Source organism: Streptomyces sp. NPDC048696 (assembly GCF_043198895.1).
Taxonomy (GTDB): Bacteria; Actinomycetota; Actinomycetes; order Streptomycetales; family Streptomycetaceae; genus Streptomyces.
The window spans coordinates 167879-281764 of the sequence record NZ_JBICVJ010000011.1 but is presented as its reverse complement, the minus strand read 5'-3'; the positions used below and the strand labels follow the sequence as shown (position 1 = coordinate 281764).

At 69.9% G+C, this 113886-nt stretch carries 99 protein-coding genes and 14 pseudogenes (1 of these 113 running past the window's edge); 63 read left to right on the top strand and 50 right to left on the bottom strand.

Annotated features, from left to right (window positions below; all coding sequences use genetic code 11):
- Window positions 1–79 precede the first annotated feature (79 nt).
- Window positions 80–1017, bottom strand: a pseudogene (locus ACGFRG_RS24545) (MBL fold metallo-hydrolase).
- A 157-nt stretch (window positions 1018–1174) separates the two neighbouring features.
- On the opposite strand from ACGFRG_RS24545, the pseudogene ACGFRG_RS24540 reads away from it, so the two are divergent.
- Window positions 1175–2042: pseudogene (locus ACGFRG_RS24540) on the top strand (helix-turn-helix domain-containing protein); the annotation flags it as partial.
- A 540-nt stretch (window positions 2043–2582) separates the two neighbouring features.
- On the opposite strand, the gene ACGFRG_RS24535 reads toward ACGFRG_RS24540, so the two are convergent.
- Window positions 2583–2810 (bottom strand): hypothetical protein, encoded by a 228-nt coding sequence (locus ACGFRG_RS24535; protein ID WP_361432870.1) that lies wholly within the window; start codon window positions 2808–2810, stop codon window positions 2583–2585.
- A gap of 1109 nt (window positions 2811–3919) precedes the next feature.
- Between ACGFRG_RS24535 and ACGFRG_RS24530 the strand changes: the two genes are divergently transcribed.
- Together ACGFRG_RS24530 and ACGFRG_RS24525 are read left to right on the top strand one after the other, a co-directional pair.
- A complete protein-coding gene (locus ACGFRG_RS24530) occupies window positions 3920–4927 on the top strand; it encodes a NucA/NucB deoxyribonuclease domain-containing protein (RefSeq protein WP_393267189.1) in 1008 nt (335 codons plus the stop codon).
- Window positions 4928–4942: 15 nt separating this feature from the next.
- Window positions 4943–5557 (top strand): DUF6924 domain-containing protein, encoded by a 615-nt coding sequence (locus ACGFRG_RS24525; protein ID WP_393267186.1) that lies wholly within the window; start codon window positions 4943–4945, stop codon window positions 5555–5557.
- A 245-nt stretch (window positions 5558–5802) separates the two neighbouring features.
- On the opposite strand, the pseudogene ACGFRG_RS24520 reads toward ACGFRG_RS24525, so the two are convergent.
- Window positions 5803–6019: pseudogene (locus ACGFRG_RS24520) on the bottom strand (transposase); the annotation flags it as partial.
- Window positions 6020–6342: 323 nt separating this feature from the next.
- Between ACGFRG_RS24520 and ACGFRG_RS24515 the strand changes: the two are divergent.
- The 4 genes and pseudogenes from ACGFRG_RS24515 to ACGFRG_RS24500 form a co-directional block, all read left to right on the top strand.
- A complete protein-coding gene (locus tag ACGFRG_RS24515) occupies window positions 6343–6858 on the top strand; it encodes a hypothetical protein (protein ID WP_393267184.1) in 516 nt (171 codons plus the stop codon).
- Window positions 6859–7004: 146 nt separating this feature from the next.
- Window positions 7005–8252 carry a cytochrome P450 gene (locus ACGFRG_RS24510; protein WP_393267181.1) on the top strand — a complete coding sequence of 416 codons (1248 nt, stop codon included), beginning with the start codon at window positions 7005–7007 and terminating at the stop codon, window positions 8250–8252.
- A 328-nt stretch (window positions 8253–8580) separates the two neighbouring features.
- Window positions 8581–9789 carry an MFS transporter gene (locus ACGFRG_RS24505; protein WP_393267178.1) on the top strand — a complete coding sequence of 403 codons (1209 nt, stop codon included), beginning with the start codon at window positions 8581–8583 and terminating at the stop codon, window positions 9787–9789.
- A 48-nt stretch (window positions 9790–9837) separates the two neighbouring features.
- Window positions 9838–9984, top strand: a pseudogene (locus tag ACGFRG_RS24500) (IS5/IS1182 family transposase); the annotation flags it as partial.
- Window positions 9985–10456: 472 nt separating this feature from the next.
- Here the strand turns inward: ACGFRG_RS24500 and ACGFRG_RS24495 are convergent.
- The gene (locus ACGFRG_RS24495) at window positions 10457–12157 is read right to left on the bottom strand and encodes an RICIN domain-containing protein (RefSeq protein ID WP_393267176.1); all 1701 of its coding nucleotides are present in this window, start codon (window positions 12155–12157) and stop codon (window positions 10457–10459) included.
- Between the two features lie 209 nt (window positions 12158–12366).
- Between ACGFRG_RS24495 and ACGFRG_RS24490 the strand changes: the two genes are divergently transcribed.
- Window positions 12367–12759 carry a peptidase inhibitor family I36 protein gene (locus ACGFRG_RS24490; protein WP_393267174.1) on the top strand — a complete coding sequence of 131 codons (393 nt, stop codon included), beginning with the start codon at window positions 12367–12369 and terminating at the stop codon, window positions 12757–12759.
- Window positions 12760–12800: 41 nt separating this feature from the next.
- Here the strand turns inward: ACGFRG_RS24490 and ACGFRG_RS24485 are convergent, their stop codons facing one another.
- Complete coding sequence (locus ACGFRG_RS24485) at window positions 12801–13274, bottom strand: DsbA family protein (RefSeq protein ID WP_393267172.1); 474 nt, start codon at window positions 13272–13274, stop codon at window positions 12801–12803.
- Window positions 13275–13493: 219 nt separating this feature from the next.
- Here ACGFRG_RS24485 and ACGFRG_RS24480 point away from each other — a divergent pair, with 219 nt between their 5' ends.
- The gene (locus ACGFRG_RS24480) at window positions 13494–14075 is read left to right on the top strand and encodes a helix-turn-helix domain-containing protein (protein WP_361432892.1); all 582 of its coding nucleotides are present in this window, start codon (window positions 13494–13496) and stop codon (window positions 14073–14075) included.
- A 231-nt stretch (window positions 14076–14306) separates the two neighbouring features.
- On the opposite strand, the gene ACGFRG_RS24475 is transcribed toward ACGFRG_RS24480, so the two are convergent.
- Window positions 14307–15305 carry an ArsR/SmtB family transcription factor gene (locus ACGFRG_RS24475; protein WP_393267168.1) on the bottom strand — a complete coding sequence of 333 codons (999 nt, stop codon included), beginning with the start codon at window positions 15303–15305 and terminating at the stop codon, window positions 14307–14309.
- Between the two features lie 67 nt (window positions 15306–15372).
- Between ACGFRG_RS24475 and ACGFRG_RS24470 the strand changes: the two genes are divergently transcribed.
- From ACGFRG_RS24470 to ACGFRG_RS24430, 9 genes are all read left to right on the top strand, one after another.
- The gene (locus tag ACGFRG_RS24470) at window positions 15373–16281 is read left to right on the top strand and encodes an aldo/keto reductase (protein ID WP_393267166.1); all 909 of its coding nucleotides are present in this window, start codon (window positions 15373–15375) and stop codon (window positions 16279–16281) included.
- 51 nt (window positions 16282–16332) lie between these two features.
- Complete coding sequence (locus ACGFRG_RS24465; protein ID WP_393267163.1) at window positions 16333–16725, top strand: helix-turn-helix domain-containing protein; 393 nt, start codon at window positions 16333–16335, stop codon at window positions 16723–16725.
- A gap of 194 nt (window positions 16726–16919) precedes the next feature.
- Window positions 16920–17483 carry an HAD domain-containing protein gene (locus ACGFRG_RS24460; protein WP_393267161.1) on the top strand — a complete coding sequence of 188 codons (564 nt, stop codon included), beginning with the start codon at window positions 16920–16922 and terminating at the stop codon, window positions 17481–17483.
- A gap of 989 nt (window positions 17484–18472) precedes the next feature.
- The gene (locus tag ACGFRG_RS24455; protein WP_393267158.1) at window positions 18473–19624 is read left to right on the top strand and encodes a nuclear transport factor 2 family protein; all 1152 of its coding nucleotides are present in this window, start codon (window positions 18473–18475) and stop codon (window positions 19622–19624) included.
- Between the two features lie 165 nt (window positions 19625–19789).
- The gene (locus ACGFRG_RS24450) at window positions 19790–20368 is read left to right on the top strand and encodes an SRPBCC family protein (protein WP_393267155.1); all 579 of its coding nucleotides are present in this window, start codon (window positions 19790–19792) and stop codon (window positions 20366–20368) included.
- Window positions 20369–20484: 116 nt separating this feature from the next.
- The gene (locus ACGFRG_RS24445) at window positions 20485–21126 is read left to right on the top strand and encodes a DUF2867 domain-containing protein (protein WP_393267152.1); all 642 of its coding nucleotides are present in this window, start codon (window positions 20485–20487) and stop codon (window positions 21124–21126) included.
- Window positions 21127–21199: 73 nt separating this feature from the next.
- Window positions 21200–21823, top strand: coding sequence for a DUF2867 domain-containing protein (locus tag ACGFRG_RS24440; protein WP_393267149.1), 624 nt, complete (start codon window positions 21200–21202; stop codon window positions 21821–21823).
- On the top strand, window positions 21807–22268 hold the full coding sequence (locus tag ACGFRG_RS24435) for a DUF6463 family protein (RefSeq protein ID WP_361433390.1): 462 nt from the start codon (window positions 21807–21809) through the stop codon (window positions 22266–22268). The genes ACGFRG_RS24440 and ACGFRG_RS24435 overlap by 17 nt, the downstream gene beginning before the upstream one ends.
- 10 nt (window positions 22269–22278) lie before the next feature.
- Window positions 22279–23337 (top strand): hypothetical protein, encoded by a 1059-nt coding sequence (locus ACGFRG_RS24430; protein WP_393267146.1) that lies wholly within the window; start codon window positions 22279–22281, stop codon window positions 23335–23337.
- 87 nt (window positions 23338–23424) lie between these two features.
- Here ACGFRG_RS24430 and ACGFRG_RS24425 read toward each other — a convergent pair whose 3' ends face one another.
- Together ACGFRG_RS24425 and ACGFRG_RS24420 are read right to left on the bottom strand one after the other, a co-directional pair.
- Complete coding sequence (locus tag ACGFRG_RS24425) at window positions 23425–24093, bottom strand: ubiquinone/menaquinone biosynthesis methyltransferase (RefSeq protein ID WP_393267143.1); 669 nt, start codon at window positions 24091–24093, stop codon at window positions 23425–23427.
- 333 nt (window positions 24094–24426) lie between these two features.
- A complete protein-coding gene (locus ACGFRG_RS24420) occupies window positions 24427–24564 on the bottom strand; it encodes a hypothetical protein (RefSeq protein ID WP_361433398.1) in 138 nt (45 codons plus the stop codon).
- A 44-nt stretch (window positions 24565–24608) separates the two neighbouring features.
- Here ACGFRG_RS24420 and ACGFRG_RS24415 point away from each other — a divergent pair, with 44 nt between their 5' ends.
- Together ACGFRG_RS24415 and ACGFRG_RS24410 are read left to right on the top strand one after the other, a co-directional pair.
- A complete protein-coding gene (locus ACGFRG_RS24415; protein ID WP_393267140.1) occupies window positions 24609–24821 on the top strand; it encodes a hypothetical protein in 213 nt (70 codons plus the stop codon).
- 1 nt (window position 24822) lies between these two features.
- On the top strand, window positions 24823–24948 hold the full coding sequence (locus ACGFRG_RS24410) for a hypothetical protein (RefSeq protein ID WP_393267249.1): 126 nt from the start codon (window positions 24823–24825) through the stop codon (window positions 24946–24948).
- A gap of 146 nt (window positions 24949–25094) precedes the next feature.
- Here ACGFRG_RS24410 and ACGFRG_RS24405 read toward each other — a convergent pair.
- A pseudogene (locus ACGFRG_RS24405) lies at window positions 25095–25406 on the bottom strand (DUF6463 family protein); the annotation flags it as partial.
- A gap of 21 nt (window positions 25407–25427) precedes the next feature.
- On the bottom strand, window positions 25428–26657 hold the full coding sequence (locus tag ACGFRG_RS24400; RefSeq protein WP_393267138.1) for a hypothetical protein: 1230 nt from the start codon (window positions 26655–26657) through the stop codon (window positions 25428–25430).
- 358 nt (window positions 26658–27015) lie between these two features.
- Here ACGFRG_RS24400 and ACGFRG_RS24395 point away from each other — a divergent pair.
- Window positions 27016–27460, top strand: a pseudogene (locus ACGFRG_RS24395) (restriction endonuclease); the annotation flags it as partial.
- A 245-nt stretch (window positions 27461–27705) separates the two neighbouring features.
- A complete protein-coding gene (locus ACGFRG_RS24390; protein WP_361433434.1) occupies window positions 27706–28254 on the top strand; it encodes a hypothetical protein in 549 nt (182 codons plus the stop codon).
- 456 nt (window positions 28255–28710) lie between these two features.
- Here ACGFRG_RS24390 and ACGFRG_RS24385 read toward each other — a convergent pair whose 3' ends face one another.
- Both ACGFRG_RS24385 and ACGFRG_RS24380 read right to left on the bottom strand, forming a co-directional pair.
- Complete coding sequence (locus ACGFRG_RS24385; protein ID WP_393267135.1) at window positions 28711–29106, bottom strand: potassium channel family protein; 396 nt, start codon at window positions 29104–29106, stop codon at window positions 28711–28713.
- Between the two features lie 72 nt (window positions 29107–29178).
- Window positions 29179–29781 carry an HdeD family acid-resistance protein gene (locus ACGFRG_RS24380; protein ID WP_393267133.1) on the bottom strand — a complete coding sequence of 201 codons (603 nt, stop codon included), beginning with the start codon at window positions 29779–29781 and terminating at the stop codon, window positions 29179–29181.
- Between the two features lie 348 nt (window positions 29782–30129).
- Here ACGFRG_RS24380 and ACGFRG_RS24375 point away from each other — a divergent pair, with 348 nt between their 5' ends.
- Window positions 30130–30858 carry a DUF2625 domain-containing protein gene (locus ACGFRG_RS24375; protein ID WP_393267130.1) on the top strand — a complete coding sequence of 243 codons (729 nt, stop codon included), beginning with the start codon at window positions 30130–30132 and terminating at the stop codon, window positions 30856–30858.
- A gap of 6 nt (window positions 30859–30864) precedes the next feature.
- On the opposite strand, the gene ACGFRG_RS24370 is transcribed toward ACGFRG_RS24375, so the two are convergent.
- The 3 genes and pseudogenes from ACGFRG_RS24370 to ACGFRG_RS24360 all read right to left on the bottom strand — a co-directional run bounded on the left by ACGFRG_RS24370 (window position 30865) and on the right by ACGFRG_RS24360 (window position 34093).
- Window positions 30865–31661 (bottom strand): IS5 family transposase gene (locus ACGFRG_RS24370; RefSeq protein WP_393267244.1). Its coding sequence is split into 2 segments (ribosomal slippage): window positions 30865–31331 and window positions 31331–31661, totalling 798 coding nucleotides; the frame shifts between segments, so codons are not numbered across the junction.
- A 246-nt stretch (window positions 31662–31907) separates the two neighbouring features.
- Window positions 31908–32778, bottom strand: a pseudogene (locus ACGFRG_RS24365) (IS5 family transposase).
- A 955-nt stretch (window positions 32779–33733) separates the two neighbouring features.
- Window positions 33734–34093, bottom strand: a complete 360-nt coding sequence (locus ACGFRG_RS24360; RefSeq protein WP_393267127.1) for a zinc ribbon domain-containing protein YjdM — start codon at window positions 34091–34093, stop codon at window positions 33734–33736.
- A gap of 130 nt (window positions 34094–34223) precedes the next feature.
- Between ACGFRG_RS24360 and ACGFRG_RS24355 the strand changes: the two genes are divergently transcribed.
- The 6 genes from ACGFRG_RS24355 to ACGFRG_RS24330 all read left to right on the top strand — a co-directional run bounded on the left by ACGFRG_RS24355 (window position 34224) and on the right by ACGFRG_RS24330 (window position 39021).
- Window positions 34224–34565, top strand: coding sequence for an ArsR/SmtB family transcription factor (locus tag ACGFRG_RS24355; RefSeq protein WP_393267125.1), 342 nt, complete (start codon window positions 34224–34226; stop codon window positions 34563–34565).
- A gap of 5 nt (window positions 34566–34570) precedes the next feature.
- A complete protein-coding gene (locus tag ACGFRG_RS24350) occupies window positions 34571–36289 on the top strand; it encodes a SulP family inorganic anion transporter (RefSeq protein ID WP_393267242.1) in 1719 nt (572 codons plus the stop codon).
- Window positions 36286–36699 carry a pyridoxamine 5'-phosphate oxidase family protein gene (locus ACGFRG_RS24345; RefSeq protein WP_393267123.1) on the top strand — a complete coding sequence of 138 codons (414 nt, stop codon included), beginning with the start codon at window positions 36286–36288 and terminating at the stop codon, window positions 36697–36699. The genes ACGFRG_RS24350 and ACGFRG_RS24345 overlap by 4 nt, the downstream gene beginning before the upstream one ends.
- Before the next feature lie 50 nt (window positions 36700–36749).
- On the top strand, window positions 36750–37121 hold the full coding sequence (locus ACGFRG_RS24340) for an ATP-binding protein (RefSeq protein ID WP_393267239.1): 372 nt from the start codon (window positions 36750–36752) through the stop codon (window positions 37119–37121).
- Between the two features lie 705 nt (window positions 37122–37826).
- Window positions 37827–38177 (top strand): metalloregulator ArsR/SmtB family transcription factor, encoded by a 351-nt coding sequence (locus ACGFRG_RS24335; RefSeq protein ID WP_361433428.1) that lies wholly within the window; start codon window positions 37827–37829, stop codon window positions 38175–38177.
- A 286-nt stretch (window positions 38178–38463) separates the two neighbouring features.
- A complete protein-coding gene (locus ACGFRG_RS24330; RefSeq protein ID WP_361433415.1) occupies window positions 38464–39021 on the top strand; it encodes a hypothetical protein in 558 nt (185 codons plus the stop codon).
- Between the two features lie 334 nt (window positions 39022–39355).
- Here the strand turns inward: ACGFRG_RS24330 and ACGFRG_RS24325 are convergent, their stop codons facing one another.
- Both ACGFRG_RS24325 and ACGFRG_RS24320 read right to left on the bottom strand, forming a co-directional pair.
- On the bottom strand, window positions 39356–42253 hold the full coding sequence (locus tag ACGFRG_RS24325; protein ID WP_393267121.1) for an AAA family ATPase: 2898 nt from the start codon (window positions 42251–42253) through the stop codon (window positions 39356–39358).
- Between the two features lie 215 nt (window positions 42254–42468).
- Window positions 42469–44634 carry a M4 family metallopeptidase gene (locus ACGFRG_RS24320; protein WP_393267118.1) on the bottom strand — a complete coding sequence of 722 codons (2166 nt, stop codon included), beginning with the start codon at window positions 44632–44634 and terminating at the stop codon, window positions 42469–42471.
- Between the two features lie 280 nt (window positions 44635–44914).
- Between ACGFRG_RS24320 and ACGFRG_RS24315 the strand changes: the two genes are divergently transcribed.
- On the top strand, window positions 44915–46531 hold the full coding sequence (locus tag ACGFRG_RS24315; protein ID WP_393267115.1) for an amidase: 1617 nt from the start codon (window positions 44915–44917) through the stop codon (window positions 46529–46531).
- Window positions 46532–47320: 789 nt separating this feature from the next.
- On the opposite strand, the gene ACGFRG_RS24310 is transcribed toward ACGFRG_RS24315, so the two are convergent.
- A complete protein-coding gene (locus ACGFRG_RS24310) occupies window positions 47321–47557 on the bottom strand; it encodes a hypothetical protein (RefSeq protein ID WP_393267113.1) in 237 nt (78 codons plus the stop codon).
- 257 nt (window positions 47558–47814) lie between these two features.
- Between ACGFRG_RS24310 and ACGFRG_RS24305 the strand changes: the two are divergent.
- A pseudogene (locus ACGFRG_RS24305) lies at window positions 47815–48077 on the top strand (MFS transporter); the annotation flags it as partial.
- Window positions 48078–48274: 197 nt separating this feature from the next.
- Here ACGFRG_RS24305 and ACGFRG_RS24300 read toward each other — a convergent pair.
- A complete protein-coding gene (locus tag ACGFRG_RS24300) occupies window positions 48275–50044 on the bottom strand; it encodes a GAF domain-containing protein (protein WP_393267111.1) in 1770 nt (589 codons plus the stop codon).
- Window positions 50045–50597: 553 nt separating this feature from the next.
- Here ACGFRG_RS24300 and ACGFRG_RS24295 point away from each other — a divergent pair.
- Complete coding sequence (locus ACGFRG_RS24295; RefSeq protein WP_361433442.1) at window positions 50598–51062, top strand: pyridoxamine 5'-phosphate oxidase family protein; 465 nt, start codon at window positions 50598–50600, stop codon at window positions 51060–51062.
- 6 nt (window positions 51063–51068) lie between these two features.
- Here ACGFRG_RS24295 and ACGFRG_RS24290 read toward each other — a convergent pair.
- From ACGFRG_RS24290 to ACGFRG_RS24280, 3 genes and pseudogenes are all read right to left on the bottom strand, one after another.
- Window positions 51069–51897: pseudogene (locus ACGFRG_RS24290) on the bottom strand (universal stress protein).
- 202 nt (window positions 51898–52099) lie between these two features.
- Window positions 52100–52426: a pyridoxamine 5'-phosphate oxidase family protein gene (locus ACGFRG_RS24285; protein WP_393267109.1), complete on the bottom strand. Its 327-nt coding sequence runs from the start codon at window positions 52424–52426 to the stop codon at window positions 52100–52102.
- A 53-nt stretch (window positions 52427–52479) separates the two neighbouring features.
- Window positions 52480–53550, bottom strand: coding sequence for a zinc-dependent alcohol dehydrogenase family protein (locus ACGFRG_RS24280; RefSeq protein WP_393267236.1), 1071 nt, complete (start codon window positions 53548–53550; stop codon window positions 52480–52482).
- Between the two features lie 242 nt (window positions 53551–53792).
- Between ACGFRG_RS24280 and ACGFRG_RS24275 the strand changes: the two genes are divergently transcribed.
- Window positions 53793–54170 carry an STAS domain-containing protein gene (locus tag ACGFRG_RS24275; RefSeq protein WP_361433449.1) on the top strand — a complete coding sequence of 126 codons (378 nt, stop codon included), beginning with the start codon at window positions 53793–53795 and terminating at the stop codon, window positions 54168–54170.
- A gap of 46 nt (window positions 54171–54216) precedes the next feature.
- Here the strand turns inward: ACGFRG_RS24275 and ACGFRG_RS24270 are convergent.
- From ACGFRG_RS24270 to ACGFRG_RS24260, 3 genes and pseudogenes are all read right to left on the bottom strand, one after another.
- Window positions 54217–55238 (bottom strand): annotated as a pseudogene (locus ACGFRG_RS24270) (acetate--CoA ligase family protein); the annotation flags it as partial.
- Window positions 55239–55247: 9 nt separating this feature from the next.
- The gene (locus ACGFRG_RS24265) at window positions 55248–55637 is read right to left on the bottom strand and encodes a hypothetical protein (protein ID WP_393267106.1); all 390 of its coding nucleotides are present in this window, start codon (window positions 55635–55637) and stop codon (window positions 55248–55250) included.
- Between the two features lie 39 nt (window positions 55638–55676).
- Window positions 55677–58058 (bottom strand): phosphoketolase, encoded by a 2382-nt coding sequence (locus tag ACGFRG_RS24260; protein ID WP_393267104.1) that lies wholly within the window; start codon window positions 58056–58058, stop codon window positions 55677–55679.
- Window positions 58059–58109: 51 nt separating this feature from the next.
- Here ACGFRG_RS24260 and ppk2 point away from each other — a divergent pair, with 51 nt between their 5' ends.
- On the top strand, window positions 58110–58913 hold the full coding sequence (ppk2, locus tag ACGFRG_RS24255) for a polyphosphate kinase 2 (RefSeq protein WP_393267102.1): 804 nt from the start codon (window positions 58110–58112) through the stop codon (window positions 58911–58913).
- Window positions 58914–58930: 17 nt separating this feature from the next.
- Here ppk2 and ACGFRG_RS24250 read toward each other — a convergent pair whose 3' ends face one another.
- Together ACGFRG_RS24250 and ACGFRG_RS24245 are read right to left on the bottom strand one after the other, a co-directional pair.
- Window positions 58931–59095, bottom strand: a complete 165-nt coding sequence (locus ACGFRG_RS24250) for a universal stress protein (RefSeq protein ID WP_393267099.1) — start codon at window positions 59093–59095, stop codon at window positions 58931–58933.
- Between the two features lie 118 nt (window positions 59096–59213).
- Entirely contained in the window at window positions 59214–60158 is a 945-nt protein-coding gene (locus ACGFRG_RS24245) for a universal stress protein (RefSeq protein WP_393267096.1), read from the bottom strand.
- A gap of 119 nt (window positions 60159–60277) precedes the next feature.
- Here ACGFRG_RS24245 and ACGFRG_RS24240 point away from each other — a divergent pair, with 119 nt between their 5' ends.
- The 5 genes from ACGFRG_RS24240 to ACGFRG_RS24220 all read left to right on the top strand — a co-directional run bounded on the left by ACGFRG_RS24240 (window position 60278) and on the right by ACGFRG_RS24220 (window position 64118).
- Window positions 60278–60670, top strand: coding sequence for a SulP family inorganic anion transporter (locus ACGFRG_RS24240; RefSeq protein WP_393267093.1), 393 nt, complete (start codon window positions 60278–60280; stop codon window positions 60668–60670).
- A gap of 79 nt (window positions 60671–60749) precedes the next feature.
- Window positions 60750–61451: a response regulator transcription factor gene (locus ACGFRG_RS24235; RefSeq protein ID WP_361433462.1), complete on the top strand. Its 702-nt coding sequence runs from the start codon at window positions 60750–60752 to the stop codon at window positions 61449–61451.
- A 171-nt stretch (window positions 61452–61622) separates the two neighbouring features.
- Entirely contained in the window at window positions 61623–61940 is a 318-nt protein-coding gene (locus ACGFRG_RS24230) for a helix-turn-helix domain-containing protein (RefSeq protein ID WP_393267090.1), read from the top strand.
- 76 nt (window positions 61941–62016) lie between these two features.
- The gene (locus ACGFRG_RS24225) at window positions 62017–62283 is read left to right on the top strand and encodes a transposase (protein ID WP_393267087.1); all 267 of its coding nucleotides are present in this window, start codon (window positions 62017–62019) and stop codon (window positions 62281–62283) included.
- A gap of 488 nt (window positions 62284–62771) precedes the next feature.
- A complete protein-coding gene (locus tag ACGFRG_RS24220) occupies window positions 62772–64118 on the top strand; it encodes a lipase family protein (RefSeq protein WP_393267084.1) in 1347 nt (448 codons plus the stop codon).
- A gap of 99 nt (window positions 64119–64217) precedes the next feature.
- On the opposite strand, the gene ACGFRG_RS24215 is transcribed toward ACGFRG_RS24220, so the two are convergent.
- Complete coding sequence (locus tag ACGFRG_RS24215) at window positions 64218–65060, bottom strand: universal stress protein (protein ID WP_393267081.1); 843 nt, start codon at window positions 65058–65060, stop codon at window positions 64218–64220.
- A 198-nt stretch (window positions 65061–65258) separates the two neighbouring features.
- Complete coding sequence (locus ACGFRG_RS24210; protein WP_393267078.1) at window positions 65259–66221, bottom strand: Acg family FMN-binding oxidoreductase; 963 nt, start codon at window positions 66219–66221, stop codon at window positions 65259–65261.
- A gap of 360 nt (window positions 66222–66581) precedes the next feature.
- On the opposite strand from ACGFRG_RS24210, the gene ACGFRG_RS24205 reads away from it, so the two are divergent.
- Entirely contained in the window at window positions 66582–66851 is a 270-nt protein-coding gene (locus ACGFRG_RS24205) for a BON domain-containing protein (RefSeq protein ID WP_393267075.1), read from the top strand.
- A gap of 37 nt (window positions 66852–66888) precedes the next feature.
- Here the strand turns inward: ACGFRG_RS24205 and ACGFRG_RS24200 are convergent, their stop codons facing one another.
- Window positions 66889–67821 (bottom strand): universal stress protein, encoded by a 933-nt coding sequence (locus tag ACGFRG_RS24200; protein WP_393267072.1) that lies wholly within the window; start codon window positions 67819–67821, stop codon window positions 66889–66891.
- A 215-nt stretch (window positions 67822–68036) separates the two neighbouring features.
- On the opposite strand from ACGFRG_RS24200, the gene ACGFRG_RS24195 reads away from it, so the two are divergent.
- A complete protein-coding gene (locus ACGFRG_RS24195; protein ID WP_393267069.1) occupies window positions 68037–68669 on the top strand; it encodes a hypothetical protein in 633 nt (210 codons plus the stop codon).
- 219 nt (window positions 68670–68888) lie between these two features.
- Entirely contained in the window at window positions 68889–69302 is a 414-nt protein-coding gene (locus tag ACGFRG_RS24190; RefSeq protein ID WP_393267066.1) for a GNAT family N-acetyltransferase, read from the top strand.
- Between the two features lie 123 nt (window positions 69303–69425).
- Here the strand turns inward: ACGFRG_RS24190 and ACGFRG_RS24185 are convergent, their stop codons facing one another.
- Window positions 69426–70124 (bottom strand): SDR family oxidoreductase, encoded by a 699-nt coding sequence (locus ACGFRG_RS24185; RefSeq protein WP_393267063.1) that lies wholly within the window; start codon window positions 70122–70124, stop codon window positions 69426–69428.
- Window positions 70125–70640: 516 nt separating this feature from the next.
- Here ACGFRG_RS24185 and ACGFRG_RS24180 point away from each other — a divergent pair.
- Window positions 70641–71021 (top strand): GntR family transcriptional regulator, encoded by a 381-nt coding sequence (locus ACGFRG_RS24180; RefSeq protein ID WP_393267060.1) that lies wholly within the window; start codon window positions 70641–70643, stop codon window positions 71019–71021.
- Here the strand turns inward: ACGFRG_RS24180 and ACGFRG_RS24175 are convergent.
- The 3 genes and pseudogenes from ACGFRG_RS24175 to ACGFRG_RS24165 all read right to left on the bottom strand — a co-directional run bounded on the left by ACGFRG_RS24175 (window position 70982) and on the right by ACGFRG_RS24165 (window position 73591).
- Window positions 70982–71827 (bottom strand): class I SAM-dependent methyltransferase, encoded by an 846-nt coding sequence (locus ACGFRG_RS24175; RefSeq protein WP_393267058.1) that lies wholly within the window; start codon window positions 71825–71827, stop codon window positions 70982–70984. The genes ACGFRG_RS24180 and ACGFRG_RS24175 overlap by 40 nt on opposite strands.
- A gap of 644 nt (window positions 71828–72471) precedes the next feature.
- A pseudogene (locus ACGFRG_RS24170) lies at window positions 72472–72588 on the bottom strand (IS5/IS1182 family transposase); the annotation flags it as partial.
- A 187-nt stretch (window positions 72589–72775) separates the two neighbouring features.
- Window positions 72776–73591 carry an aminoglycoside phosphotransferase gene (locus ACGFRG_RS24165; RefSeq protein WP_361433490.1) on the bottom strand — a complete coding sequence of 272 codons (816 nt, stop codon included), beginning with the start codon at window positions 73589–73591 and terminating at the stop codon, window positions 72776–72778.
- A gap of 755 nt (window positions 73592–74346) precedes the next feature.
- Between ACGFRG_RS24165 and ACGFRG_RS24160 the strand changes: the two genes are divergently transcribed.
- Window positions 74347–74787, top strand: a complete 441-nt coding sequence (locus ACGFRG_RS24160) for a VOC family protein (protein ID WP_393267054.1) — start codon at window positions 74347–74349, stop codon at window positions 74785–74787.
- A 264-nt stretch (window positions 74788–75051) separates the two neighbouring features.
- On the opposite strand, the gene ACGFRG_RS24155 is transcribed toward ACGFRG_RS24160, so the two are convergent.
- Window positions 75052–75546 (bottom strand): ricin-type beta-trefoil lectin domain protein, encoded by a 495-nt coding sequence (locus tag ACGFRG_RS24155; RefSeq protein ID WP_393267051.1) that lies wholly within the window; start codon window positions 75544–75546, stop codon window positions 75052–75054.
- Between the two features lie 535 nt (window positions 75547–76081).
- On the opposite strand from ACGFRG_RS24155, the pseudogene ACGFRG_RS24150 reads away from it, so the two are divergent.
- A pseudogene (locus tag ACGFRG_RS24150) lies at window positions 76082–76571 on the top strand (IS5 family transposase); the annotation flags it as partial.
- A 58-nt stretch (window positions 76572–76629) separates the two neighbouring features.
- Here ACGFRG_RS24150 and ACGFRG_RS24145 read toward each other — a convergent pair.
- Both ACGFRG_RS24145 and ACGFRG_RS24140 read right to left on the bottom strand, forming a co-directional pair.
- Window positions 76630–76848, bottom strand: coding sequence for a hypothetical protein (locus ACGFRG_RS24145; protein WP_393267246.1), 219 nt, complete (start codon window positions 76846–76848; stop codon window positions 76630–76632).
- Between the two features lie 524 nt (window positions 76849–77372).
- A pseudogene (locus tag ACGFRG_RS24140) lies at window positions 77373–78436 on the bottom strand (aldo/keto reductase).
- A 117-nt stretch (window positions 78437–78553) separates the two neighbouring features.
- Between ACGFRG_RS24140 and ACGFRG_RS24135 the strand changes: the two are divergent.
- On the top strand, window positions 78554–79390 hold the full coding sequence (locus tag ACGFRG_RS24135; protein WP_393267048.1) for a helix-turn-helix domain-containing protein: 837 nt from the start codon (window positions 78554–78556) through the stop codon (window positions 79388–79390).
- Between the two features lie 87 nt (window positions 79391–79477).
- The gene (locus tag ACGFRG_RS24130; RefSeq protein WP_393267045.1) at window positions 79478–79621 is read left to right on the top strand and encodes a hypothetical protein; all 144 of its coding nucleotides are present in this window, start codon (window positions 79478–79480) and stop codon (window positions 79619–79621) included.
- A gap of 129 nt (window positions 79622–79750) precedes the next feature.
- Here the strand turns inward: ACGFRG_RS24130 and ACGFRG_RS24125 are convergent, their stop codons facing one another.
- The gene (locus ACGFRG_RS24125) at window positions 79751–80053 is read right to left on the bottom strand and encodes a hypothetical protein (RefSeq protein ID WP_393267042.1); all 303 of its coding nucleotides are present in this window, start codon (window positions 80051–80053) and stop codon (window positions 79751–79753) included.
- Between the two features lie 20 nt (window positions 80054–80073).
- Window positions 80074–80409: a hypothetical protein gene (locus ACGFRG_RS24120; RefSeq protein ID WP_361432550.1), complete on the bottom strand. Its 336-nt coding sequence runs from the start codon at window positions 80407–80409 to the stop codon at window positions 80074–80076.
- 661 nt (window positions 80410–81070) lie between these two features.
- Here ACGFRG_RS24120 and ACGFRG_RS24115 point away from each other — a divergent pair.
- The gene (locus ACGFRG_RS24115) at window positions 81071–81301 is read left to right on the top strand and encodes a hypothetical protein (RefSeq protein ID WP_393267039.1); all 231 of its coding nucleotides are present in this window, start codon (window positions 81071–81073) and stop codon (window positions 81299–81301) included.
- Here the strand turns inward: ACGFRG_RS24115 and ACGFRG_RS24110 are convergent.
- Complete coding sequence (locus ACGFRG_RS24110; RefSeq protein WP_361432546.1) at window positions 81271–82488, bottom strand: arylsulfotransferase family protein; 1218 nt, start codon at window positions 82486–82488, stop codon at window positions 81271–81273. The genes ACGFRG_RS24115 and ACGFRG_RS24110 overlap by 31 nt on opposite strands.
- 460 nt (window positions 82489–82948) lie before the next feature.
- Here ACGFRG_RS24110 and ACGFRG_RS24105 point away from each other — a divergent pair.
- Window positions 82949–83210, top strand: a pseudogene (locus tag ACGFRG_RS24105) (IS5/IS1182 family transposase); the annotation flags it as partial.
- Between the two features lie 20 nt (window positions 83211–83230).
- On the opposite strand, the gene ACGFRG_RS24100 reads toward ACGFRG_RS24105, so the two are convergent.
- The 6 genes from ACGFRG_RS24100 to ACGFRG_RS24075 all read right to left on the bottom strand — a co-directional run bounded on the left by ACGFRG_RS24100 (window position 83231) and on the right by ACGFRG_RS24075 (window position 89716).
- Window positions 83231–84298 (bottom strand): acyl-CoA dehydrogenase family protein, encoded by a 1068-nt coding sequence (locus tag ACGFRG_RS24100; protein WP_393267036.1) that lies wholly within the window; start codon window positions 84296–84298, stop codon window positions 83231–83233.
- Window positions 84298–85467: an acyl-CoA dehydrogenase family protein gene (locus tag ACGFRG_RS24095; RefSeq protein WP_393267033.1), complete on the bottom strand. Its 1170-nt coding sequence runs from the start codon at window positions 85465–85467 to the stop codon at window positions 84298–84300. The genes ACGFRG_RS24100 and ACGFRG_RS24095 overlap by 1 nt, the downstream gene beginning before the upstream one ends.
- Before the next feature lie 64 nt (window positions 85468–85531).
- Complete coding sequence (locus tag ACGFRG_RS24090) at window positions 85532–86725, bottom strand: CaiB/BaiF CoA transferase family protein (RefSeq protein ID WP_393267031.1); 1194 nt, start codon at window positions 86723–86725, stop codon at window positions 85532–85534.
- A 202-nt stretch (window positions 86726–86927) separates the two neighbouring features.
- On the bottom strand, window positions 86928–88373 hold the full coding sequence (locus ACGFRG_RS24085; RefSeq protein WP_393267028.1) for a CoA transferase: 1446 nt from the start codon (window positions 88371–88373) through the stop codon (window positions 86928–86930).
- A 69-nt stretch (window positions 88374–88442) separates the two neighbouring features.
- On the bottom strand, window positions 88443–89180 hold the full coding sequence (locus ACGFRG_RS24080; protein ID WP_361432535.1) for a helix-turn-helix domain-containing protein: 738 nt from the start codon (window positions 89178–89180) through the stop codon (window positions 88443–88445).
- Window positions 89181–89347: 167 nt separating this feature from the next.
- Window positions 89348–89716 (bottom strand): winged helix-turn-helix transcriptional regulator, encoded by a 369-nt coding sequence (locus ACGFRG_RS24075; RefSeq protein ID WP_393267025.1) that lies wholly within the window; start codon window positions 89714–89716, stop codon window positions 89348–89350.
- A gap of 444 nt (window positions 89717–90160) precedes the next feature.
- Between ACGFRG_RS24075 and nadC the strand changes: the two genes are divergently transcribed.
- The 4 genes from nadC to ACGFRG_RS24055 all read left to right on the top strand — a co-directional run bounded on the left by nadC (window position 90161) and on the right by ACGFRG_RS24055 (window position 93422).
- On the top strand, window positions 90161–91054 hold the full coding sequence (nadC, locus tag ACGFRG_RS24070) for a carboxylating nicotinate-nucleotide diphosphorylase (protein ID WP_393267022.1): 894 nt from the start codon (window positions 90161–90163) through the stop codon (window positions 91052–91054).
- The gene (locus ACGFRG_RS24065) at window positions 91042–91416 is read left to right on the top strand and encodes a PhzF family phenazine biosynthesis protein (protein ID WP_393267019.1); all 375 of its coding nucleotides are present in this window, start codon (window positions 91042–91044) and stop codon (window positions 91414–91416) included. Before nadC ends, ACGFRG_RS24065 begins: the two co-directional genes overlap by 13 nt.
- Window positions 91417–91839: 423 nt before the next feature.
- Entirely contained in the window at window positions 91840–92133 is a 294-nt protein-coding gene (locus ACGFRG_RS24060) for a DUF1330 domain-containing protein (protein ID WP_393267016.1), read from the top strand.
- A gap of 857 nt (window positions 92134–92990) precedes the next feature.
- A complete protein-coding gene (locus tag ACGFRG_RS24055; RefSeq protein ID WP_361432523.1) occupies window positions 92991–93422 on the top strand; it encodes a transglycosylase SLT domain-containing protein in 432 nt (143 codons plus the stop codon).
- Between the two features lie 209 nt (window positions 93423–93631).
- On the opposite strand, the gene ACGFRG_RS24050 is transcribed toward ACGFRG_RS24055, so the two are convergent.
- A complete protein-coding gene (locus ACGFRG_RS24050; protein WP_361432521.1) occupies window positions 93632–94912 on the bottom strand; it encodes a helix-turn-helix domain-containing protein in 1281 nt (426 codons plus the stop codon).
- A gap of 242 nt (window positions 94913–95154) precedes the next feature.
- Here ACGFRG_RS24050 and ACGFRG_RS24045 point away from each other — a divergent pair, with 242 nt between their 5' ends.
- The 5 genes from ACGFRG_RS24045 (at window position 95155) to ACGFRG_RS24025 (ending at window position 101280) form a co-directional block, all read left to right on the top strand.
- On the top strand, window positions 95155–96504 hold the full coding sequence (locus tag ACGFRG_RS24045; RefSeq protein ID WP_393267012.1) for a lipase family protein: 1350 nt from the start codon (window positions 95155–95157) through the stop codon (window positions 96502–96504).
- A gap of 276 nt (window positions 96505–96780) precedes the next feature.
- Window positions 96781–97059, top strand: a complete 279-nt coding sequence (locus tag ACGFRG_RS24040; protein ID WP_361432517.1) for a polyprenyl synthetase — start codon at window positions 96781–96783, stop codon at window positions 97057–97059.
- Complete coding sequence (locus ACGFRG_RS24035) at window positions 97049–98104, top strand: polyprenyl synthetase family protein (RefSeq protein WP_393267009.1); 1056 nt, start codon at window positions 97049–97051, stop codon at window positions 98102–98104. The genes ACGFRG_RS24040 and ACGFRG_RS24035 overlap by 11 nt, the downstream gene beginning before the upstream one ends.
- Window positions 98105–98129: 25 nt before the next feature.
- The gene (locus tag ACGFRG_RS24030; RefSeq protein WP_393267006.1) at window positions 98130–99293 is read left to right on the top strand and encodes an oxygenase MpaB family protein; all 1164 of its coding nucleotides are present in this window, start codon (window positions 98130–98132) and stop codon (window positions 99291–99293) included.
- A 373-nt stretch (window positions 99294–99666) separates the two neighbouring features.
- Window positions 99667–101280 (top strand): M48 family metalloprotease, encoded by a 1614-nt coding sequence (locus ACGFRG_RS24025; RefSeq protein WP_393267003.1) that lies wholly within the window; start codon window positions 99667–99669, stop codon window positions 101278–101280.
- Window positions 101281–101495: 215 nt separating this feature from the next.
- Here ACGFRG_RS24025 and ACGFRG_RS24020 read toward each other — a convergent pair whose 3' ends face one another.
- Window positions 101496–102806: an LGFP repeat-containing protein gene (locus ACGFRG_RS24020; protein ID WP_393267000.1), complete on the bottom strand. Its 1311-nt coding sequence runs from the start codon at window positions 102804–102806 to the stop codon at window positions 101496–101498.
- 490 nt (window positions 102807–103296) lie between these two features.
- On the opposite strand from ACGFRG_RS24020, the gene ACGFRG_RS24015 reads away from it, so the two are divergent.
- Window positions 103297–105693, top strand: a complete 2397-nt coding sequence (locus ACGFRG_RS24015; RefSeq protein WP_393266997.1) for a hypothetical protein — start codon at window positions 103297–103299, stop codon at window positions 105691–105693.
- A 203-nt stretch (window positions 105694–105896) separates the two neighbouring features.
- Here the strand turns inward: ACGFRG_RS24015 and ACGFRG_RS24010 are convergent, their stop codons facing one another.
- Window positions 105897–106976 (bottom strand): LacI family DNA-binding transcriptional regulator, encoded by a 1080-nt coding sequence (locus ACGFRG_RS24010; RefSeq protein WP_393266995.1) that lies wholly within the window; start codon window positions 106974–106976, stop codon window positions 105897–105899.
- A gap of 231 nt (window positions 106977–107207) precedes the next feature.
- Here ACGFRG_RS24010 and ACGFRG_RS24005 point away from each other — a divergent pair, with 231 nt between their 5' ends.
- From ACGFRG_RS24005 to ACGFRG_RS23990, 4 genes are all read left to right on the top strand, one after another.
- A complete protein-coding gene (locus ACGFRG_RS24005) occupies window positions 107208–108518 on the top strand; it encodes an extracellular solute-binding protein (protein WP_393266992.1) in 1311 nt (436 codons plus the stop codon).
- A complete protein-coding gene (locus tag ACGFRG_RS24000; RefSeq protein ID WP_393266989.1) occupies window positions 108515–109426 on the top strand; it encodes a carbohydrate ABC transporter permease in 912 nt (303 codons plus the stop codon). Before ACGFRG_RS24005 ends, ACGFRG_RS24000 begins: the two co-directional genes overlap by 4 nt.
- Complete coding sequence (locus ACGFRG_RS23995; RefSeq protein ID WP_393266985.1) at window positions 109423–110337, top strand: carbohydrate ABC transporter permease; 915 nt, start codon at window positions 109423–109425, stop codon at window positions 110335–110337. The genes ACGFRG_RS24000 and ACGFRG_RS23995 overlap by 4 nt, the downstream gene beginning before the upstream one ends.
- Before the next feature lie 91 nt (window positions 110338–110428).
- Window positions 110429–112093: a glycoside hydrolase family 43 protein gene (locus ACGFRG_RS23990; RefSeq protein WP_393266982.1), complete on the top strand. Its 1665-nt coding sequence runs from the start codon at window positions 110429–110431 to the stop codon at window positions 112091–112093.
- Window positions 112094–112476: 383 nt separating this feature from the next.
- On the opposite strand, the gene ACGFRG_RS23985 is transcribed toward ACGFRG_RS23990, so the two are convergent.
- Window positions 112477–113886: the 3' portion of an amidase gene (locus ACGFRG_RS23985; RefSeq protein WP_393266979.1), read on the bottom strand. 27 nt of this gene lie beyond the right edge of the window; only the last 1410 of its 1437 coding nucleotides appear in the window; its start codon lies off the right edge, out of view — the gene reads right to left on this strand; it ends in the stop codon at window positions 112477–112479.

The window sequence follows — 113886 nt, the reverse complement described above, 5'->3', positions numbered from 1 at the left end:
GGTTTCGGCGAACGGATCTGCCTGTCGGTCCACGGGAGCTTCCTCTCCGGAAGAGGTGAGCAGGGAAGGGGAGGAGACGTCAGGAGATGCGGGAGAAGCCCGCCCACTCCTTGATCGCGAACTTCGAGCCGCTGCGCGCGATCTCCGCGGCGCCGTGGCCGCCGAAGTGGGCCGGGAACACGAGCGCGTTGTTCTCGCAGGCGCGGCCGAGCAGCGCGTGCCGGGTGGCACGGGACTGTGCCGGGTGGCACGGGACTGTGCCGGGTCCTCGCAGAAGCAGGAGTTGGTCTCCGGCTCCGCGATCTGCAGTGCGGTGTGTACCAGATCCCCGACGAACAGGGCCTGATCGGCGCCGGATTCCAGCGTGAGCACGGACGAGCCGGGGGTGTGCCCAGGAGCGAGATCGAGACGCAGGTTCTTGTCGATCCGGTACGACCCCTCCCACAGGTGTGTCAGTCCCGCTTGGTGGACAGGCGTGATGCTGTCCTCGAAGACGTTCTGGTTCCCGCAGCCAAGCACGCTCTTGTTCCCGTTGGCCGGGTCCCAGAATTCGAAGTCCCGCCGGGTCATCAGGTACGTGGCGTTGGGGAAGGTCGGCACCCAACTCCGGCCGTCGAGGCGGGTGTTCCAGCCGACGTGATCGATGTGCAGGTGAGTGTTGACCACGATGTCGACGTCCTCGGGCCGCACCCCGGCGGCGGCGAGGTTGTCGAGGTAGTCCGTCTCCAGGCGGCTCCATACCGGCGCGTAGGGCCGGTCCTTATGGTTGCCCACGCCGGTGTCGACCAGAATCGTGCGCCCCTCGCTGCGCAGCAGCCAGGACTGGATCGCCGTTCGGCACTCGTCCGTCCGCGGGTTCCAGAAGTCGGGCGCCAGCCAGTCACGGTGCTCGGCCCACGAGCCGTCGGGGCTGTCCGGGAAGAACGTGCCCGGCGGCATCCCGACCGAGCCGTAGAACTCTCTGACTCGGGTGATGGTGACATCGCCAAGGGCGATCTGATCGGGGTTCTCATCCATATCGGGGTTCTCCTCCATGTAGTCCGTCCTCGGGGCCAGGGGTAGGTCGCCGGACAGCAACGAGCCTGGGCCCGCGCACGGGCACGGAGCCACTCCCGAGTTGTCCTCCCCCTCGCAGGGTGTGGCTGGGGCCGGGCCGCGCACGAATACTGGGGCGATGAACGCACCCGGCCCACTCGCGCCTTCCTCCAAGCCCGACGGGCACAACTGCGGCCCGAGGACGTCGGGCTGCGCGACCTCGGGCCCCGCAGACGGGTGGCCGGCCTGCGGCGCGAGGAACTGGCGCAGTTGGCGGGCGTCAGCGTCTCGTACTACGCACGGCTGGAACAGGGGCAGTCCCGCGGAGCCTCGGCCGAGGTGCTCGACGCGATCGCCCGCGCTCTCCTGCTCGATCACCACGAACGCGAGCACCTCGACCGGCTCGCCGACGCCGGCCGTCAGAAACGCAGGCCGCGCCGCCCGCGGCCGGAGACCCTCGCCGACGAAACCCGCGACCTCCTGCGCGCCGTCGACGGTGTCCCGGCGATGGTGCTCGGCCGCCGTACGGACGTGCTGGCCTGGAACGCCCTCGGGCACGCCCTGCTGGCCGGTCACCTGGGCCTCCTCGACCCGGATGACCCGGTACGACGTCCGAACATGAGCCGGATGCTGTTCCTGGCCCACGCTGTCAGGAGCTGTACGCGGACTGGAAGCCCAAGGCACGCGCGGTGGTCGGCAACCTGCGCATCGCCGTCAGCAGGCACCCGCAGGACCCACTGCTCGCGGCGCTGATCGGCGAGCTGACGATGAAGAGCCCGGAGTTCGTCGCGCTCTGGGCCGACCACCGTGTGGTGCCGTGCGACGCCGCGTCCTACGAGCTGCACCATCCCGTCGTCGGCATGGTGACGGTGACCCAGCAGACACTGTCGATCGCCCGCTCACCGGACCAGGTCCTCATCGTGTGCACAACCTCCGCCGGCTCCTCTTCCGAAGAAGCCCTCGCGCTCCTGCGGCAGGCGAGCAGCAGTGGGCGCCGCACGCGGACAGTCCCGAGTGAGGAAAGGGCACGACGGTCAGATGGAACGCTTCGGCCATACCGCGAGACAACCAGCAATCCCCACGTCACGAGAGCGCGGCAGGGGGTAGCGGGTCACGTCGCGATCCCGCGAGCACGCGGGCCGTCAGCCAGGCAGACGCAGCGCACAGGCGCCGCCGACGCACGACCCCGACACACCGTCCGGCCGAGCCCCAGAAGCGCCGCCACGCCCTGCCCCTCCCCTGTTCCTCTCCTGGCCCGGGCGGGGACGTGCGGGTGCTGACATCACGTCCCCCCACCCCCGCGAGGCCGCAGCCCCTCCGCTCACATGCGTGAGTGCCGCTGCCCGCCCCTTCCCCATGAGCCCACCACCGGCACCCGGCGCCCGGCAACGACGAACAGCCCTGTGTCCGTGGCCGTCCGCTGGCCCGATGGCTGAGCTTGTCATTGGTGGTCCGGCATCGAACGCAGTTCGCCACAGCTCACAGGTTCGGGCGGGACCCAGATCATTGACGACAGGGCATGACTTGCGGGGTGAAAGGACCGCCAGTCAGGCAAGCCCCTGGCGCTCAGGCGCCTTACGCGTCCTCACCCCAACGACGATGAGCGCCAGCCCCACGACGACGATGCCGAGGTAAGCGGTGGACGAAAGGTCGACGACCTTGTGCATCCAGCCCCACTCCGTACCGAAGAAGGTCCGCGAAACGAAGCTCACGACCCCCTGGCCTGCCACGACGTAGCCGATGCTTTCGAGGGTGTATCCGATGGTCATACGCACGGATCAATCCTCTCGCGGCGGACCCGGAGGATCGTCCTCCACAGGGTCGAAAACACAGTAGGCCAAAGGATGTAGCACCGAAGGGCGGTCTGGTCCGGGGTGCCTTCACGGCCGAGGAACCAGCGGCGCGGCGCCGTACGCAACATCAGGTGCGCAACGCCGTACGCAACATCTGCGCGTCCGGCTGCGGGCAGCACAGCCTCGCCGTCATCGCCCTCAGCCGGTCCCGCCGACCCAAAACCGCGCCAACGCCCCTGTGAACACCGACGTTCACCGCGAACCACAGAGGGAATTCTTGACGCCGTAGAAGCCCGGCAGGCGGGAGCACAGCGTGTTTCACACACCGAGTCCGCCGTCAGCGGGCACAGCGCGGAGCCCCCGGCGACGCGTGAGACGGGGACGGCACCCCGCCCCGCCTCCACCAGCGGTGGAACGAGGGCTGTCACAACAGCGCCCAGCTCCACCAGGAAATCGTCGCCTTGGGCTTTGCCGGAAGCATCCAGACCGTCCAGCGTTACCTCCGCCCGTTCAAGGCCGCCACCACCGCGCCACCCGCGCGCCGCCCAGCTCCACAGCCCCGCCGCATCGTCCGCTGGATCATGACCGACCCCGGAAACCTGACAGCCGATGAAGCGGCCGACCTCAAGCAGATCCGAACCAACTGCCCCGAACTCGACTCCGTCACCCACCATGTCCGCGAAATCGACTCGACCTTCGAGGACCCCTCGCCAGCCGATCGCCCGCGAGACCGCCTGCGACCGCATCGGCCGCTCCTCGGCCCCCGGCACGTCCAGGGTGACCCGATACCCCTCCGGCGGCACCGACCACTCTGTTCCAGCTTCCCGCTTCCCCCATCCCGATCGACGACACGGTAACCAACCCAGAACGCCGCCCACGCCGTCAGCGGCGGCCGGTCCATCAGCTCAATGCCCTGCCCGACGGGCAACCCGTACCGCTCCCCGCGCGAAGGTGCTGTTCGTGACCACACCACGAAAACGGCCAACAGGCAGTAGATATCCACCAGTTGAGCCGATACCTTCTACCTCGCCCGGCGTCACGCCCCCGCAACCGGCGGGAACCCGGCGCCAGGCGAAGGGGGAAAGAACCACGTGAACACCAAACTCAAACGCGCCCTCGCCGCAGGGGCAGCAGCGCTCGGACTGCTCGCCAGCGGCGTGGCCGGAGCCCAAGCAGCCCCCGCCACACGGACCGTCAGCGTCCACCCCTCCGGTGTGCGGACCATGGAACGCCCTCAGGCCACCACTCAGGCAGGCTGCACCGTGGGCAATCTCGTCGTGACCCGCTATTCCTCCTGCGAAGGGCGCTCCGTCCCCATCGACATCCTCTCCAACGGCCAGAGAGTCGGAGGAGGAACGTTCAACCTCTGGATCATTCAAAGGTTCGACCGCAAGTCACTGAACTGGACCGAGCAGGTCTCGCTCACCGACCCGGTCTTCACCCCCAACGCCCGGGATCTGGCCGTGTCCATATCCGCCTCCTCGCCGGGGAACCAGATCAAAACCATCTACCCGCAGGGCCACGAAATCGGAACACCCTCACAGGGACAGGTGCTCGGCACCTTCGACCTGCTCAGGGCGGCCGCCCGCGCGGAGGACACCACCTACACCTTCACCGTCGGCAAGCCCGGCGTCAAACCCGCCTCCTTCAGCGTCACCACCGTCCGCTACCGGTGCGACAACACCTTCAAGGGCATGCGGGCCGGATGCGTTGTCCCCAGCGTGACCACCGAAGTCAGCATGAAGAACTTCAAGTACATATCGGCGGGCATCCGTGCCCTGCGTCAGAGGGGCGGCTACTGGGGCGACCCGAACAGCCACGTTCCGCTGACCTGGCTGGGATCCTGGATCCGGCAGCGGCACTGGGACGAGGTCTGCAGGGGCAAGACCCCCACCGCCGCTGAGCGCCGTGCCGGGCGCACCTCCTGCGACGAGTACCCCTTCGCCTCCACCGCCGAAGGCGGCACCACACTGCCCGCCAGCCAGCGGGAGATCACCTTCGTCCCACCCCGCGAGAACAACCAGCAGGGCGGCGCGATCCAGAGCTGGCTGAAGTCCTGGCGCATCCTGGCCGGCGACCGGTTCTACGTGGACGCCTGAACCGGAAGGAAAACGGTGCACGACGACATCCCCGAGGAAGACGACCTGTTCGAGCGGGTGACCCGCATCATGGCCGCCGACCAGAACTGCATGCCGCTGGTACGGACGTATATCGCGGACGACGCGGCCTTCGCGGCTCTCCTGGACGAGCTGAGGATCCCGGACGAGTACGACAACGTCGCCACCGTCTCACTGGTGGAGGACCCCCGGTACACGGCGGCGACCGTGGAGAGCCTCACCACAGAGGTCGTGCGGGACCATGAGGGGCAGCCACTGTTCAGTGAGCTTCTCGTGGCCGACGAACGCTGCCTGACCGACCCGTCGTTCCCGCTGCTGGCCCTCAACCTCCTCCAAGACGCCGAGCATCAGCAGTTCCGGATCGCCGCTTCCGAGCTCTCCGCCTTCTACGCGAACATGTCCATCGGCAACATGGACTTCGACGAGTGGGCGCGGGAGGCCGGGGAAGACGGGGTGTTCAGGGGATTCCGCGGAGACGATGGCGTACCTGTCGGCCGAGACCAGCGCACCGCCTCGCCGTCCTGTCCCGACGCCGACTGGTCCGCGTCGATCGTTTCGGCTTCCCTTGAACCGTTGAGCACGACTCTGGAATGGACGGGCGAGCAGGACTGAGCGCGCCCACGGCATGCCCGTGGCCTGGCACCCCAGAGGAGAACCCTGTTGGCCGATCCGGGCCGGGCCCGAGCGAGACGTCGGCTTCCAGGACCAGTTGTGGTCCTGGAAGCCGACGTTGTCGTTTGGGGAGGGTGCCGGTGTCGATGCAGCCGGAGGAGCCCGGACGGATTCCGGCGGAGACCGTGCCCGGGCCTGTTCACTGCCCGCGAGGAAGCGCCGGACTGACTGTCGCGGTGGAGGATGCGGTACCCGTCGCAGACCAACATCAGCACGTCGTCCAGGCCGCGGTTCTTCAGCTCGGTCAACACGTGCCGCGAGTGCTTGGCCCCCCTCACCGCCGTCGCCGGCCCAGATGCCGAGAATGTCGCCGGTGCCGTCCACCGTCACCGCCATCACCACGTAGACCGGACGGTTCGCCACTTTCCCGTCCCTGATCTTGACGTTGATCCCATCGACGAAAGCGCGGGCCTGTCCAGGGCCGCCTTGGGCCCGCCGGTGCCCTGCGTTCGCCGGCGATGTCGGCCGTCGGGGGCCCGACTCGCCCCTCGATCCCCAGGGCGCCGATCCGGCCCCGCACTCAAGAGTCGTTGTCCGCGGACAAGCCCTCTTGTCCACCCGCAGGTGGGTGCTGACCTGCGTGGTTGCCGTATGGGTAGTGCGGACAACGGTGCCTGTGGCGATGTTGGTCTCGTCAGTCGGAAGCAGCTGCGAGCGTGACGGCAGAACGCTGCCGAGCAGCATTTGGCCAAGAGGGATGACGTATGAGGCTTGTCCGCCACAGCATGCACATCGGTACCCGGGTGCGTTCGCTGTCCACCGCGCTGGCGGTCCTCACCGGGAGCGTTGCCTTCGCCGCTGTCGGTGCCGGTACTGCGCAGGCCAGTTCCAGTTCCTGCGCCCAGGTGCTGGGCCAGTCGCAGACCATCGTTGCCGGCGGGCGGTCGATCGGTTCGTTCTACCTTGCGTGGAACTACTGCGACCCCAACAACAAGGTCGCCTACACCGAGGTCAACCTCTGGAATACCAACTACGTCAACGGCAACTGGCACGGCGGCCTGATCGACGTGAAGTCAAGCTCCAACTCCAGCGCGAACACCAACGCTCCCGTCTTGAACCTCAGCAGCTGGTGGTGGGATTCCGGGTTCATCAAGGTGGCTCCCAACGTGTCGAACACCCGCCTGTACCACGGCAACATGAATTTCTCCGCCGGCGGCCATAACTGCAGCGGGCAGACCCCGACATGGAACTTCTCCATCGGACAGCCCGACAACAACGGCATGTACGTCCACTGCAGCTGACTGATGGCTGAGGACGAGGCACGCCGTCCACGAGCACTGTGACCGATGGCCGCGTTTCCCGTGGGAGCCAGTGGATGGGGCCATGAGCAGGCACGGGCAGGACCGGTGTGCTCCGGTGTCCGCAGCGCGCCAAGTGTGAAGCGCTTTTGGTCGATCGGGGCAGGTGGAACCATCCCCCGCAACGTGTCTTTCCGGCGGGGGCCCGCGCAATGACGCCTGAAGGGAACGGGCACGTGACGGACACGAACATCTTGAGTCTGCTGGAACCTGCTGCCCTGCTTGATCCGCACCCGATATACCGGCGATGGAAAGAGCAGTCCACCGTCCTGTGGGACTCGGACATCGAAGCATGGCTGGTGACCGGCTATGACGAAGCCTTCACCGCACTGCGGGACATCGAGAACTTCTGCCAGGATTGGCGCCGGATCGGAGTGGACACCCCACCGTCCTTGCTCAGCCTTCAGACCCTCGACCCGCCGGATCACACCCGGATCCGGCATCTGATGCTTGAAGGCTTCAAGGCGGCGGACCCTCAAATTCTGGAGCGGACCGTACAGGACACCCTCGACGAGCTGCTGGCCGCCGTCGAGGGGGAGAAGACCTTCGACTTCGTCGCCAAAGTGGCTGAACCCCTTACTCTGCGAGCCGTTACCCAGTTGCTGGGCGTTCCTGAACCCGACAAGGACTGGTTCGTCCCCTTGTCGAACACCATCGTGGACGGCATGGACTCCAGCCTCCGACCCGAGTGCTATGAGCCCGGAGTCGAGGCACGCGCCAAGCTCACCGAACTGGCCGGAGAGTGGCTGAAGTCTCCACTCCCGGACGGATTTGCCGCGCACGTCGTCAAGAGGGCACCGAGCGCGGGAGTCGACCACGAAGTCCTGCTCAACTCCTTGCGCGTCGTGCTGCAAGCCGGCTTCCAGACGGCCAGCCGATTCCTCGTCACGGGGTTGCTCACACTCCTTCGTATACCGTCCGAGAACCGAGTCCCCGTGGACACCGACCAGGCGGTCAACGAGCTCGTGCGATTCGCCGGTCCCGTGCACGTGGAGAGCCGTGCCTGCGTCCAGGACACCGTCCTCGGAGAGCAGAAGATCCGCAAGGGTGAGATCGTCTCGATGTTCCTCGGGGCGGCGAACAGAGACGCCCGGGTGTTCGAGGACCCCGAATCCCTGCGGTGGGACCGGACGCCAAACCGCCACCTCGGCTTCGGTCGGGGCCCGCACGCCTGCCTCGGAGCGCAGGTCGCCGTCCAAGTGGCCCGCAGCACCTTCGGGACCATCGGCCGCCGGTATCCGAACGCCCGGCTCGTCTCCGAACCCGTACCGCGTCCGAACGTGACCGAGCACGGGATGCACAGCCTCCAGATTTCGTTCCGGGACGATCTCCCGTAGCTACGGGAGATCGTCCCGGAACGAGCCCCGAACAGATGACCGGAGAGGGGAAGCGCCATGCATCACGCTCACTTGGCCCACAAAGACGCAGATCCTCGACCCGGCCCGGCCGTTGGAGAGGAGGAGCCATGCGCCACGTTCACTGAACCCGCGTCACACGCAAGCACAGGGAACGGCTCAACCACCCTCGATGTGGGAAGGAGAACCGTCATGCGTCACGCCCACTGAACCCGCAGGTAGCGCAACACTGAAGTGAGATTCCTGGTGGACCCGGCCGGTTGCTCCCGCCGGGTCCACCAGGATCAACTGCGAAAGTTGGGGGCAGTCCGTGCCGGATTCCGTGGTCCGTACGGCCCCGGTTCCCGGGGTCAGGTCGGTACTCCGCGTTCCGGGGATGCGCGCCGTGTTCGTCGCGCACGCCGTGTCCATGGTGGGAACGTTGGCCGCCGAGGTTGCCCTGTCGATCCTGATCTTCCAGCGGACCGGCTCTGCTCTGTGGTCGGCGCTGGTCCTCGTATGCTCGTTCCTGCCCTACGCCGTGGGCGGCACCATACTGTCGTCACTCGCCGACCGGTTCCGGCCGCGTCGGGTCCTGGTCTACTGCGACCTGCTCAGCGCCGTCTGCGTCGCGGCCATGCTGATTCCGGGCATGCCGACGCTCGGCCTGCTCGGACTCCTGCTCGTCACCGGGTTTGTTGCGCCCCTCTTCCAGGGAGCCAGGGCGGCAAGCCTGTCCCATCTCCTGGACGGCGATCTCTTCCCGGTCGGTCGTTCGCTGCTGCGGACCATCAGCCAGACGGCGGTTGTGACCGGATTCGCCGTGGGCAGTGTCCTGGTGGCCGCTGTCGGACCGCTGTGGCTCCTGGCCGTGGACGCGTGCAGCTTCGTCATCTCCGCCGCACTCATCGGGTACTGCACGCCCGCCGCCCCCGCCGGTGACCCGGACGGCGAGCGCACGCTGCAGGCCATGGTGAAGGGATCGGCAGAAGGACTGCAGCACCTCCGGACCAATCGGGCGCTGCGCCAGCTGGTCCTGCTGACCTGGGCTGTTCCCGGCTTCTCGTCCGTGGGCGATGGTCTTGCCGTCGCCTACACCGCCGAAGCGGGTTCCGCGGCTACGGCGGCGGGCTGGCTCTTCACCGGGTACGCCATCGGCACGGTCGTCGGCGAACTCGTCGTGGCGAGGCTGTCCCCCGACGCCCGTCGGCGCCTCATCACTCCCCTGGCCTTCGGTTCCCAGATCCCGCTGATCGGCTTCTTCCTGGGGCCGTCCGTTGTCGTCGCAGCGGCTTTGCTGGCGCTTTCCGGCGCGGGTTTCGCCTGCAACCAGGGCATCGACCCGCTGATTCTGGCCGCGACAGCCCCCGGCTACCGGGGGCGCCTGTTCACGGTGCAGACGAGCGGGCTCATGACGGTCCAGGGAGTGGGCGTCGCCCTGTCCGGCGCCCTGGGGACCCAACTCCACCCTGGTGTCGTCATAGGGGCAACCGGGCTTGTGGGAGCCCCGGTTGTGTTGCTTTTGGCTCGTCGTCGGTGATTCGCACTCGCGGCTGCATCGACGGTGTACGGGGACACGGCCGCCAAAGTCGGGGACTCGTCCAGGACCTACCGGTTCTCTGCGAACATCCAGGTCATCATCGACGCCGACAGCCGCCTGGCCGTCGCATCAGCCCAGCCGGCGCCGAGGGACGAGGCCGAGGCCCACGTCTGGCGCGACCGGAACAACCCCCAGGTCACATCACCAGCCGCTGATCACCATCACGGGTTCTCGATACGGAGAATGTCGCGGGCCTGACCATCGACTATCGAGCCGGGACGGTCAGCCGGCACTGGCTCGGGCGCCCGGGCAGACCCCCTCCGCGGCGGCAGGCCGTTGTCCGGCACGCAAAGCCCCTACCCGCGTCCCGGCCGAGCGGCCGAGCGGCCGAGCGGCCGACATAGGGTCTGCCCGATTCCCAACGTGTGAGCGCTATACAACGAGGTCGGGGCCGCGCCCCGGACCGCCTTGGCTCAGCCCAGCGCGCCCATCAGAGAGGTGATAGGCGTCGAGCCACTCCTCCACGACTCGTGTCGACAGCTCGGTCCGTCCTGCCCCCCCGCCACGGCTGCGCGCTACCCGGGGCATGCCGACCTGGAAGACGGTCACCGGATCACCGGCGACCGACTTCCATCCGCTCCCGTCCGCCAGGAGGCCTCCGCCCTGCTCACGTCTGCCACATGAGCCAAGGATCGTCACGGCAGTCCTGCTGGAGCACCGGCTCGTTGTCCCGCGAACCCGCCCGGGAACCAGCGCATTTGCCGCTGTTGACGTTGACCAGCTGCCAGGCGCGGTAGGGGCTTCGGTAACGCAGCGTCCAGAACTGGTCGGGGAACAGGCCCTGCCGGTCGCCGCACAGATAGTGAGTGACGGGGATGCCGTTCTCGACCCTGGCTCCCTCCACCGACAGACACAGGCCGCTGAACCGATTACGGATGGAATAGACAGCGGCGGACGGGCCGGACGACTCGCGGGTGAGGTGCCACTGCTGCTCGGGGCCCTCACCACAGCCGGTCTGGATCATGTCGGCCGCAGGGACCGGGCTGCCGGCCGGAGTGGCCAAGCACAGGTGGCTTCCGGCGTTCGCCAGCCGGAACAGGCCGTCGGGGGCATCGGGCACCTGCGGCGCGGACGTGGGAAGCGGCTTCGTGTCGGTGGGGGCAGGCGCGGCCACGGGCGGCGGCGAGGGCTGCTTCACGAACCCGCCGCTCTGCGCGGGCGGCGTCGTGACCGGGGCTGGTGTCGCGGCCCATGGGGGTGCAGGGATGGAGGAAGGGCTGGCGGGCGGCGTCGTAACCGGCGTCGTCGCTCGCGCAGTGGCGCCCGACGGCGGTTGGACCTGCACCAGGTAGGGCTGGACTTCCCGCGAGACGGACGCAGGCGCGGCCGGCCGCTCCCGTTCTACGACGACCATGGCCGTCGCTGCGGACACCGCGACGGCCAGGACGGTGAACACGGCGAGGACGGCGGTCATGGCCAGGGACGAGCGGACCGGGCGATGGTACGGGGCGGCGACAACGAGCTGCCCGGCCGTGCCAGTCGGCACCGGCACCGGCAACGGGGGCGAGGTGTCATACGGCAGGGGCGGCAAGGCCGTCTGAGCGATGACCCGCAGCGCAGAAGGACGGTCCGTCCGCTCCAGCACTACACCCTGCAAAGGCCGGCTCTCCGCCGCCCGGTGCTCCCGCCAGAGGCACTCCACTTCGTGCCCGGTGCCGGCCAGCGCGTCGGCCGTTCGCGCCAGCGCCAGCACCAGATCGGTGCCAGCTGTCACCGACGCCGTGGACCCGGCGGGCAGGGCGCCCCGGCTCTCCGCCCGCGCCCGGCCCAGGATCTGGCGGGCACCGCGGTGGAGGGACCGTACGGCCTCCAACTGCCGCAGCGCCCGGTCCACGAGGCCGTCGGCCATCGGCTCGGGGCCTTGCGCCGCGTCCGGCTCGGACGCCGGTGGCGAAGTGTCGGCCGGTTCGGGTGCACCAGGCCGCCGCTCCGGCTCCGGCACGGCGGCCCACGACCCGTCTTCGTCATCGAGCAGTCTGCCCACGAGGGAGAGCAGGCTCCGTACGAGCCCTTCGGCCTCGGCGAGATCCGCCTCGGCACGCTGCAGGGCCTCGTCGAGTTTGAGGCCCGGCCCCGATTCCGCCTGGGCGACAAGCGCCGCCTCGTGCAGCCGGTGTGCCCTTTGGAGCAGGGTCTCGCGTCCGCGGCCGTCGCGTACCCGGTCCCGTACCACGGAGTTGAGCCTGCCCAGAGGAATGATCCGGGCACCGCTGCGGTAGTCGCTCCACATCGTCTTGCCGCCGCCGTACCGCTGGCCGAGCTCACGGACCGTCAGCTCGGCCGTGAGGTCCCTCAGGAAACCGGCCAAGGCATCCGCTGCTCGCGTCGCACCCTTCGGTGCTCCTTGCGGTCGTCCTGTTCTACGCATGTCGGTCCCCCAGTTGTCCGCGGACAACCCCGCTTGTCCGGCCCCTTCCCCCGTGCTGACCTGCGCGGAACACCTCGGGGCCGCGCGGCCGACTCCGCCGCCCGGCAGTGTCGGGCCCTGGAACGCCACCAGGGAACACCCGTTCTGCGGTGCCGTCCAGCGCATGTCCTGCCGTTGGCCAGATTGCATCGGACAAACGGCCCGCGTGCGACCGCTCGTCACCGGTCCGGCAGTTACGCCGACTGGGCTCCGCGGAAGGGACGTGTCGTCGGGGCATCCTCTACGAGGACTGGAACTACGGCGGCGGGTCCCTCACGCTCACGGTCCCCGCAGCGTGCAAGGACGACGGGAAATGGGACTGGGAGTATGACAACCTCGACGACTGGAACGACCGCGTCAGCTCCCTGATCCCTGCGAACAACTGCTATGTCGTGCTGTACTCGGACATCTACTACAACGGCACACAGCAGCAGTACAACAGCTCCACACCCTGCGTCGGCGCCGCGATGAACGACCGAGCGAGGTCGCTCAAGCTGCTCTGACACAGGCGCCGAGTTCCGATACCCCGGAGACTTCGAAGCAGTCACCCTGACGGGCGGCGTCTGTGGGACCCGGCATCCGCGCACAGCAACGCGTCCACGAGCTCGAACAGAACCCGTGGCGTGAGCCGATGCCGCGCTCCTTGAGCGCCCTTCGCGAAGGCACCCGCCTCGTAGAGGGCGTCATCGGGCCCGACGGGCCTGCCGTCGAGGAGGACCGTGGGTGTGCCGCGCGCTCCGGACGTCTCGAACGCCTTCTCGGAGCGGGCGGCCCAGTCGGCGTGGACGCCGGAGCCCATCGCCTGGTCGAAGGCGGCGCCGCGCAGCCCGGGCACCTTGTCGGCGACCAGCAGGCTCGTCGCGCCGAGCGAGACCACGGCCACGGCCACGGCCACGGCCACCAGAGCGAACACCCTGCGGACCTTCGCGCGGAAGACGGCCGGAACGGACAGGGCGGTCACGAGATACGCGACGGCCGCGAGAGCCGTCACCGCCGCAGGCAGGATGATGATCAACACTCTCCGGCACTACGCCCCGGGAATGAGGGTGGGTCCTGTAAACCGCGCGACCTGGTCTCGTCCGGCAACTCACGCAGCCGCCCGACGCCGCACATCCTGCCGCCGGCCGCGGCGACCCACCCCGGCCGGAGGGGCGTTTCACCCCATGGTGAGGATCGGGTCACGAAACGAGTCGACCACGGCTCGCTCCACCGCGATGTGGAGCGTACTCTCTATTTCATGGCCCGACCACCTCGCTACGACGAGACACAGTTGCTGGACACCGCCGTGCGGATCGCGGCCGACGCGGGGCCAGCGGCGGTGACGATGTCGGCGATCGCCCGCGCCAGCGGCGTGCCCAACGGCTCCATCTACCACCGGTTCCCGCAGCGGCTTGCCCTGCTGGCCGAGTTGTGGCTGCGGACCGTCGAGCACTTCCAAACCGGATACCTCACCGCGCTGCAATCCGACAGGGATCCGCTGCGGGCCGGGGCCACCGCGGCCCGGCACGTCGTCGCCTGGAGTCGGCAGAACCCGCGGGAAGCCGTGGTGCTCTTGCACGGACCGCAATCCTTCGGCCGCGATGAATGGCCGGAGGAGTACACCCGGCGTGCCGACGACGGCAACAAGCGCGTGCTGGAGGCGGTGGCAGAACTCGCCGAGCGCGCGGGGGCCACCGCCGAGCTCGAAGTCGACCGGATCATGATGGCAGTCATCGAACTGCCGCTGGCAGTGGTCCGACGATATCTGCGCGCGGGTCGGCCGCTGCCCCCGCACGCCGAGGAACTCGCCGAGCGCTGCGCATTGGACCTGCTGGCCTAGGGCCTGTCCGGTGGATCTTGCCTGGGACGTGGGGGTGTGGCACGCCCATCTGCGGCGTTGTCGTCGGTTGCCGACGCTCCGCGTCGCCGCCCTCCTCCGCCTTGCAGCTGGACGCACCACACCCCCACTCACCAGCACCGAAACGGCGGCCCGGACCGAAGGCGGCCAGATCCACCGGACAGGCCCTAGGGGTCGGCTCCGGAAGTCTTTCGGGGGTTGACTTTCGGAGCCTCAGTCGGAGGCAGTTTGAAGGAGGGTCTCGGCGGTGGTGGTGCGGGCGTAGAGGACAGAGCGGCCGACGCGGTGGGCGCTGACCAGGCCCGCGTTGCGTAGCGCGGTTAGATATTGGGATACCCCGGCCGGGGACAGCCCGGTGCGGTGGGCCAACTGCGTGGTGGAGGCGGGGGTCTCCAGTTCGATCAGCAACAGGGTCCGCGAGCGGCCCAGCACGGCGGCGAGAGCGTCGGCCCGGGGCGTGCGCCGCGTCTTCCACAGTGAGCCGACACCGCGCGCGGGATAGGCGAGCTGAGGCGGGTCCGGAGGCGTCGTTCGGGTGCGCAGTCCTGGACCAGTGAAGGCCGAGGGGATCAACAGCAGTCCCGCACCTGCCGTGTTACGGGTCAGCGGCTGCTTTCGGCGGGTCAGCTGTAGCCCGTTGTCGCCCCAGCTCACGGAGGTGTGCAGGTCGTTGAAGAGACGACCCGCCCCGTGCTCGGCGATCATGCGGGCCCGGTAGAGGATGTCTGTGTCCAACACCGCCTGGATTCGTGCCCAGTAGGGGGCGAGTGCCAGTTCCCAGTACGTTTCGATCTCTTCTGTGACCTTGGCCAGGCGGGTCCGCGGGTCTGCGCGCAGGGTCCGTAGCCGGGGGCCGAGATGCCCCTGGTGGCGAGCCAGGTGGTCGAGGTCTTGACGTACCCGGTCGGCGGGTGAAGCGAGGATTGCATCCCACTCTGCCGCCGGCGTGGGGGCCGGTCCGGCGGGGGCCGGGTTGAGGAAGTCGGGGACGTAGCCGCCGGTGCGCGGGATCAACTCGGCCAGCCAGCCCCGGTCCAGCCCGGCGGCCACCAGACGCGGGCGCACCTGGTCGGCCCAGGCCCGGTGGACTGGATGTGCGGCGGCGGACGTCAGCAGCCGGAAGCTGGGCGCGATCTCCCACATCGGCGAGACGGCAAACCGCACCTGCGCCAGATCGCTCGCCGAGAACGCCAACTCTGCCAGGACGACCACTCCTCAATGGATTCAGGTATGTGTGAATGAATGGCGGGCCAGCCTATCGCGCGGAGATCATCCCGCCATGACTTCACAGACGATCACCACAGCGACATCGGGCACCTGGAAACTCGGCGACCTCACGGTCAACCGAATCGGCTTCGGCACGATGCGCCTGCCCCAACACGGCGAGGCGTTCGCGGTCGACGCCGTCCCACGCGACCGTGACCAGGCGATCCGTGTGCTGCGCCGCGCGGTCGAGCTCGGCGTGAACCACATCGACACCGCCGCGTTCTACTTCTCGCCGCTGCGCTCCGCCAACGAACTGATCAACCGCGCTTTGGCCCCCTACGGAGACGGCCTCGTCATCACCACCAAGGTCGGACCGGGCCGCGATCCCTCGGGCCAGTGGCTGCCGCATGCCACCCCTGAGCAGTTGCGCGGCCAGGTCGAGGAGAACCTGCGTCAGCTCGGCCGCGACCACCTCGACGTGGTGAACCTGCGCATCGTCGGCACCGGCTCGATCGCCGAACGCTTCGGCGCACTCGCCGAACTGCGCGAGGCCGGACTCATCCGTCACCTGGGCCTGTCCAACATCCGCCCCCGCCACCTCGCCGAGGCCCAGGCCATCGCGCCCGTGGTCTGCGTCCAGAACATGTACGGCATCGGCGCATCACCCGAGCAGAAGGCGTTCCTGAACCTCTGCGGTGAACAGCACATCGCGTTCGTGCCGTTCTATGCGATCGCCGGCACCGGACGTGAAAGCGGCGCGACCACCGACAACAACTCGGAGGTGGTCGCCATCGCCCGCGCCCACGGCGTGAGCACGGCCCAGATCCGGCTGGCGTGGACCCTGCACCAGGGCTCCCACGTTCTGGCCATCCCCGGCACCGGCGACCTCGACCACCTCGCCCAGAACGTGGCCGTCGGCTCCCTGCGCCTGTCCGAGGACGAACTCACCGCCCTGGACGTACTCCACCACGAAGCCGCATGAGTAAGATCCCCATGGCGTTGTGATCCACTTCTGCTGATCGGCCTGTCTGCTTTGCCAGTTCCTGCCGCCCGCCGCATATCCCTGACTGTCGCCGAGCGGCACCGGTTGAAGAAGGCGGCCTACGGTCACAAGACTCCGCACCAGAGCAGGATCCGGTCGCAGATCGTGCTCCTGGCGGCCCGGGGCAGGTCCAGTGCGCGGATTGCTGCCGAGGCGGGGGTACACAAGGACACCGTGCGCACCTGGCGGGGCCGGTTCACCGACGGCGGTCTGCTGGCTCTGGCCGACCGCAGGCGCAGCGGGCGCCCCGCCCGCTTCACGCCCGTGCAGGTCGCCGAGCTCAAGGCCCTGGCCCCGTCCACGCCTCCTGGACAAACCAGATCGAGATCTTCTTCTCGATCGTGCAGCGCAAGGTCATCTCCCCCAACGACTTCACAGACCTGAGCCAGGTACAGCCCCGCAACAGCAGCATCCAGCCCGCCACTTCATTCGCCGCCACACCCGGCTGCCGCCCCGCCCTGCTACACAGTGATCGTGTAACCAACCTCGCGGGATGGCACAACTAACGAGGGCCGGGAGTGTGACCTCTCGTCCTGGCCAGTGCTCTCGGCCTCCCGAAGAGCCACTATCGTGCAGCCGTGACCGGATCTACTGCACAGCGTCCAGTGCTCTTCCTTGATGTCGACGGGCCGCTCATTCCGTTCGGCACAGCACCGCAGGAGTATCCAGACGGGTATCCGACTTATGAGACAGGTCTCGAACCACTGGGAACCGACTCGAATCCACTTCTGGCAAGGATCAATCCCGAGCACGGGCCCCGATTGACGGCGCTACCGTGCGATCTGGTCTGGGCCACGACATGGATGGCTGACGCGAACGCGTGCATCGCGCCACGGATCGGCCTGCCGCAACTGGCAGTGGTGGTCTGGCCGGAGCCCTCCGACGAAGACAAGCGGGCCGAGCGGGCCGGACTGCACTGGAAAACCCGCGCCCTCATCAGCTGGGCAGCCGGGCGCCCATTCGCCTGGGTCGACGATGAGATCACGGACACCGATCGCGCCTGGGTATCCGCACACCATCAAGGACAAGCCCTCCTCCATCGTGTCGACCCCCGCCGCGGCCTCACCGACCCGGACTACATCTCTCTCAACGAGTGGTTGCACCAGGTTCACGGGACAACCCACCCGCATAACGCTGCTTGAAAATGCCCGAGCACCAGGCCGCCCACGACACGAACACGAGCCGCCCCGCCAGCCATCAGTAGCGTCTGTCGAGAGCTTCGACGAGGCAGCGGAGTTCACGTGCCCGCCGTCGGGACATCGCCAGAATCACCGCTTCGAGGCACTCGCGGGCCCACCACGGGTCTCCGCAACATGCCCACTCCGTGCAGCCGTCGCTCCCATAGTCCCACAGGCGTCGGTTCGGCTGGTGGACGAAGCTTCTCCAGCGCACCATGGCCGACCCGATCGAGCCCGGCCACAGGTACTTCTTCTGACGTTCTATCCGTTGAACTTCAGCGAGAGCTGCCAAGGAGAGGCCACGGATGATCGTGAGGTCGTCCGGCATCCGGGGCCGGCGGGGAAGCTCGGCACGGACGCGTCCAGGCCGTCTACGCGGCATCGGCCTTTCTGGTGATCGTCATGGCGGTCATCATCCCACCAACTGGCATCATCCGACCAAACCAGAGATCGGTCTCATAGTCCTACGGACACGCCCTGACACCTCATCAGCGGTGCACAAGATGCCCCACGCGCCCCCGTTGGAGTCCTTCGCAACCACTACTCGCAGGACGCCCTGCCTGCTGTTGAGCCTCTCCACCACCCCCTGGAAGGCCTCCCCTTCCTCCTCCCAGACCGCCAGCTCTTCGGCGTACTCCTGCTCGGCGCGGGTCGTCCACTTCTCCGGGATCAGCGCGCCGAGCCTCTGGGCGAGGTCTTCAGACGTCGTTCAGCAGGTTGGTGAACCAGGGCTGACTCTCCAGAGAGTCATTGTGGTTCGAGTAGTACCAACGGGTCGCGTAGCTGGCGTCGGCCGGCCCCAGCTCCAGCCCCGGCGAGTCGGTCCGGCCCAGCAGGTACTTCTGGTCCCCAGCCGGTGGTAGCTGTAGTCCACGGTGCGGCCCAGCCGCACACGCACCGCCCGGCCGGTCGCCTGATTGACGACCGAGAAATGCCCACGCGGGAAGTCAGTCATGATCGAATTCTGTCGGCGCGGACCGGCTCGCTCGAACATCCCCACCCAGGCGACACCAGAACAGATGAATGTTGCCGATCATCAAGGCGCAGCAGCAATACACCTGCTAGAGAGCCGCGCAGGGATCGGCCGCCACTACGGCACAGGGTGCAACGTCGTCCTGGTCGAACACCGCAGCCTCAGAATCACCGATGAGCGCACACGCGATGGCATCGGCCCGAACCCGGGCCGATACCCCCCTGCATGGCTGGTTCAGAGAAGGGCGCGTCCGCGGTGGTTACCGAAGTCGCCGTGGCCGCCGGGCCGTTCGACGTCGTCCTGGAGTCCATCGGCGGAGCGAGCTTGCCCGCGGCGCTGGCCAAGCTCGCCCGGCGCGGCGCCCCCGTGTGGTTCGGCCAGGCCAGCCGGGAGCCGGTCACCTTCGACTTCTTCGACTTCTCCACCGGTCCCGAGTCGGCCACCTTGCGCCACTTCCACTACGCCGACTCCGGAACCCCCTACGGAGAGCATCTCCGAACCCTGGTTCGGCTCGTCGCCGCCCGGGTCCTGCACCCTGAGACCGGCTTGCGGGCCGACCGGTCCGAGACCGCCGACATCCTGGACCGCCTGCGCGGCCGGGACACCGGGGCAACGCGGTCCTCACGGTGGCGCAGGCCGCCCAGTCCTGACGACAAGCTCGGCCGAATCCCCGTCGAACGATCCGCCCAGCCGAGACGATCACCACGAAGGAGCAGGGAAAGAGCACCCTCTTGGACCCCAAGGCCGTCGTCGTCCGCTACGTCGCGGCCGTCCGCGACGCGACGCGAAGGTCGTCATCGACAGCTTCGCCGAGGACGCCACCTGGCTGTACCCGGGCAGCCTGCCGATCTCCCTGTTGCGGGATAGCCGCGAGGCCATCGTCAACGACTTCCTCGGCAGCATGAGCCGCCGCCTGGACCCCACCGCGCCGGTCGTCATCGAACTCATCAACACCTTCGCGGACGGCGAACAGGTGCTCGCGGAGTGGATCTCGAAGGCCACCGCTGCCAACGGCGCGGTTTATGACAACAACTTCGCCGGAGTCTGCACCGTCCGGGACGCGAAGATCACCTCGGTGACGCAGTACGCGGACAGCCACCACGTCGCAGCGACCCTGTTCGCCCAGGACTGACCAGGCAGGACAGGGGCTCGGCCGGGCCGGAACCGCGTCGGCGGCATCGGCTTCTCTGCCTCGCCATCCAGCAGGCCCTCACAGCCGGTTGGCCCAGCTCTGAAATAGAGAGTATCCTCCATTTCAAGTGGAGAGGTTTCTCCAATATCCCGGGAGGGCTGCACCATGGCAGTGCTGAACGTCCACGAGCGCCGGATTCCGGCGACACCCGAGCAGGTCGGTGCCTTGATCGACGCCTTGGCCGGCGACGACGACCCGCTGTGGCCGTATCCGGCCTGGCCGAGGATGAGGTTCGACCGAGGGCTGCGCGTCGGTTCGCGGGGCGGTCACGGCCCCATCGGCTACACCGTCGTGGCATACGTGCCCGGTCAGTGGGTGAGGTTCCGCTTCAGTGCCCCGCGCGGCTTCGAGGGGTTCCACGAGTTCACCGTCGAGCCCGACGAACCGGGCAGCACCGTGCTCCGCCACGTCATCGCGATGCGATTGCACGGAACCGCCCGGCTCGCCTGGCCGCTGGTCTTCCGCTGGTTGCACGACACTCTGATCGAGGATTGCCTGGACCGGGCGCTTCACGCCTTCCGGCCGGACGACAGCGATCACCGCAAGATGACGGCACATGTCCGGATGCTGCGTCGCCTGACCTCGCAGACGGCCGCCCGGGCGAAGCCGCCTGTGATGGAGCCGGGATCTCGTCCGGCCCCGGCGGCGGGTGACTTGACGGCGCCGGCGAGACCCGCGCCGTGACCGGACCGCGCTTCGACGTGACCCATTGGCCGGAGCGTCCGGAGCGCGGCCACAGCGGGTCCACCCTCACGAGAACCCCGAGGAGCAGCACCATGCATGTCGATCGGAGTGCATCCATGCGCCTGCCGAACACGGCCCACGAGACACAGCCCTGGCTGATCCACCAGATCGCTCCCGACTTCCGGTTGGAGGATGTCTGGGCCCTGCCGACCCCCGGCGGCCCGGACGGCTTCACGACTCTGGTGTCGGTGCTTCAGGACGGCGACTTCCAGCAGGACGCCCCGCCGGTCGCGCGCATGCTGTGGCAGCTGCGCTGGAAGCTCGGCGCCGCTTTGGGCCTGGACCGGGACCGGGGCGGGCTCGACACCCGGGTGCGGTCCCTGCGTCACCGCCTGCCTCCGACGCTGCCTGAAGCAGCCGCCATCCACCCCGGCGACGGTCGGTCGCCGTTCACCTTCCTCTACCAGTCGGGCAATGAACGTGCCGCAGAGATCGCCAACCGGACCATGCACGGAGTGGTGCACCTGGGCTGGGTCCCCGACGAGCAGGGCGGCTGGCGCGGCCAGATGGCCGTCCTGGTGAAACCCAACGGCCGTCTCGGGACCGCCTACATGGCCGCCATCAGGCCTTTCAGGCACCGGGTCGTCTGCCCCGCCCTCATGCGCTCCTGGGAGCGCCGTTGGCAGCACCAGTGGGAGCGCGACACCCGCCCGGCGCCGACCGGACAGCACGACGCCCCGGCGGCCGTTCAGCCTTGACCAAGGAGGTCTCAAACATGGTGGTCCACCCATCCGACTCTCCATCTCACCGCAAGGGTGATGCGATATGAGAATGCCCGTCGAGGCCCACACCTCGCGTCCCTGGCTCATCCACGAGATCGCACCGGATTTCCGGATAGAGGACGTCTGGTCGTTCCGCACTCCCGGCGCCGGACCGGACGACTTCCCCGTGATGCTGGCCGCGTTGGAGGCCAGCAACCGGCCCGGGAAGACGACTTGGCCGACCCGGTTCCTGTTCGCGGTGCGCTGGAAACTCGGCGCGGTGTTCGGCTGGGACACGCCGCAGGCCGGCCTGGACGCCGCCGTGACGTCCCTGCGGGATCGCCTTCCGGAGGACCTGCGCCGCTGCCCTGGACACAAGGATCCGAACATCCCGTTCACGCCGGTGTACCAGACCCATGACGAGTGCGTGGAGGAGATGGCCAACACCACCGCCCACATCGTGTGCCACCTGGGCTGGGTCGCGACCGACGACGGCGGCTACGAACTCCGGATGGCCGCCCTGACCAAACCCGGCGGCCGGCTCGGCCGGTTCTATCTGGCCTTCATCAAACCCTTCCGCTACCTGGTCATCTACCCAGCCCTGACCCGGCGTTGGGAGAGCGCCTGGCTCGACCGCGACCTGGACCTGGACCTGGACCTGGACAAGAAGGTGCACCATGACCGCGAAAGCTGACCCGGGGCCGTCCCGGAACCGGCAGCTGATCACCTGGGCCGGATGGCTCCTGGTGACATTCGGAACAGCGCACACAGTGCTCGCGCTGACCATCGAGCACGCCGCGAGCCACGCGGGCGACTGGTTCAGCGGGAAGCTGTGGGGCTCCGACCTGGCCGCGATGAGCCCGGCCGGAAGCGCATATTGGCTGACCTACAACAGTTTTGGCCCGCCGATCGTCATCATCGGTTTGACAGTCATGTGGCTGAACCGCCGTGGCATCGCCCCGCCGCCGTTCATCGCCTGGGCCCTGCTGACCTGGACGGTTGGCGGCACGGCGCTCGCCGGGTTCGCACCCCCGCTCGACTTGGCCGCGGAGGTCCTCCTGCTCGTCGCCGCCCGCCGCGCCAAGCAGGCGCCCCGGACGGACCTGGTCCACCACGCTGCCGGACCACAAGGATCCTGATGGTGGAAGCATGACGAAGGAAGAAGCGAATTCACACCCCGTGAAGCCTTCGGCAGGGCCCGATGCGGACTTCACAACGGGGCGGGCCCCTCCGATCAGCCGTCTGCGCGTCATCGCCTGCTACGGCACCATCGCGGCAACGTTCCCCTACCTCGCCCTCAAACTCGCCTGGGCCGTCGGCAGTCACATCGGCGTCAAGGGCGACGCGATGGAGAACCCGACGATGGTCGGGGCGAATCTCGCGACACTGGGCATGGACGCCGCCGCCGCGACGCTGGCGCTCGCGCTCATCAGGCCCTGGGGCCGCCGGATCCCGGCCTGGCTGCTGGTGTTCCCACTGTGGGTCGCCACCGGATTCATCGGGCCGATCCTCATCGGCGCCCCGCTGTCCGGCCTGGTGGCGGCGATGACCGGGACCGCGGGCGGCGAGCCGCGGCACGACCCGGCAGACGACATCGCCGGCTGGGTGTTCGGGATCGTCTACACCGGCTTCATTCTGCAGGGGATCGGCCTCGCGATCGGGTTCTTCCTCTACGCGCGCTCCCGCTGGGCCCCGGCATTCCGGCTGCAGCTTCGGGATCTGCCCACGGGCCCGACGTTCGCCGTGCAGAAGATCACGATCGTCGGCGTCGCGGCCTTCAGCCTGCTCCCCTCCGGGATCCACCTGTACTGGGCGGCCGGCGGCACGGGACTGCGACCGGACCTGGACCAGACATGGCAGGCACGGCTGGTCATGGAAGACGTGTTCGCGCTGCTGCCACTGACCGGGACCGCCGCCATGCTGATCCTGGCCGGCAGCCGAGACGCACGGCCGGCGCGCACGACGCTCGCCGCAGCCTGGCTGGGCACCGGCGCGCTCTTCTCATGGGGCTTCTGGTGGATGGTCTGCGCCTCCTTGAAGGTGCCGTTGTCGGAGGGCAAGGACATGCGCGGCCTGGGCCTGGTCGGCGGGATGATGACGCTGGCCGGAGCGGTGCTGGCGTCGGGGCTGGCGCAAACCGTGGCCACGGCGCTCGCGACACGTGCACAGACTTCGAGGACTGAGATGGCTACCGCCGAGTCGTCGTAGCAGAGCGCCTCCGTCGGGCCGCACGCCCCTTCGCAGGGCGTGCGGCCTTGCGGCGTGGTCGCATGCGAGCGCTGTCGCCGCCGTTCGTCACGCCGTCTTGGTGGCCCACATGATGACGTTGGTGCCGAAGAACGTCTTACGCCACCCGATGCCCTCGAAACCGAGCCCGTGCAGCACCTCGGTGATGCGCTGCGGCGACATGAAGTCCCGCGTGCTGGATTCGAGATAGGCATAGGACGTGCGGTCGCGCGCCACGACCTGTCCCAGCAGCGGAACGATGACACGCATTCCCCACTGCACGACCGGCTTCACCGGGCCGCTCGGGGGGCACGTTTCGAGGATCACGAGGCGGCCGCCGGATTTGAGGACCCGGCGCTGTTCGCTGAGCGCTCGGTCCAAGTCCTCGACGTTCCTGAGGAGGTAGCCCTCGGTGATCCCGTCGAAGGACTCGTCTTCGAAGGGCAGACAGGCCGCGTCGGCATGCTGCCAGCGCACCGCGGCGGCCCCGGGTTTGGCTTTCGCCCGGCGCAGCATCTCCTCCGAGAAGTCAAGGCCGGTCACCGTGGCGGCGGGGTACCTGCGAGCCGCCTCCAGAGCGATCGCGCCCGTCCCCGTCGCCAGATCCAACAGCTTCCCGCCTCCGGGCGGCGCGACGCGAACGGCCACCTCCCGGCACCATTTCTCATGACGGCCGAGCGTCATGACGAAGTTCATCCGGTCGTAGTACCCGGCGATCTTCTGGAAGATCCCATGCACTTCGGAGTCCTTGCCGCGACGCGGGTGGGAACTCATCACCTGTTCTGCCTTTCTCTGCTGGAACGGCTTCTGCCGGATCGTCCGGGAGAGGCGACACGACTCCCGACGGCTTCGGGCTGAGCCGTAGACTTCGAACGCTCAGTGGTCGCTGCTGTCGGGATCCCGGGTCCGATGCATGAGTGGGGAATCCATGCGGTCGACACGATCCGAGAACATCCACCTCGATGGCTTGGCCCGGACCTTCAGCGACCGATTCCTGGGCCGTGGCGCGCCGTTCTCATCGGTGTCCGGCCGGATTTCCAGCGGCTTCCGCACCTCATGCGCGGTCAGCCGTTACCGTTCGCCTGCGGATAGCGGCTCATGGACCTCAGTGAACTTGCCTCCCACCGAGACCTTGATGATGCCGGTCTCACGACCGTGGAGGACCTTTTCCTGGTCGCGATGTTGCAGGCCGAAGGCGACGTCGGCCACGCCGATCGCGGTGCGGGCCGGCGGTTGCGTGGACAGTCCAGCAGGTGGTGCTCCCGCTCGTCGCCGGTGACCCACTGCTCGAAGAACGGCCACAGGCGAAGCAGCACCGCAACCGGTACCCGGCGGTGTACGAACTCTCATGGGAAGCCACCCGCCGCCCCGCCCTGCAGCAGACCTTCGACGCCATGAAGGGCTCGGCGGCTGACTTCACCCACGAGCAGCACCAAGCCCTCGGGCTGACCACATCGCGGGGCTGACGTGGAAACCCTGATCATCCTGCTCGGCGGTGCACTGTTCAATCCGATCACCGGCCAGGCCGGCGAAGTCGACGGTGCTACGTGCACCGCACTGGCCCACACCACAGTCGCCGGCATCGCGTCATGACCCGGCGGAGCGCGCGGACCGACGGACTCCCACCAAGAGCAGAACGGATGCGGCTGTCGCCAGCGGCGCGGGGGACGGCTCACGCTGACCGTACAGACGACGGTCCACGGGAGCACCACCCAGGGGAGGAAGACCGGCGGCGTTATGCCGCGTCGATCCATCCACGTCACCAAGAGGCCGATGACGAACAGCGGCAGACCGAAGCCGGCCGGGCTGCCCCAGAAGGCATTGGCCGCGCGGGTGTCCTCCCACCAGTGGCCCCAAAGCCGCAAGAACAGCCCATCCCCGAGGTAAGTCCGGCTGAGCAGCAGTCCGACGAGAAGGTGTACGGCGCCGATGAACGCCAGAAGCCGGCCGGCCCATTTGATCACGCGAGTAACGCTCCCGTCGCAGCGTTCATCGTTGGTTGCGGAGTTTCGGATGGGCGATGTGTGCAGGCCGACGAGGAATGCTGCCATCGTCGGCCACGCCTTGAGGACTCAGGCGCGATGGCGCCGGTAATAGGAGAAGGTGACGGCCGCGAGCAGCGGGCCCCAGAGCACCAGGGGCTGATAGCAGACTCCGACGATGTCGCGCCAGGGTCCCTGGAACGCCGGGTGGTGCTCATCGGACCACCACAACGCGAAGCCGCTCCAGATGGCCATGAGAGCCAGTGAGCCGAGCGCGGCGGGAATGACGGCCGCCAGCGGGTGAACACGTCGTCCTCCGATGAACGGTATCCAGCGTGGTACGACCTCGCCCCACGGCCGGACCAGTCCAAGGGTGAGCAGGGCCAGGGCCTCGGAGACCACGCTGAGGCCGATGACGGCGACACTGCCCCAGCCCGGGATCTGGAACGACCGGTGAAGTTCGGCATCGCTGTAGCCGACAGGCAGGCCGAACCCGAGAGCTATCCGCCACAGGCCCGAGGGCACAGCGGTGAGGGCGGCCGCGTGGGCGGCACGGACAGCCCATCGGGGAGCCGGGAGCGGAGTGGTCCGGAAGGCGGCCTTGCGCTCGCGATCTCCGCCATGTCCGGCGCCGGGATCGGCCAGAGGGTCCGTCGTCGAACCAGAGTCCTTGCCGACGGAAGTCCCTGTCCGCCGTCCGCGCCGGTCGGCGGTACGGCCAACGTATCTCCGGGTCCGGCGCTGATAGGACAGCGAACAGACGCCGAGGGACAGGCCGATAGCGAAGAAGTTGACGAACCCGATGACGAACACTGTGGGAGACAGACCCGCCAGGTGCGCTGCGGACAGGCCGCCGGTGGCTATGACGACAAGGCCGAGGCCCCCATAAGGCGTCAGCGTCGCTGCGACCGCCCAGCCGGGAGCCAGCAACAGCCACCGCGGGACCCGTCGGCCCCGGAGCCCCGGCACCCAGCGCGGGAAGACCTGACCCCATGGCCGGACGAGCGCGGCGAGCAAGGTGACGGCCAGCAGGATGCCGATCGCGGTGAAGTCGAGGCCGTGTCGCTCCATCCACACGAGGAAGCGGGGCGCCCCGTTCTTGGCGAACTCGTCGGCAAGATCCATCCCGGCGGGCTTCCCCGCGGTGCCGCCCCAGGCCCAGTAGACCTTCATCGCGACATACGGGAGGGCTCCGAGGGAGCCGGTGACCGCCGCCCACACGGCTGCTGGTCCCGCGGTGACGATGGTGGCGTCGGTGCCCGCCAGCGCCCGCCCACGTCTTGGCGGTGTCCGACGGTCACCGGAGTACAGCACGGCCATGGCCCACCCCTTCCGGAGGTATTAGAGAGCTCGATCCAATTAATATAGAGGCTACTCTCCATTTGGTCGGGACTGGGACGCGGGACCCCTCCTGGCTTGGACGCCGGCGGGCGGCGGCCTATGCGGGCCCCGAGGACTTCGCCGGTGCGGTCGGGGCCGGTCGCCGGGGCGTGAGCCGGATGGTGACCGGTAACAGGGCACCCGTCGCAACCCCGGCTGCGAGGTATGCCGGTTTCGGGTCGAACACGGCCCGGTCTGACCGCCTCGTGCACCGCGCGTGGTGGCGAGCGACCCCATCACGGCGAAGCCGAGGACGGTTTGCCGGGAGGTGCCGACGGTTGCGGAGGCCAGGCCCGTGCGGGTGCGCACCCGCGGACTCCGCATCGCCATGTCCCCGATCGACGCCCTGCCCTATGACGATTTCGCGTACGCGGTGCGCGACTTGATGCACCGCGACGGATGCGGCGACGCCCGGAAGGTCGGCGGCGCGAACGACCGCGGTGCCGACGTGACGGCCACCGACCCCTACGGCCGCTGCTGGGTGATCCAGCGCAAGCACCGTAAGGAGGGTGACCAGGGCTCCGCCGTCGGTACCCCCGACCTCCAGCGCCTCAACGGCACCGCCCGGCAGCTGCACGGCGCCGACGTCGTCGTCATCGTCGCCAATGGCCGCTTCTCCTCCCCGTGCCCCCCAGATGGCCAAGTCCATGGGCATGCACCTGGTCGACCGGCGCATCCTCGGGGAATGGGCCGCGGGCGGACGGCTCCTGTGGGAGATCCTCCGCATGCCACCGCCCCGCGCCCATCCCGGCCGGCTGGTGTACCGCCGAGGTTTACCCGTGAAGTCAACCCTCCGTGGGATGCCGGTGGGACGTGGGCGCTGGGACCTTGGGGCCGGTTCGTTCGGCTCAACGGAAGGACGGTTCACATGCGTATCGCCAAGTGGACGGGGCTCGCTGTGGCGGCCGCGCTCACCACGTTCGGGTTGACGCTCTCAGGCCCTGCCGCAGCTGCCGCTGCGGCTCCGCGGTCCGGGGTGCACCCTGAGGTGAGCAGTAGTGTCAGGCTGCCGGACATCACTTTGACGCCTTCGTCGGTGCCGCAGACCAAGACCGTGCGCATCCCAGCGGCACCGGAGGAGTGCAGTTACATCAGGGAGACCCATCCCGGGCTCATTCCCGCCACCGGCCCGTGCTACGACACACTCACCGTGCACCTCGAAGCGGCGCAGACCGCGAAGGCCGCCCCGGGGGTGAGTGCGCAGAGGTGGCGGACCGCTCACGGCTGGACCGAGATCTGCGGCGTGTTCTGCTGGGTCTGGCACTCCAAGGTCTCCACCGAGTACGCGTACAACGGAAACGACCGTGTCTGGCAGCACTGGGTCGACTGCAGCGACTACGGCGGCACGGGCTACACCGTCGACGTCAAATGGTGCGGCTACTGGAACAACGGCGGCTACGGCTCGTACTACATGAACATGGGCGACAACTTCCAGGTCTCCTGGGTCTACAAGGGATCCCCGGTGCACCGCGGCTACTGGCAGCGGTACAACGTCGCGACCAACGGAAACTACTGGCTCACCGGCTCGGGTAGGTAAGTCCCGGTACGCCTGCGAGACAAAGGCGGGCGAACGCCCTGGGCCTCTGCGGATATCCGCAGAGGCCCAGGGCGTGATCTGGATCGCGTAGCAGCGCCGTCATCGGGTGCGCGCATGCGCTGACGAGATCTCAGTAGGGTCGGGGACCGGCGCGGTCGCTCATGCTCCGTTTCCGGTCGCCGACCCTACTGAGCGGCTACGGCCCAGCTCAGAGGGATGATTGCGCCGTCTCGCCGTCGGGCTTGCGTCGGAGCACGGTGTGGAGCATGTCGTCGGTGGCCTGGACCTGGCCGTGGTACTTGCCCTTGCGGGCCGCGGCGCCGAGCCCTTCGAGGGTGGGCTCGCATGATGTTCTCCCGCTCGATCTCGGCCATCGCGGCGAAGACGCGGTCTGTCGCGGGAGGCTCTCCGCTTCAGCCCTGTCCCCAGCAGGTCACCGTGGGGCCCCGGGCGGCTTCAGTCGTCGGGGGTTTTCTGGGCGCCCTTGTCGCGGCGTTCGGCGCGGTGGGCTTTGTAGCGGTCGGCGCGGGCGGCCTGGGTGTGGATGAAGGCGCTGGCGAGCTGGGTGGCGAGGGCGGCGAAGAGGCCTACGGCGAGCAGGGCGTAGATGATGGTGAAGACTTTGCCGGCGCTGGTGGTCGGGGCGAAGTCGCCGTAGCCGATGGTCAGCCCGGTGCACACGGCGAAGTACACGGAGTCCAGCACGCTCCAGTGTTCCTGGCGGGTGTAGAAGAGGCTTGCTCCGGTCCATACGAGCAGCAGGGACAGGGCGGTTGCGCGGAAGGCGGGCTCCTTCCAGGCGGCGCGCACGGCGGAGAGCAGCCGGGCGATCATCTTGCCGAATCCGAACACCGCGCTCTCCTGCCGTCGTCGGCCGTGTCGGAACCGCCGGTGGACCCATCAGGCCACTGTGAGTCCAGCTCTCTACTCGGGCAGGGTGTGCTTGGCGCGGCTGCGGATCCGGAAGGCGGTGATGATCTCGGTGATGCCGAGGGCGAGGAGCCAGCAGCCGGACAGCACGGTCAGGACGGCCAGCGACTTGAACGGGGAGGCGATCATCACGACGCCGCCGAGGACGCTGACGACTCCCGCGAGGAGCAGCCAGCCGCGGGCGGGCATGTAGGTGTCACCGGCGGCGGCCAGGGTCAGGGTGATACCGCGGAAGAGCCAGCCGATGCCGATCCACAGGGCCAGCATCAGCACGGATTCCAGGGCACTGCGGAAGCAGAGCAGACCGAGCAGGACGGACAGGGCGCCGCTGATGAACCCCATGACCCGCAGTGACGTCGAGGTGTGGGTACCGAGTGCGGCCGCGATCTGGAAGACGCCGCTGACCAGGAGATACACGCCGAAGAGGATCGCCACCGCGAGCAGCGTCGCCCCCGGCCAGGCCAGGACCAGCACCCCCAGGAGCACGGAGGCGATCCCGGCCAGCAGCACGTTCTGCCAGGCCGCGTCCGCCAGCCACCGCAGCACCCCCTGGTACTCGGCTCCGGGATCCGTGGAAGTGTCTCGTTGGTAGGCCATGACGCTCCTCACCGGCAGCGGACCGCGTGCCCGCGCCCGCCGCCACGCGCCCCGAATAGTTCGTTTAGGGTAAATAATTCTTATTTGCCCACTTGAGGGTGCGGTCATGCCGGGACCCGCGCAACCGGAGCCGGGGACGCGAGCCGACGCGGGAGTGCCCCCGGCGCGCCGCAGTAGTACGCGCGAAGAAACAATGCTCAGCGGCGATGACCCAGGTCAAAGGCGGCCGGTGGGCTCCGTCTTCTGCGTGGTGCGCGAGCCGGGGGCTTAGAGATCATCTCGTTTGGTGGTTCGGAGCCAGGGTGACCCGGCGGGCTGGGCCTTTGGTGGTGGTGCGACGATGCGGGGATGCGCGAGGTCCATGAGCTGATCAACGTCGACGATCCGGCCTGGCCGGCCCTCCTTGAGGAGCTGTCCGGCACCGGCGTTCCCGTCGAGGTGCTGCCCGGTGATGCCGAGGTAGGCCGCGCTGGACTGCAGCAACTTCAGGTCTCCGCCCGGTCACACCTGGGCGGGATCGTGCTGAACTGCGGCGGTCTGCTCGTCGACAGCGGATGGCTGCGGATCTTCGGTAGTCCGCGAGGCACCGACACCGAGGGACTGCCCAGCCTGGCCGAGGTCAACGCGATGCCCTCGACATTCGATCCCGCATGGCGACCGGGGGCAGGCATCGTGGTCGCACACGACGTACTGGGCGGGGTCTTCGCCCTCAACGGGGGCAATCCCCATGCGGCCGGTCGCCCCGGCGAGCCGGGCGAGATTGTCTACTTCGCCCCCGACGCCCTTGGCTGGGAGGCCCTGGGCGCCGGCCATTCGGCCTGGCTGTCCTGGATCCTCGCCGGAGGACTCGATGAGTTCTACGGGGACCTGCGGTGGGACGGCTGGCGCAGTGAGGTCTCCGTGTTGACCGGGCGCCAGGGGCTGTCGTTCTTCCCGCCGTTGTGGTCGGCCGAGGCCCGCCAGGACCTGCTGGCGACCAGCCGTCGTGCGGTGCCCATGGCGGAACTCCTGGGCCTGAGCCGTGACTCGTGCCTGCAGTTCGACGGCGCCGACCCGGGCTTCCTCGGCGCCGTATGAACCGGATCACCCGCCCAGACGCCGGAAGCAGATGAGGGTGGCGGCGATGCTGGCGAAGGCGAGGAAGTGCTCGGCCTTGCGTTCGTAGCGGCGGTGTCGACGGCGGCACCCGGACAGCCATGCGACGGTGCGCTCCACGGTCCACCGGTGACGGCCAAGGCGCTGGGAGGATTCGATGCCCCGGCGCGCGATGCGCGGGGTGATGTTCCGAGAACGAAGCCAACGGCGCAGGTGATCGTAGTCGTACCCCTTGTCGCCATGGAGCTTGGCGGGCCGTCGCCGACGCGGTCCGCGGCGGGATCGGATGGGCGGAATGCCGCGCACGAGGGGTTCGAGTCCCTGACCGTCGTGGGTGTTCGCGGCTGAGATCCCGATCGAGAGGGGCAGACCGGACCGCTCGGTGATCAAGTGGATCTTTGAGCCCTTCTTGCCGCGATCTACGGGATTCGGACCCGTCAGATCCCCCCTTTCGTCGCCCGCATGTTCACGGAGTCGATCGCGCACCGGGACCAGTCCAACTGTCCACGGGCGCCGAGTTCGTCCAGCACCAGGCGGTGGAGCTTGCCCCATACCCGGGCCCGGCTCCACTCAGTGAAACGGCGGTGCGCGGTCGGCCCGGACGGGCCGAAGCCTGGCGGCAGCTGCCGCCAGGTACAGCCGGTCGTGGCCACGAACACGATCGCCGCCAGCACTTCGCGATCACCGTACCGGCGTCGGCCACCGCCCTGCGGTCGCACCGGCGCCGCCGGGACCACCCTCTGGAACAACTCCCACAAACCGTCCGGCACCAGACGCCCCACCATCGCCATCACGACCGCCAGCTTAGTGATCAAGCCAGTTGAGACGATCTCTTAGGGCCTGTCCGGTGGATCTTGCCTGGGACGTGGGGGTGTGGTGCTTCCCCAAGCTCTCAACCTCGTTCGAGCAGGGGAGACCTCAATACTGCAAGGCGGAGGAGGGCGGCGACGCGGAGCGTCAGCAACCGACGACAACGCGGCAGATGGGCGTGCCACACCCCTGCGTCCCAGGCAAGATCCACCGGACAGGCCCTAGGCACGGAGCCAGAGGCGGAGGGCTGCGACGGTCACCGTCCCGTGAAAGACGTACGCCCTCTTGTCGAAGCGCGTGGCCACGGCTCGCGAGTTCTTCAGCCGGTTGATCAGCCGCTCGACTTCGTTCCTGCGGCCGTAGCGTGCCGGGTCGAATCCAGTGGGCCTGCCGCCGTCGCTGCCACGGCGCCGGCGGTTGGCCTGCTGGTCGCGGCGCTCGGGAATGGTGTGCTTGATCTGCCGACGCCGCAGGTAACGGCGGTTGCGACGTGACGAGTACGCTCTGCCGCCGCGGCCGTGTGCGTGGACGGCCGCCGGCCAGCCGGGGCACCCGGATGCGTTCCACAACCGGGATTATCCGCGGGGCATCGCCCCACTGCCCGGGGGTGACCAGCACGGCCAACAGCCGCAGTCCGCCCTCACCGGCCAGGTGGATCTTCGTCGTCAGCCCGCCGCGTGAGCGGCCGAGGGCTTCATCCGGACGGTGCTGGGCGGGCCGGGCGCGCTTGCCGGGCTTCCGCGGCGCCTTCTTGCGTGCGCCAGAAGCATGCTGATGGGCACGGCACACGGTGGAATCCACACTCACCATGGACCAGTCGAAACGGCCTTCCACATCGGCATCCGTCTGGACAGCCCGGAAGATCCTCTCCCATGTGCCATCCGCAGACCAGCGCCGGTGCCGGTCGTAACAGGTCTGCCGGCTCCCGAACCTCCTTGGAAGGTCCCGCCACGGGATACCGGTCCGTATACGGAACGAGATCCCGTTGATGACCAGCCGGTGATCCTTCCACCGTCCGCCTCGACCGGCGTTCTTCGGCAAGTGCGGCTCCGGCTGAGCCCATTCGGATTCGGTCAGATCGCCCCGCCCCACACGACCCTGAACGATCGACAGCCCGGCTCGTCACCGACCCATCAGACAGTCCCTGGTTGCCGCGGGAGAGGCGGAAGCCTGGCTGGGGCCGCTTCCCGCCCCATGAGCCGGGTTGTCGCTCACGTCGGTCGACGGGCTCCACCGCTTCGCTGAGGGCCTCGTGCTGGTTCGCTCGGTATTCGGGGAGGCTGGCGGTCTCGTGGTTACGGAGATGGAGGACGCTGATGTAGACGTCCGTGTTTCCCTCCGCGTCGACGGTGGCGACCCACTTGTCGCTGAGATCGTCGCCCCGGGGAAGCGGCGTGCCTACGGTCCAGCAGGAGAAGTGGGCGGGACCGGCGTTCAGGTAGGCCGCGTGACTGCTGCTGCGGGCGTCGGGGGTCCAGTGGGTCCACGTCCAGTCCGACACGGTGAGCCGGTGGGGCATGTGGAGACGTTCCCGGCCCGCGTGGTCGGCGATGGGGCCGAGGGCCACCATCCGCGCGACGGTCAGGGCGGAGCAGGCTGTGGCTGTCACCACGGTGATGAGCGGGGTGTGCCAGCGGGGGCGCTGTGGCGGTGACGCGACAGGCCGGAGCGCCGCGGACGGATCCGGACCAGCCCTTGGCCCGACGGCGACCGGACCGGCGGCTGCTACGGCGTCGGAAGCGACGTGGGCTTCCATGTCTGCACGTCGGCGCTGGCGTAGTGCTGGCCCTTCGGGAGCGCCAACCGCGCCACCAGCATCAGGTTCAAGCTGGACGGCGCCACCAACAGCTGCGGAGGCGACTGGGTCTCGAACGCCGGCGTGGGCGGCGTTCCGGCGCGCCTGCGCCGCTGCTGTCCGTGATCGGCGCCAGAGCCGCCGGGGGTGCGTCCGTCACCGACGGCGGGCGCACCCCCGGATCCGAACCGGGTTCGCCGGCGCCACTCGTGGCTGGCCGAACCGCCGCGGGAGAAGTTCGTCGCCTCGTGATCAGGCTTTCTTGACCACGCTGGACTTGAGCTGCATGGCGCCGAAGCCGTCGATCTTGCAGTCGATGTCGTGGCCGTCCACTCCGTCGATCAGCCGGATGTTGCGGACCTTCGTACCGGCCTTGATCCCCGACGGGCTGCCCTTCACCTTGAGCGCCTTGACGACCGTCACCGTGTCGCCGTCGCCCAGCACATTGCCGACGGCGTCCTTGACGACCCGCTCCTCGGTGCCGCCATCACCTTCCGCGCTGCTCTCGGCGGGAACCCACTCGTGCCCGCACTCCGGGCACACCACGAGGGCGTTCATCTCGTACGTGTACTCACAGGCGCACTTCGGACAGGGAGGAAGGTTCTCGATCACGCCGCCAGGATACCTAGGATCATTGGAAACTAGCGAATTGCAAATTTTCGCAATTGGTTAGATGCTGTGACGGCCGTGCCCGTAGGTAGCCGCGGGCACGGCCCTGTCCCGGTGAGTGAGGTCGAGCGTCGTGTCGGTTCCGCTGTATCAGGCCAAGGCCGAGTTCTTCCGGATGCTGGGCCACCCGGTCCGTATCCGGGTACTGGAGCTGCTGCAGGACGGGCCGAAACCGGTACGGGACCTGCTGGCCTCGATCGAGGTGGAGCCCTCCAGCCTGTCCCAGCAGCTGGCGGTGCTGCGCCGGTCCGGAATCGTCACCTCGCGGCGCGAGAGTTCCACGGTCGTGTACGAGCTGGCGGGCGGAGACGTCGCCGACCTGATGCGGGCCGCGCGGCGGATCCTGACCGAGATGCTGGCCGGGCAGAACGAACTCCTCGCGGAGCTGCGGGAATCCGAGGTCGCGGCCAAGTGAACTCGATGATCAGCCGGGCCTGGGGGCCGGTCCGATCCGTTCTGCCCGCCCGCTCCGACCTCGCCCGGATGGGCCCCAACCCGCGCCGGGACCTGCTGGCCGGGCTGACCGTGGCCATCGTCGCCCTGCCGCTCGCCCTCGGCTTCGGCGTCTCCTCCGGCCTCGGTGCCGAGGCCGGGCTCGCGACCGCTGTCGTGGCGGGCGCACTCGCCGCCGTCTTCGGCGGCTCCAACCTTCAGGTGTCCGGACCGACCGGCGCGATGACCGTCGTCCTGGTGCCGATCGTCGCGCAGTACGGGCCGAGCGGCGTACTCACCGTCGGCCTGATCGCCGGGGGGATGCTCATCGCCCTCGCGCTGCTGCGGGCGGGCCGGTACATGGCCTACATCCCGGCGTCGGTGGTGGAGGGCTTCACCCTGGGCATCGCCTGCGTGATCGCACTGCAGCAGGTCCCGAACGCGCTCGGGGTGGCCAAGCCGCACGGCGACAAGGTCCTCATAGTCGGCTGGCGGGCCGCAGAGGAGTTTGTGCGCCACCCGAACTGGACCGCACTCGCGCTGACGCTCGGCGTGATGGTGGTGATGCTGATCGGCGCCCGCTGGCGGCCGACAGTCCCGTTCTCCATCGTCGCGGTGATCGCCGCCACCCTCGTCGCCCAGCTCCTCCACCTGGATGCGGCCGCTCCGATCGGGGATCTGCCGTCCGGGCTGCCGGCCCCTTCGCTGGCATTTCTGCATCCGGGGACGCTGGCCTCGCTGCTGGCTCCGGCGGTCGCGGTGGCCGCGCTCGCCGCGCTGGAGTCGCTGCTGTCGGCCCAGGTCGCCGACGGCATGACCGTCGGACAGAAACACGACCCGGACAAGGAGTTGTTCGGGCAGGGCCTGGCGAACATCGCCGCCCCGCTGTTCGGCGGCGTCCCGGCGACCGGCGCGATCGCGCGTACCGCCGTCAACGTCCGCACCGGCGCCTCCTCCCGGCTCGCCTCGCTCACCCACGCCGCCGTCCTCGCGGTGATCGTGTTCGCGGCAGCGCCGCTGGTCTCCAAGATCCCGCTGGCCGCACTGGCGGGCGTGCTCCTCGCCACCGCGATCCGGATGGTCGAGGTCGGCTCGCTGCGCGCCATGGCGAAGGCCACCCGCTCAGACGCGCTGATACTCGTCCTCACCGCCGTCGCGACCCTCACCCTGGACCTGGTGTACGCGGTGGTCATCGGCTTGATCGTGGCAGGTGCCCTCGCGCTGCGCGCGGTCGCGCGGCAGGCCCGCCTGGACCAGGTGCCGCTGGACCGGGGTGATCACAGCGCCGAGGAGCACGCGCTGCTCGCCGAGCACATCGTCGCCTACCGCCTCGACGGGCCCCTCTTCTTCGCCGGGGCACACCGCTTCCTGCTCGAACTCTCGGAAGTCGCCGAGGTGCGAGTGGTGATCCTGCGGATGTCACGGATAACGACCATGGACGCCACTGGCGCGCTGGTCCTCAAAGACGCGGTGGAGAAGCTGAACCGCCGCGGCATCGCCGTGATGTCGTCGGGCATACGGCCGGGCCAGCGCCAAGTCCTCGACTCCGTCGGCGCGCTGGAGCTTTTGCGGCTGGAGGGGCGCGAGTACGCCACGACCACCGAGGCCATCGCCGGAGCCCGTGCCCATCTGCACAGTGCCGGTCTCCTCCCGGTCGTTCCCGGCCGGCCGGCCCCCGCATCCGTCACCGAAGAGGCTTCCCGATGACCACTCCCGTTGCCCGCCGCATGGTCGAGGTGTCCGGCACCGAGGCCCTGTGGCTGCTCGAAAGCGCCGCCCAGGGACGCCTGGTCTATTTCCAGCACGACCGTGCCGTGGTCCGCCCGGCCGTCCATGTCCTGCAGTACGGGCGCCTGATCGTCCGCACGCCCGCCCAGCAGGCCGCACTGTCAGGGCGGGCCGCCCTCACTTATCAGGCGGACGAGATCAAGGTGGCCGGTGGCACCGGGTGGACGGTGACGGTCACCGGCCCCGCCGAGGTGATCACCAACCCGGACGAGGCCGCCCACTACCGCCGTACCCTGTCGGGCTGGGCCCACGGGCCGCACGACACCTTGCTGCGCATCCAGCCGCAGACCGTGGCCGGCTTCCGCCTCGCCCACGCGGAGGCCAGGTGACAGCCCAGCTGGAGACGCTGCCCTACCGGCACGTCCTGACCCTGCCCGCCATGGGGTCGGCCGTACGCATGGCACGTGAGACCGCCGAACAGGTCCTGGCCGAGTGGGGCATCAGCCGGCGCCATCCCACTGTGGACCCGGCGCTGCTGATCCTTTCGGAGCTGGTCACCAACAGCGTGCGGCACGCCGCCGCGCTCTCCCCGAACGTCACCGTCATCTTCGCGGCCGGACCCGACACCTTCGCGTTCGCCGTCCACGACCGTCACCCCTACCAGCCGGCGCTGTATGGCGCGTTCGCCGCCACCGGCAGTGGCGGGCTGGCCACGGTCATGGAACTCACCCTCGGCCTGGGCGGCACGGCCGTCGTCCGCGGCGATGCCGACAGCCGGGGCAAAAGCATCTGGATCACAGTGCCGCTGTGACCCGTCTTCACCAGCAAGGAAGTTCACCACGATGACGATCGAATGGCGCTACACCGTCGAGCAGGACCTCGGTGTCCTGGCCATCGCCGGATTTCTGGGCGGTGACGCGGTGCCCCGCTTCACCGGCGCTGTCGGCTGGGCCCTGGCCCGGGGCACCGGCCCGGTCATCGTGGACTGTGCCGAACTGCACGGCTGGTCCACCGAAGGCCAGCTCGCCATCGAGCGGGCCGCCCGCGAACTGGCCCGCCTGCGGCCGACTCCTGCACCTGGCCGCGATCCCCGCCGACGGCTCCCTGGTCCCCACCGGCGACCACCCCCCGATCGAGGTCCACTGCGACCTGCCCGCCGCACGCGCCGCACACACCGCCGCCGAAGGTGCTGCCGAGGGGCGACAGGAGTGGCGGACCAGCGGGTGGCCGGCCGGGCAGTGACTGTTCACCGAGCTCGGCATCCCCCGCCGAGCCGCTGCCGCGCAACGGGGCGATTCTCGCGCAGGCCTCCCCCACCCGGTCTGTCGAGTTGCTAATCTTGGCAACTCCAGAGGTCGTCACCGTGGAAAGACGGCGTCTCCGCCACCTGCGTGGATTCGGCTTCGCCTGGTGCCGCGCGGCAGGATGGCCGCATGTCAGTCATGTTTGGGTGGATACGATGCGCCAAGGACCGGCCAGGACGGCCACCGCGCTGTTCCGCAGAGGGGACGGCACGGTGAGTGCGCCGCTGTATCAGCTGAAGGCCGAGTTCTTCAAAACGCTGGGCCATCCGGTCCGTATCCGGGTCCTTGAACTGCTGAGTGTCCGTGAGCACGCGGTCTCCGAGATGTTGCCCGAGGTCGGCGTCGAGGCCGCCCACCTTTCGCAGCAGTTGGCCGTGCTGCGCCGCTCGAACCTCGTGACCAGCCGCCGCGAGGGCTCCACGGTGTTCTACGCGCTGGCCAATCCGGAGGTGGCGGAGCTGCTCAGGGTGGCCCGCAGCATCCTGTCCGGGGTGCTGGCCGGGCAGGCCGAGCTGCTGGCCGACCTGCAGGCCACGCAGCCAACCGCGAAACCGCCCTCGTAGCAGGGCCCTTCGACCGGCGGTCGCCTTTCGCCCGATGGACAGCTCTGGACCGGCGGAAGGCGGCCGTCCCCGCTCATCGCACCGCATGCCTCACCGACACACCCCGCCGCCACCCTCCCGGACGAGCAGGACGCCCAACTCCCCCTGATATCACGGACTCCACGCCCGAAGGGACCCTCGGTCGCGGCCTCCCCGGCAGCCCCCGGGCTTTCAGGTTCCGCTCCGCCAGCACAGATGACGGGCCCCTTATGGCTCTCACACAGCTCCGCTCGGCATACTTCGCGCCGTGGACCAGCGAGCAGATGATCAGCACACGCCCTTGAACACCGCCGCACTGAACCCGGCGTACGTCCCCGGGCTCATGCCTTCCCTCGGCGCCGCGCCCGAAGTGGCGACGGCTCGGCAGAGTGCGCCCGGGCCGGAGCCCGACGCACAGGACGCGGCGGCCGATGAACCCGGCACCGCCGCGTCGGCGGCCGACGCCGCAACCGAAGCGAGAACCGAGGCGGAGCCGGAGACCGCAGACGAGACCGGCGCTGCCGATCCCGAGGAAGCCCAGGAGGGGCCCACGCTCCTCCTGTCCGACCGGCGGGGGTCCATCACCGCCGACCGCTCGGGGATCCGGCTGCGCCTGGACGGCGAAGAGGCCGAGTTCGGGTGGGACGAGCTCAACGCCGTCGAGTACGCGACCTCGCGCTGGACCCGCCGGTTCACTGTCACGGTGCATCTGGCCCGGCCGCGGGCCCGTTGGTTCCGCACCGATGTCCAGGCCCCGGACCGGGCGAGCCTGGCCCAGTGGCCGGAGCAGCTCGAAGAAGTACTCAACGCCTACTTCGAGGAGTAGGCCGCGCGGGCCCCGCGGCCGGGCGGACGCGACAACGCCGACCGTACGGGGAAAGGGATTTCCCCGTACGGTCGGGCGCGGCCACAGCGTCCGCCCGGCCGCTGACGCTCTCGTGTCCGTTCCCGATGTGTCCCATCAGGCGCCGGTGGAAGGCGGGGTCCTCGGCGACGGTGAGCGTGCGGCCGTACCAGCCGTGGGCAGCATCGGTGTGCCGGCCGATCACCGTGTCCTGGCCGACTTCACCCGCACACTCAAGCGCTGAGCCCTCCGCGCGACCACGGGCCTGTCCGGCATGATCCGCCGGGCAGGCCCTCGGCTGTCGGCCCGCAGGGGCCTACACCGTGGGCGCCGCCATCACCATGCGCGCGATCTCCACGCGGGACTTGGCGCCCAGTTTGAGGTAGGCGCGGGTGAGGGCCGCTTCCACGGTTTTCACGCTGACCACCAGGCCCACCGCGATCTCGCGGTTCGTGGCGCCCTGGGCGACGCGTGCCACGACGCTGCGCTCGGTCGACGTGAGGTGTTCCGCCCAGGAGCCGCCCTCGGGAGCGCGGATCGAGCCGTCCTGGACGCGGTCGCGTTCGGCACATGTCAGGGAGACCCATGAGCGGGCACCGGCCCTGGTGAAAATCCGGAGTGCGCCCGCGAAGGCGGCGCGGGCGGTGACTTCGTCGCCGAGAAGGCGGCGCACTCGCCCCAGGGCCATGTGGGTGCGGGCCTCCTCCAGGGGATATCCACTGGCCCGCAGCCGGGCTGCGGCGTGCTCCAAACCCCGTGCTGCTTCGGCGAGTTCGCCGCGGGCCGCGCTGACCGTCGCCGCCGACCTGTCGAGTGTGGCGAGGACGCCGGGTCGGCCGAGCCGCTCGGCCTGGCGACGGGCCCGGACGATGACGGCTTCCGCCTCGTCCGGTGCGCCCACGGCTGCCAGGGCCTCCGCGAGGTCGGCGTGCCAACGCCGGGTCGCCGGGTCCCGCTGCCCCTGTGCGGTCTCCGACTCGGCGGTGTGTCTGAGGAGTTCGGCCGCCTGCTCGTACTGACCGCTGAACAGCCTGATCCTTCCCTCTGCGTGCAGTGCCCGGGGCAGGAAGAGCCGGTCGTCGTCGTCCTCGCTGTGCCGTCTGGCCGCCTCCGCCGCGGCGAGCGCCTGGCCCAGGCCACCGCCGGCCGTCTCGGCGAGCGAGACGGCGTACCAGGCGGGCCCCTGGCTCAGCCCCGACTCCTGGGTGATGCGCAGGCTCTGGCGGGCGATGGTCAGGGCGGGGCGACACCGTCCGCGCTCGATCTCGACCTGCGCGAGACCGATGAGGCAGTGGCTGAGGCTGTCCGCCGAACCGCGCTGCCGCAGCCTGTACACGAGCGTGCGCAGCTCGGCTCTGGCCTCGTCCAGCTCGTCGCGCACCAGGTGGAAGCGGTGTTTGAGGTACAGGGGCCCGTTGTGGTGGATCATGGCGTGCACGTCGTGCGGGGCGGCGAGCGCGGCAGCCAGGGTCGTCTCGGCCTGCGGGAGCCCCAGGAAGAGTTCCAGAGCCGCCTGCTGGGTCAGCGCCATCAGCTCGGTGCGCCGGTCGCCGGTCTGGGCAGCGAGCCAGGCGGCACGGATGGCATGGCGGTGTGCGCGTGCCGCGGAGCCGCCCACCATCCATTCGCGCCAGCTCATCCGGTAGTGCAGCTGGGCCAGCAGCTCGGGGTCGCCACCGGCGTCGCGTACCGCTTCCGGGAAGACGTCCGCGACCTCGGCCATCGCCTGACCGCAGGAGTCGATGACCACGTTCCAGGCGCGTACCCGCTCGGCCGGCCGCCGCGCCTCGCCCAGCACCTCGTGCGCGAGCCGCCTGGCGAAGTCGAGGTGCGCGGCATCGATGGCGTCCTCGGCGGCCGTGAGCCTGCGGGCGATGTCCACGTGCCCCTGGCCGGGAGGCGTGTGCTCGGCGGCCAGGCGGCCCAGTCGCGCCGCGGTCCCGGGAGCACCCCGGCGGCGGGCCGCCGAGGCGGCGGCCGTGAGCCGGGCCGCCACGACCGGGTCGGGCCCCGTGGTGAGCCGCGCGATGTGGTGGGCGCGCTCGACGGGGTCGTCGGACGCGTCGGCCAGCGCGCGGTGCGCGGCCACCACGAGCTCGTACGGCGTCTCGGCCCGCAGCACCATCGGCGTCAGCGGATCCAGGAACCGGATGATCCCGCGGTCCGGCCCCGACCGGGCGTCGAGGATGCCGTGCCGCATACAGATGTCCAGATCGGCCGCCGCGTCCGGGCGGCCCGCGCGCCGCAGCAACTCCACCGTGGGACGCGCGGCGGCGCCCGCGAGGACCAGTGTCTGCCGGGCACCCGCGGGCAGGGCGTCGATCCGGTCGAGGATGGGGCGGCGAAGGGAGTCGGGGACGGGCAGCGGTTCGGCGGAGTCGGGCACGTCGTGGTCCCCGCCCCGGACGCGCTCGTCGAGGGCGGAGCTGAGCTCCAGAGCCGTACGGGGGTTGCCGCCGCTCGCCCGGTACAGGCGCGCGGCGAGGGGGCGGGGCCAGCAGGGTTGGTCGTGCCGCTCCAGCAGCTCGGCGATCTCGTCGGCGGTCATGGGCGGGACGCGGATGCGGCGGACCGGGCGCGGACACAGGTCCTGTACGCCCGTGCAGCCGTCCGCGCGGTCGGATGCGCTCGCGTGGTCGTCCGTGATCCCCGTGCGCAGGGTGATGAGCACCCGCAGGTCGGCGTCGGCGCGGTGGGCGACGTACTGCAAGATCTCCGCCGTGGCCCGGTCGAGCCACTGTGCGTCGTCGATGACCAGCAGGAGCGGACCGGCGGCGCCGAGCAGCGCGAGGACCTTGCGGACCGTGATCCGCAGGAGGAGCGCGTCGCGCTCGCCGGTCCGCCCGTTCGGGCCGGTTCCGCGAGGCTGTGCGCTGCGCAGCAGGGTTGTTTCGAGCACGGCCCGTTCGTGGTCGGCCAGGGCGGCGAGGGTGTCGTCGCCGACGCCGCTCAGCAGGTCGATGAGCCCGAGGAAGGGGCTGTCGCGCTCGGCCGGGGAAGGCGAGCAGTGCAGCACCCGGTGGCCACGGGAGCCGGCTTCCGCGACCAGCTGCGACACCACCGTGGTCCTGCCGATGCCCGCCGGTCCGCTGAGGAGCACGCCTCCCGCACGGGAGAGGTGGGCCCGTACGGTGTCGCAGAGGGCATCGCGTTGGACGGCGGATGGCCGGGGACTCGCCGGGCCAACGGCCGGCAGGGGGATCGGCTCGGTCATCGCAAGCCCTTCCGGACACAGCCTTGTTCATACATCAGACATTGATCATGAACCTGCCATTCATTGCGCCGCGCCGAATGTAGGACCGCCCCCGGTGAGAGGTCAAGACCAATCGAAGCTCTGCTCGCCGGTCGCTGACACGCGGACCGGGCCGCTGGTCAGAAGACCAGCGGCCCGGCCACGTACAGGTGTTGACGACGCTCAGCGGGGCTGACTCAGCAGGGGCCCGCGTCCTGCCAGACGGCCCAGGAGCCGGGTGCGCCCGGCTCGGCGCCGGTCGAGTACCACTGCGAGGACCACTTGTGGCCCTTGTACGAGACCTGGTCACCCGGCTGGTAGCTGGTGGTCGCGCTCCAGGACGGGAGGTTGCCGCAGCCCTGCGGCGGGCCGCCGGTGATGGTCCAGGTGAAGGAGGCCGCGCCGGTGGCATTTTCGGTGTTGTTCGCCGTGACGGTCACCGACGAGGTGCCGGCGGTGGTCGGAGTGCCGGTGACGAGACCGGTGGAGGAGCTGATCGACAGCCCGGCGGGCAGACCGGTCGCGCTGTACGTGAGCGCCTTTCCGGCCGGGTCGCTCGCCTTGATCTGCAAGGAGACCGCAGTGCCGACCGCGCCGTTCTGGTTGCCCGGGTTGGTCACCGAGGGCGAGCCCGGCTGGCCGTTGCAGCTGCCCGGTACGGGGTCGGCGCCGGTGACGCTGACCGCGGCCCAGGCGGCGTCGACGGTGTTGTACTCGGTGCAGTGCGTGCCGTAGAGGTCGGCGGCGGCCTTCAGCGAGTCGATGCGCGCCTGGTGGTAGTCCTCCGCGCTGTTGGCGTAGGAGGCCAGCGCCTTGTACCAGATCTTGCCGGCCTTGTCGTTGCCGAGCCCGGTGACCGTGGAGTTGTTGCAGGTGGGGCTGTTGCCGTAGCCATGGTCGCCGCTGCCGACGGCCGCCAGGAAGAACCAGTGGTTCAGCGGACCCATCGAGAAGTGCGGGTCGAGGCTTCCGTTGCTGCTGTCCCAGCAGTTGGGCGACCGGCCGTCCAGGGACGGGTCGTACATGTAGCGCAGCGGCTTGCCGTCGCCGTTGATGTTGATGAGCTCACCCATGGTGTAGTCGGGCGTGTCGACCGGGTTGTTGGCGTAGAACTCGACCAACGTGCCGAAGATGTCGCTGGTGCCCTCGTTCATGCCGCCGGTCTCGCCGGTCTCGTCCCAGCCGGTGAGCGCGCCGCTCACGCCATGGCTCATCTCGTGGCCCGCGACGTCGAGTTCGACCAGCGGGCGCGCATTGCCCTGGCCGTCGCCGTACGTCATCTGGGTCCCGTCCCAGAAGGCGTTCACATACGCGTTGCCGTAGTGCGTCCGCGACGGCACGCCCCGGCCGTCGCCGAAGATACCGCTGCGGCCCTGGACGTTCTTGTAGTAGTCGTACGTCTCCGCCGCGCCGTAGTGCGCGTCGACACCGGCGGACGCGGGGTCGCTGGTGGAACCGTTGCCGAAGGTACCGCTGGAGTTGGAGAAGACCGAACCCGTGCCGCTGGTGGCGTGGTTGAGGTTGGTCGTGTAGCCGCTGCCGTGCGACGGGTCCTGCATCGAGTAGCTGCTGCCGCTCTGGGTGAGGTCGATGGAGACCCTGCCGCTGTAGATCGACTGTCCGGTTCCCGCGACGGTGGGGGTGGTGGCCCTGGGAGCGGCGCCGGCCGTACCGGTCGTGTGCGCGGCGCCCGCCACGGCGAACGTGCTCACCTCGTCACTGGACCGTACGACCTTGCCCGTACGGGCGTCCACCAGGACGTGCAGACGGCTCGGCGTCTGGTCCGGACGCACACCGCTGACGACGGTCTCCCAGACCAGGGCGGCGTCGGTACCCTTCATCCGCACCGCCAGGTGCGAAGCCGAGACCGAGTCGACGCGGCCGTGGAACACGGCCCTCGACACCTGCGCGGCGCGGGGGGCCGCCAGTCGGGGCTCGGTGGAGACCGCCCCGGAGGTCCGCGAACCGGTCGCCAGCGACTGGTACGTACCGTCCTTCTTCAGACGCACGACGACGTCACCGCCGTAGGTGGGCAGCCCCTTGTACGTGCGGTCGAAGCGGACGGAGGCGGAGCCGTCCCTGTCGACCACCAGATTGCGGACCGAGAACGCGTCGCCGTCGGCCTTGTGGGCGTCCCTCGGGTGAGCCGACAGCGCCTTCTGCGCCGCGTCCACGACGCGGCTGCGGACGGCGGGTGCCGGATCGGCCGTGTAGGCGGCCGCGCTGAACGCCCCGGCGCCGACCCGCGCGGGCTGCGGGGACGATGCCGGAGCCGTCGCCATGGCGGCGGGCAGGGCGATGGCGGACGCGGACACGCAGGCCAGCGTGACCGTCAACAATCTCGCGGTTCTTCGTATGTCCATGGAAGTGGGGGTTCCTTTCGCTTCGTGCACACGGGCGGGCTCGTGCGCAGGGGCGCCCGCCGATGTTGGGCAGGGTGTTCGGGGAGGCGGCGGACGCCTGCGGGTGTACTGACGACGCCGCTCCTGGCGGGAGCCGCGCCGACGCATGAGTGTCCGAAACGGACGTGCACCGGTGCCAGGCACTGCGCGCATTACGAGGGGTTTCCCTATCGCGGCGTCGGCAGTGCCCGGCTCGGCCGCCCCTTGCGCCGGACGGTGCGCGTGTAGTGCGCTGAGTGCCATGAGAACAAGTGGAGTTGGTGCACTGATCGCCGCCCTGGTCGCCGGGTCGCTGCTGGCGAACGTTCCGGGGTCGAGCGCGGAGGACGTCGGCGCCGCCGACACACCGTCACGCGGAGCGTCGTTCCTCAAGGGGATCGACCTGGACACGGTGACGATCCCGGAGTTACAGGCGCTCAGGCGCAGCGGGACCCTGACGTCGTCCGAGCTGACCCGTGCCTACCTGCGGCGGATCGGGACGATCGACCCGAAGATCCACGCGGTACTCCATACCGACCCCTCCGCCCTGCGGCAGGCCGCGGCCAGCGACGCCCGGCATCGCGTAGGCCGTCTCCGCGGACCGCTCGACGGCATCCCCGTGCTGCTCAAGGACAACGTCGGCACCCATGACATGCCGACCACGGCCGGGTCGCTCGCGCTGGCCGGCGAGCCACCCGCCACCGACGCCGTTCTGGTGACCCGGCTGCGGCAGGCGGGGGCGGTGATCCTGGGCAAGACCAATCTGTCGGAGTGGGCGAACTTCCGGGCAGCGAAGCCGACATCGGGGTGGTCGGCCGTGGGCGGGCAGACCAACAACCCGTACGTCCTCGACCGCAATCCGTGCGGATCCTCCGCAGGCTCGGCCGCCGCGCTCGCCGCGTCGCTCTCCCAGGTGGCGATCGGCACCGAGACCGACGGGTCCATCGTCTGCCCGGCCGGGACGAACGGAGTGGTCGGCCTCAAGCCGAGCCTCGGCCTGGTGAGCCAGCGGGGAGTGGTGCCGATCTCCGCCGAGCAGGACACCGCCGGGCCCATGGCACGCAACGTCATCGACACCGCGCTGACGCTGTCCGTGCTCACCGGCGACCGCTCCACGAGCCTCGGCGGCCGGTCGGCTCCGGACGAGCGGGGAACAGGCCACGGCGGGGCGGTGGGCCGCTCGGACGGATTGCGGGGCAAGCGCATCGGCCTGTGGCGACTGCCCTCGCTCGGCCCCGACGTCGACGCCGTGATCACCCGTACCGCGGCGAAACTGCGCGGCGCCGGTGCCGAGGTCGTCGAAGTGACGCCCCCGTACCAGGCCCGACTGGCCGAGCTCGAATTCCCGGCGCTGCTCAGCGAGTTCCACCGGGACATCGACGCCTACCTCGGCACGCGTCAAGGACCCCACGACCTGGCCGGGTTGATCGCATTCAACCGCGCCCACCCACAGGAGCAGACCTGCTTCGCCGGGCAGGAACTGTTCGAGCAGGCCCTCGCCGCGCCATCCACCACCGACCCGAAATACCGGGCCGTACGTGCGGAGCTGACGGACCTGGCACGGCGCTCGCTGGACGAGGCGCTGGCCGCTCACCACCTTGACGCCATCGCCGCACCGACGAACCCGCCGGCCTGGACGACCGACTGTGCGCGCGGCGACAACGACGTGATTCCGTCCTCCACCCCCGCAGCCGTCGCCGGCTATCCCTCGCTCTCGGTGCCCGCCGGATCCGTGGGTGAACTCCCGGTCGGTCTGCTGCTGATGGCCGGCGATCGCGCGGATGCCCGACTGCTGTCGCTGGGTGCCGCCGTGGAACAGCGTCTACGGGCGTGGCGCGCACCCCGCTATCTGCCGTCGGTGGGGCCCGCCGTCCGCTGAGCGAGCCGGGTAAGGGGGCGGACCGGAATAATGTGAGCGCGGATCCTCGGAAGTGCCGGTCCGAAGCCGGCCGTTGACGGGGCGATCAGGTCACGCGGATTCCGGCCATGACGGCCATGACGGGGGCATGAGAACGTTGGCCAGGATGCCGCCCGTGTTCCCGGCGGAGTGGTCACCGTTGGCGAACCACTGGTGGACGTGACCGATCGTGGCTCCCCCACAGGCACGCGGCAGCCGCAGGGTGTCCAGGGTGCGGAGGCTGTCGCGCGGAGTGCCGCGCACTACCATCGCGCCGATCCCGAGGACCTGGTCATTGACGCCGTTGAGCCAGGTATCGCCCCGTCTGTAGCCGTAGTACGTGGGCGAAGGGCTGTATCGATATCTCGCCACTTCGTTCGGGGCACGACGGGGCGGGCCGCGGCGGCCGGAGCGATGGCACTGACGACGAGCCGCCGGTCGTCGCTCCCGGCACCGTCCGCCCGACCGGCCGCGCCACCGTCCCCTCCCCCGCGGTCGGCGCGCGGCTAGGGCCTGTCCGGTGGATCTGGCCGCCTTCGGTCCGGGCCGCCGTTTCGGTGCTGGTGAGCGGGGGTGTGGTGCTTCCCCAAGCTCTCAACCTCGTTCGAGCAGGGGAGACCCCAATGCTGCAAGGCGGAGGAGGGCGGCGACGCGTGGGGGTGCCCCCTGGTCGAGCGGAGCCGAGAGCTTGGGGGAGTCGGCAACCGACGACAACGCGGCAGATGGGCGTGCCACGACCCCGCGTCCCAGGCAAGATCCACCGGACAGGCCCTAGGCTGCGCGCATGACGCCAAAGGCGCGTACCCCGCCGCCGCCTCCCGTCTCCCCGACACCCGAGCGCGTACGCCCGGCCCGAGCGGGCCGGACATGACGGTAGAAGCCCTTCCACGCCGGGTCGCCCTCGCCGAACACGGCCCGTCCGTCGGCCGAGATCTCACGGCGCGTCAGCAGCCGTCGCCCGGCCACCGGCCAGCTCTGCGTGGGGCGCGCGGCTCTGTCGCTCCTCATGCCAGCAGACGCTAGAGGCCGCCATCCGCCCGCGCGTTGGGCCGAAAGTCCCCGTGCGCCTCCCGTACGGCCCCATCGGCCCGCATGACACGCGGGCCGGGACCGTCCACCGGCGGTCGAGGGCCGTTCGGCCCGCGGCACGGCACGGCACGGCACCCGAGCGATCGTCGAGTCCGCCGACAGCCGACGGTGCGCTCCTCGTGTGCCCAGCCGGATCCGGCCACCACGGCGCCGCACCGCAGGAGGGACGAACAACCATGCTCCAGCCATCGAGGAAGCGCCCGCGCGACACCGGGCCGGGCGGACCGGTGCCCCGCCGCGCCTGGCCGATGCTGGCCCTGGCCACGGGGTCGGCTTCGCCGTGAACTTGTGGGCATGGGCGCTGCTCAGCCCGCTCGGTCCGCGCTTCAAGGACACGTTGGAGCTCAGCGCCTTCCAGCAGTCGCTGCTGGTGGCCGTGCCGGTCGTGATCGGCTCGCTGGGCCGTGTCCCGGTGAGCGCGCTGACCGACAGGTACGGAGCCTGCGGCTCGTACGCCCTGGGGCTGCTCCTGCTGGCCGCGACAGCCACAGCGGCCCTGCTCTTCACCGACACGGGGGTACGCAGGGCCGTCGACCACGGGAGGGCGATCGCCTCACCGCACTGAACACCGGACCGCCCTGGCCGAGTTCAGCGGCTGGTGGAAACCCGCAGGTCGCCAGCGGCTGGTCGGGTGCCCTACGGTTTCTGTATCGGAACCTGCCACATCAGCGCGGTCCCGCCATCCTCCGCCTCGGCCAACTCCAGTCGGCCGCCCAGTTGCTCGGCCCGGTCCGCCAGGTTGCGCAGCCCGCTGCGACGGCCGTCGGCCGGGATGCCCGCACCGTTGTCGGTGACCGAAAGCCGCACCTCCCGCCCGTCCGTTGCCAGGACCACCTCGGTCCGGGTCGCATGGGCATGCCGGGCGATGTTGGTCAGGGATTCCGAGAGCACCGCCACCACATGGTCGGCGATCTCCTTCGGGACGTCGGTGTCCAGCAGACCCTCCATCCGCACACTGGGGGCGAAGCCGAGGACCGGCGCCGCCTCCCCGACCACCCGTACGGCCCGAGCCCTCAGACCCGCCTCCCCGGCGCCCTCGCGGGTGCGCAGGCCGAAGATCGTCGATCTGATGATCTTGATGGTCTCGTCCAGGTCGTCGACAGCGCGTGCCACGCGCTCGCCGGCCTCCTCGTGCTCGATGAAACGCCCGGCGCTCTGCAGTGTCATGCCGGTGGCGAACAGCCGCTGGATCGCCAGGTCGTGGAGGTCTCGCGCGATACGGTCACGGTCCCTGAGCACCGCGACCTGCTCGGCGTCCTTGCGGCGCTCCGCAAGCTCCATCGCGATGGCAGCCTGGGCGGCGAAGGCCTGCAGGGTCTCGGTCTCCGTGGCCGCGAACAACGGCTGACCGGCCTTGCGCGCCAACAGGACCACGCCTCGCGTACCCTCATCGCCCGTGCCGATGGGCACAGCCACGGCAGGGCCCAGCCCGGCGAAGCGCGGGGGCTCCGGGGAGACCCGTTCGTCGTGGATGACGTCCGCGCTGGTCACCGGGGCGGCGCTGGAGAACGCCAGCCCCATCAGGCTCCTGTCCAAGGGCAGGACGAGACCCCGATGCGCCTCGGCGTCCATCCCTACGGCGACCTCCACGGCGATCGACCCGATGCCCTCCATGGGCAGCGCGACCGCCGCCAGGGCCGACCCGGTGATCTCACCCGCCCGCTCCGCGATCAGAGCGAGGACATCGCTGCGCGCGTCGCCGGACATCAGGCGATGGGTGATCTCCGCGTTCGCCCGCAGCCAGCGCTCACGCAGCCGTGACTCCTCGTACAGGCGGGCGTTGTCGATCGCGACTCCGGCCGCCACGGCAAGCGTGAGCGTGACCGAGACGTCCTCCTCGTCGAACTGGGCGCCGCCGCGCTTCTCGGTCAGGTACAGGTTGCCGAAGACCTGATCGCGCACCCGGATGGGCACCCCCAGGAAGGTGTTCATCGGCGGGTGGTGAGCCGGGAAGCCGTACGAGGACGAGTGCTCGGAGATCTTCGCCAGTCGCAGTGGCTCGGGGTGGCGAATCAGCTCGCCGAGGATGCCGTGGCCCTCCGGATACGGGCCGATCCGGGCGATCTGCTCCTCGCTGACCCCCACCGTGTGGAAGGCGGACAGCCGCCTGCCGTCCGGGCCGATCACGCCGAGCGCCGCGTACTCCGCGTCGACGAGCACCGCCGCTGCCTCCACGATGCGGCGCAGGGCCTGTTCCAGATCGAGCTCGCAGCCGACCGACAGCACCGCCTCCAGCAGGCTGTGCACTCGGTCACGGGTGCCGCGGGCCGCGTCCAGGCGGGCCTGCAGCTCCTCCAGCAACTCGTCCAGCCTCAGTTGAGGCAGCCGTACGCGGGCCTCCTCGGGGCTTTCCACCTGCGCTCCTCCAGGTCCCCTCAACGCACGACCCCCCACCGGTCCTGTCATCAGCCACGGTAATGGTCGGCTGCGGAGAGCGACAGCAGATCAGGCCGAGTGGCCAGGTCCGTGCCAGGTAACGTCCCGCACTCGGGCCGATCGACCCAGTGGCGGGGACCGCCAGCACCCACAGCCGCCGCGCGACGCCCCCGCCATGGCGCGACACAGGCCGGCGAGCCGCTCCGGCCGCAAGCTCCGGCGGTACGTCACAGGATTCCCTCACGGCATGAGTCCGCAGGCCGGACAGGGCGGGTCGGTGCCCGTCGCCGTCACTGTGAGCGGGACACGAGGGACGTCCGGCCCCGCGGCGGGGACCTTCGGCATCTACGGGAACGGCGCGGCCCGAGCGACAGTGACAACAAGAGCGGCGCCGATCCCCCGCGGTGCCGCTCCGCTTCACATGGCCACTCGGCCGTCAGTGAGGAAGGCGCCACCGGACTCCGGCCGAGGCGAACGGACCTTGCGCGAGAGACTCCCGCGCGGTTCGAACGGCCTGGCCAGAGCCGACGCGTGCCCGCGCGAGACAGCGAACTCCAGTGACCCGACCCTACGGAAACCTGCCATGACCAGTGACGACGACCGGACGAACAGCTCGGCGACGCGCAGCAGTGTCCAGCTGGACAGCGACGCGGCACTGCGGCTACTGGGCAGCGTGTCCTTGGGGCGGATCGTCTTCACCCGGCACGCACTGCCGACCATTCGCCCGGTCAACCACGTCCTGATAGACGGCGACATCGTCATCCGCACCCACGGTGACGCCTCGCTGACCCGGTACACCCGGCACACCGGGGGTGAGGGGGCCGTCGTCGCCTACGAGGCCGACGACATCGACCCCGACACCCATCTCGGCTGGAGCGTGGTCGTCACGGGCTATGCCCGGCTGGTGACCGACCCGGGGGAACTGGCCCGATACCGGGCACTGTTGCGCCCCTGGGGAACGCAGAGGATGGATCACACCGTCCGCATTCACCCCGATCTGGTCACCGGAGTCCGCCTCACCGACCGCGATCCGTCCCCGTTCGCCTGAACCACATCAGACATGCGGCACGACGACCACGGGACAGTGCGCGCGATGCAGCAACGTACGGGTGAGCGGGCCGGGGCGCGCGCCTGACACGCTCGTACGGCGGCGGGCGCCGATGACGACCACGGCGGCCTCCCCGGTCGCCTCCAGCAGCACGCGCGCGGGCACGCTGCGGACCGTGTGCGTCTCCACCACGACATCCGGGTGTCGCTCCCGCAGGTGATCGAGCGCGTGGCGCAGTACTGCCTCCTCCGCCCGGTCGTAACGGGCCGGACGTTCTCGGCCCCCTCCGCGCAAAGGCACGAGAGAGGGCGGTTCGGGAGCAACATGCCGATGGGTCCGGGCATGCAGGACGCGCAGCCTCGCACCACGCCGCTCGGCCTCCTGGAAGGCGTACGCCGCGGCCGCGCCGGCGTCGTCCGCCAGGCCGAGCAACACGTCCCGTCCGCCGTCGCACGGATGGTCCCCGCGTACGACCAGGATCGGGCCCCGGGCGAGCGCGACCAGCCTCGAACTCACCGAGCCGAGCGCCGCGCCGGCCACCACGCCCAGGCCGCGTGTCCCCACGACGGTCAGGCCCGCGTCCGCGCTGGCGCGCGACAGCGCGTGCACCGCACCGCCCTGCACGGCGACAGGCACCACCCGCAGACCCGGCTGCCGCCGCCGTACACGCGACGCGGCCGAGCGCAGCACCGGTACGGCCTCGTCGCGGTCGGCAACCGCGTAACACCACGCGTAGCGTGACGCCGCGCCGTACGGCCTCCGCCGCCGCCCAGTCCAACGCCCGCACGGAGACCAGCGAACCGTCCACTCCGGCGACTACATGATGGAGGGTCATGGCCCTGCCTCCCCTTCGATGTGCGATCGTTTGGCGCAGGAGCCGCCCGACGAAGGCACCGAACTCCCGGGACGATGGTCGTCGTGCGTCAACGCCCCGGGCAGAAGCCGACAGGACCCTCGTGACCGCCGAACGGCCCTTGACACACGGGCCGTTCGGGCCGGACCGGGACCGAGGGACCGGAGGACCTGGTGATCGGACTTCAGGGAGGCAAAGGCACGCCGCGCAGGCTGCGGCCGCCGACGAGTCCGCGCCCGGCGATCAGCTCCGGCCCGATGCGCAGGAAGACCTCGTGCGGTGTCGGCGCCCTGGAGCGCGGTCCGGCCCGCAGGAACCGCGCACGCTCGGCGAGGTCGGTCAGCAAGGTGGCCTCGCCGGTGACCACGACGCTCCGGCCGGAGCTCGTGGCGGCGTCCACCTCGTCGGCCTCGAAGGCAACGACCGCTCCGTCGATCGCGCTGACCGACTGCGAGGAGGCCGTGGCCGTCGGGCGCACCGCGCCGTCACAGTCCAGAAGGGACGGGCACACCGCGGGCAACGCCCCTCGCGGACAGCAGGATCGCACTGGTCCACGTCCTGTCGTCAGGCCGCCGGGACGGCGACCTCGTCGTGCGGCGTCCCGCCGAGCACCACCTTGATCGCGCCGGTGTCGGCGGCCCGGGCGAAGACGTCGTAGGCCTCCTCCATGCGCTCCAGCTCGAAGGTGTGGGTGACCAACTCCGCGGTGGGCAGTCGACCGGCAGCGGCCATACGCAGCAGGGTGGGGGTGGAGTAGGTGTCCACCAGACCGGTGGTGATGGTCACGTTCTTGATCCACAGATCTTCCAGATGCAGTGTGGCCGGCTTGCCATGGACGCCGATATTGGCCACGTGACCGCCGGGCCGCACCATGCGCGTGCACAGCTCGAAGCTCTCCGGCACGCCGACCGCCTCGATGACCACGTCCGCGCCGAGTCCGTCGGTGAGATCGGCGATCAGCTTCTCGGGACCCTCATGGGCGTTGGACACGACGTCGGCACCAAGCCTCCTGGCAGCCTCCAGTCGGGACTCGGCCAGATCGACGGCGACGATCCGCTCGGGCGCGAACAGACGCGCGGTGGCGATCGCCGCGAGACCGATGGGGCCCGCTCCGACGACGGCGACGGTGTCCCCCGGGCGGACCTGTCCGTTGAGCACGCCGACTTCGTACGAGGTCGGGAAGATGTCCGCCAGCAGTACGGCGTCCTTGCTCTCCAACGCACTGGGCAGCGCGTGCACGGACAGGTCGGCGTACGGAACGCGGACGTACTCGGCCTGGGTGCCGTCGATGCGGTGGCCGAGGATCCAGCCGCCCCCGCCCCGGCACTGACCATAGGCGCTCTCACGACAGTAGCGGCAGCGGCCGCAGGCGCTGATACAGGAGATGAGCACCCGGTCGCCCGGCCGTACGGTCCGCACATCGCCACCGACCTCCACGATCTCGCCGACGGCCTCATGGCCAAGCACCGTCCCCGGGCGGACCTCGGGCACGTCACCCTTGAGGATGTGCAGGTCCGTCCCGCAGATGGTGACGCTCTCGACGCGGACCACGGCGTCGGTGGGCTCCTTGACTGCGGGGTCCGGGACCTCCTCCCAGGCGGACTGCCCGGGGCCGTGGAAGACGAAGCCTTTCATGACGTCGTTCACCGTCCTTGGTTCGCGTCAGGGACTACCGTTCGACTGTGGGGATTGCCCCGTAGATCCAGCTTGTCCAGCAGCCGTCCGATTCGCTTGGGCCGTCCGGCCCCTTCGCCTGCCGGACAGGCCCGTGCCGAGGCGCCCGGCGGCTCAGGGGGCACATCGGTCCCTGCCGGACCCGCTCGACAGGGACCGAACAGCCCTTCCGCGCACCCGGTCGACCCAGCTTTCCTCTCCTCATGGCCGACAACCACACGAGGTCCACGCCGTACCGCGCGCAGCGCGTCGTCGGCACAGCGACCGTCGTGACCCTGCAAGGCGAGATCGACATCCTGACGGCGCCGCCGCTCGCGGCACACCTGGACGCGCTGACCGCCGGTCCGCGCCCCGATCTGGTGCTCGACCTGCGTCCTCTGTCCTTCATAGACTGCGCCGGGCTGGGCGTGCTGTGCCGGGCGCACAACCGCGCACAAGCCCGGCACGGCCGACTACGGCTGGTCGCCGACAGCGCCCGCTTCCGGCGGATCCTCCGCAGCACGGGCCTCACCGGCGTCTTCGACGTCCACCCGGGGTGGCCCGAGGACGTGGCCGGTGCGTCGGTCGCGGACGTCGCCTAGGCCTCGGCCGGATCGGTCTGTGGCAGATCCGCAGCCGTCCGCGACAGCCGCAGTGGCACAGAACGAACGGGCCGAAGACCTCGTCCTGGACGACGCCCGCGAACAACTGCGTGCCACGAGCGGCCAACGGTTGCAGGACCGCGCCCGTCCTCGGCCCCGCGAAAGCCGGGTCCACAGGTCGCGGAACACGGCCCGCACCCGGGAGTCGCCGCGCAGGTCCGGACGGACCGCGCGCTGCTGGACTCGTGCAGGAGCCCGGTCAAACGTGCCTTCATGGCCACCCGGCCGTCGAAGCGGCGCAGCCGGTCGGCGGCGAGGACGGCGTCGTCCTCGGTCTTGGCGCAGGCCCACGGGATCTGCGGGATGCCCCAGCAGGCCAGCAGATCGGCGCAGATACGCGGGCCGAGCCAGCCCGCCGTCGGGGTGCGCGGCGAGGTACTCCACCACGACCGTGCGGGCCCGCACGGTCTCGATGTCGTCCAGGGCGGGAACAGTTCCGGTCGGCCGGGCGAGCCAGGCAGCCCGCTCGGCGGCGTGCATCAGGGCTCGGGCGGCCGCCTGCGGTTCGGCGCACGGGGCCCCAGCAGGCACGGGTCTGGTGCGGTCGAGCCCGGCGGTGACGACGAGCGCACGCGCCCCGTCCTTGCCGCGCTCCCCCGCGACGGCCGGAACCCTGGCGGCCGGTACGGCCACGATCGCGAGATCCGGGTTCGTGGGGAGGGCCACGACGGACGGACAGGACGGCACGCCGAACACCGCGGTGACGCTCGGGTTCACGGCGAACAGATGACGGGTGAAGCCCCCCGTGTGCTGGTGGTGCAGGATCGCCCGGCCCACCCACCCTGGCTTGCGGCCGGCGTCGGCGAAGAGGCGTGGCACCTCGTGGTGCTCGCCGAGCGCGTCCGCCGTGAGAGTGGCGATGCCCTCCGCCCGCGCCGCCGAAGACCAGGCGTTCGACGAGCAGGTGCCCACGCCCCGGTGTTGCGGGCCGTCGGCGACAGCAATCGGGACCTCCGCGCCGTCCTTGCCCCCGCCGGTCTCGGATTCGGCCAGGCCGATCACCGCGCCGAGGGGCGGTCACATGGCCTGCGCGAAGGCCGACCGGGGCTGCTCGGCTCCGGCCCCACCTGCGCAGCGCGGTGCCCGCTCGGCAGAGCTCGCCCGTCCGCGACCAGGGGCGCCGTCGAGCCGTTCACCATCGGGACCAACGCAGGACGGCCGGATCACGCTTGGCCGTGACGGCGATGCGTCGACCGTGATCGAGCTGTCGTCGTCGCGGACATCACGTCCGATGCGCCCGAACTCCGAGCCGCACCCCAGCAGATGGGCGAGCATGACGGGTGAAGAGAGGGCGTCGGCGACGACCACCTCGACGTCCTCAATGCCCGCATCGGCCTGGTCGAGGACTGCGTGCGGATAAGTGCGTCCGATAGGGCCGAAGCCGTCGACGCCGACGCGCACGATCACGGCGGCGGAGATCCTTTCCGGGAGTGGGGTGAAGGGCGGTCAGGCGTTCCAGTTCCAGTCCGCGATCTCCGGCAGGTCGGTGCCGTGGGCACGGATCCAGGAGTGGTGGCGGGTGCGGGCGTCGGCCATCTGCTGGCGTACGGCGGCGGCGCGCACGGCGAGGCCGGGGACGCGGTCGATGACGTCCATGACCAGGCGGTAGCGGTCCAGGTCGTTGCGGACGACCATGTCGAAGGGCGTGGTCGTGGTGCCGGACTCCTTGTAGCCGCGTACGTGCAGGTTCTTGTGGCCGGTGCGGCGGTAGGCGAGGCGGTGGATCAGCCACGGATAGCCGTGGTAGGCGAAGATCACCGGCTTGTCCCGGGTGAACAGGCCGTCGTACTCGAAGTCGCTCATGCCGTGGGGGTGTTCCTCGCGCGGCAGCAGCCGGGTCATGTCGACCACGTTGACCACCCGCACGGCGAGGTCGGGCAGGTGCCGGCGCAGCAGCTGCGCGGCGGCCACGACCTCCTGGGTGGGCACATCGCCGGCGCAGGCCAGCACGACGTCCGGCTCGCCGCCGTTCTCCGTGCCCGCCCACTCCCAGATCCCGGCTCCCCGGGCGCAGTGGGCGCGGGCGGCGTCCATGGAGAGCCAGTCAAAGCAGGGCTGCTTGCCCGCCACGATGACGTTGACGTAGTCGCGGCTGCGCAGGACATGGTCGGCCACCGACAGCAGTGTGTTGGCGTCCGGAGGCAGATACACCCGGACGACCTCGGGGCTCTTGTTGAGGACGTGGTCGACGAAGCCGGGGTCCTGGTGGGAGAAGCCGTTGTGGTCCTGGCGCCACACGTGCGAGGTCAGCAGGTAGTTCAGAGAGGCGATCGGGGCGCGCCACGGCAACGCGCGGGAGGTCTTGAGCCACTTGATGTGCTGGCCCACCATCGAGTCGACGATGTGCACGAACGCCTCGTAGCAGGAGAACAGTCCGTGCCGGCCGGTCAGCAGGTACCCCTCCAGCCAGCCCTGGCAGGTGTGTTCCGACAGGATCTCCAGCACCCGGCCGTGCTGCTCCAGGTGTTCGTCCACCGGCAGGCGCTGGGCCTGCCATGCCTTGCCGCTGATGTCGAAGACGGCCTGGAGCCGGTTGGAGGCGGTCTCGTCGGGCCCGACCAGCCGGAAGTCCCGGCGCCCGCCGGTGTCCTCCATCACCTGGGCCAGGAGGTCGCCCAGGACGCGGGTGGGCTCGTGCAGGGTCGTGCCGGGCTTGTCGACGGGCACGGCGAAGTCGTCGAGCGAGGCGATGGCCAGGTCCCGGACGAGGAGTCCGCCGTTGGCGTGCGGGGTGGCACCGAGCCGCTTGGCGCCGCCGGGGACGCAGGCGAGCACGTCGGCGACGGGGCTTCCGTCCGGCCCGAAGAGCTCCTCGGGCCGGTAGGAGCGCAGCCAGGCCTCCAACTGCCGCAGATGGTCCGGGTTCTCGCGCACCCCGGCCAGCGGGACCTGATGGGCGCGCCAGGTGCCCTCGACGGGCACGCCGTCGACCTCGGCGGGACCGGTCCAGCCCTTGGGCGTACGCAGGACGATCACCGGCCAGTGGACCCGCTCGGCGACACCCTCCTCGCGGGCGGTGCGCTGCATCGACGCGATCCGGTCCAGCGCGTCGTCGAGCGCCCGGGCCATGGCCTGGTGCACCCGGGCCGGGTCGTCGCCGCCCACGTGGATCGGCTCGTGCCCGTACCCCCGCAGCAGCGCGTCGAGTTCCTCCTCCGGGAGACGGGCGAGCACGGTCGGGTTGGCGATCTTGTAGCCGTTGAGGTGCAGGATCGGCAGCACCGCGCCGTCGTGCACGGGGTCGAGGAACTTGTTGGAGTGCCACGCGGCGGCCAGCGGTCCGGTCTCCGCCTCGCCGTCGCCGATCACACAGGCGACCAGCAGGCCCGGGTTGTCGAATGCCGCGCCGTACGCGTGGGAGAGCGAGTACCCGAGCTCGCCGCCCTCGTGGATCGAGCCCGGCGTCTCGGGGGCGACATGGCTGGGGACCCCACCGGGGAAGGAGAACTGCCGGAACAACCGCGCCATCCCGTCCCCGTCCCTCGGCACGTCCGGATACGTCTCGCTGTAGCTGCCCTCCAGCCAGGAGTTGGCCAGCACGGCCGGTCCGCCGTGCCCCGGCCCCCACACGCACAGCGCGTCGAGCCCGCGCGCCTTGATCACCCGGTTGAGGTGGGTGTACACGAGGTTCAGTCCGGGCGAGGTGCCCCAGTGGCCCAGCAGCCGGGGCTTGATGTGCTCGGGCCGCAGCGGTTGGGTGAGCAGCGGGTTGTCCAGCAGATAGATCTGGCCCGCCGCAAGGTAGTTGGCGGCACGCCAGTGCGCGTCCAGGGTGCGCAGTTCGTCGTCGGAAAGTACGGTGGCGTCCTGGTGTTCGACCTTGGACATGGGTGGGACTCCAGAAGTCGTCGGGGCGGGTCATCGGGCGGTGGAGGCGGCATGGCCGACAAGAAGGCGGCGGCGCTGCCGCGCAAGGCGTACGAGAAGGAACTGCTGCGCCTGCAGACGGAGTTGGTGAAGCTGCAGGAGTGGGTGCGGGCGACCGGTGCCCGCCTCGTGGTGGTCTTCGAGGGGCGGGACGCGGCCGGCAAGGGCGGCACCATCAAGCGGGTGGCCGAGCACCTCAACCCGCGGGTGGCACGGATCGTGGCGCTGCCCAAGCCGACCGAACGCGAGCGCACCCAGTGGTACTTCCAGCGGTACGTCGAGCATCTGCCGGCTGCCGGGGAGATCGTGCTCTTCGACCGGTCCTGGTACAACCGGGCCGGGGTCGAACACGTCATGGGCTTCTGCACGCAGGAGGAGTACCAGCGCTTCCTGCTGCAGTGCCCGATCTTCGAGCGGATGCTGGTCGAGGACGGGATCCTGGTGCGCAAGTACTGGTTCTCGGTGAGCGACACCGAGCAGCAGGATCGTTTCCGGCGCCGGCTGGAGGACCCGCTGCGGCGCTGGAAGCTCTCGCCGATGGACCTGGAGTCGATCACCCGCTGGGAGGCCTACTCCCGGGCCAAGGACGACATGCTGGTCCACACCGACATCGGCGAGGCGCCGTGGTACGTCGTGGAGAGCGACGACAAGCGGCGGGCGCGCCTGAACACGATCGCCCACCTGCTGGCCTCCGTGCCGTACGAGGAGGCGGCGCCGCAGGTGCTGTGCCTTCCGCAACGGCCGCCGTCGACCGGTTACGAGCGCCCGCCGCGCAACCTCCAGACCTACGTCCCCGACCACACGGCGAGCCTGTGAACAGCGGGCCACTCCTCTCACATCCGCTCGGGCACGACGGCGACGGCGCAGGCCGCGTGGTGCAGCACCGTGTGCGTGACACGCCCCAGCTGGAGCCCGATGGCGTCGGGTCCGCGCCGGGCGGCGACCACCAGCAGACTGGACTCGGAGCCGTCCACCCCGACGACGAGCGGTTGGTCCATCGTCCTCACCGTCCCGCACACAGGTCGAGGACGCTTTGGGTCTTGGCCTCGTCGATGAGGTCCTTGACGCATGCTCGTACGACCGCTGCGTTCATGGGAGCCTCCTCCTCCGGGGTGGTCAGCCGTGCGGGACCACGGCGACGGGGGCGGCGCAGTGGTGCAGTACGGCATGGGTGACGTGGCCGATGTGGGCGCCCAACGGGCCGCGCCGGGTGCGCCGCCCGACCACCACCAGGGAGGCCGCCCGCGAGGCGTCGAGCAGGACCTGGGCGGCGCTGCCGTAGCGGCACTCCTCGACAACCTCGATGTCAGGAAACTTCTGCCGCCAGGGGCGCAGCGCCTCGGCCAGGGCCACCGAGTGGGTCAGGGCGAGCGCTTCGTACAAGGGGGGATTCGCGGGCATCCCGTACGCGTAGTACGGCGGCGGGAACCACCCGTGCACGACGTGCAGGGACGTGACGCGACGGGCGGCCGCATCGAACGCGAACGCGATCAGCGTGTCGTCGGGGTGGTCGGTGTCCAGGCCGAGGACGACGGGCCGGAAGGGCGCCGCCGCGCTGGGAACTCCCGCCGGGTCCATCCCGTGCTCGTCGGCGGCCTGCTCCCCCGCCCGGACCAGCACCACGGGCCGCGCGGAACGGGCCACGGCGCTCAGGCCGACGGAGCCGACCACGAAGCCGCCGATTCCCCCCAGGCCTCGTGAGCCGAGGACGAGCAGTTCGGCGGAGTCCGCCGCCTGAGCGAGCACCTCGCCGGGGTGGCCTGCCAGCTGCTCGCTGCTCACCTCGACGCCGGGGTGGCGCAGCCTGATCCCCTCGGCAGCCTCGCGCGGGATGCTCCCCCAGCCTTCGGCCGCGGGTGCCCCCATCTCGCTTCGCTCGGTCCAATCCTGCCGGGTCTCGGCTCCCAGGAGGGGTGCCTGAGCCATGGGGTCCGGTGCCGGCTCCCAGACATGGACGATCTTCAGCGGCAGGCCGCGCAGCTTCGCCTCGCGGGCCGCCCATTCCGCGGCGGCCCGGCTCTCCGGCGAACCGTCGAGGCCTACGGTGACGGTGCCGACCATGATCGCTACCTCCTGGGGCTGGGGGGAATCCGCTTCCAGCGTCGTCGGCCGGACGTTCCCCGGGCAGGGACCACTGGTCCCCAATAGGGTCCGACCGTCCCTGGGCACCGCGCGGCCCGGTGGACGGATGGACCCACTGCACCGCAGTGGTCGGCGCGGGCGGGCGTGGTCGCAGGCTCGCGTGCCGTCGCGGGCCGTTGGATCCTGGGAGCGGGCGGCGGCCCTGGACGCGGGCGGGCACCACTCGGGAGAACGTCGTCGCCCTTCGGGCTGATGGCCCTCCTCGGCTACCGGCGCGCGTGATCAAAGGCGACCCGCTCACCGGTGTGACCGAGGCCGCGTACCTCGTGCCGCAGGTCATGGCGTACGCGAACGTGGCCGGACTGCCACCGGTCTCCGGTCTCCGGTCTCCCGGCGACCCTCCCTCGCGCTGTACGCCCTGTGCGGTTCCTCGCATCTGCTGTCGGTCGCGCTCCACATCAACCTGGGCGAGTTGGGCCTGTCGGCCCTAGTGGATTCGGTCCGGCCACGTGATGATCGGCGTGAAGGACAGCCCGCAGTCTGTCCACCACCGGGGCACAAGGGGTCGCCATGCCAGAGCCACGCACCTTCACCGAAGAGAACCCCATCCGGGTATTTCTGCTGGACGACCACGAGGTCGTCCGCCGCGGCCTGGCCGACCTGCTCGACACCGAACCGGACATCACGGTGGTCGGCGACGCCGGCACCGTCGACCACGCGCTCGCGCGAGGCCCCGCGCTGCGCCCCGATGTCGCCGTTCTGGACGTGAGGCTGCCGGACGGCAACGGCATCTCGGTCTGCCGGGAACTGCGCAGCCAGATGCCGGACCTGGCCTGTCTGATGCTGACCTCGTTCGACGACGAGGAGGCCCTGCTCGACGCGATCATGGCAGGCGCAGCCGGATACGTCCTCAAACAGATCAAAGGATCCGACCTGGTCTCGGCGGTACGCACGGTGGCCTCGGGCCAGTCGATGCTGGACCCTGCCACCACGGCCCGCCTGATGAGTTCACTGCGCGCGGACCCCGCGCAAAACCCCGCCGTACCGTCCGAGCTCGCCAGCCTGTCACCGCGTGAGAGGGACATCCTCGCGCTGATCGGCGACGGGCTGACCAACCGCGAGATCGGCAAGAAGCTCTACCTGTCCGAGAAGACCGTCAAGAACCACATCTCCCGGCTGCTGGCCAAGCTGGGCGTGCAGCGCCGGGTCCAAGCGGCCGTCCTCGCCTCCCACCTTGAACAGCCGGAGACCGGCGAACGTCCGACAACGTGACGGCCGGTCAGCCGAGCGATACGGCCGCCGAACAGGGCCGGACGGTCCCGTTCCCGGCCGGTCAGTCATCGGCGCCCCGCACCACGACCACGGGCGTCCTCGCGGACTCGTTGGACGGTGTCTGCCGGCAGGCGCAGGGGCCTGGTCCTGCCGCCCGTGTCGTCCGCGTAGATGAGGTGCAGCGGGCGGTGGCGGCGTACGGCCTCCGCAGCACCCCACAGCGCCGCCCGACGGGCTGGCTGGGAGCCGTCGACACTCACGGTACGAGGGGCATTGCATCGCTTCCTCGACGGTGGGTTCGAGGCCCTGGCCGATGCGCCGCGACCGGGGCGGCCGCCCCGGTGGAAGCGCGAGGACCTGGACGCGCTGGAGGACATGCTGGATGCCTCCGCCGCCGAGGGGAGGATCTGTACTACCTGGACGAGTGCAGGTTCTCGCCGACCCTGCCCAGCTACACCTGGGCCCGCACCGGGACACGGGTGGTGGTGAAGCGGGAGGACACCAAGAACCGCCGGGTCAACGTGCTCGGCGCGTTGAACGACACCGGCCCCGGGCCCGAGCTCGTGTGGACCACTGTCGAGGGAAGGTCGACGCGGAACTGGTCCTCGACTTCGTCTGCACTCACATCGCCCGGCTGCCCGGCGGCGCCGACAGCCTCGGCGCACTGTCCGGCTTCCAGCGGCACCGCCCCTGCACCATCGTGCTGGACAACGCTTCCATCCACCACGCCCAGCCCTTCAAGGGACGCCGCGAGGAACTCGCGGACATCGGGGTCCGTCTGTTCTACCTCCCTCCGAGATCACCAGAGTTGAACGGCATCGAATGCGTGTAAGGCATGTAGTGAGGGCGGACACGGGCACCGAGGCTGGGAATGCCCGACCGGACTATGCTTGGCCCTGGTCGCCGGGCAGTCGGCTGTGGCTCGTACAGCAACTCCTCGCGGCAGCGGTCCAAGAGCCGGTATTCCGCGCAGGCATCCCGCCTCTGCAGCTCGCGGAAACGCACGAGGACGTTGCGCGCGTCGCGATCCGCATGGCCGTGGAGCACTGCGCGAGTATCGAGGGCTCGCACTCGTGTCATGACGCGCTCGGTCGGTAGCCAGGGCCGCGGCACCGCACCGTTCCGACCGGTCGGCGGCACAAGGGAATTGGCGGAGCGGGGCCACCGACTCAGCCGCCGTTCCCCCCCGTGCAACTCTGGCGCACCCTGGTCAACTGCCGTGTCCCTTTGTTAGGTTGCGCCGGAACCGACCTTCGGCCACTCGCCCCTTCGGGCCGTAGCGGTCATCTCTCTGATCTGCTTACACCGTTTGGGAGAGTCATGCGCAAATGCAGAGTGCGGCGCGCCGCGATCACGGGCGTCGTCGCCCTCGCCGTCGCCGCCGTGCCCGCTGTCGCGTCCGGCGTTCAGCAGCCCTCGTCGACGACTGCCGGGAGCGACGCGTTCTACACCTACAACGGCAGCAAGCCGCTGTCCTCGTACAGTCCCGGGGACGTGCTCAAGGTCCGGACGCTGCTATACCACGTCCTGGGTATCGCGACCCCCCTCCAGGCGACGCAGCTGCTCTACCGCACCACCGACGCGCAGGGCCACCCGTCCGCAGGCGTGACCTCCGTGCTGCGCAGCCCTGGTGGCGACGGCCGCAAGGTCGTGTCGTACCAGTCGTTCTACGACTCGCTCGACCCCGAAGACGGTCCATCCCGGGCGGTCGCGGGCAACGTCAAGCTGCCCGGCGGCTTGATCGCGAACGGCGAGTCCACGCTCGTGGCGCCGCTCCTTCTGTCCGGCTACGACGTCGTCCTCCCTGACACCGAGGGGCAGGCCGCCCACCTCGCGGCCTCCCGCGAGTACGGGTACAACACGCTGGACTCCCTGCGTGCCGCTTCCAGCGCGGAGTCGCGGACCGGCATCAGCCGCGACGCGCGCGTCGGTCTCATGGGCTACTCCGGCGGCGCCGTCGCGACCAACTGGGCCGCCTCCCTCGCGCCCACGTACGCCCCTGACGTCAACAAGCGCCTGGTGGGATACGCCGAGGGCGGGGTGCTCGTGAAGCCCTCGCACATCATCAGGTACATCGAAGGCAGTCAGGTGTGGTCCGGGCTCATCCCGGAGTTGCTCATCGGGCAAGCGCGTTCGTACGAATTCGACCTCAAGAAGTACCTGAACGACTACGGCAAGCAGCTGGTCGACGAGCACCAGCACTCCTCGATCGCCGACGCGCTGGGCCACTACCCCGGTCTGACGTGGAAGAAGATGGCGAAGCCGGAGTACGCGAACCCGAACTCCGTACCCGAGCTCGTCGAGGCGGTCAACAAGTCCAACCTCGGCCTGGCACCGACCCCGACCGTCCCCGGCTACATCGGTCAGGGCAACGCCGGCTTCCTGGAGGGAACCACGAGCAACATCGCGGGCATCGGCTCGGGCGACGGCATCACGGTCGCCGGGGACACACGGGCGCTGGCGCGGAAGTACTGCGCCGAGGGCGACGCCGCGGTCTGGTACCAGCAGTACGACGTCCTCAGCCACTTGACCGCGCCCACGGCCACGGTGCCCACCGCGCTCGCCTGGCTGCGCGCCCGGTTCGCCGGGAAGGAGGCCCCGTCCTCCTGCGGCAGCATCGCCGCGGGCAACTCACTTGCGGCTGACGAGACGGTCCCCGCCGGATGAGGACCTGACGGGGGCCGCAGCGAACTTCGCCAAGACCGCTTGGACGGAATGCCACCTGTACGAAACGTCGCGGCGCGACCGATCCGCACGGGGCGGACTTCAGTCGTGCGGCACCACCACGACCGGACACAGCACATGGTGGATCACGGAGTGGGCCACCGGGCCGAGGCGGTCGGCGCGGCGGCCGACGACCAGCAGGCTCGCCCCGGTGGAGGCCATCACGAGCTGGTGGCCGGCCCGGCCGTGGACCGTACGCTCCACCACCTCCGTCTCGGGGAACTTCCGCCGCCACGGCGCCAGCACAGCCGCCAGGGCATGGGCCTTCTCCACCGCCGGGTCCTCCGCGTCCGCCGACGGCACCAGGGGAACGGCCCAGGTGTGCCAGACATGGAGCGGGGCCCGGCGGCCGGCCGCCGTGTCGAAGGCGTACACGAGCAGGTCGTCGCACGGGTGGTCCAGATCCAGGCCGAGGACCACGGGCCGGTAGGCGCCGGTACCCGACACACCCTGCCGCTCGTCCTGCGGGCACTCCCCGGCCCGTACGAGGACGACCGGGCACGCGGCCCGCGCGGTCACCTCCAGCGCGACCGAACCGACGAGGAACGCGGCGAGACCGGTGAAGCCGCGTGAGCCGAGGGCGAGGATCTCGGAGGTCGCGGCCGCCTCCAGGATGGTGGCCGTCGGCGGACCGAGCGCGGTGACCGGGTGGATCTCCAAGGTGGGGTGGCAGTAGGCGAGTTGGACGGCCGCCTGTTCCAGGGCCGTGCGGCCGCGCTCGCCCGGGGCGTCCAGTGCGGGCAGGTCCGTCCGGACGGCGGCTTCGTCGTCCACATGGAGAAGGTTCAGCGGCAGGCCGCGGCGCTCCGCTTCGCGGGCCGCCCAGTGGGCCGCGTCCGCGCTCTCGCGCGAACCGTCGATGCCTGCGGTGATGTGGCGTTGCATGATCGACCTCCAGGTGGATCCACGGGCGGGCTGGGATCAGCCGTGGTGGCGGGTGCGCGGGCGTCGACCCGGGGATCGCACCCGCAGGTCGTCGGGCGGGACACCACGGCCCCACTGGGCAGACTCCCACCGGCCGGACCACACTCGGCAGGGGCGAACCGGCCCTGCGCGAGGGGTCGTTCGGCCTCCGTGCCACGCCTAGCGGATCGTGAGCACCTCCCGCACACCGCGCCGGGGGCTGCGCGGACCCGTCGGGCCGTAGCCGAGCCGCAGGACCATCTGGACGTGCTGCATGGCGGAGAGCGGATCGCGGGCGGCCCACCGCAGCTCTCCGCGTTCCAGGGCCTGGCTGCTCAGGCCCACCGCGAGATCATGGCAGGTGGCGAGGAGCAGGACGCGCTGCAGAGCCTGGCCCGAGCGCAGCCAGGCCATCGGGGTGTCGTCCGCGGTGCCCAGCAGGGCGAGTTGCGGAGCGGACTCGAAATCGGCGGTGCCCCGGCCCGCCACGGTCCGCCCCGCCGAGAAGTCCCGCACCACGGCGCCGCCCGCACGCGGGTGCGGACCGAAGGCGTAGTCGGGCACGCCGTCGACGGCCACGTCCGAGGCGTACCGGCCCAGCCGGGTCCACCGGTCCAGCTCGTCGGCACGGCCGCGCTCCTCGGCGTCGAACCACTGCGCGTCCTCCGTGAGCCCGAGCACCGCCTGGACGTGCCACGGCCCGGGGACCACGAGCAGGGCGCCTTCGGCTCGCGCCGCTTCGGCGAGCGCGTCCCAGACTTCCTGCGGGACGCGTGTGTCGGCGAACGGGTAACGGCTCGTGTGCCTGCGGTGCACGGCCGGGTACAGATCGTCCAGGTCCGCGTCGGCGTGCGGGGTCCTGCGCACACGCACGGACGCGAGCAGGCCGGGCCGGGCGGGGTCGGGCAGCAGTGAGACCTCCGCCTCCCGGCCCCGGTGGGCGATCGCCACGCGCAGGGTGAACAGGGCCGCCCCGCAGCTGATGTGCAGCGCCCGCCCGCCCGGGTCCGTGTACGGCAGCTGCCGACTCGGATCCGCGTGCAGTTCCAGCACACCGTCCGCCGAGCGGAAGACGAACGCCCAGGGCTGTGCGTTGTGCAGGGAGGGTGCGGTCGTGGCGTCCCGCACGAGTTCCGTCACCATCTGTGTGTCGCATACGGATTTCACCGTGATCGCCGCCCTCGCCGGTCCGGTCGGCACGCTTGTCGTCGCCTGCGGCTCACCTTCCGCCGCGCACCGCACACGTCCCAGTGCCGAACGGGCACACACAGGGGCCCGTATGGCCCGGACAAGGGCCGAACCGGACCTGTCGCACGCACGTCGACTGCGCGAGGGTCACGTCGTACGCGAGCGGAGAGGTGGTGGTTGCCCATGCGGGCTGCGTCTGCTGGACACGACGCGGTGGCGTGTGACTCCGCCGCGTCCCCAGGCTGCTCGACCTGTACGCCCCGCACGGCAGTGGCAGCGACAGCGTGCTGTGACTACGTCGGCGTCCCACCGGGTGTGGCCGGCATCATCAGCCGCGCCAACCTGCTCAAGGTGTTCCTGCGCTCCGACGAGGAACTGGCCGCGCAGATCCGCCGCGAGGTCGTCGTCCCGCTCTTCCCGGTCTCGCACCGGGCCCTCCGCATCGGCGTCACCGACGGAGTCGTCACGCTCCAGGGCGACGCCGGCGACACTGACCTGATCCCCACGGCGGCCCGCCTCGCCCTGGCCGTCGAAGGTGTGGTGGACGTCAGGTACGAGCCGCTGGCCGCGCGCCACGGGCGCTGAATGCGCGGATCCCGCGCGGCGAGGCGGCACACGGCCCTCAGCGGTGCGCCACGACCGCGACCGGAGTGCGGGCGTGGTGCAGCACGCCGTGCGTCACGGGTCCGATGTGGGTGACCCCGCTGCGGATGCGGCGGCCGACCACCAGCAGCGCGGCATCCTCGGCCGCCTCGACGATGCGTTCGGCGGGCCGGTCCGCGACGCACCGCGTCTCGATACGCACCGAGGGGAACTTGGCCCGCCACGGCTGCATCGCGTCCTCCAGCGCACCCGCCTCCGCCTCACCCAGCGCGACGATGTGCCGGGGGTCCACCGCGGCAGGGTCGTACCCGTAGACGGGCGGCGGAGTCCAGGTGTGGACGACGCGCAGGGCGGCGCCGCGCATCATGGCGGCTTCGACGGCGTAGTCGATCAACGCGTCGCAGGGACGCGAGAAGTCGAGCCCGAGCACCACGTCACGCGGTGCTCCACCGTCACGCGCCTCGTCCTCCGGTTCGGCCGCCTCACCTGCGTCGGCCGACCCGGTCGGCCGTACGAGTACGACCGGTCGGCGGGCGTGGGCGAGGACGGCCATCGAGACGGAACCCGTCAGGAAACCCGCCAGGGTGCTCAGCGCCCGTGAGCCGAGGACCAGCACCTCGGCCTCGTCCACGGCCGTTCGCAGGATCTCCACGGGCCGGCCGGGGACCTGCTCCGCGGTGACGTCCACACCGGGGTGGCGGTCGCGCAGTTGCTCGTACACCTTGTCCAGCATGCGTTCGGCCCGGCGTTCGTCGCTGTCCGGCCCCTCCTGCCCGTCGGGCAGCACGACCGCGCCGCCCATCGGCGCGTACGCGAAGGCGGGCTGCCACGCCTGCCAGACGTGCAGCAGCCGCAGCGCGAGCCCGCGCCGCGCCGCCTCGCGCGCCGCCCACGTGGCGGCGGCCCCCGACTCGCGCGAGCCGTCGATTCCGGCGATGACCGTACGTGGCATGGCGTCCTCCCGGATGCGTGGAGCCTGGCGACCCGTCCCACACTGCTCCGCGCCCCGCGCCGGCCGCGAGGGCCGAACGGTCCCGACCGGTCCCGCACGAAGGACCAACCGTCCCACGGGGTGGCCCGAACGCCCCCACCACAGCGGCCGTGCCCGGCGCCACATTGGCCATTGCCCACGCACCGGGCGTGGGCACGAGGAGAGAGCTGAGGACCATGGCGGTACACGGGCACCCCCATCCGCACGCAGGCACCCGCTTCACCTTCCGGCTCAAGAGCGCGGCGGGCGGTACCGCGCGGGCCGCGTCGGCCGACAACGCCGTGGCGGTGTCGCCGGCCCTGCGGCGCACGCTGGCCGGACTGCGGCTGGTGACGGCGTTCACGTTCCTGTGGGCGTTCTTCGACAAGACCTTCGGCTGGGGCTACGCCACGCACTCCGGCAAGGGCTGGATCGACGGCGGCTCCCCCACCAAGGGATTCCTCGGCGGCGTCACCGCCGGCCCCATGGAGTCCACCTTCCACGACTGGGCCGGGGCCACCTGGGCGGACTGGTTGTTCATGCTCGGTCTGCTCGGCATCGGCCTCGCCCTGGCCGGCGGCGTCGCCCTGCGCCTCGCCGCGGTGGCGGGCACCGCGCTGATGGCGCTGATGTGGATCGCCGAATGGCCGCCCGCCCGGCACCTGTCGAACGGCTCCCTCAGCGCGTCCTCGAACCCGTTCATCGACTACCACGTCCTGTACGCGGCAGTCCTGATCACCCTCGCCGTCGCCTGCGCCGGCCGCACCTGGGGACTCGGCAGACTGTGGGAGCGCCTGCCCTTCGTCGGCGGCCACCGATGGCTGCGGTGAACCGCGACGCTCCGGCCGCGAGCCCCCTCGGCCGGGGTTCTCGGCTGCCGGGAGCGCCGCGCCAGCCATGGCACGCGACGGAGCCGAGCCGTTCCCTGGGATGGGTCGTCCGCCCTCAGACAGGGCCACGAGCTCCCGCCGCCTGCTCTCGCGGCCGGTGGGGAGCACGACCCGGGCGCTCGGACCCGCAGGGACAGACCATTCCACGAAGGGCCCGTGATGTCTGAACCGCAGCACCACGTCGAACCCGTGCACGCCCTGTTGGCGGACGGCTCGACCGCACTGATCCGGCCGGTCGCCCCGGGCGACCATGAGCAGATCCTGAGCCTGTACGAGGAGATGTCGCCGGAGAACCTCTGGTTCCGGTTCTTCGGTGCGAGCCGGAGCCCCGGCCGCACTGCCGCCGACCGCGCCTGCGCCACCGGTCGTCCGGGCCATCTCGCCCTGCTGGCCGAGGTGCGCGGCAAGACGGTCGGGCTCGCCGAGTACGAGCGGAACTCGCGCCCGGACAGCGCCGAGATCTCCCTCGCCGTGGGCGACGCGGTCCACCACAGGGGCATCGGCACGCTGCTCCTCGAACACCTCGTCTCGGCCGCCCGCAACCGGTTCAGAAACACCTTGTTGGTCGGGTAGCCGGGTCACGGAGACGTGACCCGGCTGCCCGACCAAGGGCGTACTCACCCGCCTTCGGCTGGCACCGCGTGGTACGCGGCGGGACCGAAAGCGTCTTGTCGTACGGCCGTTGGGAGCGCGGCGTCAGCCGACCTGCCCGGTCGGCCGCATGGTGATGTGGTTGATGTCCACGCCCGCGGGCTGATTGACGGCGAAGACGATCGTGTCCGCGACCTGCTCGGCCGTCATCACCGGCGCCGCCTCGGGGGTGCCGCCGCGCTCGTCCCAGAACGGGGTGTCCACCACCCCGGGGGCGACGACCGTCACGCCGACCCCGTCCTTGCCGACCAGCAGCCGGGTGTTCTCGGCCAGTGCGTGCGCGGCCCACTTAGTGACCGAGTACAGGTTGCCAGGCGTGTTGCGCACCCCGGCGACCGAACCGATGATCACGATCCGGCCCTTGGACTCCCGCAGGTGCGGCAGGGTCTCCCGCACCAGCAGGGCCGGGCCCAGGACGTTGGTGAGGACCATCGCGCGCATCTCCTCGGGGGCGTGGCTCTCCAGGTTGCCGGGAAGTGAGAAACCGGCATTGGCGATGACGTTGTCCAGTCGGCCCCACGCCTCCACCACGCGGCGCACGGCGGAGGCGACGTCGTGCGCGTCGCTGGTGTCGCCAGTAAGCGTCAGCAGCCGCTCGCCCACTGCGGCCGAGGCAGCGAATGCGGCCAGCTTGTCCGCGTCACGTCCGGTGACGGCCACGCGGTGGCCCTGCTTGAGCAGGGCGCGGGCGGTGGCGGCGCCGATTCCGGTCGAGCCACCGGTGATCAGCGTGACGGGTTCCATGGGACGGCCTCCTCGGCGATGTAGTCATCGGGTGCTCCGCCAGGGCCTCGGGTGTCGATGAACACGAGGTGGCGCGTGAGGTCGACCGGCTCCAGGTCACCGGTTCCCCGAAACGCCTGCACTATACCCAGCGATCTTCCGCTGAGCCGGTACGCCATCGCTGACCGGCCATGATGCCGCATGCATGGGGCCGAACCCGCGCTCCTGCCCCGCCTGTTGGGACCTACGCGGCGCGCAGGTCCCCAGCTGCGCTCACGCTGTCGGTGTCAGCGGTGGCTGTGATCACGGCTCGCGTGTTCTTCGCGGAGCTTCGAGACGTTGTTCCCTCATCTGGCCAGTGTCGTGGTGGAGTTGGTCGAGCGGCGGTGGCTGGCGTGGTCACGATGCATGCGCGGGCCCGAATCGTGCTGCGGTCGGGCGAGGGGTGTCGGCGATCTCCTCAGCCGCCTTGCCCGCACCCGGCCCACCGGCCCCGTGCCGGACACTGGACAGATCGCCCGCTACTACGGCATCCCCATGTTCACCGCGCAGTTTGTCAGGCGTGCGCTGACCACTCGGCTACGCCCGGCCGCCTGCCCTCTCACGGTGCCGGTCGGCATATTGTCCAAGCCCGCCTGGCAGCAGGTCGCCGACGACTTGCGCGACCGCATCCACACCGGCCGGCTGAGAGGCAGGCTCCCCCTCCGTCTCCGGTCGGCGGACGAGTACGGCGTCAGCACCCACACCGTCACCAAGGCTGTCCAGCACCTGGCCGACGAGGGCCTACTGGGCATCGCGGGAGGCCAGGGGACCAACGTCCGCCTGTCCGCCGACCGGCACTCGAAGAGGGTGAGGTTGCCGGACGTGGCTGCGTTCGCTCAGGTGACCCGCGCGGCTACCAGGGTCTCGAAGGTATAGGGCCGCAGCCCGTCGGTACGGTCGGCGAAGTACCGTTGCTGGAGGTCTGCGCGTGCGGGATGGTCCACGACCTTTAGCCCGCACCGGCTGATCAGCCTCTCGATCTCGATTGCCGGCCAGCCGGGCTGAAGAGGCTCGCCAGCAGAAGCCGCGATCGGCGTGTAGATCCGGGCGAATTCCGTCCCCACGGCGTCCAGCACACAGTCCTCGGCCCGGTAGGAGAACACCACCTCGGACCCGGGAGCAGCCGCCGCGATCGTGCGCAACGTCGACTCGATCGCCTGCGCCGTCAGATAGGGAGCGACACCCGTCCAGCAGAACATCGCCGGCTGCGCCCAGTCGAACCCGGCCGCGCCCAGAGCATCCTGAACCGGTTCGGCCTCGAAATCCACCGGCACGAACACCTGCGAGTCGCTGAGCGGCAGGCCGAGCACCCTGACCCGTTCGAGCTTCCAGGCCTGGGAAGCAGGGTGATCAACCTCGAACACCGTCAGCGAGCCGAGCGGATCCGGCTGCCGCCACGCGAACGAGTCAAGCCCCGCGCCAAGAATCACGTACTGCGTGAAGGCGCCGGCAGCCAGCCGGTCCTCGGCGTACCGGCTGCGGGTGCAGACAGCCGCGCGGGACTCGCGACGGACCGGGCCGGGGAACAGCGGATCGAACCGGTCCCGCAGCTCCCGCCATACCGGGCCGACAAGCACCAGGGCCAGCACGTCATCCAGTACCCACGGCAACGCCGTCTCCAGGCGAAACAATCCACGCGACACGGCCGCAAACATCGCCGTCCTGCTCGGCGCGCTCTCCATGCATTCCTCCTCGTCGGCCAGAACCCACGCGCGCCCACTCTGCGCACTTCACAGGATGCGCCTGAAGCGCCCTCACGGCCACAGCCAGATGGCCTGCCGCCACGATCTGCTCGCCATCGGGATCCTCCAAAACAGCCGGACACACCACCATCACAGCCCTCTTGCAAGCACCACACCCGGGACGCCACCAGGACCCTCCGGACCCTCCGACTCAACCCAGCATGAAGAGAACGGACATAACGCGACTATGCCGAGGCCTTGGGAGGTGGGGTGCCAAATCAACGGCCCGGCCGTGCGATACGAGAACGCAAGCGTCGCCGTTCACTCACGTCATCGTGGCAGTCGACTTTCGCCGCGATTTTCCAGCGCTCATGGATATTGCTCGTCGGGCGGCGCAGCAACGACCCGCACCGGCGAAGGCTCCCCCCAGAACCGCACGAATGGAATCACCGCGATGTCTCGACGTTTGCGTCTTCCAAATGCCCTATCCATCTTGCCTGTTGGAGACGCTGTAGCCGGACTGGCCACGCAGGACGCCGCCGACGAAGCGGCGCCCACAGAGGGAGAAAAGGACCCTCGGCGCAGCGGCGCTGCTATCGGAAACACTCTCACCTCGTGAGGCACGCCCGCCCGAGGCAGCGGTCGATAACGTCAACGGCCAGTCCCCGCTTGCGCCCCGACGCCTTCTTGTGCGCGTCCAGCCCCGTCATGGTCTTCGGGACACCCGCCGCGGCGCGGACTGACTGGGTGTCAAGAATCACAGCGATGTGGAGCCGAACACCGCCGAGCCTGGCACGACGCCCGGACGAGGCGCAGGTGCGGCGCGGCGCGGCGCGAAGACGCTCGATGTCGAGGTCCTGGACGGCGGGAGGTCCGGCCGCGCACCCCTGTCAGCACGCGAGGCGAGGAGCGCTCACCGGCTCCTGCCCGGCTCGTCCGCGCTCGCAACTACGCGCAGGCCCAGTACCCCGCCCACGCCCGCGCGGCCGCGATCGTGCCCTCCACGTTGGGGGTGCCGTACGCCTGCCATGCCTCCCACCACCGGGCCTCCGCTTCGGTCAAGACGGTCACCGACCTGCGGGGGGCGGCAGCGAACGCGGGCACCCGAGCACACCACCGTGCCGCCTGCTCCGGAGTCTGTTTGCCGTCCAGGACCAGCCGGAACCCCCACAGCGCGGCGTCGAGCCAGGCGGGCCCGCGCATTGCCCAGGCCCAGTCGATCAGCCACACCCGGCCGTCGCGGCCGGTCATGAAGTTGGAGGCCGCGGGGTCGCAGTGCACGAGCCGGTCCCCGGCCAGCAGCGGTTGATCGGCTGGGTCACAGTACGCGCCCCACTTCTCCCACGCCGTGCGGCGTGCCACCTGCGGCGCCGGGCGCTCGCCCAAGTCACGCAGGACGGCGGCGACCGACTCCAGGTGCTCACTGTCGGCGCCGAAGTACGTCCAGGCCGATGCATCCAGGCCCTCGAAGCAGATCACGAGCCAGCCGCCCGCCTCTTCGTGCCACAGCACTCTCGGCGCGCTGGGCGGCAGGTACGGAGCCACCGCAATCTCCGTACGCAGCTGGTCGATCCCCTCGCAAACCAGCGGCAGACCCTTGAGGAACACCATCTCGGTCATGGTGCCCCGGGTCGGCCAGGCCCAGGACGCGAAGGCGGAGCTGGTGCCGTTCTCCACGTCCACGTACGCGCAGTCCGCACCGACCCGGGCAGCGATCGCCGACCGGGTCGGTGCCGGCAAATCCTCGAACGGGAGCCGTTCCATGCGCACTCGGTCACTTGTCCGGCTTGGGGTGCTGCGGGTTGCTCGGGGGGAACGGGGGGTTCTTGTCGGGCCTGGTCGGCGGACCGGTGGACGGACCACCCGGCGGCGGATTGGATGTGGGCCCAGGAGTCGGGCGCCGCAGCTCAGGAAACGCCAACGTCATGAGGGGAAGGTACCGGGCGCCACCCACCGTCCGCCGGGAATGGCCAGAACACCTCTGCGGCCCGCCGAAGAAGCCAACCAGCGCCCTGGAAGCGGAGCACCGACGCGGGCAGCGCCCCGCAGCGTCTCCCGAACGATATCGAGTCCAACGACCCTCTCGACCAACACTCACGGCCCGGTCGGTCGTCGCGCCGTACGGGCGCTTCGCCCCCGCCGGAACACCGCTCGTCCGGGCCGCAGGGTGCCTTCCCGAACGAGGGCACGCCGCAGACAGTGCCTTCCAGGCGCAGACCCTGCACCGTAAATAGAGTGGGAAGGGCGCCATGCTCAAACGCGCACGCTGTGCATCGTCAAGGAAGCAGGGAAAAACGGGGACGGCAGGCTGCGGCTGATCGTCTTCTTGGGAGCGGCCGCCTGCGCCACACTCACCCCGGTGGCGGCGGCTGGCTCGCAGGCCTGGTGTAGCGGTGCTGAGACGCGATCCGGATTGTTCGGAGTCCGGAGGTCTGCGGATGTCGAGAACGTGCCACCGGCTCCGTCCCAGGGACATCAACGGCCACCACCGGCCGCACGGCGAAGAAGGAGAAACCAGCATGGCGATTCAGCGGATGGACAACGTCGGCATCGTCGTCGAGGACTTGGATGCCGCCATCGCGTTCTTCGTGGAGCTCGGTATGGAGCTGGAGGGCAGGGCACAGATCGAGGGCCCCGTCGCCGACCAGTGCACCGGACTCGACGGCGTCCGCTGTGACATCGCGATGGTCCGGACCCCGGACGGCCACAGCCGGATCGAGCTGGCGAAGTACCACAGCCCCGCGGCGATCAGCGCCGGGCCCGGCAACCAGCCGCACAACATCGTGGGCACCCACCGCGTCATGTTCGCCGTCGACGACATCAAGGACACCGTCGCCCGCCTGCGGCCCCACGGCGCCGACCTCATCGGCGAGATCGCCCGGTTCCAGGACAGCTACCTGCTCTGCTACCTCCGCGGCCCAGAAGGCATCATCGTCGGACTCGCCCAGCAACTGCGCTGACACAGGAACCACACCGCACAGCCGAACCAGATCTCCAAGGCTGCGAAGCACCCGATCAGGCTCGTGCCGCCGACCCGTGACGTGACCCGCCTGGCCTACACCGGGTACACAGCCGGTATCAGCGGCCCTTGACGGACGCGACGGTCGGCGGGGTGCCGGCTTGGTTGGTTGGTCTGCTGCGAGGATGCGGTACGTCCGGATCGTGGCCGCATCCTCGCCGTGTCTACGCCGCCGGGAATTGCGGGCGTTCAGCGCGTGGAGACCTCACCGAAGTGTCCACGCCTGGCTCTTCGATGTCGTGATGCAGTTCCACACCACGAGGGGCACGCCGTTGGGGCCGACTCCCATGGCCGTGTCCAGGCACAGGCCCGAAGCGTTCCTGATCTGCGCGGGCTGGCCTGTGAGAGTCCAGTTCTGGCTGGGTGATCCGTTGCAGGTCCACAGCACGACCCTGGTACCGGGAGTCTGCGCACCGGCGGGACCACCGGCCACGTCGAGGCATTTGCCCCCGGCAGTGACGGTTCCAGACCCGGAGGTCGTCCAGTGCTGGTTCGCACCGCCGTTGCAGTCCCACAGAGCGATCTGCGTTCCGTCAGTGGTGACGAAGCCGGGGTCGTCCATGCACCGGCCGGACACCCCGTTCACCAGCGAGGCAGTGACCGGAGCCTGCGCCCTGGCCGGGGTGTGGGACGTGCCGTTGCCAGCAGCGGAGGCCGTCACCGGCGCGAAGGCCAGCGCGACGGCACCTGACACCGTCACAGCGGCTAACCCATGCCGCTGCGCTCGGGACATGAGAGTTCGGGACTTGAGATTCACGATGAATCCCCTCTTCTCTGCGATGGCCCCCCGAATCCGGGGAGCACGTCCACAACAGCGCACTGCATCAACCACGGAAAGATGCCAAGCGCATATCTCACTCGAAGGGTGCATCAGTACGCTTATATGCGTTTGGCTGAAGGAGGTTGACGATTGCCTTACCGCCGTCGGGGCGTACGAGGATCTCGGTGAACCATCCAGGGTTGGGTTGCCTCCGCCTGCTACGGCAGTGTCGACGCGAACCAGCCAATGCCTGGCGACGAGCGGTGGCAGATCCGCCGGCCCGCCGGTGTGGCCGGCCAGGCGGTGTGGCCGGCCAGGCGGAGCAGGACGAATGGCCGTTGTGGAGGAGTTCGTAGGTCCGGGTCGGCCGCCCCTCTCCCGCCGGAGCGAGCGAAAGGTCAGGGACGGGACGGCCGACCTGGGGCCTGTCCGGCGGATCTTGTGACCGCCTCGGGTTTGACTCGTCGGCATGCCCATGGGGCGAGGAGATCTCACGAACGATGAAATGAATGGCTGCGGCTGGGGCCACATCTACGGAAATCCGGTCAGCGAGGCGGACGTTGGGAGAGCCATCACAGGGTGACAAACGGGATCCTCTTTCGGCGCGCACCGGGGTGCCATGGCGGGATCTGCCTGGGCGGTTCGGCAAGTGGAAGACCGCGTACGAACGGCACAGACGCAGTCGGCGGACGGCACATGGGACAGAGTCTTCGCAGCCGTCCTGGCCGACGCCGACGCGGAAGGCCGTATCGACCGGTCCATGGTGAGCGTGGACTCCACCTCGGGCCGAGGCCACCCACACGCCGCCGGAGCACGCAAGAAACCCCCGCGAGTGCCGGGAAAAGGATGCTCACCTCGGCAGCACCGCCCCGACGAACGACTCGGACGCTCCCGGGGCGGCCTGACCAGCAAGATCCACCTCGCGGGGGAAGGCGGCCGCCGCCCTCTGGCCCTGCTGATCACGTGCCGCCGCAGCAGCGGACCGCCGAACGGGAATATAGGCCAGACCCGGCCTCGTCAGCCTCATTCATGGAGTACGGGGTTGCGCGTCACCTCCAGCCGTGTGGGAGCGCGGAACGAGACCAGTTCGAGGAAGGCTGGCTTGTCCGGCGTGGTGAGCCGCAGGTCGGGGAACCGCGCCGCCGCCGCGGACAGCACCATGCGGCCCTCGACCCGTGCGAGTTCCGCGCCCGGGCAGCGGTGCCGACCGACGCCGATGTCCCCCAGCGAATACCGCGCCACCCACCGCCACTCCATGCTCCCCAGCCCCGCTCCTGATGAGAACAACGCGCCGGGCCGGGACCTGCACCTCACGGTGCGGTGACGAACGTGCAGGTCACGGAGTAGCGCCAGACACGTGGCCGGATTGCACGGTGGAGATGGTCCCGCTTCTGAATCTCCAACAGGAACGGTGCCGCACCTCCGTTCCGCACGTCTCAGTGGTGATCTGCGCCGGTTCACGCTGGGCAAGCGAAGAGGAGAAGGCTAGTTCGGGCCCTGTTGGATCGGGTTCGGCGGCACCTCGTCGGCGACCACCTTGCCGATGTCGCCGATGCTGCCGAATGCGGCATCCACCGTGTCTGTTCCAACAACCAACTCCCATGGTCCTTCCTCGCCCATACCGGACTGACCAGTCCAAGAGTCGGCACCAGTTCGGTCGGCGCCGACGAGGCTCACCTCCGCCCTGCGGGTGTGAGGACGGTGAGTCCGACGGCGCAAGCGCTCCGAACGCGGTTCGCCAGGCTCTCGGCGCTGACAGCCGGCCGTCAGCGGCGGGTCTCGATCCGCAAGCCTCCCGTGGTCACCTGACGGATGTGGTCGCTCGCGAGCAGGTCGTGTGGCTGGCCGAGCCCGATCGCGCTCGCCGCGTCCAGGCGGGTCAGCTGGGCGGCCGTGAACGCGACCTCCAGGGCGCTCAGGTTTTCCTCCAACTGGGCAGGAGTGCGGGCCCCGATCAGCGTGGTTGCCACGCCCGGGTTCCGCAGGGTCCAGGCCAGCGCGACCTGGGCCGGGGTGCGACCCAGCTCGGCGGCTACCTCCCGGGCGACCTCGGCCACGGCCAGGTTGCGTTCGGTGAGCGTGCCCAGGGCGAGGTTGTGGCCCCTGCGGGTGCCATCGGCGGTGCCGACGCCCGTCGCAGTCACGTCGTCCCGGCCGTACTTGCCGCTGAGCACCCCGCCGCCCAGCGGTGAGTACGGGACCACGCCCAAGCCCAGTTCCTGGGCCATCGGGATCAGGTCGCGCTCCGCGGTGCGTTCGATCAGGCTGTACTCGACCTGCAGCGCGACCAGCGGCGACCAGCCGCGCAGGTCGGCGATCGCCTGCATCCGGGACACCTGCCAGGCCGGGGTGTTGGAGATCGCCACGTACAGCACCTTGCCCTGCCGGACGAGGTCGTCCAGGCCGCGCAGGATCTCCTCGACCGGCGTCCGGAGATCCCAGACGTGCAGGTACAGCAGGTCGATGTAGTCGGTGGCCAGCCGCCGCAGGCTCCCCTCAACCGAGCCGAACAGGGCCTTGCGGTGACTACCCCCGGAGTTGGGGTCGCCGGGGCGGCGCAGCGTCGAGTACTTGGTCGCCAGCACCAGGCGTTCGCGCTCCTCGCCGGCGAACTCCCCCAGCATGCGCTCGGAGCTGCCGTCGGTGTAAGTGTCGGCGGTGTCGAGGAGGTTGCCGCCGAGCTCGACGTAGTGGTCGAACAGCTTGCGGGCCTCGGCGCGCTCGGCGCCCCAGCCCCACTCGGTGCCGAAGGTCGCGTACCCAGGGCCAGCGGTGAAACCCGCAGTCCCGAGCGGCCCAGCAGCCGGTAGGTGTCGAGGGTCAGGGCCATCAGGTCCTCCTGTGCTCGTGGTCTCTTACCGGGACCGAGTCTGTGGCGGCGGCGGCCGGGGAGTAAGGGAAGGCACTTCCTGGGAAGACCGGTCCCACCTTGGCGGTTGGACCGGTCATGACGACCCGAACCATGGAAACCGCCCAGGAGTTGGCCGCCTTCCTGCGGAGCAGGCGCGAAAGCCTCGACCCCGGCCGGCTGGGCCTGCCGTCGCCCCGGCGGCCCCGGCGGACGCCAGGGCTGCGCCGGGAGGAGGTAGCCGAACTGGCCGGGGTCAGCATCGACTACGTGGTCCGGCTGGAGCAGGGCCGCGGGCTGCGACCCTCGGTAGAGGTGCTGGTGGCGCTGGCCCGGGCCCTGTGCCTGGATCCAGGCGAGCGCGACTACCTGTTCGATCTGGCCGGACGACGCCGCCCCGGCATCACCGGTGGGCCGGCCGCCGATGCCGCGCCGTCGCTGGCCCGCCTGGTCGGTGACCTGTCACCGCTGCCGGCCATGCTGCTGGATTACCGTTACGACATCCTTGCCTGGAATCCCGAAATGGCTCGGCTGCTACCGGGTTTCGAGGCAGTGCCGCCGTCACGGCGCAACGCGATGTGGCTGTGTCTGCTGCACCCGGAGATGCGCGGCTTCTACGCCGACCGGGAGCGGGTGCTGCGGGACGGGATCGCCCACCTGCGTGCGGCATGGGCCGCGCACCCGGAAGACCGGGAACTGTCCAGCCTCATCGCCGAGTTCGTCACGCAGGACAAGGACTTCGCCCGCTTGTGGTCGAAGCGGGAGGTCAGCGTCAACGGACGCGGCCGGAAGTTGCTGCGGCATCCGGTCGCAGGTGCGATCACCGTCGACTTCGAAATCCTGCTACCGCTCCAGGACCCGGAACTGCGCCTGCTGGTCTACCGAGCCGCGGACGAGGAAAGCCGCGCGTCCCTGGACCGGCTGTGCGCGCGGTGACTGGGCCCCAACTCACGGTTGGTTGCAAGAAGCGTGACCCATCGGTGCCGACAAGCGTGCCCCCCGGACCAGGAATCACAGCACCGTTTGCCCTGGCGACGACCGCACGTAGGCGCCGGTCGTCTGCATGGCGGTTTCGCCACACCGACCCGGCTCCTGGGCTTCGGCACCGTCGTCGACGGGGAGTTCACGTTCCCGAACCGGCTGCGGGAGCTGAACATCCGCAACTGATCGGCGCCACCTCGGGCCCGGGCGTCCCGAACGTGCCGTGCGCGCAGGGCTCCCGGCCTGCACACCAACACACCGGCCTGGGCAGGCTGGATCGCCAAGACGATCGTCTGACCGGAGTGGGGCGGCCGGCTACGGTGTCCCGGCCGCCGCCTTGGCGATGACCGTGCCTGCGGCGACGTCGAAGTGCAAAACACCTGGTTCACGTGGAAGGGGGCGGGTGACGTAGTGGGTGCGCAGCCCACTGACCGCGTGGCCCTCGCCCTGCGCCTTCTGCAACGCTTCCCGCTCGGCATCGGCCTGCTCGATCCGCTTGCCGCCTTCGAGCACCACGACATGGTGCAGGTGAACGACGCGTCCGCCGGTCGCCTCGTAGACGGCCACCACGTGGGTGAGGGATACACCGGGTGCGGTTCCACCGCTTCCGTGCTCCATCGCTCACTCTCCCCTTCAGCTCAGGAAACCGACGGCCAATAGAACAGGTTCAACAGCCAGAACGCGGCAACGTTGCTGAGCTGGACTTGCCATTCGATTCCGACGAGCTTGCTCCTCGACAGGGCGTTCACAAACCCCGGATTGAGTTCGCGCGTCTGCCCGTCGGAGTCGACGAACCGAACCTTTGTGAAAGAGGCGATTGTGGAGTCTGCCCGCTCGGCGGCGTTCTGGCTGACCGAGGAGAGTGAGAGCTGAGCGATGGTATCGAGAGCCGGCTGCTCGTAGTGGTACGAGATCGTCAAGGTCTGCGGATCGTTGTTGTGCACGTTGTCGTAGCTGTAGTGCATGCCGTCCATGGGCGCGCCCTCCCGACCGCGAACGGCATTCGACCGCTCGCGTTCGCAGTGTATGCCGCCTGGAGAAAGGTGCATATATAGCCAACGATAGTCATATCAACGCCTTTTATGGCAGTTCAACCATCTCGGCGTGGCGATCGAAAGCCGGTCGAATCTGCCCGATCGGCTTCGTCAGGTTCGGGGGTACCGTGGGTGAGGTGATCGCCACGGTGTGGGGCAATACCCGCATGCTGTTCGGCCGGATCAGCCTCCGGGGCCTCAACGTCGAACTCCGTACCTCCTGCGTCCTCGTAGGCAAGGGTTTCTGGGTCCGTCGGGTCTACCGGCATGGCCGCCGCGTGGCTACTTGATCACTGGGCTTCGTCATCTGACTATGCCCAGCAGCTGACCACGCGTCTCCGACCTTGTTTCCCATGCGGGGGACGCTTGCTGGGCAGGCAGGTTGAAAGCCACGCCAACCGTCCTCGCCGTGCAGGACGATCCGCTTCCCATCCGCCTCGGCCTGCTGCCGGTTCCCCCTCCCCCGCTCGGGCACATACAACAAGATCCTAAGCAGCCGGACCCGACCATCGCCTGATCCCACCCAGCCGCACCCCACACCGGGCTGCCCCGGCCCGGGGCAGCCCGACCACCCGCACCGTCCCGCGCGCACGGGCTACGGGTGACGCTCCCTCCAGACGCGGCGCAACGCGTCGAGTTCGCGACGCTGGGGCCGCTCCTCGGCGAGCACGGCGGTGAGGACAGCGCGGTCGGTGCAGCGGTCGACGACGTCCAGGACCAGGTGGCGCGGCGCGCCGGGGTCCAGGGCTTCGATGGGTCACAGACCACCTTCAGTAGACTGCTGCAGCGCCCAAAACCGGCCTACTTCCAGGGGAAGCGGTACGCGCGATAGCTGTTCACGCCCGTGGGGAACTGGGCCTTGAACACGACCTTCCCGGAGGCGTTGAACTCGGAGACGTACGGAAGCGACCCCCATCCGACGAACGTCCCTCCCCGGCGGAGCGGCTGCGCGTTGCCCTGTGAGGACGCGCTGAGGTAGTCCGGCTGGTTCACGGACTTCACCAGCGTCGCCGTACGCGCCTTCTCGTCCACGCGCACGGTGACGACGCGGCTGAACGGAAGCTCCTCCACCGCCCCGGTCCCCGTGTTCGCGGCCCCTGCGGCCTCGTTGTCGAACCAGCTGTACAGCCCGCCGCCGAGCGGTTCGGGATCGTGCTGCCACGAGAAGATCGTCCCGGCTGTGTTCAGGTACTGGCCGGGCGCGGCCTGCTCCTTGAACGTGCTGGCCTTGCCGCCGAGCTGCCACAGCACGGCGCCGTTGTGCCGGTCGACCTTGTACGTGGTCCATGTGTTGCGGGCATCGATGAGCAGGTCGCCATCGGTGTCGGGCTTCACCGCGTTGATGTGGAACCAGTCCCACGGCTTGTTCGGCGACGTTGGCAGCGGCTGCTCGCTCTGCGCGTACGGCACGTGATCGGCCGCCTTCCACTGGAACAGGACCCGGCCCGTGCGGATGTCTATCTCCTGCACCACCCCGTCGATGACCGCCTGGTGCGCGGAGCCGCCGATGCTCCTCAGATCGGCGCTCTCCTGCTTGTACGCCAGGATTCGTGCCGTGCCACGACCGGTGATCAGGAATTCGTGCCCGTCGGCGGTGTACCCGTTCCCGGCACGGACCTCGGCGACCTTCTGGTACCGGTTGTCATAGATGTAGTTCACCCCACTCGCGAGGGAGCCGAGCCCGGTGCCCTGCCACCAGGTCAGAACCGGCCTGCCCCGGTAGGTCTGGGCACGGAAGTCCGCGGCCTGCTGCCCGGCCGGCGTCTTGTGAGACCACACGACACGCCCGCCGTCGCCGCTCAGGATCTCCACGCCGCTGGAGTAGGCGCTGTTCGCGGAGCTGGGCGCGACGAAGATGTCCCCGCGGCTCGCTGTGCTCTTGTCGGCGAGGACAGTCACCGGCGGCAGCGGCTTGCTGTCCGGGGCTGCGGACGCGGTGCCGGCCAGGGGCAGCAAGCCCGACACGACAGTGGTGGCCGCAGCGATCACGATCCGCGCGGGTATGGAGTTGTGACGCATCAGGTGTCCATTTCTGGCAGCCCGAAGCCGAACCGGTCGGCTCGGTCACGGGCATGCGGAGCAGGCGCACACCCGACCGGGCATGCGCAATGAGAGATGGCAACTACAGGAAGGTGCTACCGCGCGCGGCCAGTGAGGCTGTCAGGCGCGGACGGATGCCACTGGAGGCTGAATGGCTCTCAACAGGGACGACACGCAGCAGAACACACCCGCATGTGGTCGATGTGACCGCGAGTCGTGAGGATCTTGTGCCGCTGCATACGGCAGAACGTAGCCGCGCACGAAGGGGATCGTCAATCAACGTCCACACAGCGAACAGCACGCTGCCTGCCCGGGCCGAGTCCAGCGTGAAGATTCCCCGCGATCTCGGACACTCGTTCGTTGTGCCACGAGGGCGTGCTGGTGCCGTTGCCGGGTCTCGGCCGGGGTGAGGTAGCCGAAGAAGACCCCGTGCTTGCGCAGCTCACGCCGCAACCGCCATTACCTATACCTACGACACCGGCGGATCAAGCACACCATCCCCGAACGTAAAGACCAGCGGGCCGACCGCCAGCGCCGAGGCAGCACTGGCGGCCGGCCCACCGGCTTTGACAGCACGATGTACAGACGCCATAACGAAGTCGAGCGGACCACCAATGCTCAAGTGCTTCCGTGCTGTCGCCAGCCGTTCTGAGAGGCGTGCCTACGGCTTCCGCAGCACCACTACCGTTGCCCGGCGGCGAGGCAGGGCGGGGGCGAGGGGTCAGGGTGTGGTGGTGAGTGTGGGCCAGAGGGCGGTGGCGGTGAGGGGGTGGGCCAGGCGGTGTGCCCAGTAGGTTTCGTCGCCGTCTTCGTCGCGCCAGGACCACAGGCGGGTGGTGGCGAGGTGGAGGGGGTGGAGCCGGGTGATGCCGATGGCGCCGTGCAGTTGGTGGGCGATGCGGGTGATCTCGGCGGCCGAAGCGGATGCCTGGGTCTTGGCGGCGGCGACGCCGAAGTGGGCGGCCGCGCCGCCGGTGTCCAGCGGCGTGGCGGCGGCCTGGACGGCGGCGCGGACCAGGGCGGCCTCCTCGATCAGCCGTGCCTCTTCCTGCTTGACGGCCTGGAAGCGGCTGAGCGGACGGCCGAACTGGGTACGGGCGGTGGTGTGGGCGACCGTCAGGTCGACGCAGCGTTCCGCGGCACCGGCGATCAGGGCAGAGCGGGCCAGGGCCGCGCGAAGCCGTGCCTCGTCGAGCAGTTCGGGGGCGATCCGGCGGACCTGTGCGGCGGGGATCTCCAGGGCGGCGAGGTGGAGGTCGTCGCGGGGTTCCTCGGCGAGGTTGGTGCCGGGGGTGAGGGCGGCCTGGTCGGGGGTGAGGGTGAACAGGACGTGGCCGAAGGGGGCGGTGGCCAGGACGATGACGGCGGTGGCAGTGCGCGCCCAGGGGACGCGGCGCAGGGTGCCGGTGACCAGCAGGGTGTTGTCGTCGCCCGAGCATCCGGCGGAACCGACGGCGGAGGTGGCCGGATGCGCGTAGCAGACGGTGAGCTCGGGGGCGATGGCGTAGCTGAGCGGGCCGTCGGGAACGGGGAGGCCGACGCGGCGCAGCAGCGGACGGGCGACCAGGGCGGTCTCGGCGAACGGCCCGGGGACGGCTCGGCGTCCTGCTTCCTGGGCGGCGGCCAGGAGTTCGGCGGTGGAGGCGTCCGGGGACGGGAGGGCCACGGCGTCGGGGGCGGTGGTGTTGGTGACGGTGGCGATGGCGTCCGCGTCGGCGTAGAAGGCGGTGGTGTCGTAGGAGTCGGCGGAGATGACGGGGGTGTCGTTGTCGATCGTGTGGGTGTTCATCAGTGCTGCTCCAGACCGCGAGTGATGATGCCGCGAAGGATTTCGTTGGTGCCGCCGCGCAGGGTGTAGCCGGGGCTGTGCAACAGGGCGAAGGCGAGCAGTTCGGGGTGGGTGCCGGGGGTGGCGTGCGGGTCGGCCGGGATCGGCAGGATGCTGCGGACGGTGTCGGTCAGCGTGCCCTCGAAGCGGGTGCCGAGGTCCTTGACCAGGGCGGCCTGGATGTCGGGAGAGGCTCCGGCGTCCAGGGCCGCGGCCACGCCGAGGGACAGTCGGCGGATGCTGTGCAGACGGGCCGTCAGGATGCCGACCCGGGTGAGCTGTTCGGCCGTGCCCGGGCGCTGCTCCAGTTCGCGGAGCAGGGAGACGAGCAGGGGGAAGGTGGAGAGGTAGCGTTCCGGGCCACTGCGTTCGAAGGCGAGTTCACCGGTGACCTGCTTCCAGCCCTCACCCTGCTGTCCGAGCAGCATGTTGTCGGGGACGTCGACACCTTCGAGGTGGACGGCGTTGAAACGGTGCTCGCCGCTCATCAGGTGGATCGGCTCGATGCGTACGCCCGGAGCGCGCAGGTCGACGATGAACTGGCTCAGGCCCGCGTGCCTGTCCTCGGCCTCGTCGGTGCGGGCCAGCACGATGGCGTAGTCGTTGACGTGGGCGCCGCCGGTCCACATCTTGGTGCCGGTCAACCGCCAGCCGTCGGCGGTGCGTTGGGCCCGGGTGGCGACCGAGGCGAGATCGGAGCCGCTGCTCTTCTCGCTCATCCCGATGGAGAAGAAGCACTGCCCGGCGGCGATCTTGGGCAGGAAGAAGCGGCGCTGCTCCTCGGTGCCGTGCTGGAGGACGGACGGTCCGGCCTGCCGGTCGGCGACCCAGTGGGCGCTGACCGGGGCGCCGGCGGCGAGCAGTTCCTCGATCACCACGTAGCGCTCCAGGAAACCGCGGCCGGCACCGCCGTACTCGGTGGGCAGGGCCATGCCGACCCAGCCGCGCTCGGCGAGGCGGCGGCTGAAGCCGTCGTCCCAGCCGGCCAGCCAGGAGTCAGGACGGCCCAGCACCGTGCCGCGGGCGCGCTCCTCGTCCAGAAAGGCGCGGACCTCGGCGCGGAGCCGACGGGTTGATTCGGGCAGGACGACGTCGGGGAACGCGATCGGTGAAAGCGTCGAAGGAGACATGACTCATTCGCTCCTGGGGTCGGTGAACGGGCGGTGCGTTTCTTTTCGGTACGGGAATGCGCGGTCAGTTCGCGGGGTGCAGCAGGGTGGGGTCGAAGCCGGCTTCGCGGAGCACCTCGTCGGTGTGCTGGCCGATGCCCGGGCAGGGCCGTAGCTCCGGCTCCGGGTCGGCCGAGTAACGCACCGGGCGGCCGATGACGCGGTAGCGGCCCTCGGTGGGGTGTTCGGCCTCGTACAGCAGGCCGCCCTCTTGGGCGTAGGCGGTGGTGGCGGCGGCTTGCAGGCCGAGCACCGGGGCGGCGGCGATGCCCGCCCGGTCGCAGAACTCCTGCCATGCGGCGCTGGTGTGCCGCGGCGTCAGCTCCGCGAGCAGCGGATAGAACGCGTCGGCGTTGCGGGCCCGGTCGGGGCCGGTGGCAAAGCGCGGGTCGGCGGCCAGTTCGGGGCGGCCCACGAAGTCGGTGAAGTCCCGCCAGTTGCGGTCGCTGTGCGGCAGGATGCACATCCAGCCGTCGGCGGTGCGCAGGGCGCGGCGCTGCGGGCTGAGCGAGCGGGCCGAGCCGAACGCCCCGTCGGCTTCCAGGGTGGCCGCTCCCAGGTGCTCGACCAGGTTGAAGGCGAGCATGGTGTCGGCCATCGGAACCTCGATGTGCTGTCCGGTGCCGCCGTGCTCCCGGTAGTGCAGCGCGGCCAGGACCGACTGGGCGATCTGCATGCCGCAGATCTTGTCGGCCAGCACAGTGGGAACGTAATGCGGTTGGCCGGAGACCTGGTGGTTGAGCCAGACCAGGCCGCTGGCCGCCTGGATGATGTCGTCGTAGGCGGCGTGGGTGCCGTAGCGGCTGTCGCTGCGGAAGCCCTGGGCATTGGTGTAGATCAGGCCGGGGTTCTCGGCCGCGACGTCGTCGTAGCCGAGTCGGAGCCTCTCCAGGGCCTGCGGGCGCAGGTTGGTGATGAAGACGTCGGCGGTGCGCAGCAGGGCGAGCAGGGCGTCGCGGCCGTGCGGGGCCTTGAGGTCGATGGCGGCGCTGCGCTTGTTGCGGTTCAGGTTGAGGGCCGGGCCGCCCATGCCGGGGTGGCGCCGCGGCGGGTAGTGGCGGGTCATGTCACCGGTGGGCGGCTCGACCTTGATCACGTCCGCGCCCAGGTCGCCCAGCTGCTGTGCTGCGTACGGACCCATGATCACGCTGGCCAGTTCGACGACGCGGACTCCGGCGAGGAGTCCCCGCCCGGACGGGCCGCTCGGCTTCTCGGACATCTTCCGGTGCCTCCTGGGAAATCGGGTGGAGTGGGTGAACGGGGTGGTGCAGTACGGGATCGCGCTCCAAAGGGACGCGGGGCTGTGCCGATATGCGGCTCCGCCGGGGGGCACGACAATCCCCCAAGCTCTCAACTTCGTTCGAGCAGGGGGACCCCCACCACCAGCCCGCAGATGACGTACGGCACTTCCCGCGGAGCGCTCAGCGCCACTGGAGCGCGGCAGACCCGAGCGGGGAACGCCGGCCGGGCTGAGGGACCATGCGCCCGCTGTACGCGAACGGGGTCGCCGGTTCGGTGAGCGGGCCGAAGTCGGTCCCGGTGGTCGACAGCTCGGCGAGCGGCGCGCGCCCGGGCCGGGGCAGGTCGATGACGTTCTCCCGGGCAAGCAGCCCGAGTTCCTGCACCCAGTGGCACACCCCGGCCAGGGTCACGCGGATCCGCCACGAGCCGCCCTCCGTCGCACGCCGGCGCAGGACCGTTGCCACGGCGGCGGCCCCGAGGTACGCGGCGAGGTAGTCGTTGAGCAGGTACGTCGGCGGCAGCGACGGCCGGTCGGTCCATTCCTCGACGGCGAACCCGGTTGCCGAGCAGGCGAGTTGGTCGAACCCGCCGCGTTCACCCCAGGGTCCCTCGGCACCCCAGGCGTGGTATTCGAGGGTGATGAGTCCGGGGCGGCGCCGGATGAGTTCCTCGGGCGAGGCCCCGTGCCGGGCGAGTCCGCGGTAGGCGTGCACGAAGACGTCCGTGTCCTGGAGCACCTCGTGGAAGGCCGCACGGTCGTGGTCGTCGCGCAGGTCGCAGTAGGCGTTGCGCTTGCCGCCGCCGGTCATCGCGATCATCGGGATCGGGTCGGGGCGGTCGGGACGCGACAGGTGCAGCACGTCGGCGCCGAACTGGGCGAGGAGCCGCGCCCCGACGGGACCTGCGATGACATGGGTGAGATCGAGCACCCGTACGCCCGTGAGCGCCTCGTCGGCCTCGCCGATCGGCTCCAGCGGCCGGACCGGCCCGTCACCGACGCGTTCGATCTCGACGACCGGGCGCCGCGCGACGTACCGCCCCGCGGGATGCGCGAGCCACTCGTCCCGGCCGCGCACCACGCAGGCGACGCCGCCCCGCGCGCAGATGGCCTCCTCCAGCGTGAAGGCATCCCAGTCGGCCGCGGCCCGCGCGATCCCCGCCTTGTCGAGCCCGCACCTCAGCACGGAACAGACCGCGTCGCGCAGGTGCGGATAGGTGGTGATGAGGAAGATCCACCGGCCGTCGCGTGCCCGGTAGAAGTCGTTGTTGCCGAGCAGCGTCGGATCGTCGAGCAGAGCGCCGATCGGGCGCCCCGAGAGCGTCGTGTGGTAGGTCGCCATGAGCTGGTCGATCGCGGCCCGGGCCTGTACCTCCACCCTCTGGTGCCGGTGACCGCGCTGTTCGCCGAGCGCCGCCGTCTGCCGCCCGAAGACGCCGATCGCGGCGGACATGGCGTCGGCGAGGCGGTGCACCGAGGGCACCAGGGGATCGGCCCCGACAACAGTGATGTCCTCGGCCCCGCGGGCCGGATCAGGGTCGCCGAGGGTGTGCAGCAGCCGGGAGACGATCTCTGCCGTGGACGACGGAGGCGTCGGCTCGGCTGTGGTCAGCGTGTTCGAAGTCATGCCGGGATGCTCGTTCCCGGCACTGTATGAGCGCCCGCATTCACGGATATCCGTGAATCGATGCGAACGTCACGTCCTCCCCTCCTGGATGTGCGCGAGGAGCCGGGCCGCCGCCCGGTCCAGACTCAGCCGCTCCGAGCGGCCACGGCGCCGGTGCGTCAGCACAAGAGCACCCGTGACGACGGGGCCGTCGGTGACGGGGATCGCCAGCGCGCTGACCTCGGGATCGGCCAGACCCTCGCTGCGGCTGATCCGCGACGCCCGGATCGCCGGAAGAGCGCCGCGGAACTCGGCGACCGCCTCGGGGTCATGGCGGGCGAGCTCGTCGAGCAGCCCACGGCGCTCCGCCTCGTCGGTGAAGGCCAGCAGCAGACGGCCCGCGGCGGTACGCAGCAGCGGCCGGGCCATGTGCTCGTCGGCGAGCGGCACGAGGCGCGGAATCTCGTCCTCGCCGCCGCGCGCGAGGTGCACGGCGTCGAGCCCGACCCGCACCGTGAGCAGCACCGGGGTGCCCGCGACGCGGCTCAGCTCGTTGAGCTCCGCCTGCCCGATCCGCGGGACGACCCGGCCGGCGATGAGGTTGAGGACATGCGGGGCGGGCCCGAGCCTGAAGCGCCCGTGCTGCTCCAGCAAAAAACCCGTCACGACAAGGCCGTTGACCAGATCCTGCACCGAACTCGCCGGTGCCCCGACCGTCCGCGCCAGCTCGGCCACGGTCACCCCGCCCGGCGCCCGCGCGGCGGCCTCCAGGATCCATGCGACCCGGTCCACCGTACGGTGATGCCGCCGCCGGCCGTGCTCGCCCATCCCGCTCCACCTTGTCCTTCTTGTTGTCCCTCTTGTGCGCCGTCGGCCGCTCGGGCCGACACAACTCGTTGATCCTTTCCCCCACCACCCCGACGAGCAAGGCCGAGCCGCGGCAACCTCGTGACCCGGCGGTCCCGCCCTGCCTCCGATCCGAGGCCGACGGGGTGTCAGTGCGCGGAGCCCCTCTCCGGTGCCCCGTCGCCCACGGTCTCCGGATATGAGGCGCGGCCGGCGGACTGGTTGTCGGTGTGGTCCGCCCCTTGCGGGTCGATCGTGGCCGCCCAGCGTTCCGCCCAGCGGGCGAGGGGGTTCAGGGCCTGGCGCGCCTCCTGTCCCAGCGGGGTGAGCTCGTAGCGGCTGTCCGGTAGTTGGTGAATCACCTGGGCATCCAGCAGTTCGGTCAGGCGCTGCCGCATCACACTGGAGGACATGTCGTCGCACCGCTTCTGCAAGGGACGGAATCCCAGCGGGCCTGCGCGAAGCTCCCACAGGATGCGCAGACTCCACCGCCGCCCGAACAGATCGAGTGCGGCCATGAGGGGGCGGCCGGTGGTCGAGCCGCGAACAGGACTGCCAGGTCTGGGTGTTGCCATGTCGGGATGTCCAGCTCTCCGGGGTTGATGCTTCGAATTCCGACACGCTAGCATCAGTGACCGCTTCGGAAATCGAAACGTAGGAGGGTGTTGTGGCACCTGCCCTGACGACCTGGGTGAGACGCGTCCCTGAAAGCCCGAATCGACGGAGGCGAGACCGGCCGGGAGGACCAATACATGCGCACGGTGCCCCGAGTTCGACACCCGCGCCGAGTCGCACGGACGGCTCACCCGGAACCTGTTCGTGGCGGTGGGACGGGTGACCGGCACGCGGGAGATCGAGTACAGGATCCACCAGGTCCTGCAGGCCGGCCCAGCGGAACTTCAGTGCCGCCCCGTCAGCGGTTGCCGCCACCGAGCCAACGTCCACTCAGAGCTGGAGACCAGATGACCACGACCGAGTTTCCCTCGGCGGCGGCACGGGCCGCCGCCGCTGCCGCCCTGGCCGAGGACGCGTCAGGGAGGGACGTCACCACCGAGTGGAGCGTTCCCGAGGACCTGGTGGCCACGGCCGAGATCCGCACCCGGCAGGGCGGCATCGCCGCCGGCCTGCCCGTGGTCGCCGAGGTCTTCGCGCAGGTCGACCCCGAAGTCAAGATCGATCCGGCCGTCGCAGAAGGCGCCCAACTGGCCGACGGCCAGGTCCTGGTGCGCCTGTCCGGCTCGGCGCGCAGCCTGATCACCGGGGAGCGTACGGCGCTGAACTTCTTGCAGCGCATGTGCGGCATCGCGACGCTCACCAACCGCTACGTCCAAGCTGTTGCAGGGACCAGGGCGCGCATCCTGGACACACGCAAGACGGCGCCGGGCCTGCGCGCCCTGGACAAGTACGCGGTAACCGCCGGCGGCGGCCACAACCACCGCCTCGATCTCGCGTCGATGGTCCTGCTCAAGGAGAACCACATCGCCGCGGCGGGCGGGGTGACCGCCGCGATCGAGGCGGTCAGGCGCGGGATGGCGCGCACCGGGCAGACCGTGGAGAGCGATGTCGAGGCGCAGACCGTCGCACAGGCCGCCGAGGCCCTCGACGCCGGAGCCCGCTGGATCATGCTCGACAACATGCCGGTGGCCGACATCGAGCAGGTCGTGAAGCTCCGGGCCGGGCGGGCCGACGCTTCCCGGATCCTGCTGGAGGCCTCGGGCACCATCCGCCTGGACACAGTTCTCGCCATCGCCGGGACAGGCGTCGACCTCATCTCGGTCGGGGCGTTGACGCACAGCGCGCCCGCACTGGACCTGACCATGCTGCTGACCACCGGCCCGGTGCCATGTCCGAGGTAGCGATCGTCGACGCGTGTCAGCGAGACGGCGCGGGTGGCAGCCCGACCGCTGTTCTGGATGATGCGCCGTTCACCGACGAGGAGCGATGCCGCGTTCCCACGGAGTGGGGAACCTCGCACGCGGTCTTCCTCCGCGCGACCGGAATCGAGCGTGGTCAGCCCGCGTACGCACTGCGGTTCTTCACCGCCCAGGGCGAACTGCCCGCCTGCGGCCACGGCACCGTCGCCGCCCTCGCCCTGCTCGCCGAACGCACAGGCGGCGGCCACGGCTACCGAGGACATCGCCAACGCCAACAGCACCGCGTGCCTGGCAGCGCATGCTGCGGGGTTCGGCACACACCGCCTCGCTGTCGACATGGGTGACCACCTCGGCAGCCCGTCCACCATCACGGCGACCGTTCACCGCGATCGCACGGGACACCGGATCCGAGTCGGCGGCCAGGCAGCGATCGTGCGCACGGTCATGTGCTGAGGCTTGTGCTTGCATGGCGCGGGGGTCGCTGCGCAGCAGGTCCAACTGCTCCTGCGAGAGCCCGGCCGGTTCTGGCGGCATCTGTGGCAGGGGCTCAGGGTTGATGGCCGATCACGTCGTACTCGTGCGACTCATACCTACTTGTCGGCTCCTCTTCGTTCCAGTCCGGTCCGCGGCCCTTCCGGCGAGGCCCGTCATCGACTCGACCGTCTCCGGCTCGGCGCGCCGGTCGGGGGCCGGGTCGCTGACCCACAGCGCGCCGGCCATGGATCTGAGCATGCTTCTGATCATCAATTCCGAACACAGGAGGTACCGTGGCCAAGGGCTATTGGGTCAGCGTCTACCGCACCATCACAGACCCTGAGAGACTTGCTGCCTACGACAAGCTGGCCGGTCCAGCCGTCAGGGCCGCGGGCGGGCGGCTCCTCTCCCGCGGCAGCCGGGTCGTCGCACACGACGCCGGAATCGCCGAGCGCACCATCCTGGTGGAGTTCGACACCTTCGAACAGGCGGTCGCCGCACGCGCGAGTGCGGCCTACCAGGAGGCACTGGCCGTACTTGCTGACTGCGTCGAGCGCGACTTCCGCATCATCGAAGGCCTCGACTGACGACCGATGCCGCGGTCAGGGAGGAACACGATGATGCCGCCACCGGAGGACCTGGCGGGCTGGGCGAAGCTGCGCTGGCGACGACGCACTGGCGGCAACGTCACGTACATGTACTCGACCAGCAGATCCGGCCGGTACACGTCCCGATTGCGGTCGAGCTGAAGCCGGAGCATACGGCCACCACTCGGCACGTGTTCCACGAGCAAGTCCCAGCCGACGAAACGTACGCAAAAATACCCCTGCTGGGCGGCGCCACACACCGGCCCCCGTCAGGCGTTTCAACGGTGCCGCAGCAAGCATGGCACCCATGCCGTTCGTGCCGGTCCAGCGGAATGTCCCGGGGCAAGGGGAACCGGGAACGCACCGCGGCACCCCACAGCAGTGGGTGCGGACGGCAGGAGTGCAACCGCCCAACCGGTATCTCTCCCACAAGCCGTATGAAGATGGCCATCGAAGGTGTTTCACCGGGTTGAGGATGCGGCCCCATTCACCAACCCCCTTCCCTCAAAGGCATGGTGTGTCTATGGCGTATGCCATGGACACACCGGCCGACGGTATGAGGCACCCCATATGGCGGGGACCGTCTACGGCTCGCGGTAGCAGGGATACACCTACACCTCTCCTGGAACTCCACGGCTCCTGAAGAGGGTTGCTACGAAGCACGGTGGTGTGCGCGCCCTTGCCAGCGCCGTTCAGGGTATTTCACCATGTGCGCACACGGTTTCTCTGGACCAACCTCCGTGCATCAGACGAGGTTTGTGTCGAGGCCGCTGTCCATCCACCTCGTGCTGGAAGGTACCTCCGTCATGTCTGCTTTGACGTCTGCCCTGACCTGTCTGCCTGCCCGCCTGCGTGCCATGTCCGCAGCCGGTACCGTCGCCATCGCCGCGACGACGGCACTCACCCTGACCACGGCTTCCCATGCCGCCGCAACCCCCCGCCCGGCGAGCACACCGCAGGTGTCGTCCTCCCACGTCATGGACCAGTGGATCGACAGGGCTCTGGCCATCATGAAGGCCAGGCACATCCCCGGCTCCTACGCCGGCATCCTGCGAAACATCAAACGCGAGTCATCCGGCAACCCTCGCGCCGTCAACAACTGGGACTCCAACGCCCGCGCCGGCACCCCCTCCAAGGGGCTGCTCCAGGTCATCGATCCCACGTTCCGAAGGTTCCACGTCGTGGGCACGGCGTGGGACATCTTCGACCCGGTGGCCAACATCGCCGCCGCCTGCAACTACGCCGCTCACACCTACGGCTCCATCGACAACGTCAACTCCGGATACTGACCCCTTCACTACGGGCCACTGCCGGATACGCAACCGTCAGCCCGGGACAGTGTGTTGTCCCGGCTGTCGGTCCAACGGCCCGTGCGGAGCTGCTGAAGACGACGTCACCAGCGAGGCAGTGGCCCTGACGGTCAAGCACGCCGGACAAGGCTCCAGCGCACCGAAGGGGGGTTACGTTCGGCCCGACCCGCCGGTCGGCGGCTTGGGCGTCACGGGCGGGTTGCTTCCGGTCCGGCCTGGCGTACGGCGTCGTGGGCGGCCAGAGCGGCGCGCAGGGTCAGGGTGTCGGCGCCCCGGGAGGCGTCCAGGCCGGTGAGTTCGGTGGCCTTGCGCAGCCGGTAGTCGACCGTGTTCGGGTGCACCTGGAGCCGGGCGGCGGCCCGGCGCCGGTCGAGTCCCCGCGCCAGGAAGGTGCGCAGTGTGTCGAGCAGCTCCGGGCGGTCGTCCAGCGGGTCGAGCAGTGCGGCCAGCCCCGCCCGGGCCGGGCTCGGCCGGCTCAACTGGTAATCCAGCAGCACGTCGTCGAGCAGGTACAGCCCGGGTCCGCGGCCGGACGCCTCGGCCACCGCGCGCACCTCCCCGGCCAGCCGGGCGGCCTCCGCGACCCCTTCGGGTGCCGCGGTCGTCGCCGCGGCCAGCACCTCGGCGCCGCACATCCGGCCGAGCTGCTCGACCAGGTCGGACAGCCGCGCCCGGTCCACGCGGCCGCAGTCGTCCGGCGACGTCGCGTACGGGATCAGTGCCAGCCCGCCCGCGCCGGACAGGACGGAGAGCGGAACGCCCGTCGTCTGGCGCTGGATTTCGTTGCGCAGCCGCCGGAGCTTGCGGCGGGCGGCGACCGCGTGGTCCACGCCGGGCACCAGCTCGTCCGGGTGCGACCCCACCGCGATACTCAGCACCAGATAACAGGCCGGCAGCTGGACGCCGGCCCGGTCCGCCGCGCCCTGGGGGTTGCCGCCCTCCAGCAGCCGCGACAGCAGCGACTGCAGCGCGACCTGCTCGTCACTGAGCGCGGTCTGCCGCTCCTGCACATACCCGGCGGCCACCTCGCAGCTCACCAACCGCAGATACGCGAGCAGTTGGCGCTGCACCAGCAGCACGTCGGCCAGGTCGCCCGGTTCGGCCGCCGAGAAGACCTGGGCGGCGCACTCCTCCGCACCGAGGTGGTAGGCGCCGACGACGGCCTCCAGCGGTACGCCCTCGTCGGCGCGCCGGGCCGACGACTCGCGGATGGCCGCCGCCTCGGCCTGCCCGGGCATCTCCCCGGTGCGCAGGACCGTCGCGAAGGTCCGTATACCGCGGGTGACCTGCTTGGCGATGTCGCCGCCGAGGTGCTCCGCCGGCAGCGTCCCGTATACGGGGAGCCGCTCGACCAGCCGGCGCATCACCGCACGCTCCAGCGAAGCGGCTGAGTCCTGGAGCCGCTTGTGCACCGGCACACCGCCGAACCGCGGGACGTTGTTGCGCTCCACGGCGTTGGATCCGGTCACAATGCACCTCGCACATCTCTGTTCCCCGCCCCGGCGACCGGGCCGCTGACCGGCCCCATGATGTTTCCGGGACATCACCTACTGGTTGGTAACACGACTGACTGGTGGATGGCCAGATGTGGCAGGGCCCCGGCCGCATCGCTCACCGCATTCCCCTGCCGGGGACCGCCGCCCCGGCCGGCCCGACGTGTCGCGCACCGGCCCCCTGCCGGCGCGTCGCTCCCCCAGGAATCGAGGACCGCATGTCCAAGGCAGCTGTTCGCCTGATCTCCGTCGCTGTCGCCGCCGCAGCCATGGCCGCCACGCCCGCCGCCACCGCCGTCGCGGCCGCAAAGGCCGCACCGGCCGCCGCGACGGCCTCGGCGAGCGACCCGTTCTACGCCTACACCGGCAGCGAGCCGCTGTCCTCGTTCGCGCCGGGCACCGTACTCAAGACGCGGACCCTGCAGTACCACGTCATCGGCATCCCCACGCCTCTCAAGGCGGTCCAGCTGCTGTACCGCACCACCGACGCCCAGGGCCGCCCGGCCGCCAACGTGACCACCGTGGTGCGCAGTCTGACCGGCGACAACAGCAAGGCCGTCTCCTACCAGTCGTTCTACGACTCGCTCAACCCGCAGGACAGCCCCTCGCGGGCGATCGCCGGCGACGTCACCCTGGGCGGGGCCATCCCCAACGCGGAGGCCCTCTTCATCGCGCCGCTGCTGCTGCAGGGCTACAACCTCGTCATCCCGGACACCGAGGGGCAGCAGGCGAACTTCGCCGCCGGTCCGGAGTACGGCACCAACACCCTGGACTCCATCCGCGCCGCGACGAAAGCGGCCGAGACGGGGCTCGACTCCACCACGTCGTTCGGCCTCATCGGCTACTCGGGCGGCGCCATCGCGACCAACTGGGCCGCCACGCTCGCGCCGAGCTACGCGCCGGACGTCAACCGCCGACTGGTCGGCTACGCCGAGGGCGGCCTGCTGGTGGACCCGGCACACAACCTGAAGTACGTCGATGGCTCACTGGCCTGGTCCGGCGTCATCCCCATGGCCGTCATCGGCGTCTCCCGCTCGTACGACATCGACCTCAAGAGCTACCTCAACAGCTACGGCCTGAGCGTCTACAAGGACCTCCAGCGCGGCTCGATCATCAACGCCCTCGGCCACTACCCGGGGCTGACGTGGAAGAAGATGGCGAAGCCGCAGTACGCCAACCCCAACTCGATCCCCGCCTTCCTGACGGCGATGAACAAGCTCAACCTCGGCTCCGCCGCCAGCCCGACCGTCCCCGGGTTCATCGGCCAGGGCAACGGAGGCGTCCTCGAAGGGACCTTCAGCAACCGCCCGGGCATCGGCACGGGCGACGGCGTCATGGTCGCCGGCGACGTGCGCTCACTCGCCCGCCAGTACTGTGCCACCGGCGGCTCCGCGGTCAAGTACAGCCAGTACGACCTGCTCAGCCACACGGGCGCGACCCTCGCCTGGGCGCCCGTCGCGCTGGGCTGGCTGAACGACCGCTTCGCCGGCCGCACAGCGCCGTCCGACTGCGGCCGGATCTCCAGCGGCAACTCGCTCGCCCCGGAAGAGCCCGCTCCCCTGTCGTGATCTGTGGCCGCGCCACCCCCACAGAGCCCGGCATCGCCGCGTTCCCGGCCGCCGGGCACGCGGAGCTCCTGTCCGAACGCGACATTCCCGGCCGACGCTCGCGCGGGGTGGAAACTCCGGCCCCCGTGAGCGGCGGTGACGGCTGGTCCGCACGGACGTACGATCGCATCGCCCGATCGTGAGTTCCTGCGGCCACAGGCACGGTGTGCCGCGACCCTGGGGAGCGATGGCATATGCCGGGCCCCCGCTCGGCCATGCCGCAGGGGAGGGGACGCCATGACTGGGGACACGGGACGGCACAGGGGCTTGGACGAGAGGGCGGTCCTCTTGGCGGCCGGCCTTGCCGACTTAGCGGTGAGCACACTGGGGTCGGCCCTGGGGACCGTGCGGGCAGCGCTGCACCGCTCGGACGCCGCCGAACTCGCTGCGGACGCCGAGCACGATCTGCTGGCGCGCGGCCGCCTGATGATGGACCGGTACGCGGCCGCCCCACCCGCCCACCTGGAGATCCTCGCCCAGCACGCGCTGGCTCGGCGGGCCGCCGATGACGCCTGACCGGTGGAAGGCGGCCGCGTTCAAGACGCGGGTCGACGCCGTACTGCACCCCTTCGTGGCCGCGGAGGCCGTGCAGCTGGCGGCCATCGACCCTCTTCTCGACCCGGTGGCACGCGAGTTGGAGTCCGCAGTCGCCGACGGCAAGCGGCTGCGGTCGGCATTCTGCTACTGGGGCTGGCGCGCGGCAGGGCAGCCGGACAGCGATGCGATGGTGCGAGCGGCGGCCTCGATGGAGCTGGTACACGCCGCCGCGGTCGTCCATGACGACCTCATCGACGACAGCCCGCTGCGGCACGGCCGCCCCACGCCGCACATCGCACTACGCGGCGCAGTACGCCGTCGGCCGCGTGCCACGGCCGCCGCGAGATCACTCGCGATGCTGGTGGGCGACCTGCTGATGTCGCTCGCCGGCCAGCTCTTCGCCACCAGCGGCCTGCCTGCCGCGTACCTCGCGCGAGCCCGCCCACTGTGGTCGCTGCTCGCCCGGGAACTGATCGCGGGCGAATGCCTGGAGATCCTGCGCACCGGCAGCCGTCCCGACACCTCGGCATCACTGAAGGTGATCCGGTACAAGACCGCCAAGTACACCGTGGAACAACCCCTGCTGATCGGTTCCGCGCTCGCCGGGGCCGGCGACCGACTGCGGCAGGGCTACTCCGCGTACGGGCTGCCGCTCGGAGAGGCCTTCCAGCTCCGGGACGATCTGCTCGGGCTGTTCGGCGACCCGCAGCGCACGGGCAAGGCCAACGCGGACGATGTGCGCGGCCACCGGCCCACCGCCCTGCTGGCCGAGACATGGCGCCTGGCCGATGAAGGCGAGCGGGAGCGGCTCGGCTCACTGCTCGGCCGCCGTGATCTGGACGAGCAGGCACTGGCCGAGGTCCGCGCCGTGATGCGCCGGGTGAAGGCCCCCGACCGCATCGAAGCCATGATCACCGATCGGGTCGAGGAGGCCCAGGCCGCGGTGCACACCCTGAACGCGCCGCCGCCCGCCGCGGCTGCCCTGACCGCACTGGCGCGCTCCGCCGCGATCCGTCTGTCCTGACCCGCCCCACACGAGGAGTGCTGTCATGACGTACACCGAGGCTTCCATGGACGCCCTGCGGCACGCGGGCGACGAACTCGCCGACGCCACCGTGGCCACGCTGTTCGAACGGGGGGAGGTGGGCAAGTTCAACACCCTGATGCGGTACGTCTCCACCGTCGGCGCCCCCTTGCCGGACGGCCTGCCCGATGTGGCGCGGGAGTACCTCCAGGTCACCAGTACGCCGCCGACCTGGGTGGACTGGGGCGAGATGGAGCGGGCCCGGCTCTTCTTCATCGACAACAACGTGCACATCTCCACCGCCCTGTCCTTCGCCTCCATGCCGGCCTGCTACGTCGTCCCGCACGTGGCGAAGCTCCTCTCTGCCACCCACGGCCTGAAGTACCCCTCCAAACGGATGGCGGAGACCGGGCAGTTCACCGTCTACCTGATGCAGCCCGACGCCTTCGAGGCAGGCAGCCGGTTCATCCCCGCGGCCCAGAAGGTCCGCCTCCTGCACGCGTCCATCCGCCACCACCTCAAGCGCGAGAACCACTGGGACACCGCAACGCTCGGTACGCCGATCTGCCAAGAGGACATGATCGGCGGACAGATGTTCTTCTCCCTGCTCGTCCTGGACAGCCTGCACCGCCTCGGCATCCACATGTCCACCGAAGGCGCCGAGGCGTACTACTACGCCTGGCGCGTGGTCGGTGCCATGCTCGGCATCGACCAGGAGGCCGTCCCCACAACCCTTGACCAGGCACGGCAGTTCCTCGACCGGTACATGGTCCGCCACATGGCCCCCTCCGACGAAGGCGTCCATCTCACCCGGCAGCTCATCGACCTCTACGAGGAGATCGTGCCCGGCACCTTCTTCGATCCGATCGTCTCCGCGCTCATCCGCCACCTCATCGGCGACACCTGTGCCGACTGGCTCCAGGTACCGCGCAGCCGCTGGGACACCGTGGTCAAGACCGTGCCGCACCTCCTCGGCGTACTGGAGACGATCGAGGACCGCTCTCCCCTCGGAGCCTGGGCACTCGACCGCCTCGGCCACCTCACAGCCGTCCTGGAACTGTCCTCCCTCACCCGCGGGCGCGTCATGCACTACGCCATTCCGGAACAGCTCAAGAAGGACTTCGGCGTCGACGGGACGGTGTCCCGCACCCACCGGTGGACACCACCGGCTGCCACGGTGTCTCCGTGACGCCCGAATTCACCAGTGCTCGGCCTCGCGCTCGTAGCGGCAGAGATGCCGCAAGCGTCCCGATGAGCCGGATGCCGCCAGCATCAACACATTGATGAACACCTCGGTGCCGCCATTGGACAGGAGAGGGCCTTGGAGCCGGGGGCGGGCAGGACTTGCCGACCGCCGGTGCCGCGTACCAGGGGGCGCGCAACGGTGCAGCAGGCCGGCAGAGAGATCTCGATGCCGCGCCCAAGACCCAGTCGCTTCAGCCACTCACCAAACCCACTGGCCAATGAAGTTGCTGTAAGTGACCACCGGGCCCCATGATGCGGCAGGCGGTTCCCGCCACTCGCTTCAGCACCGCTTTCATCCCGTGGGGGGATCTGTCCATATGGGCGCTTCGCTGCGCGCCTCGCGCGTTCTCGTCCTGCTCGCCGGCTTCTACCTGCTCGGCGTCTTCCTGCTGGCCGCCCTCGCGGGCGCCGACTACGCCGTCTTCACCTACTTGCACGGCCCGATCGTCTATAAGATCGTCATCCCCTCCCTCGTCCTCGTGATCCCGATCGTGCGCGGCATGTTCATGCTGCGTACCCCCAAGGACGATGCGCCGACCGGCATCACCGTCACCGCCACCGAGGCCCAGGAGCCCGCGCTGTGGGAGGCCGTGCGCGACGTCGCCCGGCAGGTCGGCACCCGCGCACCGGACGAGATCGTGCTGATCGAGAAGGTGAACGCGGCCGTCAGCGAGGAATCCTCACTGATGGGCCTGCGGCCCGGTACCCGTCGCCTCTACCTCGGCCTGCCGCTGATGATGGGTATGGACGAGATGCAGCTGCGCGCGGTCCTCGCCCACGAGATGGGCCACTACGCCAACTTCGACACGCGCCTCACCCCCCTGATCACCCGCGGCCGCGCCCAACTGATCCGCACCGTCGCCCACTTCCACGAGCGCTCCGCCAAGAAGCTCGCCAATGAGCGCGCGAGGCAGGACAAGCACGCCGCCAAGCGGATCGCCAAGGGCAGGAGGGTGACGAAGGTCGAGACACCGGGCCTGGGTGCGACGTACCGCGGCATGGCCAACATCTACACGGCGTACGGCAACTTCTTCACGCGCACCACCCTCGCCGCCGCCCGCCGCCAAGAACTCGCGGCCGACCTCGCCGCGGTCCAGGTGGCCGGCCGTGACGCCGCCGCATCCGCCCTGCGCGAGCTCAACGCCCTCGACTCGGCGCTCGACTTCTACATGAGCTCCTACGCCACCCTCGGCGTCGGCGCCGGCCTGCTGCCCCGCCCCGGCCAGGTGTTCGGCGGACTGCGCAACCTGCTCGACGCCCGCGCACCGGAGCTGGAGAAGCTGAGCCGGGAGCTCCCGACCGAGCCCGCCTCCCGCTACGACTCCCACCCCGCTCTCGCCGAGCGCGTGGCCCGCATCGAGGCCCTGCCCGACGACGGCCGCGCCGGGCAGGCCGCCCGCCCGGCCCTGGAACTGCTGGCTGACGCGAACGCGGCGCTGACCGCGCTTGAGCAGGCCGTCCTGACCCCGCAGGCCCTCGCCCTCACGCGGGTGGACTGGGAGGACCTCGTCCACGAGTCGATGACCGTGTACGCCGACCAGGGCGCACAGGAGATCCGCGAGGCCTGCGCGGCCGAGGGCGTCGGCCCCGGCCTCGCCACCTTCCTCGACGCGATCGACGCCGACCCGGCGGTGCGCTGGCGGATCGTCGACCGCTTCCCCAAGTCCGAGCAGGCGGCAGCCGCGACCGGCGACGCGGTCCGCGAGTTCGCCCGCCCGGCCGCGCGGCGCGCCCTGAACCAGCTGGTCACCGTAGAACTGACAGCGGGTGGCGCCGCCCGCTGGCAACTCTCCTGGTCCCACCCGGCCGCCCTGCGCTACCCGACGGACGGCTTCGAGGACCAGCTTGAGGCGGCCCTGGACGCGACGGTCGCAGACCAGCCCGACACGGAACCCCTGCGAAAGCTGGTACTTGCCCGGGCATCGGTCTGATCACCCTCGGAGTCCCGCTGTTGCCCGGGCCGCGCGGAGCTGGCACGCCCATCTGCGGCGTTGTCGTCGGTTGCCGACGCTCCGCGTCGACGGCGGCGAGGACCAGGCGCTGGAGTTCGCCGGGTGCCTGGTGGACCGGAAAATACACGAAAGCCCCTCGTCGGCCCGGAGGCTGACGAGGGGCCAGGAGGGACGGGAGGACCGGCCCGGCTGTATCAGGTGCAGGTCATCATGACGGGTGCATGGTCGGGGTCATGCCGGTAGCACAGCTCCTGCGGATGCTTCAGGTCGTCGAGGTTCCGCTGGGCGACGGCACCTTGCCACAGAGCCTGGGGGGAACCGGAATTCTCCAGCAGGCGGGGGTAGCGCAGGACTTCCCAGGCCGGGAACTTGTCCTTGGCCGCGTCGATGTCGAAGCCGGTGAAGTTCTTGTTCTTGTCGTCGTAGCCGTGCGGGTAGATGTGGAACGTGGCGTTGATGCGGCCGAAGTCCACGAGGGAACCTTGCGGTGTGTCCACGAACGAGTTGACCGCTGACACATCGATGCGGATGCCGCCGTCACCGTAGGGCTCGACCCAGTATTCGTTCTGCGGTGTCTTGTCGTCCTGCACGACCTTGGCGTGCTCGGTACGGACGAGCGGCTTGGCGTTACGGCAGCCGAAGGTCTTGGTGCAGGACTGGTCGACGTACACTCCGACCTGGCCGGTCGCGGTGTCCCAGGCAATCGACACCTTGGAACTGGCGGTGGGATCCGTACTCCAGGAGCGGTGGTTTCCGATTTCTTCGCTGGACAGGTTGCCGTCGGCGATGTAGCCGCGTGCCACGACAACGCCCCGGTCGGGCCCCTTGGGCATCAACACGGCACTCTGCTTCAGGTCACCCGGCACCGGGTTGCCTTCGAAATGCCATGCCCTCGCCTTGTCCCACAGCGGGTTCGCGGTCTCGTTCGGCGACCACCGGATCGGGCCGTGCTCGAACATCTGGGTGACGCCCTCCTGCTGGAGCTCGTCGGTGACCGGGTAGCCGTACACGCCGCCTTCCCATCCGGCGTCGGCCCAGCGCTGCCCGATGAGGCCCCACACGGGGTGGACGCCGTTGGAGCGGGAGGGGTGCCAGTAGAGCGAACCGCCCTGGAACACCTGCCGCTTGCCCTGCCCGTCCGGCAGGGTGATCTCGTCACTGGTGGGGTAGCCCAGGGATCCCTTCTCCCAGCCCATGGCAGCCCACTTGTCGCGGATGAGGCCCCAGATGGCGTGAGCGTCCGTGCTCGGGGTCCAGTAGATGGAGCCGCCGTCGAAGACGGTGAACCGGCCGATGCCGTCCGGGGTGGTCTGCTCGTCGGTCTGGGGGCATCCGAGAGAGCCGTTCTGGCCTCCCAGCTCGTTGTACTTGTCCAGGATGCGGCCCTGGACGGTGTGACCGCATACCGCCTGCTGAGCCGCCGATGCGGAGGCGGCCTGGACACCCAGCAGCAGGGTAATTGACGCGAGCGGGACAAGGAACCGTGCCGTTCTTGATCTGGTCATGGCCGAAAGTATCGACGGATACAGAGACCGCGCGCTGCGAGAGAAAGAGCCAAAAGTCCGGACCAGCCCTGGTGGACAACGCGCATCCCCGGCTTCGTACGGATCAAACCAGCTTCGTACGGATGAAAGATGAAGGGGGACAGTCGTTGATGCGGTCGGCCGCCGAGAGCCTCGCCGCGTTCTGAACGATGCCTCGAATGCCTCCATGGTCGTGTATTTCGTCCGGGCGACCGGAGGATCGCACTGGCCCTGCGATCCCAGGGCCTGCCGTCCGGTTCCGTTTGTAGAGAACCTGTCAATTCCCTGCCGGAGGCCGTCTCCCCCGGTCACACTTGTCGGCGCGCAGGTACAACTGGTGGTGGGCTGGCGGCCTGCCCACGATGGCGCGCTGGACATGCCCCACCGGCAATTCCTCCCGAGTCCGGGCGTCTGCGGGTTTCGGCTCTCTCCCTCCCCCAGCCACGACACCGAATCCGACTGGGGGAGAGTCTTGTTACGTTCCCGTCTCACGAGACCCTTAACGGCCTTCGTCGCGGTGCTGCTGCTCGCCTGGCCGACCGCCGCGTCGGCATCCACCGGGCACCCGGTGCACAAGGTCCGCAAGATCACCAGTACCTACATCATCACCGACCCGAACCTGCTCCGCTCGCCCCAACGCCTCGTCGCCGCTACCGACTCGGAGGACACGCTGAGGAAGATGGGCTACCGGGCCGTCGGTGAACCGGGCACCACCGCCGCACCTCGGGCCAGTGCCAACAAACCAGACCCCTCGTACGTCGTCAGCAGTTCCCGCTTCCCCAACGGGAAAAAGCCTGCCGACCCGTACGACTACGCGACCCCCGCCGAGTGCCAGGCCCACATCTTCGACGCCACACGCACCATCGGGTGGATCAAAAACCGCTACTCGTACTGCAACAGCTTCGCCTATGCCCGGTTCGCCTATCAATGTGACGACGGCTGCCACGTCGTCGGCCATCTGGTAGCGACCCCCTGGATCTACGGCAACGGCAAGATCGGCGGATACCGGGGGACAAACGACCGCTGGGCCCACTTCAGCATCCACTTCACCCCGCTGAAGGTCACCGGCGTCTACACCACCGACGGCTTCATGACCATCACCATGAGGTGCAAGGGCTACGTGAAACACGAGCGCGATGACACGGCCTGCTATGTCGGTGACCGCAATGGCCGCACCGCGTTCATCCCCACGCTGCGGCAGGACGACGAGTTCCATATGGACCTGGTCTCCGACGCGTTCACCCCAGGCCCGTTCGCAGGCCCGCAGATTTCCTCCGGCGTCTTCCAGATCCACATCGAGGTCGACCTCCCCGGCTTCGAACCGGTCGCCCAGGCCGACGGCCCCGAGGGCGGCATGCGGTTCGACAGCGCCTGGTACCTCGCCCCCACTTCGCCAAAGGAACAGCTCGGGTCTGTCTTCGACCGCGCTCGTCCCGGGATGTCCTACGACGAGGACGACAACGCCATCCACGACGTCGCCGAGCACATCCGCGGCGCCCGCGCCAACCCGGCCGCAACCGACCCCTACGCTCCCGAAAAGAAGCTGGCGGGAGCCGTGCCCAGCGACCCCATCCACCGCTTGGCGCAGGGATCGGGGCAGTACCAGAATGAGCGCTACAAGGCGAACCGCTCCGAGACCAGCAGCTTCTGCGAGAGCAAGTGGATGGAGCAGAAACCGGCGCGGGGCGTCTGGGAGTGCGACGAGTACCCCTTCGCCTCCTCTTACGAAGGCTCCGCCCGCTACCGCTACGACAAGCAGAAATACAAGAACTGGTGGTCGGCTGCCTGGACCACCGGCGGCCAGAACGGAGACAACGGCGAAGCCGGAAGGAGACTCGGCCGCTGGTACACCAACGACCGCATCCTGGACGCGGAGCCGTTCTTCGTCCCCATCGAGGGTTCGCCCGGCACTGCCCCGACCGGCCGTATCACGCCCGTGCAGGTCGGTCAGGCCATGGACGTCTTCGGTGACGCCACCAACCGGCACGAGTCCGCCGACCGGTATGTAAGGGGACACGGCTGGTCCGGCTGGAACGATCTGGGCGGTTACATCGTCAGCGACTCCTCCGCGGTCTCCCTCGACGGGAGGGCCGAGGTGTTCGGCCGCGGCGCGAACCTGCACGTCTACCAGAAGGTGTCGACGTCGGGGGACGGCTGGTCCGCCTGGCACGACTTGGGCGGCAACCTGATCGGGGACCTGTCCGCGATCTCCTTCGGACATCAGGTCCAGGTCTTCGGACGCGGCCCCGACCACCACGCCTACCAGAAGGTGTGGGACCCGGGAACCGGCTGGTCCGGATGGAACGACCTTGGCGGAAGCCTCGTCAGCGACGTCAGCGCGATCCAGTACGGAGGACAGGCGCAAGTCTTCGGGGTCGGCGACAACCACCACGCGTACCAGAAGGTGTGGGACCCGCAGACCGGGTGGTCCGGGTGGAACGATCTCGGAGGAGGCTTCGTCGGCGACCTGTCCGCCCTTCAGTACGGGGAACAGGTCCAGGTCTTCGGCACCGGTCCGGACAACCGCGCCTACCAGAAGGTATGGGACACCAAAACCGGCTGGTCCGCGTGGCACAGCCTGGGCGGGCAGTTCATTACCGATCTGTCCGTGATCCAGTACGGGGAACAGGTCCAGGTCTTCGGCACCAGCCCGGACCACCGGGCCCACCAGAAGGTTTGGGACACCAAAACGGGCTGGTCCGCGTGGAACGATCTCGGCGGTCGACTCATCGGCGACCTGTCCGCCCTCCAGTACGGGGAGCAGGTACAGGTCTTCGGACGCGGCTCGAACGGTCACGCGGAGCAGAAGGTATGGGACACGAAGACCGGCTGGTCCGGGTGGAACGATCTCGGCGGCAAGTTCACCTGACGTGAACCGGTGTAGTGGCGGTCCCCAGGCATCCGCCGCTACACCCCCAGACGCTTGCACCGCCGGCCCAGGAAGACCGCAGCCCCGAGGTGGCAGCCGCATGTGTCCACCTCGGCGTCGGCGGCGAGAGGCCGGGTACCCCACGCTCGCGGGTCCGCGTCGCCAGGTGCCGGGTACCCGCGCTCACGGGTACCCGGCACCTCTCACGATCTGTCCGGTGCGGGTCCGGTGCTCTCCCGGACGACCAGACGCGTGGCCAGTTCCATCCGCAACGTGCCTTCGGGGAGCGCCGCTTTCGCGCCCTGCAGGACGATACGGGTGGCCATGCCCGCCATTTCGCGGAGCGGCTGGCGCACGGTGGTCAGCGGCGGGGCGGCCCAGACCGCATGGGGAACGTCGTCGAAGCCGACGACGCTCACGTCCTGCCCGACGCGCAGCCCGGCCTGCCGGAGCGCCTCGTAGGCACCGAGGGCCATCAGGTCACTGCTGGCGAACACCGCGGTGGGCGGTTCCGGGAGCGCCAGGAGGTCGCACATGCCGGAGAAGCCGGTGGTGTAGTAGAAGTTGCCGGGCCGCATCAGCGCGGGGTCGGCACCGATTCCGGCGGCCTCCAGCGCGGAGCGGTACCCGTCCAGGCGCGCCCGCGCGCACAGGGTTTCTTCCAGTCCCTGCAGGATACCGATCCTGCGGTGCCCCAGCTCGATCAGGTGCTGGGTCGCGGCCAGCCCGCCCTGCCAGTTGGTCGCGCCCACCGACGGGATGCTGGGGTCGGGGCTGCCCACCGGGTCGACCACGGCCAGCGGGACGCCCAGGGCCTCCACCCGCCGGCGCTGCGCCGGGGTGAGGTCGGTGACGGCCAGGACGATGCCGTCGGAACCGCGCTTCATAAGGTTGTCGAGCCAGCGCAGGGTGTCGGCGGCGCCCCCGTGAGTGGCGGTCACCACCACGCCGGTGCCGTGCTCGGCCGCCTCGCGCTGTACGCCCTGCACCACTTCGCCCGACCACAGGGTGTCCACTTCCCGGATAACCAGGTCCACGAGCCCCACGGTCTCCTTCGGCCGGGCCCGGCGGCGCAGGTAGTTGTGGCGCTGCAGCAACTCCTCCACCCGGGCGCGGGTCTCGGCCGCTACCTGGCTGTGGCCGTTGAGGACCTTGGAGACCGTGGGTGTGGACACACCGGCCTCCCGCGCGATGTCGGCGATGGTGACCCGGGGCCCCTCATGCGTCCCGGCAGGTACCGATCCGCCAGGTACCGATCCGGCAGGGCGTTCTCGGCCGGGCATACGGACCCCATCTCTCATGCTTCTGATGACAGCTCAGATTAGTTGAACACGGCTGCGAGCCTTCCCGACAGTTTCGGTCTTGTATCGCCGAATCAATCGCGCCGCAGAGCTGCCGATACCGTTCCGTGACATGCATGGCCGTTGACGCCATCGCGCCGGTGTCTCTAGGTTCGCCCCGAAACAAGGTATCGCAACACGCCGAAAGTTTCTATCGCCCAGGGGGATCAATCGATGAAACGTGGCACAGCACTGCGTTCCGCCGTGGCCGCCGCGACCTCGGCGCTGGCTCTGACCCTGACTTCGTGCGGCGGGTCCAACGGCCCGGGTTCGGCCTCCGGTTCCTCGTCGATGCAGGTCTGGGTGCTTCAGGACGCAGCTCTCAATCCGGTCCAGCACACCATCGCCAACATCTACAACGCCGGGAAGCCTGCGGTGAAAGCGTCCGTCCAGGCTTTCCCGAACGACCCGTACAAGCAGAAACTCCAGACCGCCATCGGCTCCCCCAACGCCCCGGACGTGTTCATCAACTGGGGCGGCGGCAACCTCAACACCTACGTGAAGGCGGGCAACGTGGTCGATCTGACCGCCGCGCTGGACGCCGACCCGAAGTTCAAGAACACGTTCCTGCCCAGCGTCCTGGACGGCGGGAAACTCGACGGCAAGTACTACGGCGTACCGATGGAGGGTGTACAGCCGGTCGCCCTCTTCTACAACAAGGACGTGTTCGCCAAGGCCGGTATCTCCAACCCCCCGGCCACCTGGAAGGACATGCTGGCCGACATCGACAGGCTCAAGGCCGCCGGCATCACACCGATCGCACTCGCCGGCTCCCAGCCCTGGACCGAGCTGATGTGGCTGGAGTACCTGCTCGACCGCGTCGGCGGGCCACAGGTGTTCGCCGCGATCGAGGCCGGCAAACCCGGCGCATGGCAGGATCCCGCGGTCCTGACCGCCCTGACGATGATCCGGGATCTGGTCGACCGCGGCGCGTTCGGCTCCAACTACGGCTCGGTCGGCGCGGACTCCGGCGGCGCCGACGCCCTGCTGGCCAAGGGCCGGGCCGGGATGCTGCTGATGGGATCCTGGGAGTACGCCGGACAGCTGTCCTCCGCACCGGACTTCGTCAAGGGCGGCAAGCTGAGGTGGGCGCCCTTCCCGAGCGTCGAAGGCGGCAAGGGAGACGTCCAGAACGTGGTGGGCAACCCCTCCAACTTCTTCTCCGTCACGACGAAGTCCCCCCATGTGCGGGACGCGATCGACTACATCGAGAAGACGGTCACCGCGCCGGACTACCTCACCGGGCTGATCGACGTCGGCCAAGTACCGGCCGTGGCCGGACTGTCGAGCCGGCTCGCCACGGGTCCCCACGCCGACTACGCCACCTTCATCTACGACATGGTCCGCAACGCCCCCTCGTTCACCCAGTCCTGGGACCAGGCCGTGCCCCCGGCGACCGCGCAGCAGATCCTCACCAACCTCCAGCAGCTGTTCAACAAACAGATCAGCCCGCAGCGGTTCGTCTCGGCGGTGGGATCGTCGTGAGCACGGCAACCCTCCGCCTCGCCAAGCGCGGTGGGGACGGGCGTCCCGGGCCGGCCTGGGCCGCCCCGGCCCTGCTGTATTTCGCCGCCCTCGCCCTGCTCCCCATGATTCTGGTGGTGGGCCTGAGTTTCTGCTCGTGGAACGGCCTCGGCGACCCGCGCTGGATCGGCCTGGCCAACTGGCGCCGCCTGGCCGGCGACCCGCAGCTCTCCTCCTCGCTCTGGCACTCCCTGGAGATGTCCGTGGTGACCTGGCTGGTGCAGACCCTGATCTGCCTGCCGCTGGGCGTGTGGTGCGCCGGCCGACAGCGTGTGCGGGCGGTGCTGTCGACGCTGTTCTTCATACCGCTGCTCATGTCCAGTGCGGCGATCGCCCTGCTGTTCGGCGCGCTGCTTGATCCGAACTTCGGCCTGGCGGGCGTCATCGGCCCCTGGCTCGGCGTCGCGGACGGCAACTTCATCGGCCGCCCCGACCTGGCGATCTGGGCGGTGATGTCCGTCGTCACCTGGCAGTTCGTCCCCTTCCACACCCTGCTGTACCAGGCCGCCGCCCGGCAGATCCCCGCGGTGCTGTACGAGGCCGCGACCGTGGACGGTGCGGGGCGCTGGCGGCAGTTCTTCTCCATCACCGTGCCGCAGCTGCGCAACAGCGTCATCACCTCCTCGGTGCTGATGCTGGTCGGATCGCTCACCTACTTCGACATCGTGCTGCTGCTCACCAACGGCGGGCCCGGCACCGCGACCCGCACCCTCCCGCTGCACATGTACGCGACCGGTTTCAGCAGCTTCGAGATGGGCTACGCCAGCGTGCTCGCCGCCCTGCTGCTGATCGCCGGAACCGCCCTGTCGCTGCTGGTCGTCCGGGTCACCGGTTTCCGGCGCATGGCCAGCGACCGGGAGGGCCTGTGACCACCGACACGCGCGTCCCCACCGGTGCCCGCCGCACCACCCGTATGCCCGGCCGACCCACGCGCCGCACCCGTCCGCGCCGCCGGCCGGTCCTCAAACGCCGCCCGGACCTCGCAGGCGGCGCGGCCGCCGCCGTGTGGCTGGTCGTGGTCGCGGTCCCGCTGTACTACGTGGTCGGCGCCAGCCTGCGCACCCGCAGCGACTACCTGGACACGGGCCCCTTCTCCCCGCCCTCGCACCCGGTGCTGTCCAACTACGGCACCGTGTTCGACTCCGGGTTCGGCCACTATCTGGTCAACAACGTGCTCGTCACCGTCTCGGTCGTGGCGATGGTCCTCGGTCTGGCGATGCCTGCGGCGTACGCCGTCGTCCGGTCACGCAGCCGCCTGGTGTCCACCGGTTTCTCGGTGCTGCTGATGGGCCTGGCCATCCCCGCGCAAGCGACGATCATCCCGGTGTATCTGATCATCACGCGGCTGCGCCTGTACGACACGCTCGCCGCGATCGTGCTGCCCTCGGCCGCGTTCGCCCTGCCGATGGCGATCCTCGTGCTGTCCTCGACCCTGCGCGACATCCCGTCCGAGCTGTACGAGGCGATGACGGTGGACGGCGCGGGTGCGGCCCGCGTCTTCTGGACCCTGGTCGTGCCGCTCACCCGGCCCGGACTGATCACCGTGGGCATCTACACCGCGCTGGGTGCCTGGAACGGCTTCCTGTTCCCGCTGGTACTCACCCAGTCGGACACCAAGCGCACCCTGCCCCTGGGCCTGTGGAACTTCCAGGGCCAGCACGGCATCGACGTGCCCGCCACCATGGCGGCCGTCGTCCTGTCCCTGCTGCCGCTGCTCGGCGCCTATCTGGTGGGCCGCCGCCACCTGCTGTCCGGTCTCACCGCCGGATTCGGCAAATAGCGCACGCCCCGACTCGGTACAGAGCGCCCCCTCCTCCCCCCCCAGCCGGCACACGGATCCACCACCATGACCCGCCACCTGAAAGGCCGTCATGACCAGCGAGGCCGCGACCACGCACACGCCAGCCACACCCTCCCCCGCCACCTCCACCGACCGCAGCCCCCTGATCCACAACCCGGTGCTGCCCGGATTCCACCCCGACCCCTCCGTCCTTCGGGTCGGCGAGGACTACTACCTGGCCACCTCCACCTTCGAGTGGTACCCCGGCGTACGCCTGCACCACTCGCGTGACCTGGTCCACTGGCGACCGCTCGGCGGAATCCTGGACGAGACACGGCTGCTGGACCTTTCCGGTGTCCCGGACTCGGGCGGTGTCTGGGCGCCATGCCTGTCGTACGCACACGGTCTGTTCCACCTCGTGTTCACCCGCGTCGACAACCACCACGGCGGCTGGTGGGACGCCCAGAACTACCTCACCACCGCCGCCGACCCGGTCGGGCCCTGGAGCGATCCGGTCCCGCTGCACGCCCGCGGCTTCGACGCGTCGCTGTTCCACGACGAGGACGGCAGCTGCTGGCTCCTGTCCCTGACCGCCGACTGGCGCCCCGGCCACAACCCCTTCGCCGGCATCCAGGCCCAGCGCTTCGACTGCGCAACCACCACGCTGACGGGCGAAGTCCACCACATCTACGCCGGCACCGACGCCGGCGTCACCGAAGGACCGCACATCTACCGGCGGGACGACTGGTACTACCTCGTCACCGCCGAAGGCGGCACCACCTGGAACCACCAAGTCACCGTCGCCCGCGCCCGCACCGTGCTCGGCCCCTACCAAACCGACCCGGCCGGACCCATCCTCACCTCACGCGGCCACCCCGACCTGGCCCTGCAAAAAGCCGGCCACGGCAGCCTCGTCGAGACCAGCACCGGGCAGTGGTACCTCGCCCACCTCGTCGGCCGCCCCGCGACCCAGCGGGGCCGCTGCATCCTCGGCCGGGAGACCGCCCTCCAACCCGTCATCTGGACCGAGGACGGCTGGCCCCGCGTCGAGGGCGGCATACCGGCCGTCGAGGTTCCCGCTCCCGATCTGCCGACCCACCCCTGGCCCGTCGAACCAGCCACCGACACCTTCACCCCACCAAGGCTCGGCCCACACTGGAGCACCCTGCGCCGCCCCGCCGACACCCACTGGATCGACCTCGACGCAACAGGACGGCTACGCATCCAAGGCGGCCAATCCCCCCAGGCCAAGCGCGCCCCCAGCCTGGTCGCCCGCCGTGCCACCAGCCTGCACTGCGCCCTGGACACCACCCTCCACTTCACCCCGGCCACCCCGCACCAACTCGCCGGCATCACCGCCTACTACGACACGCGGAACTGGCACTACGCCTACCTCCACCCACACCTCGACGGCCGGGCGCTGAGCGTGCTCACCTGCGACAACGGCGACCGTATCGACCACCCCGGCGCACAGACCGTGCTGCCCGCCGCCGGCCCCGTCCACCTGCGCGCCGTCCTCCACGGCACACGCGTCCACTTCTCCTACGCCCTCACCTCGGACCGGCTGTGGAACGAACTGGACGCCGACTGCGACGCCACGATCTTGTCCGACGAATACGCCGGTGAGACCAACCCACCACGCGGCCGCGACGGCAGCCCCGGCTTCACCGGCGCCTTCCTCGGCCTGTGGGTCCACGACCTCGGGGCCGACGGCGGCTACGCCGACTACACCCGAGCCACCTACACACAACTCTGACCCGGAGCGGGGCGCCTGCGCGATCCACGCGCCTCAGCGCCACGCCTGGGTTGTACCGCAGGTGCTTGACCTTGATGCGGTCGGCCGTGGTGGACCGGGCGGGGCGGCACGTCGCACCTCGCCGCTGGGCGAGGGCGGGGTGCCACCCGAGCCGGCAGGCGCTCGGCCGCGCACCGCCCCGCCGCTCACCCAGCGCGGACTCCCGACAAGCCGCCCGCGGGACGGCCAACTCCTCCACCACATAGCCGAGATGTGCGCGGGTGATACCGCCGAAGGCAGGATGCGACACGATTGTCCTGTCACCAAGGATCTGGGTTCGGTCTCAGAGGGATCCGGCCCTATTCCTTATGGCGGCGCCGGGAAGAGACTCCTCACCTTCGTACTCAGCCGGCAGGCGGACGGCGACCGGCCCAGGGGCGGGCGAGTTCGAGGGTTCGGGACACCTGGAGCAGGAGGTCCTCCCGCCAGGGTGCGGCGACGATCTGAATGCCGACGGGCAGGCCGGTGGCCTCGTCGTGGTGGACGGGGAGGGAGATGGCCGGCTGCCCGGTCACGTTGAACACGGACGTGAACACCCCCATCGGATAGCTGTTCACCAGTGCCCTCAGGGGATCGTTGTCGGTGCCCGCTCGCCAGGCACCGACGAGCGGCGGGAGGCAGGCCATGGTCGGCGTGACCAGGAGGTCGAAGCCGGCGAGGAAGCCTTCGACGATAAGCCGCGACAACCGCTGGGTCTTCTTCACCCCTTCCGCGTACGCCCAGGAGTCGGTCGCACGTGCCGCTTTACGCAAGGCGCGATTGTGCGGCTCGACGCGGTCGGGCTCCGCGAGCTCGATTCCGGCACCGCCGACGTTCCACAGGGCAGTGAACGCCGAGACCAACTCGTCTGCCGGCGGCAGCGGAAGGGGAGTGTCGACAAGATGCTGGCCGGCCGATTCGAGGGTCCGGAGAGCCACGTCGACGGCTGCGATACAGGCGGGGTGCACGTGTATCCCATCGATCGGGGAGTCGATGAGCGCACCGATCCGCAGCCCGGTCGGCATGTCCGTCTCCAGCGCGGTGGCGAAGGATGTGCGCGGCGTCGGAGGCGACCACCACGCCGCCGGATCGTGGAGCGCCAGTACGTCGAGGGCCGCGGCGGTGTCCGCCACCGAGCGGGTGAGCACTCCACCGGTGCCGAAGCCCTCCACCTCCACGACGGCGTTGGTGACCAGGCCGCGGGTGGGTTTGAGGCCGACGAGGCCGTTGCACGAGGCGGGGATACGTATCGATCCGCCGCCGTCCTCCGCGTGAGCGATGGGTGCCATCCCGGCGGCGACGGCGGCGCCCGCTCCGCTCGATGATCCGCCGGGTGTGCACTCCGGGTTCCACGGGTTGCGCGAGATGCCCAGGGCGTCGCTCTCGGTGAAGGGCAGGCTGCCGAACTCGGAGGTGGTGGTCTTGCCGAGCAGGACGAAGCCCGCGTCCACGAACCGTCGTACCACCGGGTCCGATGCCTCGGCCGGTTCCCGTCCGGCACCGGCGGACCCATGAGTCGTGGGCCATCCGGCGACGTTGGCAAGGTCCTTGACCGGCAGCGGCACGCCGTGGAACGGAGGGAGGTCCTCGGGCGAGGTGGCCCGCGCCACGACGTCGGCCGCGGCGGACGCGGCCTTGCGGACGTCGTCGTCGGCCCGGTGGCAGAAGGCGTTCAGGCGGGGGTCGAGCTCATCCATCCGCTTGAGGAAGCAGTCGGCCACCTCGACCGGACTCACCTCCTTCCGGCGGATGGCGGCCGCGAGTTCGACGGCTGG

Coding starts and splice junctions, on each gene's coding strand:
- ACGFRG_RS24215 (WP_393267081.1), bottom strand. CDS start 65,060: ATGCAACGCCACATCACCGCAGGCATCGACGGTTCGCGCGAGAGCGCG.
- ACGFRG_RS24345 (WP_393267123.1), top strand. CDS start 36,286: ATGACCACTCCCGTTGCCCGCCGCATGGTCGAGGTGTCCGGCACCGAG.
- ACGFRG_RS24055 (WP_361432523.1), top strand. CDS start 92,991: ATGTCCGCAGCCGGTACCGTCGCCATCGCCGCGACGACGGCACTCACC.
- ACGFRG_RS24005 (WP_393266992.1), top strand. CDS start 107,208: ATGAAACGTGGCACAGCACTGCGTTCCGCCGTGGCCGCCGCGACCTCG.
- ACGFRG_RS24160 (WP_393267054.1), top strand. CDS start 74,347: ATGGCGATTCAGCGGATGGACAACGTCGGCATCGTCGTCGAGGACTTG.
- ACGFRG_RS24110 (WP_361432546.1), bottom strand. CDS start 82,488: ATGCGTCACAACTCCATACCCGCGCGGATCGTGATCGCTGCGGCCACC.
- ACGFRG_RS24515 (WP_393267184.1), top strand. CDS start 6,343: ATGCACATCGGTACCCGGGTGCGTTCGCTGTCCACCGCGCTGGCGGTC.
- ACGFRG_RS24200 (WP_393267072.1), bottom strand. CDS start 67,821: ATGCCACGTACGGTCATCGCCGGAATCGACGGCTCGCGCGAGTCGGGG.
- ACGFRG_RS24295 (WP_361433442.1), top strand. CDS start 50,598: ATGACCAGTGACGACGACCGGACGAACAGCTCGGCGACGCGCAGCAGT.
- ACGFRG_RS24375 (WP_393267130.1), top strand. CDS start 30,130: ATGCGCGAGGTCCATGAGCTGATCAACGTCGACGATCCGGCCTGGCCG.
- ACGFRG_RS24035 (WP_393267009.1), top strand. CDS start 97,049: ATGACGCCTGACCGGTGGAAGGCGGCCGCGTTCAAGACGCGGGTCGAC.
- ACGFRG_RS24315 (WP_393267115.1), top strand. CDS start 44,915: ATGAGAACAAGTGGAGTTGGTGCACTGATCGCCGCCCTGGTCGCCGGG.
- ACGFRG_RS24100 (WP_393267036.1), bottom strand. CDS start 84,298: ATGAACACCCACACGATCGACAACGACACCCCCGTCATCTCCGCCGAC.
- ACGFRG_RS24445 (WP_393267152.1), top strand. CDS start 20,485: ATGCGCCTGCCGAACACGGCCCACGAGACACAGCCCTGGCTGATCCAC.
- ACGFRG_RS24455 (WP_393267158.1), top strand. CDS start 18,473: ATGATCGAATTCTGTCGGCGCGGACCGGCTCGCTCGAACATCCCCACC.
- ACGFRG_RS24120 (WP_361432550.1), bottom strand. CDS start 80,409: ATGGACGGCATGCACTACAGCTACGACAACGTGCACAACAACGATCCG.
- ACGFRG_RS24325 (WP_393267121.1), bottom strand. CDS start 42,253: ATGACCGAGCCGATCCCCCTGCCGGCCGTTGGCCCGGCGAGTCCCCGG.
- ACGFRG_RS24275 (WP_361433449.1), top strand. CDS start 53,793: ATGGCCGACAACCACACGAGGTCCACGCCGTACCGCGCGCAGCGCGTC.
- ACGFRG_RS24065 (WP_393267019.1), top strand. CDS start 91,042: ATGTCCGAGGTAGCGATCGTCGACGCGTGTCAGCGAGACGGCGCGGGT.
- ACGFRG_RS24165 (WP_361433490.1), bottom strand. CDS start 73,591: ATGGAACGGCTCCCGTTCGAGGATTTGCCGGCACCGACCCGGTCGGCG.
- ACGFRG_RS24380 (WP_393267133.1), bottom strand. CDS start 29,781: ATGGCCTACCAACGAGACACTTCCACGGATCCCGGAGCCGAGTACCAG.
- ACGFRG_RS24195 (WP_393267069.1), top strand. CDS start 68,037: ATGGCGGTACACGGGCACCCCCATCCGCACGCAGGCACCCGCTTCACC.
- ACGFRG_RS24320 (WP_393267118.1), bottom strand. CDS start 44,634: ATGGACATACGAAGAACCGCGAGATTGTTGACGGTCACGCTGGCCTGC.
- ACGFRG_RS24450 (WP_393267155.1), top strand. CDS start 19,790: ATGGCAGTGCTGAACGTCCACGAGCGCCGGATTCCGGCGACACCCGAG.
- ACGFRG_RS24030 (WP_393267006.1), top strand. CDS start 98,130: ATGACGTACACCGAGGCTTCCATGGACGCCCTGCGGCACGCGGGCGAC.
- ACGFRG_RS24300 (WP_393267111.1), bottom strand. CDS start 50,044: ATGACAGGACCGGTGGGGGGTCGTGCGTTGAGGGGACCTGGAGGAGCG.
- ACGFRG_RS24470 (WP_393267166.1), top strand. CDS start 15,373: ATGACTTCACAGACGATCACCACAGCGACATCGGGCACCTGGAAACTC.
- ACGFRG_RS24125 (WP_393267042.1), bottom strand. CDS start 80,053: ATGGAGCACGGAAGCGGTGGAACCGCACCCGGTGTATCCCTCACCCAC.
- ACGFRG_RS24245 (WP_393267096.1), bottom strand. CDS start 60,158: ATGGTCGGCACCGTCACCGTAGGCCTCGACGGTTCGCCGGAGAGCCGG.
- ACGFRG_RS24260 (WP_393267104.1), bottom strand. CDS start 58,058: ATGTCCAAGGTCGAACACCAGGACGCCACCGTACTTTCCGACGACGAA.
- ppk2 (WP_393267102.1), top strand. CDS start 58,110: ATGGCCGACAAGAAGGCGGCGGCGCTGCCGCGCAAGGCGTACGAGAAG.
- ACGFRG_RS24350 (WP_393267242.1), top strand. CDS start 34,571: ATGATCAGCCGGGCCTGGGGGCCGGTCCGATCCGTTCTGCCCGCCCGC.
- ACGFRG_RS24020 (WP_393267000.1), bottom strand. CDS start 102,806: ATGACCAGATCAAGAACGGCACGGTTCCTTGTCCCGCTCGCGTCAATT.
- ACGFRG_RS24280 (WP_393267236.1), bottom strand. CDS start 53,550: ATGAAAGGCTTCGTCTTCCACGGCCCCGGGCAGTCCGCCTGGGAGGAG.
- ACGFRG_RS24075 (WP_393267025.1), bottom strand. CDS start 89,716: ATGGCCGCACTCGATCTGTTCGGGCGGCGGTGGAGTCTGCGCATCCTG.
- ACGFRG_RS24135 (WP_393267048.1), top strand. CDS start 78,554: ATGACGACCCGAACCATGGAAACCGCCCAGGAGTTGGCCGCCTTCCTG.
- ACGFRG_RS24440 (WP_393267149.1), top strand. CDS start 21,200: ATGCCCGTCGAGGCCCACACCTCGCGTCCCTGGCTCATCCACGAGATC.
- ACGFRG_RS24090 (WP_393267031.1), bottom strand. CDS start 86,725: ATGTCCGAGAAGCCGAGCGGCCCGTCCGGGCGGGGACTCCTCGCCGGA.
- ACGFRG_RS24175 (WP_393267058.1), bottom strand. CDS start 71,827: ATGGAGAGCGCGCCGAGCAGGACGGCGATGTTTGCGGCCGTGTCGCGT.
- ACGFRG_RS24310 (WP_393267113.1), bottom strand. CDS start 47,557: ATGAGGAGCGACAGAGCCGCGCGCCCCACGCAGAGCTGGCCGGTGGCC.
- ACGFRG_RS24235 (WP_361433462.1), top strand. CDS start 60,750: ATGCCAGAGCCACGCACCTTCACCGAAGAGAACCCCATCCGGGTATTT.
- ACGFRG_RS24480 (WP_361432892.1), top strand. CDS start 13,494: ATGGCCCGACCACCTCGCTACGACGAGACACAGTTGCTGGACACCGCC.
- ACGFRG_RS24080 (WP_361432535.1), bottom strand. CDS start 89,180: ATGGGCGAGCACGGCCGGCGGCGGCATCACCGTACGGTGGACCGGGTC.
- ACGFRG_RS24010 (WP_393266995.1), bottom strand. CDS start 106,976: ATGCCCGGCCGAGAACGCCCTGCCGGATCGGTACCTGGCGGATCGGTA.
- ACGFRG_RS24230 (WP_393267090.1), top strand. CDS start 61,623: ATGAGGTGCAGCGGGCGGTGGCGGCGTACGGCCTCCGCAGCACCCCAC.
- ACGFRG_RS24400 (WP_393267138.1), bottom strand. CDS start 26,657: ATGGCCGTGCTGTACTCCGGTGACCGTCGGACACCGCCAAGACGTGGG.
- nadC (WP_393267022.1), top strand. CDS start 90,161: ATGACCACGACCGAGTTTCCCTCGGCGGCGGCACGGGCCGCCGCCGCT.
- ACGFRG_RS24250 (WP_393267099.1), bottom strand. CDS start 59,095: ATGGACCAACCGCTCGTCGTCGGGGTGGACGGCTCCGAGTCCAGTCTG.
- ACGFRG_RS24430 (WP_393267146.1), top strand. CDS start 22,279: ATGACGAAGGAAGAAGCGAATTCACACCCCGTGAAGCCTTCGGCAGGG.
- ACGFRG_RS24210 (WP_393267078.1), bottom strand. CDS start 66,221: ATGGTGACGGAACTCGTGCGGGACGCCACGACCGCACCCTCCCTGCAC.
- ACGFRG_RS24185 (WP_393267063.1), bottom strand. CDS start 70,124: ATGGAACCCGTCACGCTGATCACCGGTGGCTCGACCGGAATCGGCGCC.
- ACGFRG_RS24085 (WP_393267028.1), bottom strand. CDS start 88,373: ATGACTTCGAACACGCTGACCACAGCCGAGCCGACGCCTCCGTCGTCC.
- ACGFRG_RS24220 (WP_393267084.1), top strand. CDS start 62,772: ATGCGCAAATGCAGAGTGCGGCGCGCCGCGATCACGGGCGTCGTCGCC.
- ACGFRG_RS24040 (WP_361432517.1), top strand. CDS start 96,781: ATGACTGGGGACACGGGACGGCACAGGGGCTTGGACGAGAGGGCGGTC.
- ACGFRG_RS23990 (WP_393266982.1), top strand. CDS start 110,429: ATGACCAGCGAGGCCGCGACCACGCACACGCCAGCCACACCCTCCCCC.
- ACGFRG_RS24045 (WP_393267012.1), top strand. CDS start 95,155: ATGTCCAAGGCAGCTGTTCGCCTGATCTCCGTCGCTGTCGCCGCCGCA.
- ACGFRG_RS24435 (WP_361433390.1), top strand. CDS start 21,807: ATGACCGCGAAAGCTGACCCGGGGCCGTCCCGGAACCGGCAGCTGATC.
- ACGFRG_RS24180 (WP_393267060.1), top strand. CDS start 70,641: ATGTTCACCGCGCAGTTTGTCAGGCGTGCGCTGACCACTCGGCTACGC.
- ACGFRG_RS24095 (WP_393267033.1), bottom strand. CDS start 85,467: ATGTCTCCTTCGACGCTTTCACCGATCGCGTTCCCCGACGTCGTCCTG.
- ACGFRG_RS24340 (WP_393267239.1), top strand. CDS start 36,750: ATGGGGTCGGCCGTACGCATGGCACGTGAGACCGCCGAACAGGTCCTG.
- ACGFRG_RS24190 (WP_393267066.1), top strand. CDS start 68,889: ATGTCTGAACCGCAGCACCACGTCGAACCCGTGCACGCCCTGTTGGCG.
- ACGFRG_RS24025 (WP_393267003.1), top strand. CDS start 99,667: ATGGGCGCTTCGCTGCGCGCCTCGCGCGTTCTCGTCCTGCTCGCCGGC.